Origin of the sequence: Allobosea sp. CRIB-10, from assembly GCF_900112185.1 — a bacterium.
Taxonomy (GTDB): Bacteria; Pseudomonadota; Alphaproteobacteria; order Rhizobiales; family Beijerinckiaceae; genus Allobosea.
Window position 1 is genome coordinate 1 of record NZ_FOKP01000023.1, and the last position, 110,009, is coordinate 110,009.

At 67.7% G+C, this 110,009-nt stretch carries 99 protein-coding genes, 1 tRNA gene and 1 riboswitch; of the genes, 48 read left to right on the forward strand and 52 right to left on the reverse strand.

Going from position 1 to position 110,009, the window contains the following annotated elements; all coding sequences use genetic code 11:
* Positions 1–98: 98 nt before the first annotated feature.
* From hpaR to BMZ69_RS23480, 12 genes are all read right to left on the reverse strand, one after another.
* Entirely contained in the window at positions 99–533 is a 435-nt protein-coding gene (gene hpaR, locus BMZ69_RS23425; protein ID WP_092161540.1) for a homoprotocatechuate degradation operon regulator HpaR, read from the reverse strand.
* A 67-nt stretch (positions 534–600) separates the two neighbouring features.
* On the reverse strand, positions 601–1,404 hold the full coding sequence (gene hpaH / locus BMZ69_RS23430; protein WP_092161366.1) for a 2-oxo-hept-4-ene-1,7-dioate hydratase: 804 nt from the start codon (positions 1,402–1,404) through the stop codon (positions 601–603).
* A gap of 4 nt (positions 1,405–1,408) precedes the next feature.
* On the reverse strand, positions 1,409–2,287 hold the full coding sequence (locus BMZ69_RS23435; protein WP_092161368.1) for a fumarylacetoacetate hydrolase family protein: 879 nt from the start codon (positions 2,285–2,287) through the stop codon (positions 1,409–1,411).
* Positions 2,288–2,289: 2 nt separating this feature from the next.
* On the reverse strand, positions 2,290–3,273 hold the full coding sequence (gene hpaD / locus BMZ69_RS23440; protein ID WP_092161370.1) for a 3,4-dihydroxyphenylacetate 2,3-dioxygenase: 984 nt from the start codon (positions 3,271–3,273) through the stop codon (positions 2,290–2,292).
* A gap of 69 nt (positions 3,274–3,342) precedes the next feature.
* A complete protein-coding gene (gene hpaE / locus BMZ69_RS23445; RefSeq protein ID WP_092161372.1) occupies positions 3,343–4,884 on the reverse strand; it encodes a 5-carboxymethyl-2-hydroxymuconate semialdehyde dehydrogenase in 1,542 nt (513 codons plus the stop codon).
* 44 nt (positions 4,885–4,928) lie between these two features.
* Positions 4,929–5,312 carry a 5-carboxymethyl-2-hydroxymuconate Delta-isomerase gene (locus BMZ69_RS23450; RefSeq protein ID WP_092161381.1) on the reverse strand — a complete coding sequence of 128 codons (384 nt, stop codon included), beginning with the start codon at positions 5,310–5,312 and terminating at the stop codon, positions 4,929–4,931.
* A 194-nt stretch (positions 5,313–5,506) separates the two neighbouring features.
* Complete coding sequence (locus BMZ69_RS23455) at positions 5,507–6,949, reverse strand: aldehyde dehydrogenase family protein (protein WP_092161383.1); 1,443 nt, start codon at positions 6,947–6,949, stop codon at positions 5,507–5,509.
* Between the two features lie 378 nt (positions 6,950–7,327).
* Entirely contained in the window at positions 7,328–8,071 is a 744-nt protein-coding gene (locus BMZ69_RS23460; RefSeq protein WP_092161385.1) for an ABC transporter ATP-binding protein, read from the reverse strand.
* Positions 8,068–9,048 (reverse strand): FecCD family ABC transporter permease, encoded by a 981-nt coding sequence (locus tag BMZ69_RS23465; protein ID WP_092161400.1) that lies wholly within the window; start codon positions 9,046–9,048, stop codon positions 8,068–8,070. The genes BMZ69_RS23460 and BMZ69_RS23465 overlap by 4 nt, the downstream gene beginning before the upstream one ends.
* Complete coding sequence (locus BMZ69_RS23470; protein ID WP_092161401.1) at positions 9,045–9,932, reverse strand: ABC transporter substrate-binding protein; 888 nt, start codon at positions 9,930–9,932, stop codon at positions 9,045–9,047. The genes BMZ69_RS23465 and BMZ69_RS23470 overlap by 4 nt, the downstream gene beginning before the upstream one ends.
* Positions 9,933–9,939: 7 nt before the next feature.
* Complete coding sequence (locus tag BMZ69_RS23475; protein WP_092161402.1) at positions 9,940–12,105, reverse strand: TonB-dependent receptor; 2,166 nt, start codon at positions 12,103–12,105, stop codon at positions 9,940–9,942.
* The gene (locus BMZ69_RS23480) at positions 12,102–12,860 is read right to left on the reverse strand and encodes a hypothetical protein (RefSeq protein WP_092161403.1); all 759 of its coding nucleotides are present in this window, start codon (positions 12,858–12,860) and stop codon (positions 12,102–12,104) included. The genes BMZ69_RS23475 and BMZ69_RS23480 overlap by 4 nt, the downstream gene beginning before the upstream one ends.
* Before the next feature lie 210 nt (positions 12,861–13,070).
* Positions 13,071–13,273: riboswitch (cobalamin riboswitch) on the reverse strand.
* Positions 13,274–13,447: 174 nt separating this feature from the next.
* Between BMZ69_RS23480 and BMZ69_RS23485 the strand changes: the two genes are divergently transcribed.
* Positions 13,448–13,774, forward strand: a complete 327-nt coding sequence (locus BMZ69_RS23485) for a hypothetical protein (RefSeq protein WP_092161404.1) — start codon at positions 13,448–13,450, stop codon at positions 13,772–13,774.
* Positions 13,775–13,780: 6 nt separating this feature from the next.
* Here BMZ69_RS23485 and BMZ69_RS23490 read toward each other — a convergent pair whose 3' ends face one another.
* The gene (locus BMZ69_RS23490; RefSeq protein WP_244543499.1) at positions 13,781–14,542 is read right to left on the reverse strand and encodes an SDR family NAD(P)-dependent oxidoreductase; all 762 of its coding nucleotides are present in this window, start codon (positions 14,540–14,542) and stop codon (positions 13,781–13,783) included.
* A gap of 144 nt (positions 14,543–14,686) precedes the next feature.
* Between BMZ69_RS23490 and BMZ69_RS23495 the strand changes: the two genes are divergently transcribed.
* From BMZ69_RS23495 to BMZ69_RS23520, 6 genes are all read left to right on the forward strand, one after another.
* On the forward strand, positions 14,687–15,946 hold the full coding sequence (locus BMZ69_RS23495; RefSeq protein WP_092161406.1) for an ABC transporter substrate-binding protein: 1,260 nt from the start codon (positions 14,687–14,689) through the stop codon (positions 15,944–15,946).
* A 107-nt stretch (positions 15,947–16,053) separates the two neighbouring features.
* Entirely contained in the window at positions 16,054–16,944 is an 891-nt protein-coding gene (locus tag BMZ69_RS23500) for a carbohydrate ABC transporter permease (RefSeq protein WP_092161407.1), read from the forward strand.
* A complete protein-coding gene (locus tag BMZ69_RS23505; RefSeq protein ID WP_092161408.1) occupies positions 16,937–17,797 on the forward strand; it encodes a carbohydrate ABC transporter permease in 861 nt (286 codons plus the stop codon). The genes BMZ69_RS23500 and BMZ69_RS23505 overlap by 8 nt, the downstream gene beginning before the upstream one ends.
* A gap of 25 nt (positions 17,798–17,822) precedes the next feature.
* Positions 17,823–18,920 carry a Gfo/Idh/MocA family protein gene (locus BMZ69_RS23510; protein WP_092161410.1) on the forward strand — a complete coding sequence of 366 codons (1,098 nt, stop codon included), beginning with the start codon at positions 17,823–17,825 and terminating at the stop codon, positions 18,918–18,920.
* 12 nt (positions 18,921–18,932) lie between these two features.
* Entirely contained in the window at positions 18,933–19,577 is a 645-nt protein-coding gene (locus tag BMZ69_RS23515) for a ThuA domain-containing protein (RefSeq protein WP_092161541.1), read from the forward strand.
* 125 nt (positions 19,578–19,702) lie between these two features.
* Positions 19,703–20,743, forward strand: a complete 1,041-nt coding sequence (locus BMZ69_RS23520) for a LacI family DNA-binding transcriptional regulator (RefSeq protein ID WP_244543500.1) — start codon at positions 19,703–19,705, stop codon at positions 20,741–20,743.
* A gap of 19 nt (positions 20,744–20,762) precedes the next feature.
* Here the strand turns inward: BMZ69_RS23520 and BMZ69_RS23525 are convergent, their stop codons facing one another.
* Positions 20,763–21,776: a LacI family DNA-binding transcriptional regulator gene (locus tag BMZ69_RS23525; protein ID WP_280142128.1), complete on the reverse strand. Its 1,014-nt coding sequence runs from the start codon at positions 21,774–21,776 to the stop codon at positions 20,763–20,765.
* 193 nt (positions 21,777–21,969) lie between these two features.
* Between BMZ69_RS23525 and BMZ69_RS23530 the strand changes: the two genes are divergently transcribed.
* From BMZ69_RS23530 to BMZ69_RS23560, 7 genes are all read left to right on the forward strand, one after another.
* Entirely contained in the window at positions 21,970–23,883 is a 1,914-nt protein-coding gene (locus BMZ69_RS23530) for an ABC transporter substrate-binding protein (protein ID WP_092161414.1), read from the forward strand.
* Positions 23,884–23,958: 75 nt separating this feature from the next.
* Complete coding sequence (locus tag BMZ69_RS23535; RefSeq protein ID WP_092161416.1) at positions 23,959–24,945, forward strand: ABC transporter permease; 987 nt, start codon at positions 23,959–23,961, stop codon at positions 24,943–24,945.
* Between the two features lie 7 nt (positions 24,946–24,952).
* On the forward strand, positions 24,953–26,092 hold the full coding sequence (locus BMZ69_RS23540) for an ABC transporter permease (protein WP_092161418.1): 1,140 nt from the start codon (positions 24,953–24,955) through the stop codon (positions 26,090–26,092).
* Positions 26,070–27,146: an ABC transporter ATP-binding protein gene (locus BMZ69_RS23545; RefSeq protein WP_244543501.1), complete on the forward strand. Its 1,077-nt coding sequence runs from the start codon at positions 26,070–26,072 to the stop codon at positions 27,144–27,146. The genes BMZ69_RS23540 and BMZ69_RS23545 overlap by 23 nt, the downstream gene beginning before the upstream one ends.
* Positions 27,139–28,203, forward strand: coding sequence for an ABC transporter ATP-binding protein (locus BMZ69_RS23550; RefSeq protein WP_092161422.1), 1,065 nt, complete (start codon positions 27,139–27,141; stop codon positions 28,201–28,203). Before BMZ69_RS23545 ends, BMZ69_RS23550 begins: the two co-directional genes overlap by 8 nt.
* A complete protein-coding gene (locus BMZ69_RS23555; protein ID WP_092161424.1) occupies positions 28,196–29,029 on the forward strand; it encodes a 5-deoxy-glucuronate isomerase in 834 nt (277 codons plus the stop codon). Before BMZ69_RS23550 ends, BMZ69_RS23555 begins: the two co-directional genes overlap by 8 nt.
* Before the next feature lie 194 nt (positions 29,030–29,223).
* On the forward strand, positions 29,224–31,062 hold the full coding sequence (locus tag BMZ69_RS23560) for a GH39 family glycosyl hydrolase (RefSeq protein WP_092161426.1): 1,839 nt from the start codon (positions 29,224–29,226) through the stop codon (positions 31,060–31,062).
* 42 nt (positions 31,063–31,104) lie between these two features.
* On the opposite strand, the gene BMZ69_RS23565 is transcribed toward BMZ69_RS23560, so the two are convergent.
* Genes BMZ69_RS23565 through BMZ69_RS23575 form a run of 3 tightly spaced genes read right to left on the reverse strand, consistent with a single transcriptional unit; the run spans position 31,105 to position 35,686 of the window.
* Positions 31,105–33,147: a hypothetical protein gene (locus BMZ69_RS23565; RefSeq protein ID WP_092161428.1), complete on the reverse strand. Its 2,043-nt coding sequence runs from the start codon at positions 33,145–33,147 to the stop codon at positions 31,105–31,107.
* A gap of 10 nt (positions 33,148–33,157) precedes the next feature.
* Positions 33,158–34,549 carry a hypothetical protein gene (locus BMZ69_RS23570; RefSeq protein WP_092161430.1) on the reverse strand — a complete coding sequence of 464 codons (1,392 nt, stop codon included), beginning with the start codon at positions 34,547–34,549 and terminating at the stop codon, positions 33,158–33,160.
* 3 nt (positions 34,550–34,552) lie between these two features.
* Positions 34,553–35,686, reverse strand: a complete 1,134-nt coding sequence (locus BMZ69_RS23575) for a trypsin-like serine peptidase (RefSeq protein ID WP_175506941.1) — start codon at positions 35,684–35,686, stop codon at positions 34,553–34,555.
* A 70-nt stretch (positions 35,687–35,756) separates the two neighbouring features.
* Between BMZ69_RS23575 and BMZ69_RS31910 the strand changes: the two genes are divergently transcribed.
* From BMZ69_RS31910 to BMZ69_RS23590, 3 genes are read left to right on the forward strand one after another with little or no spacing between them, the layout of a single operon-like run.
* Complete coding sequence (locus tag BMZ69_RS31910; RefSeq protein WP_210188080.1) at positions 35,757–37,196, forward strand: glycoside hydrolase family 19 protein; 1,440 nt, start codon at positions 35,757–35,759, stop codon at positions 37,194–37,196.
* 33 nt (positions 37,197–37,229) lie between these two features.
* A complete protein-coding gene (locus BMZ69_RS23585; protein WP_092161434.1) occupies positions 37,230–37,976 on the forward strand; it encodes an N-acetylmuramoyl-L-alanine amidase in 747 nt (248 codons plus the stop codon).
* A 56-nt stretch (positions 37,977–38,032) separates the two neighbouring features.
* A complete protein-coding gene (locus BMZ69_RS23590) occupies positions 38,033–41,716 on the forward strand; it encodes a DNA/RNA non-specific endonuclease (RefSeq protein ID WP_092161436.1) in 3,684 nt (1,227 codons plus the stop codon).
* Between the two features lie 82 nt (positions 41,717–41,798).
* On the opposite strand, the gene BMZ69_RS23595 is transcribed toward BMZ69_RS23590, so the two are convergent.
* Together BMZ69_RS23595 and BMZ69_RS23600 are read right to left on the reverse strand one after the other, a co-directional pair.
* Complete coding sequence (locus BMZ69_RS23595; protein WP_092161438.1) at positions 41,799–42,440, reverse strand: NrsF family protein; 642 nt, start codon at positions 42,438–42,440, stop codon at positions 41,799–41,801.
* A gap of 75 nt (positions 42,441–42,515) precedes the next feature.
* Positions 42,516–43,157, reverse strand: coding sequence for a sigma-70 family RNA polymerase sigma factor (locus tag BMZ69_RS23600; protein WP_244543502.1), 642 nt, complete (start codon positions 43,155–43,157; stop codon positions 42,516–42,518).
* 150 nt (positions 43,158–43,307) lie between these two features.
* Here BMZ69_RS23600 and BMZ69_RS23605 point away from each other — a divergent pair, with 150 nt between their 5' ends.
* From BMZ69_RS23605 to BMZ69_RS23625, 5 genes are all read left to right on the forward strand, one after another.
* Positions 43,308–44,957, forward strand: coding sequence for a thiamine pyrophosphate-binding protein (locus tag BMZ69_RS23605; protein ID WP_175506942.1), 1,650 nt, complete (start codon positions 43,308–43,310; stop codon positions 44,955–44,957).
* Entirely contained in the window at positions 44,957–46,153 is a 1,197-nt protein-coding gene (locus tag BMZ69_RS23610; protein WP_092161442.1) for an OpgC family protein, read from the forward strand. Before BMZ69_RS23605 ends, BMZ69_RS23610 begins: the two co-directional genes overlap by 1 nt.
* 69 nt (positions 46,154–46,222) lie before the next feature.
* Positions 46,223–47,629, forward strand: coding sequence for a tetratricopeptide repeat protein (locus BMZ69_RS23615; RefSeq protein WP_092161443.1), 1,407 nt, complete (start codon positions 46,223–46,225; stop codon positions 47,627–47,629).
* A gap of 19 nt (positions 47,630–47,648) precedes the next feature.
* Positions 47,649–48,134 (forward strand): hypothetical protein, encoded by a 486-nt coding sequence (locus BMZ69_RS23620; protein WP_092161444.1) that lies wholly within the window; start codon positions 47,649–47,651, stop codon positions 48,132–48,134.
* Between the two features lie 17 nt (positions 48,135–48,151).
* Positions 48,152–48,631: a YHS domain-containing (seleno)protein gene (locus tag BMZ69_RS23625; protein WP_175506943.1), complete on the forward strand. Its 480-nt coding sequence runs from the start codon at positions 48,152–48,154 to the stop codon at positions 48,629–48,631.
* 259 nt (positions 48,632–48,890) lie between these two features.
* Here BMZ69_RS23625 and BMZ69_RS23630 read toward each other — a convergent pair whose 3' ends face one another.
* Genes BMZ69_RS23630 through BMZ69_RS23665 form a run of 8 tightly spaced genes read right to left on the reverse strand, consistent with a single transcriptional unit; the run spans position 48,891 to position 55,947 of the window.
* Positions 48,891–49,577, reverse strand: coding sequence for a class II aldolase/adducin family protein (locus BMZ69_RS23630; protein ID WP_244543503.1), 687 nt, complete (start codon positions 49,575–49,577; stop codon positions 48,891–48,893).
* Entirely contained in the window at positions 49,574–50,431 is an 858-nt protein-coding gene (locus BMZ69_RS23635) for a VOC family protein (RefSeq protein WP_092161446.1), read from the reverse strand. Before BMZ69_RS23635 ends, BMZ69_RS23630 begins: the two co-directional genes overlap by 4 nt.
* A gap of 41 nt (positions 50,432–50,472) precedes the next feature.
* Complete coding sequence (locus BMZ69_RS23640; RefSeq protein WP_092161447.1) at positions 50,473–51,330, reverse strand: VOC family protein; 858 nt, start codon at positions 51,328–51,330, stop codon at positions 50,473–50,475.
* Positions 51,327–52,073: an ABC transporter ATP-binding protein gene (locus tag BMZ69_RS23645; protein WP_092161448.1), complete on the reverse strand. Its 747-nt coding sequence runs from the start codon at positions 52,071–52,073 to the stop codon at positions 51,327–51,329. Before BMZ69_RS23645 ends, BMZ69_RS23640 begins: the two co-directional genes overlap by 4 nt.
* A complete protein-coding gene (locus tag BMZ69_RS23650; protein WP_092161449.1) occupies positions 52,073–52,843 on the reverse strand; it encodes an ABC transporter ATP-binding protein in 771 nt (256 codons plus the stop codon). The genes BMZ69_RS23645 and BMZ69_RS23650 overlap by 1 nt, the downstream gene beginning before the upstream one ends.
* Positions 52,840–53,859, reverse strand: a complete 1,020-nt coding sequence (locus tag BMZ69_RS23655) for a branched-chain amino acid ABC transporter permease (protein WP_092161450.1) — start codon at positions 53,857–53,859, stop codon at positions 52,840–52,842. The genes BMZ69_RS23650 and BMZ69_RS23655 overlap by 4 nt, the downstream gene beginning before the upstream one ends.
* The gene (locus BMZ69_RS23660) at positions 53,856–54,725 is read right to left on the reverse strand and encodes a branched-chain amino acid ABC transporter permease (RefSeq protein WP_066479813.1); all 870 of its coding nucleotides are present in this window, start codon (positions 54,723–54,725) and stop codon (positions 53,856–53,858) included. The genes BMZ69_RS23655 and BMZ69_RS23660 overlap by 4 nt, the downstream gene beginning before the upstream one ends.
* 19 nt (positions 54,726–54,744) lie before the next feature.
* On the reverse strand, positions 54,745–55,947 hold the full coding sequence (locus tag BMZ69_RS23665) for an ABC transporter substrate-binding protein (RefSeq protein ID WP_210188081.1): 1,203 nt from the start codon (positions 55,945–55,947) through the stop codon (positions 54,745–54,747).
* A gap of 254 nt (positions 55,948–56,201) precedes the next feature.
* Here BMZ69_RS23665 and BMZ69_RS23670 point away from each other — a divergent pair, with 254 nt between their 5' ends.
* From BMZ69_RS23670 to BMZ69_RS23710, 9 genes are all read left to right on the forward strand, one after another.
* Positions 56,202–56,915, forward strand: a complete 714-nt coding sequence (locus tag BMZ69_RS23670) for a GntR family transcriptional regulator (RefSeq protein ID WP_092161451.1) — start codon at positions 56,202–56,204, stop codon at positions 56,913–56,915.
* Complete coding sequence (locus tag BMZ69_RS23675; protein ID WP_175506944.1) at positions 56,912–57,652, forward strand: SDR family NAD(P)-dependent oxidoreductase; 741 nt, start codon at positions 56,912–56,914, stop codon at positions 57,650–57,652. The genes BMZ69_RS23670 and BMZ69_RS23675 overlap by 4 nt, the downstream gene beginning before the upstream one ends.
* 30 nt (positions 57,653–57,682) lie before the next feature.
* A complete protein-coding gene (locus BMZ69_RS23680) occupies positions 57,683–59,188 on the forward strand; it encodes a 2-hydroxymuconic semialdehyde dehydrogenase (RefSeq protein ID WP_092161453.1) in 1,506 nt (501 codons plus the stop codon).
* Positions 59,189–59,279: 91 nt separating this feature from the next.
* Positions 59,280–60,062 (forward strand): fumarylacetoacetate hydrolase family protein, encoded by a 783-nt coding sequence (locus tag BMZ69_RS23685; RefSeq protein WP_092161455.1) that lies wholly within the window; start codon positions 59,280–59,282, stop codon positions 60,060–60,062.
* 123 nt (positions 60,063–60,185) lie between these two features.
* A complete protein-coding gene (locus BMZ69_RS23690; protein WP_092161457.1) occupies positions 60,186–60,947 on the forward strand; it encodes an HpcH/HpaI aldolase family protein in 762 nt (253 codons plus the stop codon).
* 212 nt (positions 60,948–61,159) lie between these two features.
* Complete coding sequence (locus BMZ69_RS23695) at positions 61,160–61,414, forward strand: DUF2171 domain-containing protein (protein ID WP_092161460.1); 255 nt, start codon at positions 61,160–61,162, stop codon at positions 61,412–61,414.
* Between the two features lie 219 nt (positions 61,415–61,633).
* Positions 61,634–62,707: a Dyp-type peroxidase gene (locus BMZ69_RS23700; protein WP_092161546.1), complete on the forward strand. Its 1,074-nt coding sequence runs from the start codon at positions 61,634–61,636 to the stop codon at positions 62,705–62,707.
* Positions 62,700–63,506, forward strand: coding sequence for a family 1 encapsulin nanocompartment shell protein (locus BMZ69_RS23705; RefSeq protein ID WP_092161462.1), 807 nt, complete (start codon positions 62,700–62,702; stop codon positions 63,504–63,506). The genes BMZ69_RS23700 and BMZ69_RS23705 overlap by 8 nt, the downstream gene beginning before the upstream one ends.
* Positions 63,503–64,780 (forward strand): NAD(P)/FAD-dependent oxidoreductase, encoded by a 1,278-nt coding sequence (locus BMZ69_RS23710; RefSeq protein WP_092161465.1) that lies wholly within the window; start codon positions 63,503–63,505, stop codon positions 64,778–64,780. Before BMZ69_RS23705 ends, BMZ69_RS23710 begins: the two co-directional genes overlap by 4 nt.
* Before the next feature lie 34 nt (positions 64,781–64,814).
* Here BMZ69_RS23710 and BMZ69_RS23715 read toward each other — a convergent pair whose 3' ends face one another.
* The 8 genes from BMZ69_RS23715 to BMZ69_RS23750 are packed head-to-tail and all read right to left on the reverse strand — an operon-like array spanning position 64,815 to position 72,020.
* Positions 64,815–65,717, reverse strand: a complete 903-nt coding sequence (locus tag BMZ69_RS23715; protein WP_175506945.1) for a LysR family transcriptional regulator — start codon at positions 65,715–65,717, stop codon at positions 64,815–64,817.
* Positions 65,718–65,724: 7 nt separating this feature from the next.
* Positions 65,725–66,057: a ferredoxin gene (gene fdxA / locus BMZ69_RS23720; protein ID WP_092161470.1), complete on the reverse strand. Its 333-nt coding sequence runs from the start codon at positions 66,055–66,057 to the stop codon at positions 65,725–65,727.
* Positions 66,058–66,061: 4 nt separating this feature from the next.
* Positions 66,062–66,838, reverse strand: coding sequence for an enoyl-CoA hydratase-related protein (locus tag BMZ69_RS23725; RefSeq protein ID WP_092161472.1), 777 nt, complete (start codon positions 66,836–66,838; stop codon positions 66,062–66,064).
* Complete coding sequence (locus BMZ69_RS23730; RefSeq protein ID WP_092161474.1) at positions 66,838–68,004, reverse strand: CaiB/BaiF CoA transferase family protein; 1,167 nt, start codon at positions 68,002–68,004, stop codon at positions 66,838–66,840. Before BMZ69_RS23730 ends, BMZ69_RS23725 begins: the two co-directional genes overlap by 1 nt.
* On the reverse strand, positions 68,001–69,362 hold the full coding sequence (locus BMZ69_RS23735) for an FAD-dependent oxidoreductase (RefSeq protein WP_092161476.1): 1,362 nt from the start codon (positions 69,360–69,362) through the stop codon (positions 68,001–68,003). The genes BMZ69_RS23730 and BMZ69_RS23735 overlap by 4 nt, the downstream gene beginning before the upstream one ends.
* Before the next feature lie 14 nt (positions 69,363–69,376).
* Entirely contained in the window at positions 69,377–70,210 is an 834-nt protein-coding gene (locus tag BMZ69_RS23740) for an ABC transporter permease (protein WP_092161479.1), read from the reverse strand.
* The gene (locus BMZ69_RS23745) at positions 70,207–70,980 is read right to left on the reverse strand and encodes an ABC transporter ATP-binding protein (protein ID WP_092161481.1); all 774 of its coding nucleotides are present in this window, start codon (positions 70,978–70,980) and stop codon (positions 70,207–70,209) included. The genes BMZ69_RS23740 and BMZ69_RS23745 overlap by 4 nt, the downstream gene beginning before the upstream one ends.
* Before the next feature lie 38 nt (positions 70,981–71,018).
* Positions 71,019–72,020, reverse strand: a complete 1,002-nt coding sequence (locus tag BMZ69_RS23750) for an ABC transporter substrate-binding protein (protein ID WP_092161483.1) — start codon at positions 72,018–72,020, stop codon at positions 71,019–71,021.
* A gap of 215 nt (positions 72,021–72,235) precedes the next feature.
* Between BMZ69_RS23750 and BMZ69_RS23755 the strand changes: the two genes are divergently transcribed.
* Entirely contained in the window at positions 72,236–73,486 is a 1,251-nt protein-coding gene (locus tag BMZ69_RS23755; protein ID WP_175506946.1) for an amidohydrolase family protein, read from the forward strand.
* Positions 73,487–73,641: 155 nt separating this feature from the next.
* Here the strand turns inward: BMZ69_RS23755 and lpdA are convergent, their stop codons facing one another.
* Genes lpdA through BMZ69_RS23770 form a run of 3 tightly spaced genes read right to left on the reverse strand, consistent with a single transcriptional unit; the run spans position 73,642 to position 78,354 of the window.
* Complete coding sequence (gene lpdA, locus BMZ69_RS23760) at positions 73,642–75,036, reverse strand: dihydrolipoyl dehydrogenase (protein WP_092161487.1); 1,395 nt, start codon at positions 75,034–75,036, stop codon at positions 73,642–73,644.
* Complete coding sequence (locus BMZ69_RS23765) at positions 75,029–76,261, reverse strand: dihydrolipoamide acetyltransferase family protein (protein ID WP_244543504.1); 1,233 nt, start codon at positions 76,259–76,261, stop codon at positions 75,029–75,031. Before BMZ69_RS23765 ends, lpdA begins: the two co-directional genes overlap by 8 nt.
* Positions 76,262–76,275: 14 nt before the next feature.
* Positions 76,276–78,354, reverse strand: a complete 2,079-nt coding sequence (locus tag BMZ69_RS23770; protein ID WP_092161489.1) for a transketolase C-terminal domain-containing protein — start codon at positions 78,352–78,354, stop codon at positions 76,276–76,278.
* Positions 78,355–78,705: 351 nt separating this feature from the next.
* Between BMZ69_RS23770 and BMZ69_RS23775 the strand changes: the two genes are divergently transcribed.
* Positions 78,706–79,176, forward strand: a complete 471-nt coding sequence (locus tag BMZ69_RS23775; protein WP_092161491.1) for an Lrp/AsnC family transcriptional regulator — start codon at positions 78,706–78,708, stop codon at positions 79,174–79,176.
* A gap of 77 nt (positions 79,177–79,253) precedes the next feature.
* Here the strand turns inward: BMZ69_RS23775 and BMZ69_RS23780 are convergent, their stop codons facing one another.
* The 4 genes from BMZ69_RS23780 to BMZ69_RS23795 form a co-directional block, all read right to left on the reverse strand.
* A complete protein-coding gene (locus BMZ69_RS23780) occupies positions 79,254–79,517 on the reverse strand; it encodes a hypothetical protein (protein ID WP_139219156.1) in 264 nt (87 codons plus the stop codon).
* 42 nt (positions 79,518–79,559) lie between these two features.
* Positions 79,560–79,853: an amidohydrolase family protein gene (locus BMZ69_RS23785; protein WP_348272488.1), complete on the reverse strand. Its 294-nt coding sequence runs from the start codon at positions 79,851–79,853 to the stop codon at positions 79,560–79,562.
* A gap of 96 nt (positions 79,854–79,949) precedes the next feature.
* A tRNA-Glu gene (locus BMZ69_RS23790) sits at positions 79,950–80,025 on the reverse strand.
* A gap of 117 nt (positions 80,026–80,142) precedes the next feature.
* On the reverse strand, positions 80,143–81,261 hold the full coding sequence (locus tag BMZ69_RS23795; RefSeq protein WP_092161497.1) for an alkene reductase: 1,119 nt from the start codon (positions 81,259–81,261) through the stop codon (positions 80,143–80,145).
* A gap of 224 nt (positions 81,262–81,485) precedes the next feature.
* Here BMZ69_RS23795 and BMZ69_RS23800 point away from each other — a divergent pair, with 224 nt between their 5' ends.
* The 7 genes from BMZ69_RS23800 to BMZ69_RS23830 all read left to right on the forward strand — a co-directional run bounded on the left by BMZ69_RS23800 (position 81,486) and on the right by BMZ69_RS23830 (position 86,649).
* Positions 81,486–82,241 carry a ComF family protein gene (locus BMZ69_RS23800; RefSeq protein WP_092161498.1) on the forward strand — a complete coding sequence of 252 codons (756 nt, stop codon included), beginning with the start codon at positions 81,486–81,488 and terminating at the stop codon, positions 82,239–82,241.
* Between the two features lie 45 nt (positions 82,242–82,286).
* Positions 82,287–82,547 (forward strand): glutaredoxin 3, encoded by a 261-nt coding sequence (grxC, locus tag BMZ69_RS23805; RefSeq protein WP_092161499.1) that lies wholly within the window; start codon positions 82,287–82,289, stop codon positions 82,545–82,547.
* A 13-nt stretch (positions 82,548–82,560) separates the two neighbouring features.
* Positions 82,561–83,424 (forward strand): carbon-nitrogen hydrolase family protein, encoded by an 864-nt coding sequence (locus BMZ69_RS23810; RefSeq protein ID WP_092161502.1) that lies wholly within the window; start codon positions 82,561–82,563, stop codon positions 83,422–83,424.
* 66 nt (positions 83,425–83,490) lie between these two features.
* Complete coding sequence (locus BMZ69_RS23815) at positions 83,491–83,988, forward strand: DUF1178 family protein (protein ID WP_092161504.1); 498 nt, start codon at positions 83,491–83,493, stop codon at positions 83,986–83,988.
* Between the two features lie 194 nt (positions 83,989–84,182).
* Positions 84,183–84,581, forward strand: coding sequence for a MarR family winged helix-turn-helix transcriptional regulator (locus tag BMZ69_RS23820; RefSeq protein WP_092161506.1), 399 nt, complete (start codon positions 84,183–84,185; stop codon positions 84,579–84,581).
* 47 nt (positions 84,582–84,628) lie between these two features.
* The gene (locus BMZ69_RS23825; RefSeq protein ID WP_092161508.1) at positions 84,629–85,942 is read left to right on the forward strand and encodes an MFS transporter; all 1,314 of its coding nucleotides are present in this window, start codon (positions 84,629–84,631) and stop codon (positions 85,940–85,942) included.
* Between the two features lie 14 nt (positions 85,943–85,956).
* The gene (locus BMZ69_RS23830) at positions 85,957–86,649 is read left to right on the forward strand and encodes an SDR family NAD(P)-dependent oxidoreductase (protein WP_092161510.1); all 693 of its coding nucleotides are present in this window, start codon (positions 85,957–85,959) and stop codon (positions 86,647–86,649) included.
* Between the two features lie 165 nt (positions 86,650–86,814).
* On the opposite strand, the gene BMZ69_RS23835 is transcribed toward BMZ69_RS23830, so the two are convergent.
* Positions 86,815–87,486 (reverse strand): RraA family protein, encoded by a 672-nt coding sequence (locus BMZ69_RS23835; RefSeq protein WP_092161512.1) that lies wholly within the window; start codon positions 87,484–87,486, stop codon positions 86,815–86,817.
* A gap of 31 nt (positions 87,487–87,517) precedes the next feature.
* Positions 87,518–88,750, reverse strand: a complete 1,233-nt coding sequence (locus tag BMZ69_RS23840; protein WP_092161514.1) for an aminotransferase-like domain-containing protein — start codon at positions 88,748–88,750, stop codon at positions 87,518–87,520.
* 191 nt (positions 88,751–88,941) lie between these two features.
* On the opposite strand from BMZ69_RS23840, the gene BMZ69_RS23845 reads away from it, so the two are divergent.
* Entirely contained in the window at positions 88,942–90,927 is a 1,986-nt protein-coding gene (locus tag BMZ69_RS23845; RefSeq protein WP_092161516.1) for a protein meaA, read from the forward strand.
* A 321-nt stretch (positions 90,928–91,248) separates the two neighbouring features.
* Entirely contained in the window at positions 91,249–92,247 is a 999-nt protein-coding gene (locus BMZ69_RS23850) for a trypsin-like serine peptidase (protein ID WP_244543505.1), read from the forward strand.
* A 181-nt stretch (positions 92,248–92,428) separates the two neighbouring features.
* Here the strand turns inward: BMZ69_RS23850 and BMZ69_RS23855 are convergent, their stop codons facing one another.
* Positions 92,429–93,298 carry an urea carboxylase-associated family protein gene (locus BMZ69_RS23855; protein WP_092161518.1) on the reverse strand — a complete coding sequence of 290 codons (870 nt, stop codon included), beginning with the start codon at positions 93,296–93,298 and terminating at the stop codon, positions 92,429–92,431.
* Between the two features lie 67 nt (positions 93,299–93,365).
* Complete coding sequence (locus BMZ69_RS23860; protein ID WP_092161520.1) at positions 93,366–93,983, reverse strand: J domain-containing protein; 618 nt, start codon at positions 93,981–93,983, stop codon at positions 93,366–93,368.
* A gap of 362 nt (positions 93,984–94,345) precedes the next feature.
* Between BMZ69_RS23860 and BMZ69_RS23865 the strand changes: the two genes are divergently transcribed.
* Positions 94,346–94,609 carry a BolA family protein gene (locus BMZ69_RS23865; protein WP_092161612.1) on the forward strand — a complete coding sequence of 88 codons (264 nt, stop codon included), beginning with the start codon at positions 94,346–94,348 and terminating at the stop codon, positions 94,607–94,609.
* A 3-nt stretch (positions 94,610–94,612) separates the two neighbouring features.
* On the opposite strand, the gene BMZ69_RS23870 is transcribed toward BMZ69_RS23865, so the two are convergent.
* The 3 genes from BMZ69_RS23870 to BMZ69_RS23880 all read right to left on the reverse strand — a co-directional run bounded on the left by BMZ69_RS23870 (position 94,613) and on the right by BMZ69_RS23880 (position 98,085).
* Positions 94,613–95,806, reverse strand: a complete 1,194-nt coding sequence (locus BMZ69_RS23870) for an MFS transporter (protein WP_092161522.1) — start codon at positions 95,804–95,806, stop codon at positions 94,613–94,615.
* Positions 95,807–95,867: 61 nt separating this feature from the next.
* Positions 95,868–97,037: an acetyl-CoA acetyltransferase gene (locus BMZ69_RS23875; RefSeq protein WP_092161616.1), complete on the reverse strand. Its 1,170-nt coding sequence runs from the start codon at positions 97,035–97,037 to the stop codon at positions 95,868–95,870.
* Between the two features lie 142 nt (positions 97,038–97,179).
* Positions 97,180–98,085: a DMT family transporter gene (locus BMZ69_RS23880; RefSeq protein WP_092161524.1), complete on the reverse strand. Its 906-nt coding sequence runs from the start codon at positions 98,083–98,085 to the stop codon at positions 97,180–97,182.
* A gap of 185 nt (positions 98,086–98,270) precedes the next feature.
* On the opposite strand from BMZ69_RS23880, the gene BMZ69_RS23885 reads away from it, so the two are divergent.
* From BMZ69_RS23885 to BMZ69_RS23900, 4 genes are all read left to right on the forward strand, one after another.
* Positions 98,271–99,830 carry a D-alanyl-D-alanine carboxypeptidase family protein gene (locus BMZ69_RS23885; RefSeq protein WP_092161526.1) on the forward strand — a complete coding sequence of 520 codons (1,560 nt, stop codon included), beginning with the start codon at positions 98,271–98,273 and terminating at the stop codon, positions 99,828–99,830.
* Between the two features lie 29 nt (positions 99,831–99,859).
* Complete coding sequence (locus tag BMZ69_RS23890; protein WP_092161528.1) at positions 99,860–100,777, forward strand: EamA family transporter; 918 nt, start codon at positions 99,860–99,862, stop codon at positions 100,775–100,777.
* A gap of 6 nt (positions 100,778–100,783) precedes the next feature.
* Complete coding sequence (locus BMZ69_RS23895) at positions 100,784–101,905, forward strand: CobW family GTP-binding protein (protein ID WP_092161530.1); 1,122 nt, start codon at positions 100,784–100,786, stop codon at positions 101,903–101,905.
* Positions 101,906–102,026: 121 nt separating this feature from the next.
* Complete coding sequence (locus BMZ69_RS23900; RefSeq protein ID WP_092161532.1) at positions 102,027–103,124, forward strand: GNAT family N-acetyltransferase; 1,098 nt, start codon at positions 102,027–102,029, stop codon at positions 103,122–103,124.
* On the opposite strand, the gene BMZ69_RS23905 is transcribed toward BMZ69_RS23900, so the two are convergent.
* The 3 genes from BMZ69_RS23905 to BMZ69_RS23915 all read right to left on the reverse strand — a co-directional run bounded on the left by BMZ69_RS23905 (position 103,096) and on the right by BMZ69_RS23915 (position 106,688).
* Positions 103,096–104,712: an acyl-CoA synthetase gene (locus BMZ69_RS23905; RefSeq protein ID WP_092161534.1), complete on the reverse strand. Its 1,617-nt coding sequence runs from the start codon at positions 104,710–104,712 to the stop codon at positions 103,096–103,098. The genes BMZ69_RS23900 and BMZ69_RS23905 overlap by 29 nt on opposite strands.
* Before the next feature lie 252 nt (positions 104,713–104,964).
* Positions 104,965–106,029, reverse strand: coding sequence for an ABC transporter substrate-binding protein (locus BMZ69_RS23910; protein ID WP_244543506.1), 1,065 nt, complete (start codon positions 106,027–106,029; stop codon positions 104,965–104,967).
* Between the two features lie 185 nt (positions 106,030–106,214).
* Entirely contained in the window at positions 106,215–106,688 is a 474-nt protein-coding gene (locus BMZ69_RS23915; protein ID WP_092161536.1) for an Lrp/AsnC ligand binding domain-containing protein, read from the reverse strand.
* Between the two features lie 113 nt (positions 106,689–106,801).
* Here BMZ69_RS23915 and putA point away from each other — a divergent pair, with 113 nt between their 5' ends.
* A complete protein-coding gene (putA, locus tag BMZ69_RS23920; protein ID WP_092161538.1) occupies positions 106,802–109,894 on the forward strand; it encodes a bifunctional proline dehydrogenase/L-glutamate gamma-semialdehyde dehydrogenase PutA in 3,093 nt (1,030 codons plus the stop codon).
* Positions 109,895–110,009: the final 115 nt, after the last annotated feature.

The following is a 110,009-nucleotide window of genomic DNA, read 5'->3' on the forward strand; positions in this document are numbered from 1 at the left end:
ATTGCTCGTCATTCAACCAAAACAAGCGGCTCATGGAACTTACCTCTCCCATGACCTGCTTGAATCACAAACTGGCCGTTGAGTTTAGACCCTAGTTCTCACTCGTCGAGATCACCCGGCAGGCTCTCGGACGCATAGGCGTTCATCTCGGCTTCGAGCTCGCCCAGCATCGCCTGCAGGGCGGCCAGCCGCTCGACGCCGAAGCGGCGCGTGATCTCGGCATAGATCGCTTCCGACATCGGCGCGACCTGCTCCATCAATGCGATCCCCGTCGGCGAGATCGCGATCAGGGCCCGGCGCAGATCGCTCTCCTGGGCGCGCCGGACGATCAGGCCTCGCGCATCGAGATCGCGCAGGATGCGTGACAGGCTCGGCGCCAGCAGATGGGTCGAGCGCACGAGATCGTTGATCTCGGTCTCCTTGACCGAGGACAGCGCCCGCAGCACCCGCCATTGCTGCTCGGTCAGCTCGAAATGGCGCAGCGAGGCGCGGAAATGGCGCATGACCGCCTCGCGCGTACGCAGCAGCGACATCGGCAGCGAGCGCGAGAAATCGCGCAGGCGCACTTTCGTGGTCGCAACGGCCCTGTCGTCCGGCAGTTCAGCCAAAATGACACCCCACGGTCCCGAACGGCCCGAAATCGGCCTGGATGGTATCGCCCTTGCGCGCCTCGACCGGGCGCACGAACGAACCAGCCAGGACGATCTGGCCCGGTTCGAGCGCCAGCCCATGTGGCGCAAGATTGCGCACGAGCCAAGCGATACCATTGCCGGGGTGGTTGAGCACGCCGGCCGCCACGCCGGTTTCCTCGATCGCCGCGTTCTTGGTCAGGATCCCCGCAACCCAGCGCAGATCCGTCTCGTCGGGCCTGAACGGCCGTCCACCGACGACCAGCCCGGCATTGGCGGCGTTATCGGCGATGGTATCGGCGATCTTGCGGGTTTCGCCGCTCTGGCGGTCGACCCGCTCGATACGGGTGTCGAGGATCTCCAGCGCCGGAACCACATACTCGGTCGCCTTCAGCACGTCGAAGAGCGTGCAGTCCGGCCCCTGCAGCCGTGCCTTCATCACGAAGGCGAGCTCCATCTCGACCCGCGTTGCGATGAAGCGGTCCGTCGGGATCTCGCCGCCATCGCCGAACAGCATGTCATCGAGCAGATAGCCTGAATCTGGCGTGTCGATGTTCAAGGCGAGCTGCATCGCCTTGGAGGTCAGCCCGATCTTGTGGCCGATGACCCGCCGGCCAGCTGCGAGCTTCTGCGTGATCCAGCTGCGCTGGATTGCGTAGGCGTCGTCCAGGGTGATGCCCGGATGCTGCTGCGAGAGCTGGCGGATCTGGACGCGGGTGCGCTCGGCCTGATCGAGCGCGGTAGCGGCTGCCTGGATCTGGTCTGTCGTGAGCATGGGTTCAGGCCTCGTCGGCAATCGTGTTGGTGAGAGTGCCGATCCCCTCGGCGGTGACCTCGACGACATCGCCCGGAACGAGGAAGCGCGGTGGCTCGAAACGGGCGCCGGCCCCCGTCGGCGTTCCCGTGACGATCACATCGCCCGGCAGCAAGGTGGTGAAGGTCGAGATGTAGGCGATCAGATAGCGGAACGGGAAGATCATCCGGCTCGTCCGGTCGTCCTGGCGCAATTCGCCATTGACCGCGGTGGTCAGGCGGATATCGGCGATCTGCGCCTCGCCCGCGTAGGGCACCAGCCAGGGGCCGAGCGCTCCGGACGCGTCGAAGTTCTTGCCTTGCGTGACGTTGAACTTGGCGTGCCGCACCCAGTCGCGGACGGTGCCTTCGTTGCACAGCGTCAGCGCCGCGATGTGGTCGAGCGCCTGCGCCTCGGCAATGTGCCGCCCTGCCTTGCCGATGACGATCGCGATCTCGCCTTCATAGTCCAGCTGCTGCGAGGCCTTCGGCCGGATCAGCGGCTGGCCATGGCCGGTGAAGGATTGGGCGAAGCGGGGAAACAGGCTCGGAAAGGCCGGAGCAGCCTGGCCATCCTTGTACTCGGCGTTGCGATCCGGATAGTTCACGCCGACGCAGATGATCTTCCCGCCCTCGGCCATGACCGGCAGGAACGTGACGGACTCGAACGGGTGGTCGGGAGAGCGTCGCGCTCCCTCCTCGACCAGGTCGGCGAGTTTTCCCTGCTCGAGGGCATCCTTGAGATTGCGAAGGCCGGCCACCCGCCCGGTCAGATCGACGATCCCTCGATCCGACACCAGGCCGAACCCTCGCTTGCCCTCGACCGCGAACGCGGCAAGCCGGCCGCGCTGTAGCACGCTCGCCATGATCAGCTCGCGACCAAGACATTGGCGGTGAAAGCCGCCTCGCGATCGGCCAGATCGTGAAAGCGCGAGCCCTCCTCGAACCAGGATTTCGGCGCCGGAGCGCCCCACAAGGTCTGCCGGCGCGGATCGCGCAGCGACCAGCGGATCGGCTCATGATCCGGATCCATCGTCTGGTAGTCGCAGGTATAGAGTTCCAGCCTGTGGCCGTCGGGATCGCGGACATAGAGGAAGAAGGCATTGGAGATGCCGTGGCGGCCAGGCCCGCGCTCCATGTTCGCCAGATGGCCGGTGGTCGCCATCACGTCGCAGAGATGGATGATGTCGAGCGCGGTCGGCGTCCAGTAGCAGAAATGATGCAGGCGCGGCCCCCGGCCATTGGTGAAGGCGATGTCGTGGACATTGCCCTTGCGATGCATCCAGCCGGCGGCGATGCGGCCGTTCGGGCCATCCTCCTCGGCATATTCGGTCAGGCGGAAGCCGAGGCCGGCATAGAAATCGAGCGAGGCCTGGACGTCGGGCGCGAAGATGTTGACGTGATCGAAGCGCTGCGGCCTGACCCCGCGATAATGCTCGTATTTCTGCAGCAGGATTTCGCGGCGCTCCATCGAGGCCACGAATTCGAGCGGCAGGCCTTCGGGATCGCTCACCTGCAGCGTGCGTCCCTGATAGGGCTGCTCGACGAAATCTGCCGGCAGGCCCAGCTCGCGGAAATGCTGCGCCGCCTTGTCGAGATCGTCCTGCGTGCCGACGCGGAAGCCGAGCCGGCGGCAGGACGGTCCGTCGGCCCGTCGCAGCACCAGCGAATGATGCTGCCGCTCCTCGACGGCGCGCAAATAGACCGCGTCGCGATCGGCATCCTCGACATGAAGGCCGATCGTGTCCTCGTAGAAGGCGCGGCTGCGGCCAAGATCGGTCACGTCGAGGACGACATGGCTGGAGCGCACGATGTTGAACGGCGGCGTAAAGATATGCGTCGGGGCGGGCATGGCTGATCTCCTTGGGCGGACGGGTCGCTTGAGCGACGTTCTTGTCTTGGATGGTCTGATCTCGGCGGATCAGGTGCCCAGCCGAGGCACCTGGTGAAGTCCCTTGGCGAGGCAGATATTCTTGGTTTCCATGTAGAAATCGAAGGAATACTCGCCGCCGTCGCGCCCGATGCCGGAGGCCTTCATGCCGCCGAACGGTGTCGGCAGATGGCGGACGTTCTCGGAGTTCAGCCAGATCATCCCGGCGTCGAGCTGATCGGCGACGCGCAGCGCCCGGCCCATGTCGCCGGTCCAGACATAGCCGGTCAGGCCGTAGTCGATGTCGTTCGCGATGGCGACGGCGGCCGCCTCGTCCGCGAACGGGATCACCGTGAGATAGGGGCCGAAGACCTCTTCCTGCGCCACCCGCATCCGAGGATGCGCGCCCGCCACCAGGGTCGGCTCGACATAGAAGCCGCCGCCCGGCCCGTCATGGGCCCTGCCGCCCGCCTTCACCACCGCGCCCTCGGCGCGCGCAATGTCGAAATAGGTGCAGACCTTCGCGTAGTGGCGCTCATGGATCAGTGGACCGATCTCGGTCCGCGGGTCGAGCGGATGGCCGATCTTCAGCCGCCGCACCCGCGCCGCGAGCGCCTCGATGAAGGCATCCGCGATGTCCTCCTGCACCAGCAGGCGGCTCGACGAGGTGCAGCGCTCGCCGTTGAGCGAGTAGATCATGAAGATCACCGCATCGAGCGCCCGCTCCAGATCGGCGTCGGCGAAGACGATCACCGGATTCTTGCCGCCGAGCTCGAAATGCACGCGCTTCAGCGTCGCCGCGCCCTGCGCCATGATCGCCGAGCCTGTGGAGCTTTCGCCGACGAAGCCGATCGCCTTGATCGCGGGATGCTCGGTCAGCGCCTTGCCCGCCTCCTCGCCGAAGCCGTGCACCGTGTTGAGCACGCCCTCGGGCACGCCCGCCTCGGCGAGGAGGCGCGGCAGCAGGTCGGCCGTGAGCGGCGACCATTCCGCCGGCTTGTGGACGACGGTGCAGCCCGCGGCCAGCGCCGGCGCGATCTTCCAGGTCGAGAGCATGAACGGCGTGTTCCAGGGCGTGATCACGCCGACCGGCCCGATCGGAACACGCGTCGTGACGTTCCAGTGGTCTTTCGTCGGCAGGTTGAGGCCGTCGCGGGCCTCTACGGCCTTGTCGGCGAAGAAGCGGAAATTCTCGGCCGCGCGCAGCGCCGCCTTGGCCATGAACTTGTAGGGCTGGCCGGCATCGACGCATTCGAGCACCGCGATGTCGTCCTGATGCGCCTCGATCGCGTCGGCGACCTTGTGCAGCACGGCACGGCGCTTCTCGGGCTCGAGATCGCGCCAGGACCGGAAAGCCTTGGCCGCGGCCTGGGCCGCCTGATCGATCTCGCCGGCGCCGCCGCGCGCCACCTCCGCCAGAACCGACTTGTCGATCGGCGAGATCGTCTGGAAACGCGCGCCCGAGGCCGACTCGACCCGGCGGCCGGCAATGTGATGGCCGACCCCATCGCGCTGAAGTCTTGCGGTCAGGGTCGCCGCTCGTCGCCGATGCTGGTCGAACAGGGCAGCCGGATCAGCGGATGACGTCGCCATGGCACATATCCTTCAAGGGAACCGCAGAGTTCTGGACGAACTGTTCAGGCGCGATCGAGCGCATCGTGGACGGTGTTGCGTTTCCAGCTCAGCCCCTGGAGCTCCTCGAGCTGGAACGAGAGAGCGACCGTGGTCGCCGCAAAGGCAGGATCGAGCGCCTTCGACAGGGCTGCGAAGATATAGTCGCCGGCCCGCTGCCGGACGGCCTCGTCGCGCCCTTTCCCGATCCGAAGCGTCACGTCGACGAAGCCGTGCTCGGGAGCGCCATCCGCCATGGCGACATGAGTGCAGCGATGCGCCCGCGCCCGGATGCCGCCGAGCGGGAAGACGCCGGTCTCCGCCGCAGCGGCTCGTAGTGCCTCGACGACCGTCTGGAAATCGACGTGGGAATCGAGATTGGCCGAGTACTCGACGATGAGATGGGGCATGCGGGGGGCGCCTCCGAGCGGGCCTTCTCCAAAACACTTAACGTGTTAATTGATAGAAGGCAAGCGGCCGGACCACATGCGAAGCGCTCAGGCGAAATGTGCCCGCGCGAGGCCTCGCCCGTCTATCCAGGGCGATGTAGATCGTCGGCTTGCGCACCCGCTCTGTCGAGCGGATGCGCGCCGATGGAATGCCGTCAGCCCTGCGAGCCCCAGCCGGAGATCGCCTTGGGTTCGAGGAATTCCTCGATGCCCCAGACACCGCCCTCGCGCGCCCGGCCCGACGCCTTGACGCCGCCGAAGGGCGCGCCCGGACCGCGCGGATTTCCGTTCATCTCGACCATGCCGGAGCGCAGCCGCGAGGCGACGCGGTTGCGCTTCTCGCCGTCATTGGACTGGACATAGTTGGTCAGCCCGTAGGGCGTATCGTTGGCGATCTCGATCGCCTGCTCCTCGTTGTCGAAGGGGATGATCGACAGGACGGGCCCGAAGATCTCCTCGCGCGCGATCGTCATGCCGTTGTTCACGTCGGCGAACACGGTCGGGCGGACGAAATAGCCCTGGTTCTGTCCGTTCGGTCGTCCGACACCACCGGTAACGAGTCGCGCGCCCTCGTCGATGCCCTTCTGGATCAGATCCTGGACCTTGCGGAACTGGGTTTCCGACGCCAGCGGGCCGATATGCTTGCCGGGCTTGTGCGCGGTATCGACCACGACCTGCTCGGCGACCGCCTTCGCCTCTTCGACGGCGCGATCGTAGATCGTGCGCTCGACCAGCATGCGGGTCGGCGCATTGCAGCTCTGCCCGGTATTGTTGAAGCAGTGCAGCACGCCGCGCTTCACGGCCGCCGGATCGGCGTCCGCGAAGACGATGTTGGCGCCCTTGCCGCCGAGCTCCAGCACGACGCGTTTCAGGCTCTCGGCCGCCACCTTCGAGATCGCGATGCCAGCGCGGGTCGAGCCGGTGAAGCTGATCATCTCGATGTCGGGATGCGAGGACAGGCGGGTGCCGACGCCGGCGCCGTCACCGTTGACCAGGTTGAACACGCCCTTCGGGAAGCCTGCCTCGTCGACATATTCGGCGAACAGCATCGAGGAGAGTGGCGCGATCTCGGACGGCTTGAGCACCATGGTGCAGCCGGCCAGCAGGGCCGGCACGACCTTCAGCGTCACCTGGTTCATCGGCCAGTTCCAGGGCGTGATCAGCCCGACCACGCCGATCGCATCCATCTGGATCCGGTCGTTGGGAGCATGCGGGCCGAGCGGGCGCAGGAACTGGAAATCCTTGAAAGCCGTGATGAAGTTGGTGATGTGATAGGCGCCGGCGCCGACCTGATTGGTCAGCGCCATGTCGATCGGGGCGCCCATCTCCAGGCTGATCGCCTTGGCCATGTCAGGCGCGCGGCGCTTGTAGATCTCGAGCAGCCGTTCCACCAGCCGCAGCCGCTCGGCCGGCTCGGTGCGCGACCAGCTCCCGAAGGCGCGCTTGGCGGCGGCGACGGCGCGATCGGCATCGGCATCGTCGCCGAGCGAGATCACGGCGCAGGCCTGCTCGGTCGACGGATCGATGACCGCGAGCTCACGGCCGGCCAATGGGGCGACCCAGGCACCATCGATGTAGAACTGCTTCTTCTCGAGCATGGCAAACTCTCCGGGATTGCGCTGGCTACAGGACCTCGGATCAAGAGGCCCAATTCATGAGGTCGACGGGAAGGGGGTCCGCTGCTTGAAGCTCTGTCTCATCAGATCAGCGCATTCCTTGGACATGGCCGCGTGCGCGGCCCCGGCACCCATGCCGTCTGCCGGCCTCAGCCCGTCCAGGTCGCGCTTGGATAGATCCAGCATCCCTTGCGTGGTCGAGTCCGGCATCACGCTGGCAAGCTTATCGCCGTCGCTCGGAGTTTTGCACCTGCGATTGTCGAATGGGCGACTGTTGTGCAGGCAGGTCCCGCCGCACGTCGGGCAGTGGGTGGTCTCGCGGGCCAGCGACGAGGTGCCGGCGCCCCGCCGCCGCCCGGGTCATGCGCTCAGCCCGATCACCCAGTCGCGATCGCGCTCGAGCGCCTGCCGCTGCAGCCGGATGTTGAAGACGCGCTCGAGCTCCGGGTCGGAGATCACGGCCTCCGCGGCCGCATCGGCGACCACGCGCCCGGCATCGAGCAGCACGATACGATCACAGAAGCGGGCCGCCAGATCGAGGTCGTGCATGATCACCACGACGACAGCCGTTTCAGCCAAGGCACGCAGCCGGTGCGCCAGATCGAGCCTGTGGCGGATGTCCAGGCTGGCGCCAGGCTCGTCGGCGAGGATGATGCCCGGGCGCGGAGCGACGGTGGCGGCGAGCATGGTGCGCGCCCTCTCGCCGCCTGACAGCGCGTTCCAGCGGCGCGCGGCGAGGTCGCTCAGGCCATGCTCGGCAAGGAGCTCGGCTGTGGGCCGGGGCGCAGTCGAGCGGCTCGCACCCAGCGTCACGACCTCCTCGATCGAATAGTTCCAGGCCGGTTCGAGCTGTTGCGGGAGATAGCCGCCCGCCGCCCCACGCTCTGCAGCCGACCAATCGGCCAGATCCCGCCCCTGCCAGAGCACGTGTCCGGCATCCGCACGGTGATAGCCGGCGAGCACGCGCAGCAACGTCGACTTGCCGGCGCCGTTCGGGCCGACGAGGCCGGTCAGCGTGCCCTTGGCGAAGGCGAGCGAGATATCGTCGAGCAGGCGCTTGCCGCCGGCCTCGACGCGGATCGAACGGCATTCGACCCCGCTCATACCCGGAGCCTCCGCGCCAGCAGCAGCAGGAAGAACGGCCCGCCGAACAGCGCCGTGATCAGCCCGAGCGGAACCTCCGCGGGTGGCAGGACGGCGCGGGCGATACCGTCGCAGGCGCAGACGATCGCGGCTCCGATCAGGGCGCTCGCGGGAAGCATCCCGGCATGGCGCGGCCCCGTCCACCAGCGCGCCAGATGCGGCGCGATCAGGCCGACGAAGGCGACGAGCCCGCCATAGGCGACGGCGGCGGCGACGATGCCGGCGCCGACCAGCACCGCGATCCGGACGAAGCGGGCGGGGTCGAGCCCGAAGGCGAAGGCCTGCTCCTCGCCGAGCCCGAGCAGGTCGAGCCCGCGCGCCAGCCGCAGGGACAGAGCAAGCGCCGCGACGACAAGGCCGGACAGCAGCGCGAGCCCGGCCATGTCCGGCGTCTGGATGCCGCCCAGCGTCCAGCTCAGCACGACCTGGAGGTTCACCGTGTCGTCGGAGAGGGCCAACATCAGGAAGGAGCGCAGGGCACCCAGCATCGCGGCGATCGCAACACCCGCAAGCAGCAGGCCAGCGGTATCGGGCCGCCCGTGCAGGCCGGCGATGGCGAGCACCAGCCAGGTCGCGCTCCAGGCGCCGAGAAAGGACAGGCCGGCGAGCGCCGGCCCCGCCGGCAGTCCGAGCGGCACCAGCAGCGCGATCGTCGCCCCGATCGCCGCCCCGCCGGACGAGCCGAGCAGATAGGGTTCGGCCAGCGGATTGCGGAACACGCCCTGGAAGATCGCGCCGCCCAGGCCCAGCAGGGCGCCGACGAGGGCCGCCGCCAGAACGCGCGGCAGACGCCAGACCATCAACAGCTGGCTTTGCAGCGAGGTATCGCCCGATAAGGCCGAAAAAAGCCTGCCGGGGCTGGCCCAGTCGTGCCCCGCCATGGCACCGAAGGCGAGCGCCGACGACAGGGCAAGAAGAAGGGGCAGTGCGCGCTTCATGGCTGCGGCGTCCGCCGCAGCAGCGCTGCGAGCTTCTCGATGCCGTCGACGGTGCGTGGGCCCGGGATGAGGAACTCGGCACGAGCGACCAGATGGGCATTGCCGCTGCGGACGGCGCGCAGCAACTGCCAGCCGGGCTGGGCGATCAGCGCCGCGAGCTCGTCCTTGCGGCCGGCGAAGAGCAGGATGTCGGGATCGGCCGCGATCACAGCCTCGGGCGAGACCTGCGCGACGATGGTGCGCTCCAGCGCATGGCGCCCGCCGGCCTTGACCATGGCGTCGCCGGTATAGCTGTCGGCGCGTGCGACCAGCACCAGCCCGTTGCCGAGCCGGCCGGTGATCATGACCATGCGCGGGCGATTGGCTGGAGCGGCGGCCTCTACTGCTTGGAGCCGCGCTTCGAGCGCCGTCGCCACCGCGTCACCGCGCGCGGGCTCTCCGGTCGCCTGCCCGACCAGCCGCAGATTGGCCATCACCTCGGCGACGCTGCGGCTGAGCAGCACGATCACGGGGATGCCAAGCCGGGTCATCGGCTCGATCAAGAGATGCATCGCCTGGCGCGAGGGCGTCACGATCAGCAGCTCGGGCCGTTGCGCGACGATGGCGTCGACCGAGAAGCCGAGTCGCCCGCCGACCTGCGGCCGATCCAGAACCTCCGGCGGATAGCGCGTATAGGCCTCGATGCCGACGACCCGCTCCGACAGCCCGAGCGCCGCGACGAGCTCGGTGTTCGAGGCGAAGATCGGCACGATGCGCTGCGGCGGCCGCGCGATCTCCACCGTCCGCCCGACAGCGTCGGTCAGCCGGACAGGTTCGGCCGCGGCGACGCGCCAGGGCGATGCCAGCAGCGTCAGAGCCAGGCTGAGCAGGCGCAGACGCTTCATCAGCCCGTCAGAACTTCGCCTGCAGGCCGGCCTGGACCTCGAGCCCCGGCATCGACGTACCGTAGCCGCCATTGGCGAAGCGGGAGTCGAGCTTGTACGGCTTCTTGTCGATGCCGATGAAGATCGGGTGCTCGTTCTTGTTGAACAGGTTGTTGACCAGCGCGAACAACTTCACGCCCTTGTTGATCTCGACTTCGCCACGCACGTTCCAGACCCAGAACGGGTTCTTGCGGTGGATCCAGTCGCGATTGGGCTCCGCGAAGGGGATCAGGAGGTTCTCCTCGGTGTTGTACCACATCGGCCCGTAGAGCACGCCTGAGACCTGCACCGACCACGGATAGCGCACGCCGCCCTGGCCGAAGCGTGTGCCGATCGCCGCCTGGTACTGATACATGCGCTCGGGCTTGCGGCTGTTGGCCGTCGCCGCCACGCCCTTGTCCTCCATGTCGAAGTTCCAGGCGCCATTCCCGAACACCGACCAGCGCCACGGCGTGTCATTGTAACCGGCGAGCGTCAGGATGTCGCCATCGAGCTGCAGCTCGACGCCCCGCACGACGATGTCAGCGGAATTGTTGGCGTAGTCGGAGGTGTTGGCCACGCCTGTGCGGGCGCGGGTGATGATGCGGTCGGAGATCACGTTCTGGAAGATCGCGAAATCCGCGCGCCAGCCCTCACCGGCATAGGCGGCGCCGGCCTCGACCTGCTCGCTGGTTTCCGGCTTCAGCGAGGGATTGCCGAAGATGCGCCCGCCGCCAAGCGTGTTGAAGTCCGCGGCGAGCTCGCTCGCCGTGGGCGCGCGGAAACCCGTGGCATAGCCGACGCGGAAGGTCAGACGGTCGGTCGCCTTGAAGGTCGCGCCAGTCGAGTAGGTCGTGGCCTGATAGTCGACCTCGCGCGGGCGTTGGCCGGCGAGATTCGGCGTATACTCGAAGCTGGTGGTGCCGAAAGTGCGGCGCACGCCGGCGCGCAGTGTGAGACGATCGTCGAAGAGCTTCTGGGAATCCTCGACATAGAGCGCGTTGACCGTCTCGGACTGGTTGTTGTCCTGCGGCGAGACTTGCGCCAGCGGATTGCCGGGAACGCCGATGCGGTCGCGGGTCGAGCGCAGCGTGCTGCGCTCCCAGTCCCAGCCGACGAGCAGGTCGTTGCCGGCCCAGAGCGTCATGCTCGGCTGAAAGCGCGTGCCGACGATGTTCAGCTCACGTCGGTTATAATCGGCCGCAGTACCGAGTGCCGGCAGGCCGCTGCCGCCGCGGATGACCGGTGAGGCCCAGCGGAAATTATCCACGTCCTGCACCGCATAGCCCTGCAGCATCCAGCGATACTGGCCGCCGGGGAGCTGACCGCGATAGGTCACGTCGAAGGAGTTGTTGTAGCGGTCTTCCTGGCTGAGCGTGTTGGCGCCGGAGCCACGGAAGCCGACATCGTAGATCCCGTCGGTCCGCAAGGTGGCCTCGACGCGATGATCGGGATTGATCTGGAGCCCGAGTGCGCCGGCCGCGCCGAAGCGCTTCCAGCCGGTATTGGCCATGGTCGTACCGCCGCGCCCGGAATGGTAGTCGTCGCGGGTGCCGCCGGAGATGCCGGCGTAGTAGTCGATGCTGTCATAGAGCCCGCCGGTCTGGGCCTTGCCCTGCAGCAGCCCCCAGGAACCGCCGGCGCCCTCGATCATCGTGCCCGGCGCGGTGCGGCCGGTCTTCAGGATGATGTTGATGACGCCGCCGATGTTCTGGCTGCCATAGACCACCGAGGACGGGCCGCGGATGATCTCGATGCGCTCGACATCGGCCGTCGACAGCTTCGACAGGTTGGCCGTGCCGGCGCGCCGGCCGTTCATCAGCACCAGCACCTGGCTGCGGAAATCCTTGCCTTGGCCATCAGTGGCGCCGCCGCGGATGTTGATCGAGGTCTGCCCGGGCGTCCACTGGCTAAAAAAGCCGACAGCGTTCTCGGCGAGCAGGTCGGTGAGCGACTGCGCATGCGTGCGCTCGATCTGCGAGGCGTCGATGACCTGGACGGTGCCCGGAATGCTGCTGCGTGGCTCCGGACGCCCGGTTGCCGTTACGACGAGCTCATCGAGCTTGATCTCGGTCTGAGCGAAGGCAGGCGCGGCGAGAAGCGTCGAAGCCAGGGCGGTGGCTGCGAGCAGGGAACGGCGGATGACAGCGGTCATGACAGGGTCCAGACGAGGATGGCCGAGCGGCGATGGCAGGAGAGACGCAGGCCGCCATCGGTCGGCACCGCCTGTTTGCTGAGATGGTCGAGCAATTCGCGCCGGCGCGGATCGCCCGGCGCCCAGCCGAGCCGGTCGGCCTGAAAGCTGGCGAAGGCCGGCAGATCGGGCAGCACGAGCGAGAAGGTCCAGTCGATCGCATCCATCCGGCCGGGCAGATCGCGCCCGAGCCTGGGCAGGACGAGGTCGATGCCGGGTGTCTCGTCCTCGCCATGCCATTCGCGCGGCAGGCAGGCGGCGAGGATCAACCCTTTCGGGGCCTTCTGCGCCGGCACGGCCCAGATGACCTGGCGCCGCGCCCATTGCCGGCAGCGCGCCAGGAAGGCGAGCGGATCAAGAAAATAGCCGGGCATGGTCGCCGCCAGCACCGTGTCGGCAGGCTCGCAGACGACGCGCTCGTCATCCCAGCCCAAGGGAATGACCAGCGGTCGCTCCGGCCTGAGCGCGAGGCGCGCCTGCATCACCGGCGAGGGCTCGATCGTCGTCCAGCGGCTGGCCGAGCCGAGCAGGGCTGCGCCGAGCTGGCCACCCCCGGCCCCGATATCGACGAGGTCTCCGATCTCCGAGCTCAGGCTGCGGATGAGCGGCGCCACGCGCGCCACATAATCGGAACTGTCGATCGCGCTGGCATAGAGCGCGAGGGGATCGAGCGAGCTGGAATTCGGCTCGGCGGGGCAGGAAAGAGCAGCGGTCATGCCGAGCCTATGAAAGAAATGTTATATCATTGCAAGACACGCTATCGCTGATAGACGGCGCCAGCCCTGCGCGGCGGCAGCCCTGTTCTGGATGCATGGCCATCGTCGTCAGCCCCTCGCTGTGCGGAACAGGGCTGCTTGGGAGCGCGGCAGTCGTGGCGGCGGGAGCGGCCAGATCTGCCAGCGATCCGCCGGACACCCCGCCCGCGCGACATCAATACGCGTCGGGGCAGGTCTCCTGGCTCACGGATCAGCGCCTCCGACCGTCTTCCCAGCGCGCCAGCGCCAGTGACGTTGTGGTCGAAAACTCACCGCTTACAGTTGCGGGGGCAGCTCCGGATTGGGCGCGAACGCCGCACCGGATTCCCTCTTAGCTTCGGATCGCTCCGAAGACCTCGACGGGCGTCAACCTATATGGCGGGATTGTGGCGTCAAGCGGCGAGGCATCGGCCCTCGAACGGGCTGTGGACGGCGGCCGCTGCGCCGTTTGGACAGCGGCGAGGCTTGCCCCTTAAAGTGAACGACACCTGCAACCGCATCAGGCTCCCAGCCGCCGTGCACCCGCGCGATAACGCTGCAGGAACGGAATGGCGGAACCCCGCCTCGGTGGGATCGGCGACGAGTTGGATCGAAGTCACCATCATCTGCGGGGCGCGGCCGGCGAGGCCGAGGCGCGCGCCCGGGCGATCGCCGTCGAGCAGGGCATCGAGATGCCGGCCGAGGCGATCGACCCCTTCGTCCTCGGCGACATCGTCGGCCGCGTCGTCGCTGCCGACCGCGCAGGAGATGGCGGCCCTGCGAGCTTTGCCGGAGATCGCCGCCCTCCTCAACGGCTAGATGCAGCCGGCACAATCCAGCGCCGGCACGGCGACACGCGTCCTCCGCCCTCACCCATGTCGTCGCCGGCGATGTGACCACGATCACACCCAGCCGCCGTCGACGACATAATGCTGGTTGGTGCAGGCGCCCGCTTCTTCCGAAGCGAAGAACAGCGTCGCGCGCGCAATGTCCTCCGGCACCAGCCGGCGCTTCAGGCACTGGCGCCGCATCAGCTCGGCCTCGCTCTCCGGCGTCAGCCACAGGTCGATCTGGCGCTGCGTCATGATCCAGCCCGGCGCGATCGCGTTGACGCGGATATTGTGCTCGCCGAAATCGCGCGCCAGCGAGCGCGTCAGCCCGAGCACGGCCGATTTCGCCGCCGTATAGGCCGGCATGCCGCCCTGGCCGATCATCCAGGAGGTCGAGCCGAAATTGACGATCGCGCCACCCTTCCGCGCGATCATGTCGGGCAGCACCGCCTGCGCCGCAAAGAACTGGTGCTTCAGGTTCACCGCCATGCGCTGGTCCCAGTATTCCGGGGTGACCTGGAGAGCATCATGGCGCTCGTCATGGGCGGCGTTGTTGATGAGGATGTCGACCGGGCCGAGCGCGTCGCGGATCGCGGCGATCGCCCAGCGCAGCGCGGCGATATCGGTCAGATCGGCGTGCTCGAAATGCACGTTTCCCCCGCCTGCTGAGAGTTCCGCTGCAATCGCGAGGGACTCGGCCTGCCTCAGATCGATGAAGCCGACCTTCGCACCCTGCCGGACGAAGGCACGCACGATCGCCTCGCCGATGCCCGAGCCGCCGCCCGTGACCAGCACCACCTTGCCCGCGAGATCGGGATAAATCGCACCCGCCAAAACCGCCTCCCTCGTCAGCGCCGCGCATGGGCCGCAGCGTCCGAACACGATTAGCATCAGAATTTGAGTTGCGCACCTCAAATTCTGAGGTTAGCGTTCCCACCCATCAACGGCCCGCCAGCGGCCGAACCCCGGGAGGAACTCATGGCTCGTTTCAAAGGCCTGCTCGTCGGCATCGCCGCCTTCGCGTTCAGCGCGGGCTCGGCCCTCGCCCAGACCACGGTCAAATGGCTGCACATCGAGGCCAATCCCGTCGTGGTGAAGCTCTGGGAAGAGGTGGCGCGCGATTTCGAGGCGAAGAACCCCGGCGTGAAGGTCGAGATGCAATATCTCGAAAACGAGGCCTACAAGGCCAAGGCGCCGACGCTGCTGCAGTCCAGGGACCGGCCGCACATCATCTACAGCTGGGCTGGCGGCGTGCTGAAGTCACAGGTCGAGGCCGGCGTCCTCGAAGACATCGCACCGGCCATGCAGGGCTACAAGGACAACCTGTCTCAGAGCGCGGTCGACGCCTTCACGATCGACGGCAAGATCTACGGCGTGCCCTATGGCGTCTCGCAGGTCGGCTTCATGGCCAACAAGGACCTGCTGGCCAAGGCCGGCGTCGATGCCGGCAAGATCGCGAGCTATGACGATTTCCTCGACGCGGTGAGGAAGCTCAAGGCCGCCGGCGTCACGCCGCTCGCGGTCGGCGGCGCCGACAAATGGCCGGTCCACTTCTACTGGACGCATCTGGCCGTGCGCCTCGGCGGCAAGGCGGCGATGCAGGCGGCGCTGAAGGGGCAGGACGGCGGCTTCGAAGGCGAAACCTTCCAGAAATCGGGCGAGCTCTTCAAGCAGCTCGTCGATCTCCAGCCTTTCCAGAACGGTTTCCTCGGCTTCAAGAGCCAGCAGGCCATCGGCCATTTCGGCGATGGCAAGGCGGCGATGCTCCTCGCCATCTCCAGCTTCTACCACACCCAGAAGGTCTTCGCCGTCGACAAGACCGGCGTCCCCGACGACAAGCTCGCCTGGATCAACTTCCCGACCGTTCCCGGCGGCAAGGGACAGCCGAGCGACACGCTGGGCGGCATCAATGGCTGGCTCGTCACCAAGGGCGCGCCGAAGGAGGCGGTCGCCTTCCTGAAGCACTTCGTCAGCGCCGAGCCGCAGAAGCGCCTCGCCGCCGGCAACTTCATCGTGCCGGTCTACAAGGGCGCCGAAGCCGGTCTCGGGAGCGCCTTCATGCGCAATATCGCCCAGAACATCGCCAACTCGACCTATCACCAGAACTTCTACGACCAGGATCTCGGCCCCTCCGTCGGCCGCGTCGTCAACGACGCGACCACCGAGATCGCCGCCGGCACGATGACGCCGAAACAGGCGGCCAAGGCGATCCAGGACGCCTTCCGCCAGGGCAACTGACGACCAGCCGGTCGGGGGACATCGCTCGTCCCCCATCGATCGAAGCGCCAGGCGGCGGGCCATCCCGCCGGCCGACCTCCCCTGCCCGCCCACATCGCGAGGTGATCATGGCAGCGCTCGCCGGACGCAGAGTCGCCGATGTCGGCAAGCTCTCGACCATCCTGCTGTTCCTGCCGCCGGCGCTGCTGCTGTTCACGCTGTTCGTGGTGCTGCCGGTCGGCGAGGCCGCCTGGTATTCGGGCTTCAACTGGAACGGCTTCGGCAAGCCTACCAACTGGATCGGCCTCGACAACTACCGCTTCGTCTTCGACAACCGCGCCTTCGGCACCGCCTTCAAGAACAACCTCTTGATCATCGCGGTCTCGCTGGTGATCCAGCTGCCGCTGGCGCTCTCGCTCGCGATCATCCTCGCCGACCGCTTCCGCGGCTCGGTGGCGCTGCGAATGGTGTTCTTTCTGCCCTATATCCTGGCGGAGATCGCGACCGGCCTGATCTTCAGCTTCGTCTATGACGGCGACTACGGCTTGCTGGCGGCGATCTACAAGGGCTTCGGGGCAGAAGCGCCGCATCTGCTGGCCAGTCCGCAGACGGCCTTCGCCGCCATCCTCGTCGTGGTCGTGTGGAAGTATTTCGGCTTCCACATGATGCTGTTCATCGCAGCATTGCAGACCATCGACCGCTCCATGCTGGAGGCGGCGCGGACCGACGGCGCCAGCCGCTGGCAGAGCCTGCGCTATGTCGTCATACCCGCCTTGGCGCCGACCATCCGCCTCTCGGTCTTCTTCGCCATCGTCGGCTCGCTGCAGCTCTTCGACCTGGTGATGCCGCTGACCCGCGGCGGCCCCTCGGACTCCTCCCACACCATGGTGAGCTTTCTCTACACCTTCGGGATCACCCGCATGCGCGTCGGCTTCGGCAGCGCCGTCGGCGTGATCCTGTTCCTGATCTGCGTGGTGTTCGCCTTCACCTACAAGCGCTGGATCATGCGCGATGAGTGAGCCCGCCTCCTCCGCCCCCTTCAGCGATGACGGTTTCAGCCCGGCAGCCGTCGGCAAGGCGCTCTATCTTGCCGCCATCGTCCTGTTCGTGATGACACCGCTGGTCGCTACCGTTCTCGGCGGCTTCAAGTCGCTCGGCGAATTGCGCACCAACCCGTTCGGCCTGCCGAGCGTCTGGGAATGGAGCAATTACGCCGACATCCTGCTCTCGCGGCGCTATTGGCAGCTGCTCGGCAATTCCTTCGTCATCGCCACGCTGACCGTGGTGCTGACGCTGATCTGCGCCTCGATGGCGGCCTTCGTCTTCGCCCATCTGCACTTCTTCGGCCGCGACATGCTGCTGAACTACCTGACGATGGGCCTGCTCTTCCCGGCCGCCACCGCGATCCTGCCGATGTTCATCAAGGTGCGCGATCTCGGCTTGCTCGACAGCCATATGGGCGTCGTCCTGCCCCAGGTCGCCTTCGCGCTGGCGATGAGCATCCTGCTGCTGCGGCGCTTCTTCAAGGACCTGCCGACCGAGCTGCTGGAGGCCGCCCTCGTCGACGGCTGCTCCTATCCCAAATTCTTCCGCTACGTGACGCTGCCGCTGTCACGGCCGATCCTGGCGACGGTCGGCACCATCACCTTCGTGCACAGCTGGAATTCATACCTGATCCCGCTGGTCATGCTGAATAGCGACAGCCTCTATCCCTGGCCGCTCGGCATCATGGTCTACCAGGGCGAATACTCGACCGAGTGGCACCTGATCCTCGCCTTCATCACCCTCACCATCCTGCCCACCATCATCCTCTTCCTCTTCGCCCAGAAGCACATCGTCGCCGGCCTGACCGCCGGCGCGGTGAAGGGCTGAGCACCGGGATATCAAGGAGCGTTCCATGCGAAAGATCGGCGTCGGCATCATCGGATGCGGCAATATCTCGACGAAATACATGACGGCGATGCAGCAGTTCTCGACCATCGAACTGCGCGCCGTCGCCGATATGCGCACCGCCCCGGCCGAGGCGCGCGGCGCCGAATTCGGCGTGCCGGCGATGCGGGTCGACCAGCTCCTGAAGCGCGACGATGTCGAGATCGTCGTCAACCTGACGGTGCCGCTGGCCCATACCGATGTCAGCCTCGCGGCGCTGCGGGCCGGCAAGCACGTCCATTCCGAGAAGCCGCTCGGCGTCAACGTCGCCGAGGCCCGCAAGGTGATGGATCTCGCTGAGGAGAAGGGCCTGCGCGTCGGCTCGGCCCCCGACACCTTCCTTGGCGGCGGCCACCAGACCGCCCGCAAGCTGATCGACGACGGCGCGATCGGCAAGGCCGTCGGCGGCAACGCCTTCTTCGGCTGCCCCGGCCATGAGCGCTGGCACCCGGCGCCCGGCTTCTACTATCTGCGCGGCGGCGGGCCGATGCTCGACATGGGCCCCTATTACATCACCGACCTCGTCAACCTGCTCGGGCCGATCGCCTCCGTCGTCGGCTTCGCGACGCGGCCGAAGGCCGAGCGCCTCGTCACCAGCCAGCCGATGAACGGCACGCTGATCCCCGTCGAGGTCGCGACCCATGTCACCGGCGTGCTCGAATTCGTCTCGGGTGCCGTGGTCTCGATCACCATGAGCTTTGACGTTCCCAAGCACCGCCACAGCCCGATCGAGATCTACGGCTCGGAAGGGAGCCTCGCCGTGCCCGATCCCAACCGCTTCGGCGGCGAGGTGCTGGTCGCCAAGGCCGGCGGCGACTGGCAGGAACAGGCCCTCAGCCATGGCAACAGCGAGGGTGAGTTCCGCTCGATCGGCGTCGCCGACATGGCGGCGGGCCTGATCTCCGGCCGGCCGCACCGGGCCAGCGGCGCGCTGGCGCTGCACGTGCTCGAAGCCATGGAAGCCTTCCAGACCGCCTCCGACGAGGGGCGGCGCGTCACGCTTGCAACCACGGTCGAGCGGCCGGCGATGCTGCCGCCCGGCCTGCCCACCGGCACTCTGGATTGAATGGGGATCGACATGACAAGGACTGCGCTGATCGTCTGGGGCGGCTGGAGCGGCCATGACCCCGACCTCTGCAGCTCGATGATCCGGGGCTGGCTGAAGGCTGAAGGATTCGACGTCCGCGTCGAGACCGCGACCTCGGTCTTCCTCGATCCCGAGATCCGCGACTACTCGCTGATCGTGCCGATCTACACCATGTCGAAGATCGAGAAGCCGGAGGCGGCGGCCCTGTGCGAGGCGGTCGCCGGCGGCGTCGGGCTCGCCGGCCATCATGGCGGCATGGGCGACGCCTTCCGCGACGCGGTCGACTATCAGTTCATGTGCGGCGGCCAGTGGGTCGCCCATCCCGGCGGGATCATCGACTACACCGTCGACATTACCCGCCCCGACGACCCACTGATGCAGGGCATCGCCAGCTTCGAGCACCGCTCGGAGCAGTATTACATGCATGTCGACCCGGCCAATGAGGTGCTGGCGACGACGACCTTCAGCGGCGAGCACGCGCCCTGGATCGAGGGGGTGGTGATGCCGGTGGTCTGGCGCAAGCGCTATGGCAAGGGGCGGGTGTTCTACTCCTCGCTCGGCCACCGCGCCTATGAGCTCGACGTGCCGGAGATCCGCACGATCATGACGCGCGGCCTGCTCTGGGCGGCGCGCTGATGTCTGGGGCGCCAAGCCGGCCGAACGGCTGGACTTGAGGCCCCCGCAAATGCCAAGGCGTGCGCTGCGGGTGAGGCTGGACCGATCCTTCGGCGCAGATGCGAGGAGAGTTCGTGGAGGACGCGGTGGATCGGAACCGGTTCCCGGTCAGGAGGGCGACGCTGGAAGACGTAGCGCGCGAGGCCGGGGTCTCGCTCGCCACGGCCGACCGGGTCGTGAACCAGCGCGACGGTGTCCGCGCCAAGACCGTCGAGAGCGTCAGGCGCGCCATCGCCAAGCTCGACTACCGGGCCAACCCGGCGGCGGCGCGGCTGGCGCGCGGCCAGTCCTTCCGCTTCGCCTTCATCCTGCCCTCCAGCACCAACGCCTTCATGGCCGGGCTGATGCAGCAGGTGCGCCGGATCAGCGACTGGCTCGAGCCGCAGAACGCCTTCGTCGACATCCTGCAACTCGACGTCTTCGATCCCGAGGCGCTGGCGAGCGGGCTTGCCGGCCTCGCCGATCATTTTCACGGCGTCGCCACGGTGGCGCTCGACCATCCCAAGGTCCGCGCCGCCATCGACGACCTCGTGGCGCGCGGCATTGCCGTGGTCACGCTGGTCTCGGACGCCCCGACTTCCCGCCGCGCCCATTATGTCGGCATCGACAATCCGGCGGCGGGGCGCACCAGCGCCTCGCTGATGGGCCGCTTCCTCGGCGGCCGCAGCGGCAAGGTCGGCGTCATCCTCGGCTCGATGTCGCTGCGCGACCATGTCGAGCGGCTCTACGGCTTCCAGCAGGTGCTCTCCGGCGAGTATCCAGGGCTCAAACTACTGCCGGTGCTGGAGGGGCGCGACCGGAGCGAACGCAACGAAGCGGCGGTGGCCGGGCTCCTCGCGGATCATCCCGACCTGATCGGGCTCTACAATATCGGCGCCGGCAATGAGGGCATCGTCGCGGCGCTGGAGGCCGCCGGCCGGCCGCTCGTCTTCATCGCGCATGAACTGACCGAGGCGACGCGGCGCGGCCTTTTGTCGGGCACCGTCGCGGCCGTGATCAATCAGGACCCTGGCCACGAGGCGCGCTCGGCGGCGCGCCTGCTGATGGCGGAGGCCGCCGGCGAGCCGATCCTGCTCGACCAGGAGCGCATCCGCATCGAGATCTTCCTGCGCGACAATATGAATTGAGCTGCCTGGAGGACGAAGGTCACAAGGCCGGCGTCGTCGCCCGCCAGATCGGATCCGGCTCGATGACGATGCCTTGCTGGGCGTTGCGGCCGGCGATGCGGTCGAGCAGCATCCGCATCGCCATCTCGCCGAGGTCCTGCTTGGCGATCCTGAGCGTCGTCAGCGCCGGCGAGACCAGGTCGGAGGCCGGGATATCGTCACAGCCGACCAGGGCCATGTCCTCCGGCACCTTGATGCCGGCCTGTTCGAGCGGCTTCATCAGGCCGAGGGCGATCAGGTCGTTGTAGCAGATCATGGCATCGACCTGAGCAACCTCAGGCAGCAGCCTTGCGGCGATCTCGGCGCCGCCCTGGAGGTCCGGCGTGCAGGGCAGATCGAAGACAAGGGAGAGGCCGTGGCGCGCCAGCGCCGCCTCGATCCCTTCCCTCCGCTTGCGCCCGCCTTGCGAGGCCGCCGGCCCGGCGGCGAAGCCGAAGCGCCTGCGGCCCAGGGCGATCAACTGCGTCACCACGGCCTCGACGCCGGCGCGGTAATCGACCTCGATCGTGCCGGCATGGCGCTTGGCGGCGGCACGGTTGATCAGCACCACTGCCCGGTGCGGCGCGATCGCGCGCAATAGCCGCTCTTCATCGAGGCGGGCGCTGCAGATGATCAGGCCGTCGACGCGCTTGTCGAGCAGCATGCCGAGCACCTCCTCCTCGCGCTCGGGGTCCTCGACCACATTGCAGGACAGCAGCGTGTAGCCCGCCGGCCGCGCCGCGAGCTCGGCGCCGCGGATGATCTCGGGGAAGAACGGATTGACGATGTCCGGTACGACGATGCCGACCGTATTGGAGCGGTCGTTCTTCAGGCTCTTGGCGAAGGCGTTGGGGCGATAGCTCAGCGCTTGCACCGCCTCCAGCACCCGCCGGCGCGTCTCCTCGCCGGCGCCGCCGCGGCCGTTCAGCACGCGCGAGACCGTCATCGGCGAGACGCCGGCCGCTTGCGCGACATCGGTGATGGTGGGCGACCGCAGGGCCGGCTTCATGTCCATGTCGCCTTATCTCACGATAACGATATCGTTTTCCAGAGGCTTATTTCGAGCATATAACTGCCGAATGTGGGATAATTCTCGTCAGAACAGTGCTCTAGAATGAGCTCCTGCGAGGCTTGACGCCTGGATTGAGATAACGATAACGTAGCTTTCATAGCGCCCGCCATGAGCAGAAGGCGCAGTGGAGGAAACGATGGCAGCTTTCCCTGGGCGCGCCCTGCGTGGCGCTGCACTGTCCCTGCTTCTTGCCCTCTCCGGCACGGCTTTCGCCGCCGAGTACAAGGAAGCGCCGGGGCTCTCCGAACTGGTCAAGGGCGGCAAGCTGCCGCCGGTTGCACAGCGCCTGCCCGAGGCGCCATTGGTGCTCAGCCCGGTCGAGAAGGCCGGGAAGTACGGCGGCACCTGGCGCCAGGCCCTCATGGGTGGCAGCGACTCGCTGATCGAGCGCTCGGTCGGTTATACCCGCCTCGTCCGCTGGAACCGGGCCTGGACCGCGGTCGAGCCCGACGTCGCGCAGAAGGTCGACGTCAAGCCTGACGGGACCGAATACGTCTTCCATCTGCGCAAGGGCACGCGCTGGTCGGACGGCGCGCCCTTCACCGCCGACGACCTGGTGTTCTGGTACCAGGACGTGCTGATGAACAAGGAGCTGACTCCGTCCGTGCCGCGCTGGCTACGCAGCGGCAACGACCCGGTCATCGTCGAGAAGATCGACGACGTCACCGTGAAATTCCGCTTCACCGGCCCGAACGGCATGCTCTTGGAGAACATGGCGACGACCTTCGGCTCGGATATCCTCGCCGCAGCGCCGGCGCATTACCTCAAGCAGTTCCACAAGAAGTACAATCCCGATGGCATCGACAAGCTCGTCGCCGAGGCCAAGGCGGCGAACTGGTCGGCCCTCTTCCTCAACAAGATCAGTTTCCCCGGCCGCTGGCGCGCGACGGGGCGGCCGGTGCTCGATCCCTGGCAGCTGACCGTGCCCTATGGCGGCACCACGCAGGTCGTGCTCGAACGCAACCCCTACTATTTCAAGGTCGATCCGGAGGGGCGCCAGCTCCCCTATATCGACCGTGTCACCTTCGACATCATGGGCGACCAGCAGGCGATCGTGCTGAAAGCGATCAATGGCGAGCTCGACATGCAGAACCAGCGCCTCAACGGGCTGGAGACGCGGATCGTGCTGGCGCAGAACCGCGAGCGCAGCGGCTATCGCCTGTTCAAGGCCCAGCCGGCCTGGTCGAATGCGATGTGCATCTCGCTCAACCAGACCAGCAAGAACCCGGTGCTGCGCGAGGTCTTCCGCAATCGTGATTTTCGCGTCGCGCTCTCGCTCGCCATCAACCGCGACGAGCTCAACGAGCTGATCTATGCCGGCCAGTCCCAGCCCTATCAGGCGGCGCCGCGCCCGGGCACCGCGCTCTATGACGCCGAGATGGCGACGCAATACACCAAGTTTGATCCGAAGAGCGCCAACGAGCTGCTCGACAAGGCCGGTTTTGCCAAGCGCGACGGCCAGAAATTCCGGCTCGGCCCGGACGGCAAGCGCATCTCCTTCGCCGTCGATGCCGCGACCTCGCGCCGCTACCAGATCGACGCGCTCGAGCTGATCAAGAAGTACTGGGCCGCGGTCGGCATCGAGATGCAGGTCAAGACGATCGAGGAATCCTTCGCCTTCGCCCGCATGCTCGCCAATGAGCACGACGCCATGGTCTGGATCGGTGGCGGCGGCTACGACTTCCTCGGCGTCCTCGATCCGAAATGGTACTTCCCCTACGAGAACCAGGCGGCCTTCGCCTCGGCCTGGGGCATCTATTTCCAGAACCCGAACGATCCCAATGCCGAGGAGCCGCCGGAGGCGGCCAAGCGGCAGCAGGCGCTCTATGTCGAGATGCAGAAGACTCCCGGAACGGCCGGCCAGTTCGAGGTGATGAAGAAGATCCTCGCCATCACCCGCGAGCAGTTCTACGTGATTGGCACCAACATGGACGCCGACAATTACGGCGTCGTGAAGAACAACATGCGCAACGTGCCCGAGCTGATGCCGGACACCTTCTTCTACATGACGCCGGGCCCGACCAATCCGGAGCAGTATTTCTACGAATAGCTGCGGTCATTGAACCGGGACCCGCGGCCATTAGCCCCGGGCTCCCCGCCCCGCCCGACGCATCGGAGGCCTGTGATGCTCCGCTACATGCTGAGACGGCTCGTCTATACGCTCGGAACGCTGGCGGCGGTGTCGGTCGTCGCCTTCCTGGTGATCCAATTGCCGCCGGGCGACTTCCTGACCTCGTTCAGCGCCAAATTCGCCGAGCAGGGCGGCTCGCTCGACAACGACTCGCTGACCGCGCTGAAGCTGCGCTACGGGCTCGATCAGCCCTGGTATGTGCAATACTGGCTCTGGATCTCCGGCATCCTGTTCCGCGGCGATTTCGGCGAATCCTTCGAGTGGAACAAGCCGGTCTCCGAGCTGATGTGGGACCGCTTCGGCCTCACCGTCCTGCTCTCCGGCATCACCCTCGTCGTCACCTGGCTCGTTGCCCTGCCGATCGGCATCTACAGCGCGGTCCGGCGCTATTCTTGGCTCGACTATGTCGTGACCTTCCTCGGCTTCCTCGGCCTGGCCATACCGAGCTTCCTGCTGGCCTTGGCGCTGATGTACGTGTTCTCGCGCTATTTCGGCATGAATGTCAGCGGCCTGTTCTCGCCTGACTACGTCAACGCGCCCTGGAGCCTCGCCAAGGTCGGCGACCTCGCCATGCATCTGTGGCTGCCGGTCTTCGTGCTGGCGACGCATGGCACGGCGGCGCTGATCCGCGTCATGCGCGCCAACCTGATCGACGAGCTCTACAAGCCCTATGTCCAGACCGCCCGCGCCAATGGGCTCGGCGAGGCGGAGCTGCTGTTCAAATATCCGGTCAGGGTCGCACTCAATCCCTTCATCTCGACCATCGGCTGGGTGCTGCCGAACCTCGTCTCCGGCGCGATCGTGACCTCAGTGGTGATGAGCCTGCCGACCGCCGGGCCACTGCTGCTCTCGGCCCTGCTGGCGCAGGACATGTACCTCGCCGGCAGCTTCATCCTGATGCTGAGCGTGCTCACCGTGATCGGCACGCTGATCTCCGACCTCCTGCTCGCGTGGCTCGATCCGCGCGTGCGCTACGCCTGAGGCCGGGATGAGTGACATCGCTGCCCCCACCGCACCCGAGACCGTCGCCCCGGCGGTGCGCCGCTTCGCCGAGGCCGGCCAATGGGCGCTGATCTTCCGCCGCTTCCGCCGGCACAGGCTGGCCTATGCCAGCCTCTTCGTCGTGCTCGGCATCTATCTCGTCGCGCTGCTCGCCGAGTTCGTCGCGCCCTTCTCGCCCGACAGCTACAATGCCCGCTTCACCTACGGCCCGCCGCAGACGCTGAGATTCTTCGGCACGGACGCCGCCGGCGACACCCATTTCATGTATGTCAACGGCTACCGGATGAGCTTCGACCCCGTGGCGCTGAAGCGGACCTTCGTCGTCGACGAAAAATCGGTCCACCCCGTCGTTTTCTTCGCCAAGGGCGAGCCTTACAAGCTCCTCGGGCTGATCCCGTGGGACCGCCATCTGATCGGCCCGGCCGACCCGTCGCAGCCGATGTATCTCTGGGGCGCCGACCGGCTCGGCCGCGACGTGCTCTCGCGCACCATCCACGGCGCCCGCATCTCGATGTCGATCGGCCTGGTCGGGGTCGCAGTCAGCCTCTTCCTCGGCCTGCTGCTCGGCGGCATCTCCGGCTATTACGGCGGCTGGATCGACGAGGTCGTGCAGCGCTGCATCGACTTCCTGAAATCGATCCCGACCATCCCGCTCTGGATGGGGCTCGCCGCCGCGGTGCCGGCCAATCTCGACCCGCTGCTGGTCTATCTCTGGATCACCATCATCCTCTCGCTGATCGGCTGGACCGATCTGGCGCGCGTCGTGCGCGGCCGCTTCCTCTCGCTGCGGACCGAAGATTTCGTACTGGCGGCGCGGCTCGACGGCTGCTCGCGCCAGCGCGTGATCTGGCGGCACATGGTGCCCTCCTTCACCAGCCACATCGTCGCCTCGGTGACGCTGGCGATCCCGAGCATGATCCTGGCCGAGACCGCCCTCTCCTTCCTCGGCATCGGCCTGAAGGAGCCGGTGGTGAGCTGGGGCGTGCTGCTCAAGGACGCGCAGAGCATCCTGGCGCTGACCACGGCGCCCTGGCTGCTCGCCCCCGGCGTCGCGGTGGTCGTCGCCGTGCTCGCCCTCAACTTCCTCGGCGACGGAATTCGCGATGCGGCCGATCCCTATGCCTGAGCCGATGCCCTTCGGCGGAACGGCGGCGGCGCCCTCGCCGCTCGTCGCGGTCAGCGACCTCAAGGTCCAGATCGGCACCGATGATGGGCTGGTGCGCGCTGTCGACGGCGTCACCTTCGACGTGCCGCGCGGGCGCACGCTCTGCATCGTCGGCGAATCCGGCTCGGGCAAGAGCGTCACCGGCCGGGCGCTGATGAACCTGCTGCCGCCGAGCGGACGCATCGCCGCCGGCAGCATCCTCTATGCCGGCCGCGACGGACAGGCGGTCGACGTCACCCAGCTCGACCCACGCGGCCGCCAGATCAGGGCCCTGCGCGGCAAGGAGATCTCGCTGATCTCGCAGGAGCCGATGGCGGCGCTCTCGCCGGTGCATACTATCGGCCAGCAGCTCGTCCCGGTGATCCGCCGGCATCTTAGCCTCTCGAAGAAGGCGGCGCAGGCCCGCGCCGTCGAGATGCTCGGCCGGGTCGGTATCCCCCGGCCGGCGGAACGATTGAACAACTACCCGTTCGAATTCTCCGGCGGCATGCGCCAGCGCGTCTGCATCGCGCTCGCTCTGTCCTGCCGGCCGCGCTTGCTGATCGCCGACGAGCCGACCACGGCGCTCGACGTCACCACCCAGGCGAACATCATCGACCTGCTGCAGGAATTGCAGCGCGAGGACGGGCTCTCGATCCTGTTCATCACCCATGATCTCGGCGTCGTCGCCGAGATCGCCGACGATGTCGCGGTGATGTATCTCGGCAAGATCGTCGAGCGCGGCACGGTCGACGAGATCTTCGCCGATCCGCGCCATCCCTATACCCGCGCCCTGCTGAAATCCGTGCCGCGGCTCGGCTCCGGTCGCGGATCGAGGCTCGCCGCCATTCGCGGCATGGTGCCCTCGCCTTTCGAGCGGCCGAAGGGTTGCGATTTCCACCCGCGCTGCGAGGCCGCCATCAAGGGCGTCTGCGACAGCATCGATCCCGGCACGATCACGATCGGCCTGCGCCGCGACGTCCGCTGCGTCCTCGCCCGCGAGCCGGCCGTGCTCGGAGGCGCCGCCCATGGCTGAGACCCCGGCCCTGCCCCCCGAAGTCCTGCTCGACGTGCGCGGGCTGACCAAGCTCTTCCCGCCGCGGCGCAGCCTGTTCCAGCGCAAGGCCGCCAATCCCGTGCGCGCCGTAGAGGACGTTTCCTTCGCGATCCGGCAGGGCGAGACGCTCGGGCTCGTCGGCGAATCCGGCTGCGGCAAGTCGACGGTGACGCGCCTTTTGCTCGGCATCCACCAGCCGACCGCCGGCACCATGCGCTATCGCCGCAAGGATGGTGGCAGCGTCGATCTCGACAGGCTCTCCGAGGATGAGCGGCTCGCCTATTGCACCGATTTGCGCATCGTCTTCCAGGACCCGCAATCCTCGCTCAATCCGCGCCTGCAGGTCCGCGACATCGTCGGCGAGGTGCTGAAGGTCAACAGACTGGTTCCGCCGGCTGAGATCGAGGCCAAGGTCCGCGACCTCCTCGCCAAGGTAGGCTTAAGGCCCGAATACGCCCGGCGCTATCCGCACGCCTTCTCCGGCGGCGAGCGCCAGCGTGTCGGCATCGCGCGGGCGCTCGCGACCCATCCGCGCCTCGTCGTGCTCGACGAGGCCGTCTCGGCGCTGGACGTCAGTGTCAGGGCGCAGACGCTCAACCTGCTGCGCGACCTGCAGGAGGAGTTCGGGCTGACCTATCTCTTCGTCAGCCATGATCTCAGCGTGATCGAGTACATCTGCGACCGCGTCGTCGTGATGTATGTCGGCCAGGTCGTCGAGATCGCGACCTCCGAGGCGCTCTTCGCCCGGCCGCTGCACCCTTACACCGAGGCGCTGCTCTCGGCCCTGCCGATCCCCGATCCCGCCCAGCGCCGGCAGGACCGCCGCATCCGCCTGCCGGGCGAGGTCGCCGATCCCGCCAACCGCCCTTCCGGCTGCGCCTTCCATCCGCGCTGCCGCTTCGCCAGCGAAGCCTGCCGCACCACGCCGCCACCGTTGCGCGATCTCGGCGGCCGCAGCGTCGCCTGCCACCACGCCGAGGCGCTCGCGCTCAAGGGTGTCGAGACCATCCAGACCGGACATCACGCCAATGCCTAAGCACATCCGCGCCCGCGACAACGCCAACCGCGCCATCGTCCATGACGACCCCGGCTTGCCGCTTGTCCATTTCAACCTGCTGCGCCTGCAACCCGGCGAGAGCGTGGAGCAGGCCTTGCCGGGACATGAGAGCGTCCTCGTCGTGCTCTCCGGCACGGTCGACATCTCCGTCGACGGCGAGCGCTTCGCCGCGGTCGGCAAGCGGGCCGACATCTGGTCGGGCGAGGCGGATTCGGTCTACGCTCCGCCGGGCGCGAAGGTCCGGCTGGAGAACGCGACCAGCCCCACCGAGATCGCCGTGGCCGGCGGGCTCTGCGACGACGCCGGGCTGAAGCCCTTCCGGATCACGCCGGAAGAGGTCGCGATGGTCGATGTCGGCTCGCCCGACAGCCATAGCCGCCGCCGCATCTTCCATATCCTCGGCCAGAACGGCCAGGGGCGCGCCGGCAACCTGCTGGTCAGCGAGCTCTATGCCGATCCCGGCTGCTGGTCCGGCTATCCCCCGCACAAGCACGACACCGATCGCACCGGCGAGACGGCCCATGACGAGCTCTATCATTACCGCTACCAGCCCGGCAGCGGCTTCGGCGCTCAGATCATCTATGCCGACGGCAAATCCGACTGCTTCATGGTCGAGAACGGCGACACCGTGCTGGTCGATCGCGGCTACCACCCGACCGTCACCTCGCCCGGCCACCGCGCTTATATCTTCACCATCCTGGTCGGGAAGACGCAGCGCGGACTGGTCCAGCATTTCGACGAGCGCCACGCCCATCTGATGACGGCGATTCCCGGCATCCAGTCGATGCGCGACAAGTTCAAGTGAGGGAGCCGCCATGACTCCCACCAGCCCTCATCCTGAGGAGCGAGCGTCAGCTCGCGTCTCGAAGGACGTTCCAAAGCATGCCGGATCACCCTTCGAGACGCGCCTATGGCGCTCCTCAGGATGAGGGCTGAGGTTTGGAATTTGGTCAAATTAGCCGGCAACAAATTTCTTCCGCGTCCAGCGAAGGACCCGCCATGTCCGAGACGACCCGTATCCGCATCGATCTCTCCGCGCCGACCACGCCCTTCCGGCGCTTCTGGCGCAGCACCGGCTTCTCGCCGGCCGAGCTCCTGCTGGAGCCGGAGATGCGGCAGACGCTGGCCTATGTCGGCGGCGTGCCCAATCGCGGCATCGAGTACATGCGCGTGCACTACATGCTCGACCTCGTCACCGCCTCTGGCTTCGGCGCATACGACTGGTCGCGGCTCGATGCGGCGATCGACGTGATGCTGGAGCACCGCATCCGGCCCTTCTTCGAGCTGATGGGCAACCCCTCCTACATCTACAGCGATTTCAACGACGTCGGCCAAGCGCATCATTGGCGCGACTTCATGAGCGAGATGGCTGAGCGCTACCGCTCCCGCTACGGCGCCGAGGAGCTGCGGGCCTGGTATTTCGAGACCTGGAACGAGCCGGACATCTGGTGGAAGCTCGGCGGCGAGACCGGCTTCAACAACTATTACGATGCCTGCTCGGAGGCGCTTAAGGCTGTCGATCCCCAGCTCAAGCTTGGCGGCCCCGGCGTCGCCCGGCGCATCCCGCCGATCTTCAAGAGCTTTCTCGCCCATTGCGACACCGGCACCAACCTGTTCACCGGCGAGACCGGCGTGCGGCTCGATTTCATCTCGGTGCACGAGAAGGGCGCCAAAAAGCACGCCGAGGATCTGACGCCGAACAGCCTGTCGATCATCCGGCACGAGATGATGGCGGTCGACTATATCCGCGAGCACCATCCGCGCTTCGCCGGCCTGCCCTTCGTCAACGACGAATGCGACCCGCAGATCGGCTGGCATCTCTACCATACCTGGCACGGCATGCCCTATTTCGCCGGGCTCGCCGCCAAGATCGTCGACCAGCACCAGCGCCTGATGATCGACAGTGAAGGCGTCGACTACGAGGTCCTCAGCAATGACAACGGCTTCGTCGGCCATTGGGGCCACCGCACGCACCTGACCTATTTCGGCAAGCGCCCGGTGCGCGCCGCCCAGGCCGAGCACAAGACCGACATCGCCGCGCTGGAGGCGCGAAGGGCGGAGCCGGAACCGTTCGATCTCGTCAAGAAGCCGGCGCTCAGCGTCATGGAGCTGCTCGGCCTGCTCAGCGAACGCCGCTTCGGGCTGAGCGAACAGGGCCTCGATCCCGACCGGACCGGCCTCGGCGCCATCGCGACCGCACTGGGAGGCGCCGAGCAGCCCGCCGGCGCCAGCGTCCTGCTCTACAACAGCGTCGACCGCATCTGGCAGTCGGGCGAGAGCACGGTCGCGCTCGACTTCTCCTGGCTGCAGCCCGGCGCCTACGCGCTCGCCACCTTCCGCATCGCCCATGGCAAGGGCGATCCCTTCACGGTCTGGGAAGACCTCGGCGCGCCCGATCTGCCGAATGCGGCCGAGCTTGCGGCGATGCGCCTGGCGCAAGAGCCGGCACTGACGGTCGAGCATCTCCAGATCGGCGGCGCCAGGGCGCAGCACGAATTCAAGCTCGACATGCCGCTGCCCTCGGTGGCACTCGTCGCATTGGTCCGACGGGACGATGCCACGCCTGCGCCCCCCGCCGCCCCCAGGATCAGCCGCTTCGGCGGCCTCAACGGCGAAAACCGCGTGCTGTTCTGGGAACCGGCGCCCTATGATGGCGTCCAGCTCTTCGACGTGCTCTGGAGCGCCGGGGACAGCGGCCCCTGGCAGGTGATCAACCCCGCCGGGCTGCTCTCCAGCGTCTATCTCGACACCAGCGCTGCGGCCGGCTTCTACCGCATCCGCGCCCGCGACCTCTTCGGCCGCGTCAGCGCCGCAAGCGCTTCCCTGGCGGCAGGCTGACCCGGCGCCGCAGCATCGGCCCGGCGCCTCCCGGCGCAGGGCTCACCGGCTGATCCAGACCTCGAGACGGCCGGGCTTGATCTCCGCCACGCGGAGGACCCTCAGCGCCGGGGACGCGCCGGCCCGGCGGGCGTCGGCGGCCAGGAGTTCCGCGGAGGCGGCATCTTTCGGATCGCCATAGCGAATCTGATTGATCCCAGCGGCATTCGCCGTGCGCTCCTCGCCGTCGATGCGCCAGCCCAGCGCCTTCAGGGCGCTGCTCACGGCCTGCGCCTGGGCCCGGACATAACCGGCGAACTGGAAATCGACGCGGTAGTCGGCGGCGACGGGCCAATCGATGCGTGCCTTCAACGTCTGCAGCGCGGTCGCGGCCGGCTGCGGTAGCGGCGCTTTACCCGCTTTCGCACTCTGTTCGAACAGTCCGACTGCAGCACGCGCCATGGCCCTGCCTGTCGGGCTGGCATCCCATCGCGCCTCGGGTATGGCGCTCAACACGGCGAGCGCCGCATCGCGCGAGGATGTGTCCGCCGGTGTCGCCGCCGGTGTCGCCGCCTGTCCGACCGCGAGCAGCGACGCAACCCGATCCACGCCGTAGACGAACGCTTCGTCCCTGAGCCCGGGCTCGCTGAGCACCGACGCCAACCTCTGCGCCGCGACCGCTCGTGCTGCGGGCTCCGACTCGCTGAGACGATCGGCTAGCCCGGCGATTTGCGTGTCTCGCCCCGGCCCCACCGGCCCGTCGCGCGCAGTATTCGGCTGCAAGGTGGCGATCACGGACTTCAGCACATCCGATTGGGAGGTCGCCGCCTTGGCCTTGCGGAACTCGTCGGCCGCGGCGTTTGCGCCAACGCGCCTGAGCTCGGTCTCCGCCTCGCCAAGCGCACGCTGGCGCTGGGCATCGGCCTCGGCAAGCGCCCCTTCCGCCTTGACCACTTCGTCGTACGCCCAGCGACGCTCGTCCTGCGCGACAGCTGCCTCGCGCTGCGCTTGGCGCGCGTTGAATGCCTGAAGCTCGGCCGCAGCCCTCGCTTCCACCGCCTCCGCACGCTCCTTCTCGGCTCGAATCGCTTGCTCTTGCGCGAAGGTGCGGGCCTTGTCCGCTTCCTCACGCGCCACATCGGCCCTCTTCTGCGCTGCGACCGCCGCAGCCTGCGCCGCGCTGGCTTCACGCCACTTCCAGACAGTCCCTATCAACGCCAGCGCCAGCAACGCTATGATCACATAAAGGTATTTCGACTTGAGCTGCGTCGTCTCGGCAGCATGACGCTTGCTGGCATCGAGGAAGTCAGCAATGTCCTTGTCGCGCACAATGGCCGGCTCTTCGCCATTGGCGCCGGCGCGCTTGCAAAGCTCGTCCGCCGCGCTCAGGGCGTCCCCTGAAAGCAGGTAACCGTCGAGCCGGTTGCGCCGCCACTGCCGGGCGATCGCCGAGATGCGGATGATCTCGCCGCGCGTCTTGTCGTCGACCACCAAGGGAGGGGGTGGTGCAGCCACCGGCTGATCCGATCGCCGATGCCGGATGATTGGCCCGGGGCGCTCGAAGCGGGTCCCCGCGCCCGCCGGCAACCTCGCGGTGAGGGGCCCGTATGTGCGCCCGGTGATGGTCGCCGCGGCCTCCTGCACCGCCCGCGGGAATCGCATCATGGTCTCCATCGCCGAAGCCGCGGCATTGGCGATGGTCCCGGTGCCCGCCCGCGCCGGCGGCGGCTCCGGCGGTCGCGCATCTGCCGGGAGAGGCGGCGGCCAAGTCTCCCCGAATCCCGCGAGATTTGGCACCGCGGCGAAGCCGAAGTTGCCGGTCGTCTCGTCCGCGGCCAGTTCCGATGCCCAGAAATCGAGGATCGCCTGAAGGGATCGTCGCTCCGTCGCGTCCGCGATCAGGGTTCCCGTCGCCTGGATACGCGCCACGAAATCGGCGATGTCGTCCACGCTTCGTTCCGTCCCGGCCTCGACCGGCGTCTCGGCGGTCTGCTCGATCGACGCGGGATGTTCACGGCCCCGCGCGCGCTCATGCCGGATGCGTTCAAGGCGCACCTTGTGCTCCGTCCGGAGGGCCTCCAGCGAGGCGAAGGCGATCTCAGCCATTGTGAAGCTCCTACAAAAGCGCGTCCACGGGCCCGCCCAGCCGCGCCACGGCCTTGCAATCGGCCATCAGGCGGCGATCGACTTGGTAGAAGCGGTTGATCACCGCGTTTCGGTATGAATAGAAGCGCTGCGCAAGCCAGAGGCGCGCCCTGGCGCGCTCTTCCTCGGCGGCTCCGACATTGAGAGCGTATTGGGCCCAGGCGTCGTCGAACAAATCCGATTTCTCCTGGATCTCTTTCGTCGACGGCTCCTCCGGTTCGGGTGCGATCAGACTCCTGACGATCCGCTTGAGACCGCCCCACAGGTTCATCAGCGTGACCGGGTTGAGGCCGGCTCCCGCCGCGATCTGGCGTTCAACGCTCTGCAACGTATGGTCGGCACGTTGCCAGATCGCGTGCTCCTTGACGCGCTCGGTCAGGCGAAGCCGCAATGCCTCCAGCTTGTCGGACGCGACGCCGAGTTGCGCGGCGGGGCCGCCTCCCACCGCCGCGGCCGCTCCGAAGGCATCGCGAAGAGCCGACAGGGGCAGGCTGCCCATCACCTGGATGATCTGATGATTGAGCTGCTGCGGCCGCTCGTGGACGACGCGGTCCACCATCGCCAGCCCGATGCCGACGCTGCCATTGTCTCTGTTCTCCAGGCCTTGCCTGATCTGTTCGCGCGCATCCCTGATGTCGGCGACCCAGTAGGACTGGCCGCTCTGTTCATCCGCGGAGAGGCTGCTCATCGCATCGCTTATGCGCTGCAGCAGATCATCGAGCATCTCGACGAATTCGTCGAGCATGATGCGGCTCTCCGGGTCCGTATCCGCCGTCGCCGCCGCAGCGTCTAGGTCGGAGAACAGTCGCTTCTGCTCGCGATGCAGACAATCGTGCAGAGCCTTGTAAGCGAGCAGCCGCGTCGCCGCGGACGAGAAGCCTGCATACGCATTACTGTAGGTCGCGAGCGCCTCGCGCAGGGCCGGCGCTCCGGGGAGCTGCTGCAGCACCGCCGCGAGCGCTTGTGCGATGGCTCCGGCTTGCGCATCGACATTGGCGTCGGTGATCGTCACCTTTGGCGCGATCCTCAGGATCATCCCTCTCAGCGGCTCGACGCAACGCTTGTCCCGATAGATGATGGCCAGGAACGGCCCCACGAGATCCGGGTCCGTTTGAATTTTATTGAGAACCTCGAATGCGATCTCGGCCGCTGAAATCCTGGGCGAGGCCCATTCGGCAATTTTGCGGACGCCATACAGCTTCTGCAGCATCACATCGAGGTCATTGAAGTCGTAGATATAGCCGATCTGCTTCGCCAGGGTGCCGGCTTCGTCTGCTGGAATGACCACGCCGTCGAGCGGCAGAACTGCACGTGGCGGCTCGCCGGCCGGCGGAAGCGGCGGATCTGGAACGCCGTCCCCCATGCCTCACGCTCCCAGCAAGATCGCCCCCGGCGAGGTCGTGCAGATATGCGTCCGCACGAGATGCGCCGGGATGCCCTGATTATAGGTCGGATACGGCGTGCGAAAACCGGTGTCGCCGAAATGATGCAGCGCCAGCAGGCTCCAGTCCATCGCGAAACAGGGCGAGCCCGAGGAGCCCTCGTCGGTGCTGGTGCGATAGCGCAGGCGAAAACCGCTGGGATCGGGCCCCATCACGCTGTCGAGGTCCATCGCCAGTTTCATCGGACCACCCTTGGGATGCTGGACGATCAGGATCGGCGCGTCGTCGCCGAGCTCCGGCTTCTCTGTCGGCAGCGAGACCGAGCCGCGCGCCTGCGCAGCGAAGCCTTCGGGCAGCCGCAGGAGACAATAGTCGAGCTGGTCGGCCTTGGGCGGTGGAGCGTCCGGCGTGGCTGTCCGTTCCGCCGGTGCATAGGGGCTCGATGCGACGATCGCTTCGGCGACGACCTCGACCCCCGCCGGCACGGAACGGTCGGAGAGCATGTTGTAGTCGAAGCGGCAGGTGAACGAACCCGCGGCCGGGTCTGCGCTGCCCGGCGCCGCCTCGATCACATGCCAGTTCGTCAGCACGACGTGTGGCCCGACGAGGAAGCCGGTGCCGCGCGCCTCGCCGCCATACTCGATCACGCAGACCTGGCGCTCGATCGCCAGCAGGCGGCGGATCCAAAGGCCGAGATCGACCATGCCGCGCGGCCTGACATAGGTCTGAAGGCCTGGCGCAAACGGGTTGTCAGGTGCATCTCGTAACGCCTCGCCGCCACGCTGTACATGGAGGCCTCCACCCGTGAGCAGCCGATCGGCCTTCGGCGCCAATGACAGGATGTACTGGCGCAGGCTAGTGTTGTGCTTCTTCTCGGCATAGACCCAAGCCAGGAAGCGATCCGTGGTACGATCGGCTTCCAGACGCTCGATTGTCTCGAATATCTGCTTGTATAGTGGAAGCTGATTACTCGTATAATGCTTGTATACCTGATCCCCTGTAGCTGCATATGTGAGCGTCTGGAAGTCGATATCGGTAAGGCCGCTCGTGAGCCTCCGCGTCAGTTCTTTCACCTGCGCGCCACTCAGCAACGGCATACCCGCTTCCACGGCTGCCATGGCACCACTCCTAAAGATGTCTCTATTGACTTGCACAAGCTTAGAGAGCATGCAAGCATAAGTCGATATTATGAAAAAAGGTCGCTCGCAAGTCATCGCGGCGCGGCTTCCGTTGAGTTGTGACAATAATCGCAAAACTGCATACACGTACGCGCTGCGCAGACTGTTCGCCCCTCGTCTTCAGGAGGAACGGATGCCCGGATCGGATGCCATCGAGCTCGTCACCGCGGCGCGCCTGAAAATGGTCTGTCCTGCGGCCGCATCCGATATCCTCGAAACAATCCTGACCGAAGCACCGCAGGAGTTCCCGAAGGCCGGGCTCGACACGCCTGTCCGGATCGCCCATTTCATCGCGCAGATCGCCGCCGAGACATATGGCCTCGGCCGCCTCGACGAGAACCTGCACTACACCACGGCCGCACAGCTCATGAAGGTGTTCGGCAAGACGCATTTTCCGGACGCCGCCTTCGCTGCGCGATATCTCAGGAGCCCGCAGAAGCTCGCCAACTACGTCTATGCCGGCCGCAACGGCAATGCGAACCCTGACGACGGCTGGGTTTACCGGGGCAGCGGCCTGATCCAGCTCACCGGACGCGGCAACTTCCGGACATCCGGCAACCTCTTGGGCATGCCGTTGGAGGACGCTCCAGAGCTGTGCCGTACCGCCGACAGCGCGCTCGCCATCGCATTGGCTTACTGGCGGCTGAACAAGATCAGCGACGTCGCGACGGGTATCGCCGAGAAGGACATCGTGGCGGTGACGAAGCGGATCAATCCCGCTTTGCAGGGCCTCGACGACCGGCGCACCTACTTCAAGCGCGCGCTCAAGGCTTTCGTGCCGCCGAAGCCGCGCACCGAGGCCGTCCGCAAGCGGGCCATAGCCCTCGAAGCCTTGCTGGCGCGCCCCCAGAAGCGCGGCGGCGCGGCGCGCGGCCTCGAAGGGACGCCTGCGCCGCCAGCGAGTCTGTCGGGCGCGCATTGGGTGTCGTTCTTTCCGACGAGCCGCGCGCTCGATGACCTCGCGCAGCCATTTCGCGACCGCGCGACGGCCTTCGTCGGGGCCCTACGGGACGCGGGCGCCAGCGTCACGATATCCGCCACCCTGCGCCCCCCTGAGCGGGCCTATCTGATGCACTTCGCCTGGCGGATCGCCAAACAGGGGCTCGACGCGACGACCATACCGGCAATGTCGGGCGTCCCGATCGTCTGGGCTCACCCGACGCCGGCGAAGTCCCTCGCCGCCGCCCGCGCGATGGTCGCGGCCTACGGCATCTCGCCCGGGCTTCGCGAGCCGCCATCGCTCAACTCGCGCCATACCGACGGGCTGGCCGTCGACATGACGCTGAGCTGGACGGGCGCGCTGACCATCCGCCGCAGCGATGGCGCGACCGAGGCCATCACCACCAGCCCGCGCAATGGTTCGAACTCGCGCTTGATCGCGATCGGCCAGGGATACCGCGTCATCAAACTGCTCAGCGACCCGCCACACTGGTCGAGCGATGGACACTGAGGTCGCGCCAGTTACAGCAGAAGGGAGGTTACCATGGTGGATATCGTGATCGACCCCGGCCACGGCGGCAGCAGAAACGTCGGCGGATCCGACGCCAACCATGCATCGGGGCCGAGCGGGCTGCTGGAGAAGACTGCCACTCTCGACGTCGCCAAGCGCGTCGCCAAGGCGCTCGCGGCAGCTGGCCACAACGCCGTGCTGACGCGGACAACCGACGACAATCTGGGGCTGTCCGCCCGCGCCAAGGTCGCGGCGAGGCTCAAGGCCCCCGTCTTCGTATCGATCCACTTCAACGGCTTCGACGGCGCGACGCAGGGGACCGAGACCTTCTGCCATACGACGCATTTCCCGAAATCGGCAGCGCTGTGCAAGGCGGTTCAGGCCGCCGCCGTCGCCGCAACCGGCCTGAAGGACCGCAACAGGGGTGGCGTCAAGACGCTGGGCCTGGGCGTTCTCAACCCCAATTCCCACGACGCGGCGACAGCCTGCGTCCTGCTCGAAGTCAGCTTCATGGACGTGCCCGAGGAAGACCGGCGGCTGCAGACCGCGGCCTACAAGGACAAGGTGGCAGCGGGCATCGCGGCCGGCATCGGCGCTTACGTGGCCACGCTCGCCGGCGGGCGGGAAGGCGTCCCGACGCGACAGGTGCAGGACGGTTTCGAAGCACTCCAGCCCCGCCGGCCAAAGGCTGCGGCCGCTCTGGAAGCGCCTCGTCGCCGGCGCGCGGCAGCGTCGAAGAAGAAGGCCGCGGGCGAGAGCGGGCAAGCGAAGCGGGCCTGACGACGGCGAGCGGCCGACTGCGGACACTGCGTCCCGGCAACGTGAGACTGGAAGCCATGGCGAGCGGATCTGCATCGGTCGACTTCTTCAGCAGCATCCTGGCCCAGGATGCCGCCGGCGAACGGGAGAGCCCGCTCGCGCGCCTGTCCTCGGGCGAGCGCGCAGCCGCGGCATTGGAGGGCCGCCGGAAGACGAGCGAGGAGCTGGTGCCGGAGGGGACACCGGACTTCCTGCGCGCCGACACCGAGGAGACGCTGCGCCGGCTGCGCCATCGCGAGCCGCTCGACGCGAACCATCGCTTCGCGCTCGAGGCGATCATCATCCCGGACCGCAGGCCGCCGATCCTGATCCGCGATGGCGACTACACGGTGCAGCACAAGGATTGGCTGCACCTCAACACCCCAGGGGCCAAGGCTCTGATCAAGCCTGCCATCGCCGCCGCCTGCCGCATCGAGCTGCCGGACAGCGGCGTCCCATTCCTCGGCACCGGCTTCCTGGTCGGCGATGGCCTGCTGATGACCAATCGCCATGTGGCGGAGGCTTTCGTCGACGGCGTCGGCCGCATGGGCATCAGCCTGTCGGCCGGCGCCGAGCCCTTCGTCGACTTCGTGAAAGAGCACGGCAGTCGGAAGAAGCAGGTCTTCGACATCACCGGCGTGGCCATGGTGCACCCCTATTGGGACATGGCGCTGCTCAAGCTCGGCGAGCTTCCCGACGGTCACCCATGCCTGAGGCTGACGCAGCAGCAGCCGGACGACATGCTGGGGCACGACATCGTCGTCATCGGCTATCCCGCGCGCGACGAGGAACGCAACGCCGCCCAGGTACAGCGGCAGGTCTTCGGCCAAATCTACGACGTGAAGCGCCTGATGCCCGGCAAGATCGGCGGTGCCGGCGCCACGGCCGGCCAGGCGCGGCTTCGCTATCCCAGCTATGAGCAGGACGTCAGCGCCATGCTGCACAACGCCTCGACGCTGGGGGGCGCGTCCGGGTCCCTGGTCCTCAATCTCACCACCGGCGATGTGCTCGGCCTGCATTTCGCCGGAGAATACCTGCGGTTCAACTGCGCGGTGCCCGCCGCCGAGCTGGCGACGGATGCGCGCGTGGTCGATGCCGGCGTCCACTTCGCCGGGAAGGCGCGCGGTGATCTCGGCGCCTGGCGCACGGCCTGGAACCGCGTCGAGCACGCCGCCCCTGTCGAGGACGACGTGGAAGACCGGGGGTCCTCCGGCGACGGCGGCGTCCGCCCGGCGATCCGTTCGGATGGCGGCGTCGTCCGCCTGACGGTGCCCCTTGAGATCGAGCTTCGCCTCGGCACGCCGATTCTCGGCGCAGCCGGCATGGCGAGCCCGGGCCCGGCCACCGACGATCGCCTGAGAGCCGATGACGCGATCGCAGCCGAGAAGGCGGTCGAGCCGTTCCACGAGGAGGACTACGAAACCCGCAAGGGCTACAGCGAGGATTTCCTCGGCGTTCCATTGCCCTTGCCGACGGTGAGCGATCTCTCGCAGGTCTCCAGGCTCGACGATGGCGACCATGTGCTCCGCTACCAGAACTTCTCGATCGTGATGAACAAGGCGCGGCGCATGGCGCTCTTCACCGCGGCCAATGTCGACGGCACGGCCGCGGCCAAGCGCCCCGACCCCAGCAAGGCCACGACACGCGGAGCGCTCGGCGGCCTCGGCGAAAGCGATACGGAGAAGTGGTTCACCGATCCGCGCATCCCGGCGCTGCACCAGCTGCCGGACCGTTTCTTCACCAAGGACCGGCAGGCCTTCGACAAAGGCCATCTCGTCCGCCGCGAGGATGCGGCCTGGGGTGGCAGCTTCGCCGAGCTTCGCCGCGCCAATGGCGACACCTACCATGTGACCAACTGCTCGCCCCAGGTGGCGGTCTTCAACCGCTCGGCCAAGGCCCGGGACAATTGGGGAGCCCTCGAGAACTTCGTGGCCAAGGTCGTGAAAGGCGGCCGGGTCTCGCTGTTCTCCGGCCCGATCTTCGATCGGAGCGACGACATCTTCCACGGCGTCGACGATGACGGCCGGGTGCAGGTGAAGATTCCGAAAGCCTACTGGAAGGTGGTGGTCGAGGCCGAGGGCGACGCCCTGCTCGCCTATGCCTTCGTTCAGCAGCAGGATCTCTCCGGCGTGCGCTGGGAAGAGCGGCTTCAGGTTCCGGCGACGTTCAAGCCGTTCATGCTGCCTTTGGCCGAACTCGAGCAAAGGCTCGAGCTCGTGCAGTTCCCGCCTGAGCTTCACGGGGCCGACCAGTTCGACACCGCGCGTGGCAGCCAAGTGCGCGAAGCCGAAGGGCTGCCCGGCCGCGGCGCGCCCCGTAAAGCGAAACGACGCCGGACTGTCGAGGGACTCGCAGCCGGGCCGAAGACCTTCCGCGATCCGATCCTGTCGGTGTTTCAGTCCGCGACCGCAAAATTCGTCCGCGACCGGGCTGCAGCCGCAGCGGACGACCCGCGCCCATCGACCGAGGCGCTCCGTCGCGAGGGTCTGGAAATACTGGATGCGGAGCGCGCCTGCCAAGCGGCGCTGGAGGCCGCGGCGCCGGAGGCGCGCTCGACCATCTCGTCCAGACAGGAGGGCCTGACAGCGCTGGAGCACGCATCGCATTGCGCGAGGTTGCTGCTCGAACTCGCCAAGGCGAGGGCGTTCGGCGACGAGGCGACGGCGAAGGCCCTGCTCGACCAGGCAAAGACCGGGAAATGCGACCCGGCCTGGGCAGACACGGTCTATGAACACGCCAAGGCCTATGGCGTTCTGACGGACCCCTCACGCCGGGTCTATGTCCCGCCGAAACCGGGCGATGCCCAGGTGATCCCGATGAATCCCGCGAGCCGGATCGCGATCTTCGGTGACTGGGGCACCGGGGCCGGCCCGGCGCGACTGGTGATGAGCAATATCCGAGAAAAGCGGCCCGACATCCTGCTGCATCTCGGCGACATCTACTATTCCGGCACGCCGGACGAAACCAAGGCGAATTTCGAAGACGTCATCGACCAAGCTTACCAGGGCGCCCAGCAGCGCCCGGCCATCTACACTTTGTGCGGCAATCACGACATGTACAGCGGCGGTCAGGGCTATCATGACCTGATCGCCCGTCTCAATTCCGGCAAGCTGCGGCAGAAGGCGAGCTGGTTCTGCCTTCGCGCCACCGACAAGTCCTGGCAGATCCTTGCCATGGACAGCGGCCGAAACGACTACCACCCGCTGCTGCACCGCCAAACCTTCATCGAGGAAGCCGAGCAGCTCTGGCTGGTCGAGCGGGTGAAAGACTTTCCCGGCCGCACGATCCTCGCCTCGCATCACCAGCTCTTCTCCGCTTTCGATGCGCCGGGCGGCCCCCTGCCCTCCGGAGGCGCCGATCCCGTCAACCGGCGTCTCAAATCGGTGCTCGACAGGCTCGTTGCGGCCGGCGGCAACGTCGTGGCCTGGTTCTGGGGCCACGAGCACAATCTCGGCATCTACGAGCCTTATGCGGGGCTCGCGCGCGGGCGCTGCGTCGGTCATGGCGGCGTTCCCGTCTTCACCGACGAGGACCCTTACGAGCCTCTGGCCGAGTTGGTCGATCCGCCGGCGATCACCGCGGGCACGCGCATCGTGCCGGATGGCGAGTACTACGCCCACGGCTTCGCCATCCTTGAGTTCAAGGACGGATCGGCCAAAGCGGAGTATTTCCAGAATGTCGGCGGCGTGCTGCAGCGGCACTACGCCGAAACCATCGCCTGAAGCGGCGACAGCCGCCGAGACAGACCGGAATGGCGTCATGGCCTCCGCGGAGCGAGATGGTCGCAGGCGACCGGAGCCCTGCTCACCAGCGCAATAGCCGCGGAAAGGCCGCCGCGCCGATAGCGGCGACCGCCGCGATCGCGATCGTGTACCACGTCGCCAGGAAGGGCGCGGCGTCGTCCGGGCAGTGCAGACTGTAGGCGAGCGTCGCAAGCCCCGCCGAGGCGAGGCCGGCGCAGGCGCCCGTCACCCTGCCGTCGACCGGCGCGCCATGGCGCGCAAGCCCGTACAGGACCACGAGCGGCACCAGCGCATAGAGCGGCACCGCGATGAGGCAGGCTCGCCAGTGGCGGCCGAAGACCAGCTCGCCCCATTGCTCGGCGGGCGCCTGCGCCAGCGTGACCAGGGCCCAGCCGGCGACGAGCGCGACCGGAAGGGCGACGAGCGGCAAGCTCCGGCCCGGCCTCAGCCCGGGCCGAAGGCTGCGCTGGAACAGAACAAGCGCGATGCTCGCGACGCTGGCGCCGAGCAGCGCCTTGGCGATCACGGGGCGTGTCAGCCAGGCGCCTGCGATGTCCGCACGAGCACCGAGGATGAGGAGGACAAGCAGGACGGTCAGCGCCAGCGCCGCCAGGGCACAGAGCCAGGTGGCGCGGCGCAGCCAGCCGGTATCCACCGGGCGGTGGCCGGCGGTCATCACGGCGATCAGGTCATCGGTTCGCATGGCTGTCTGTTCCACTTGGCAGGAAGTTCGGGCCAAGCCGCCGAAAAGTTACGCACTCACAATCGTGCAGGGGCATCATCCCGGCCGCCCCCCGCGTCGCGAGAGAAACCGGGCCATGGCCTGCAGGCCGCGATGGATCGCGACCTTGGCCGCGGTCTCGGTCATGCCCGCCGCCTGCGCAGCCTCGGCGATGCTCGCGCCCTGGAGCTTGACCCGGTCGATCAGCCTGCGCGTGCGCTCCGGCAGGGCCGCCATGGCGCGCTCCAGGTCGAGCCTCGCTTCCGAGGCCGCACCACCGGCCGGATCGGCGAGCTGATAGGCCTCATCGTCGAGCGGCAGGCTGCCGGCATGGCGGCCGGAGCGGCGCAGATGGTCGATGAGCTTGTAGCGCGCGATGGCATGGGCCCAGGCTGTCACCGGGCTCGTGCGATCATAGGTGTGCTGCGAGAGATGCAGCGCCAGCAACGTCTCCTGCAGCACGTCCTCGACTTCGCTGGGCTCATGGCGCCCTGCCCGGGCCAGCATGCTACGCAGATAGCCGCGCAACCGCACGCTGATCGCGTCGAGAAACAGCCGATAGGCAGCGGCATCGCCGGCGAGCGCGGCAAGGAAGACCGGTCGAAGCTGGGTTTCGAGTTCGTCGAGCGACAAGGCAGGCGCGCTTTTCGGGAGGTCGCGGGTCGGGCCGGCCTCTTCCGTCGCACGCTCATGACGCACTCACAAGCCGGGACGGGGCGGCCGAGGTTCGCGAACTCGCGCGGAGGGATCGGACAGGTCGGCCTCACATCGGCGTGATCATGTAACCAAACCGCTCTCCGCCGCGATCTCTCCCGCAACGCCGCCCGCCCGGCGAGCTGGAGACAGAGCATGCGTCACGAACGGATAGCGGCCGCGGAGTCGAGCGAAACCGGCCCGGAAGAGATCGTGACCGGCGCGGATCTCCTGGCCGCTCGCCTGGCGGCAGCAGGCGCGACCCATGCCTTCGGCATCCCCGGCGGCGAGGTGCTGGCGCTGGTCGATGCGCTCGGTCGCGCCGGCATCCGCTTCGAGCTGGCGCGGCATGAGAACGCCGCCGGCTTCATGGCCGAGGGCCTCTGGCACACGACGGGAGCCCTGCCGGTGCTGGTTGCGACGCTTGGGCCCGGCGTCGCCAACGCGGTCAACGTCGTCGCCAATGCGCAGCAGGACCGGGTGCCCCTCATAGTCGTCACCGGCTGCGTCGATCAGGCGCTGGCCGAGAGCTACACGCATCAGGTCTTCGACCATCAGGCGGTGCTGCGCCCGCTGGTCAAGGCGAGCTTCCGGGTTGCGCCCGGCACCGAGGACCTCGTCGTCGAGAAGGCGGTGGCCATCGCGCGACGCGGACGGCCGGGGCCGGTTCATATCGACCTGCCGATCTCGGTCGCCGAAACCCGGACCAGCCTGCGCGAGGCGCCCGCCATCCCGCCTCCCTCTTTCGTCATTCCGGCTGATCTCGGGCCCGCGCGAACGCGGCTCGCCGCCGCGCAGAAACCGCTGGTCATCGCCGGGCTCGATCTCGTCCAGGATGGTGCTAGCGGGCTCGAACGCTTCCTGGCCGCCACGGGCGCACCGCTCCTCACCACCTACAAGGCAAAGGGGCTTGTGCCGGAGGACGATCCGCGCGTGATCGGCGCCGTCGGCCTCTCACCCAAGGCCGATGCCATCGTCCGCCCTCTGATCGACGCGGCCGATCTGATCGTGCTGGCCGGCTACGACCCGATCGAGATGCGCCAGGGCTGGCGCAATCCCTGGCCTATCGGCAAGCCGGTGATCGACATCGTCGCCGAGCCGGTCCAGCACGGCATGCATGCATCGAGCCTGCTGCTCGAAGGCGACGTCGGCGCGATCCTGACGGCTCTGGCGGATGATCTGCCGACAAAGGCAGCCTGGATCGACGGCGAGCCGGCCATGGTCCGCAGCCGCCTCCATGCCGCCTTCGCCGCTCCTGCGGCATGGGGCCCCCCTATCGTCTTCGAGACGCTGCGCGCCATTGCTCCTGCGGGCACGATCGCAACCGCCGATTCCGGCGCGCACCGCATCCTGCTCAGCCAAATGTGGAGCTGCGACGGGCCGCGCCGCCTGCTGCAGTCGAGCGGGCTCTGCACCATGGGCTGCGCCCTGCCGCTGGCGACGGGCGCGGCGCTCGGCTCGGGCCAGCCGACGCTCTGCTTCACCGGCGATGCCGGACTGGAGATGGTGCTGGGCGAGCTGGCGACGCTGCGCGATCTTCGCCTGCCGGTGATCGTCGTCGCGCTCGTCGACAAGGCGCTCGGGCTGATCGCGCTGAAGCAGCGCCAGCTCGGTCTTTCCCGTGCCGGCGTCGACATCGGCGAGACCGACTTCGCCGCCATCGCCCGGGCGATGGGTGGCCATGGCGCGACGATCGACGATCGCGAAACCCTCGGGCGCGAAGCACAGGCAGCCTTCCGGCGCCGCGACGGCTTCACGCTGCTGGCCTGCCGGATCGATGCCGCCCGCTATGAGGGAGCCTTCTGATGGCCGCCCTCCCCGCGACGCCAGCGAAGCGGCCCCGCGACGAACGGCTCGACGTCTTTCGCGGCCTGACCATGCTGATCATCTTCGTGGCACATCTGCCTGAGAACAGCTGGAATGCGTGGATCCCGGCCCGTTTCGGTTTCTCCTCAGGCGCCGAGCTCTTCGTCTTCTGCTCCGGCATCGCCAGCGCGCTCGCCTTCGGTGGCGTCTTTGTCCGGCGCGGGCTCGCGCTCGGCACGGCGCGCATCGCCTATCGGATCTGGCAGGTCTACTGGGCCCAGATCAGTCTTGTCCTTGCTCTGATCGCTGTCGCCGCCGGGCTCGACCATGTCTTCGGCTTAGGCAAGGTCGCCGAGCAATTCCCGCCGCTGCTCACCGATCCGGCGAGCGCGCTGCTCGGCATCGCCACCCTGACCTGGCAGCCGGACTATCTCGACATCCTGCCGATGTATCTCGTCATACTGGCGCTGATTCCGGTGATGATGCTGGGCCGGCGCCTCCACCCCGCCCTGCCCTTCCTCGTCGCCGCGCTGCTCTATGTTGCGGTCTGGACCAGGGGGCTCAACCTGCCTGGCAATCCGTGGAACGGCGCGGGCTGGTTCCTCAATCCGTTCGCCTGGCAATTCATCTTCTTCATCGGCTTCTTCATCAGCATGAAGTGGTTGCCCGTGCCCAGGCTTGGCGACCGGCGGCTGATGCTCGCCGCTGCGCTCTTCCTCCTCGTCTCGCTGCCGCTGTCCTTCTGGGGCATCCTCGAGCACTGGCCGCTGGCGCAGGCCGCACGCGACCTTCTCATCCCCGTCAACGAGAAGACCGACCTGCACATCCTGCGCGTGCTGCATTTTCTGGCGCTCGCCTATCTCGTGCTGAGCCTGATCGAGCCCTGGCGCGACCGGCTCGACCGCGGCGCTGGCCATCTCCTGATCCTGATCGGCCGGCAGTCGCTGGCGGCTTTCCTCGCCAGCGCCGTGCTCGCCCGGCTGCTGGGCGCGGTCGCCGACCTGGCCGGGCGCAGCGAGCCCATCGTGGCGCTGCTCAACCTCACCGGCTTCGCGCTGATCCTCGCCACCGCGATCCTGGTCAGCTGGTTCAAGCGCGCGCCCTGGGCCGGCCCGGAGCGAAAGCCCGTGGCGGAACGCCAGGAGGACCCCACGCCCGACGCCACCCTGCCTACACGGGTCCGTGAAGCGAGTTGAACGCCGCTTGATCGACCTGTTGCGAACTCCCTGAAAAGCGCCCTTCCCGGCGCGGCACCGGAGCAGCCCATGTCCTACGCCACGCATCACGACCTGTCCGGCGACCGCATCACCGTGGCGAACGACGCCGCGCGCCTTGCCTGGAACGACACGCTCGAAGCGCTGCTCGCCCATGCCGCCGCGACGCCCGATCATCTCGCCCGCACCCTCGCCGCCGATCCCGATTTCGCTTTGGCCCATGCCGCCAAGGGTCTGATGCTGCTCTCGCTGGCGCGCGGCGAGCTGCTCGCTCCGGCCCGCGACTGCCTCGCCAAGGCGCGGGCAGCGGCGCATCTGCGGCCGATCACACGGCGCGAGACCATGGTCGTCGAGGCGCTGGCGCTCTGGCTCGACGACGCGCCGCGCCGGGCGGCCGAGCGGCTGGAGGCGATCCTCCTTGCCCATCCCTTCGACGTGCTGGCCCTCAAGCTCTCGCACGGCATCCGCTTCATGCTCGGCGACCAGGCGCAGATGCTGTCGACCCTGCGCCGCGTCGCGCCCGGCTTCGGCGAGCATCATCCGCTCGCCGGCTACGTCCATGGCTGCCACGCCTTCGCGCTCGAGGAACAGGGCTTCTATGCCGACGCCGAGCGCGCCGGCCGCCGCGCCGTGAGCTTGAGCCCGCGCGACGCCTGGGGTCGCCATGCCGTCGCCCATGTGCTGGAGATGACCGGTCGGGCCGACGAGGGCATCGCCTGGCTCGGCGACGGCCGCAACTGGGCCCACGCCAACAACCTGCGCTTCCATATTTTTTGGCATCTCGCGCTATTCCGGCTGGAGCGCGGCGAGACCGGCGAGGTCCTGCGGCTTTACGACGAGGAGATCCGGGCCGAGTCGACCGACGATTATCGCGACATCGCCAACGGCGCCTCGCTGCTGGCCCGGCTCGAATTCGCCGGCATCGATGTCGGCGAGCGCTGGGAGGAGCTCGCCGCCAGGGCGGAAGGCCGCGTCCATGACGGCTGCCTCGTCTTCGCCGACCTGCATTATGCGCTGTCATTGCTCGGCGCCGGCCAGACCGACGGCGCAGAGGCTATCGCCCGCGGCCTGATCGCCGATGCAAAAACTCATCATAGCGGCGAGCGGCGCGATGCCGCCCGCACCGGCGCGCTCGCCGCCTTCGGACTGATCGCCTTCCACGAGCGCGACTATGGCGAGGCCGCCCGCCTGCTCGGGGCCGCGCGCCCCGGCCTGCTCACTGTCGGCGGCAGCCATGCCCAGCGCGACCTGTTCGAGCAGGCCTATGCCGAGAGCCTGATCCGCTCCGGCAATCACGACCGGGCCGCGATCGTCCTGCTCGAGCGCCTGGCCCGGCGCCAGGGTCACAACCGTTTCGCCAGCCGCCGGCTCGAAAAGCTCGGGCGGCTCGGAAAGACCGCGAGCGGTCTCGTCGCCGCGCTCGCCGTCGCCTCCACCCCGCTCGCCATCGCCCACTGATCCCACGGAAAGGACCGCCATGACCACCGCGACCATGACCAGGGGCTTCGCGCTGCCCTCGGCTCGCATCGTGATCAATCTCGCGATCGGCGGCTTCGCCGGCCTCGGCTTCTGGGAGCTGTTCTCCGCCGTCCCGACTGCCTGGTTCGCCGAATATCCGCTGGAGCCGCCGGAGCTGGTGAAGTCGCTGTTCGCCCATCAGCTCGGCATCACCCTCTCGACGCCGACCGCCAAGCTGCTGCATTTCGTCACCGGCTTCCTGTTCTATCCGCTCGGCTACTGGCTGCTGACGCGCTGGGTGAAGAGCTTCGGCATGCCCGCCGACGGCTGGATCTGGGGCGTGATCACCTATTTCATCGCGCTCGCCTTCTTCGCTCCGCTCGCCGGCCAGCATTTCCTGCTGCACGACGTGCCGCGCCTCTCGCTGATGAGTCTCGTCGGCCATGCGATCTATGGCTGGCTCGCGGCCTATGTCTTCGAAGCGCTCGAAGCGCGCCGGTCCTGAACGCGGAGGGCAAGACGATGCTCGACAGACGCAGCTTCATCCATCTGGCAGCAGTGGTGTTCGTCCCCGGCCTCGTTGGAGCGGAGGCATGGTCGGACGCGCCCCGCCCGGCCAACACGCTCGGCTCGACCGAGGAACTCGCGATCCGCGGCTACGACCCCGTCGCCTATTTCCGCGACGGCGGTCCGCGCCTCGGCAAACCGGAATTTTCGGTGCGGCATGGCGGCGCCATCTGGCGCTTCGCCAGCGCAGAACACAAGGCGCTGTTCGAGGCTGAGCCGAAGCGCTATTTGCCGGCCTATGGCGGCTTTTGCGCCTATGGCACATCGCGCGGCTATCTCGTCAAGATCGAGCCAGAGGCCTGGTCGATCGTCGACGGCAAGCTCTACCTCAACTACGACCTCGGCGTGCGCGAGACCTGGGTACGTCGCACGAAGACCTATATCGCCCGCGCCGACGCCACCTGGCCCAGCCTTACCGCCAAGGACATCCGCTAGCCGAGTTCCCGCGGAACCATCACCGTCATCCTGGGCGAGCGAAGCTCGTCCCGGGATCCATCGTAGAGCTCCGGAACCCTACGATGGCTCCCGGAGCTGCGCGGCTGAACCCGCTTGTCCAGGATGAAGACAGGGTTCCGAGGAATGTCCGCGCACTCTAGAGCATTTCCGCAATTCTTCGAATCGCGAAATTGCTCTAGGCCCTTGTTTTATCGCATTTTCTTCACGCGAACCGGTGTCCACTTCGCTCGAAAATGCTCTAGGTCCTCTCCGACGCCAGATAGGCCCACATCCGCTCGAGGATGGCGCCGGACCAGGTCGCGCGCTGTGCTGCCTCGGCTTCGCCGAGAACCACTCCGGCCTCGGCGATGCCGGCGGCCCGGGCCTCGAACTCGACCCGCGCCGCGTCCTCCAGATACCAGGTCAGGACGACGGCCTCTTCCAGGCTGGCGCCGGCGGTGACCGCGCCGTTGCCGCGCATGACGATGGCGCGCGCCTTGCCCATCTGCTCGGCGAGGGCGGCCGCCTGCTCGTCATTGCGCAGCAATTGCGGATCGTCCCAGAGCGGCGGCTGCGGCGCGAAATAGCTGCCGAAGCCGTGCCGTGGCTTTGGCGTGATCCGGGCCGTGCCGAGCGTCATCACCCTCGGAGGCATCGAGCGCACGACGCCGCCGACTTGCGGCCGCCGGCGATAAATCTCGCGATGGATGCGGACCTCGCCGAGCACGCCGTCAGGTAACGGCCCATCAAGCGGGACGACGCTGCAGACATCCTCATCCGCGACAAGGCCGAGCGGCTTTGCCGGCGAGACCAGGAAATGGCCCGCGTCGAGACGCATGGAGCAATGGCCATAGGCATGGACGAGGCCATGGCGCGCCAGCGCGCGCCCGGCCTGCCGAACCAGATCCTCCTGGGCGGCGCTCGGCCGCGAAGACGAACCGCTCACTTGTTGAATTCGGCGATGTTGGGCTTGGCGCCCCATTTGCAGAAGCCCTTCGGCTCGAACATGAACTGGCGCTCGCGCCAGAGCAGCTCGTCGGCGATCTCGCGCACGCCGCTGGAATATTCGAAGACCATGCCGTCCGGTCCCTCGAAATAGAGGAACTTGGCCGAGGAGGTCGGATGCCGGCCGGGGCCGAAGACCATGCGTACCTGGCGGTCCTTCAGGAACTGGTGCGAGCGCATGATGTCGTCGCCGGTCTCGACCTGGTGGTTGATGTGCTGGATGCCGGGCTTCGCCGAAGGGAAGAGCGCGATGGTGTGATGGACTTCGTCGATGCGCAGCAGCGGCGCATCGCCGATCCGGTCGGAGACCTGGGCATTCGTGACCTTGGTCCAGAACGCCTCGTCGCGGGCGAGGTCGCTGGAGCAGAGGCCTACATGGCTGAAGCCGGTGATGCCGGCATCGCGGGCGCCGTGATAGCGCCGGCCGCTATAACCCGGCCGCCAGGCGAGCTCGATCGGATTGCCGGTCGGGTCGCGGAAGGCGATGAAGTCGTGGACCTTGCGCAGCGCCGCCTCGGACGCTGTGCCACGCCGGACCGGATGGCCGAGCGCTTCGAGCTGCGCCGCGGCTTCGTCGAGATGGAATTGTTCCTCGACCTCGAAACAAACGACCTGGTCGCCCGGATCGCCCTCGAAATAGCAGAGCGTGTGCTCGCGCTCGTCCGACTTGAAATAGACCGAGCCCTTGGCGCGTTCGGCGACGTCGAGGCCGAGATATTCGGTGGCGAAATGGGTCGCGCCTTCGAGATCGCGGGTCCCGAGCCGGACATAGGAGACATCGGCAAGCTTGATCATGGGTCGCTCCTTGCTGCCGGTTCAAAGCCGGCGAAGACGCTTCACTGATATTCGGGAATCTGCGTGTCGCTGCCCCAGGCGCAGAAGGATTCCCGCTTGCGCGGGAACTGCCGGACACGGCGCGGAGCGGCGAGTCGCTCGCCCTCGGCGACATAGGAGAAGTTGACGCCGTCAGGGCCGGCAAAGCTCAGGAAGAGCTGCTGCGAGGCGGTGCGCCGGCCGGGACCATCCACGATGCGCGCCTGGGCGCCACGCAGATGGTAGGCGTTCTGCATCACGAGATCGACGTCCTCGACGCCGAACTCGATGGCAAGGATGCCCTTCTCCTGCGAGGGATGCACGGCGATGCGGTGATGCGCCTCGTCGAAGCGGATATAGGCGGCCTCGCCGACCCAGTCGCTGACCTTGCCGCCGAGCAGCTTCGTCCAGACCTGCTGGTCGGAGGCATCCGGCGCGCCGCGCAGCGCGATGCCTTCGAGCCCGGTGATGCCGGCATCGCGCGGGCCATGATAGCGCCAGCCCGATTCCAGCGGCCTGACGACAAGCTCGATGTCGTAGCCGGCTGCCATCCGGAAAGAGACGAACTGCCGGACTTTTCTGATCGCGCAGGCCTCGGCGTCACCGCGCGTGGTGGCGAAGCCGGCGCCCTGCAGCACCGTCTCGGCATGAGCCAGCGCATCGGGATCGCGCAGCTCGAAGCCGATCGCCTGGCCGGCACCCGGCCCGTCGACATAGACCAGCGTGTGGTCGCGATAATCGGAGCGGAAATAGGCGGATGTGTCGGTTCGGTCGACGAGCTGAAGGCCGAGGATGCGCGAGGCGAAGTCGGCGGCGCCCTTCAGGTCGGCCGTGCCGAGCCGGACATAGCGCAATTGCTCGATGGTGATCGCGTCGCTCATAGCCCGAGATGCTCTTTCTGGAGGGCCTTGTCGGCCAGCAATGTCGCAGATGGCCCGTCGAAGACGACGCGGCCATGGTCGAGGACCAGTGCCCGCTCGGCCAGCTTCAGCGCCATGGCGAGGTTCTGCTCGGCGATGAGCAAGGTGTAGCCCTCGCCGCGCAGACGCCCGACCGCGCCGATGATGACCTCTTCGATCGCCCGTGGCGAGAGGCCCTCGCTCGGCTCGTCGAGCACGATCAGGTCGGCCTGCGTCAGCAATGCCCGTGCGATCGCAAGCAATTGCCGCTCACCGCCGCTGAGCGCGCCGCTGGAGAAGGAGCGCCTTTCTGCAAGGCGCGGGAAATCCTCGTAGATGCGCTCCTTGACCCAGCGCCGGTTCGGCTGCTTGCGCGACCACAGCGCCGCCATGGTCAGGTTCTCGTCGACGGTGAGGTTGGCGTAGACGCCGCGCCCCTGCGGCACCAGGGCGACGCCGAGCCGGGCGATGCGGTGCCCCGGCCAGCCGGCGACCTCCTGGCCCTTGATCGCGATGCGGCCGGAGACCTGCGGTTCCAGCCCGAACAGGGCCGAGCAGAGCGTGCTCTTGCCGGCGCCGTTGCGGCCGAGCAGCGCCACGGCCTCGCCCTGCGCCAGCGCGAAGTCGACGCCGTGCAGGACGCGCACACCGTCATAGCCGGCATCCAGCCCGGCGACCTCGAGATAGGTAGCGGGGGCAACCTGTTGCTGTGCCTGAACCGACATCATGCGGCCTCCCCGAGTGAGGCGCCGAGATAGGCGGCCTGTGCACCCTCATGCGCCTTGATCGCGTCCGGCGTGTCGCAGGCGATCAACCGGCCGAGATCGAGCACGGCGACGCGGTCGCAGACGCCGAAGACGATATCGAGGTCATGGGCGATCAGAATGGTCGAGAGGTCCTCGCCGAGCGTGCGCACGACCTCGATCAGATGCTCCCCCTCGGCGCGGGAGAGACCCGCCGTGGGCTCGTCGAGCAGGAGCACGCGCGGGCGCATCGCCAGCGAGACCAGCACGTCGACGATGCGTTGCTCGCCATAGGACAGGCCTGCGACCGCCAACTCGGCCCGATCGCGCAATTGAGCGCGTGTCAGCAACTCATCAGCCGCCTCGTCCGCTGCCGCGACCGCCTTGCGGCTGCCGAACCACCCATAACCCTCGCCGCTCCGCGAGCGCGCCGCCAAAGCGAGGTTCTCGCGAACGCTGAGCTCAGGGAAAGCCATGCTCTTCTGGAAGGTGCGCACGAGGCCGGCGCGGACCCGAACGTCGGGCTTTGCCCTGGTGATGTCCTCGCCGGCGAAGGCGACGCGCCCCTGATCGGGGATCAGGAAGCCGGTGACGATGTTGAACAGGGTCGTCTTGCCGGCGCCGTTCGGGCCGATCAGGCCGAGGCATTCGCCCTGGCCGAGCGTGACCGAGACATCGCTCAGCACCTTCAGCCCGCCGAAGGACTTGGCGACGCCCTCGATCGCGAGAGCGGGAACGGCGTTCGCGCTCATGACCGGCCCTCCGCATCCTTGCGCCGTCCGAAGGCGGCCTTCAGCCCGGCGACGACGCCCTTCGGCATGATCATCACGGTCAGCACGAAGACGAGGCCGACGACCAGCTGCCAGCGATCAGTGTAGGACGAGACATAGGTCTGGATGCCCAGATAGATCGCCGAGCCGATGAAGGCGCCATAGAGCGAGCCGACGCCGCCGATCACCAGCATGATGATCATCATCGCCGACATCGTCCAATGCACGGCATTGGGGCCGACATACTGGTTGACGAAGGGATAGAGCGCCCCGGCCGCGCCGGCGATGGCGCCGGAGGCGAGCAGCGCCATCAGGCGGATACGCGGGATCGAATAGCCGAGTGCGCTCATCCGGAGCTGCCGCTCGCGCGTGCCGAGCAAGGCCCGGCCGATCGGCGCGGTGACGAAGGAGCGAGCGGCGAGATAGGCGGCGAGCGCCAGCACGAGCGCGGCGAGATAGAGCGCGACACCGTTGTTGAGCGGGACCGTGGCGAAGCCGGTGTGCAGGGTCAGCACCGGAAAGCCGCGCAGACCGTCGGCGCCGCCGGTGACCTCGCGCCAGTGGAACACCACCTCCCAGACGATCTGGCCGACGATCAGGCTGAGGATCAGGAAGAACAGGGCGATGGTGCGCATCACCACGACGCCCATCAGCAGCGCCGCCGCCATGCCCGTGGCGATGCCGACCGCCAGCATCACCACGATGTCGGCGCCGAGCGTCTGAGCGGCGATCGCGGCGGCATAGGCCGCGCCGCCGAAGAAGACGGCATGGCCGAGCGAGACCAGCCCGCCGAAGCCGACCAGCAAATCGAGGCTGAGCACGGCGGTGCCGATGATCAGGATCTCCGCCAGGAAGCGCAGCTGGTAGTCACCGGCGAACAGCAGGGGGATCGCGGCGGCGAGCGCAAGCAGCGCAGCCTTCGCGGCCACCGGCAGGCTGCGCCGCTCACTGGCGGGGCGCGCTTCCGCGCGGCCGGTCCCGTCGGCGATCGAGCTCATACCTGCCTCACCTTCTTGGCGACCAGCCCCTCGGGCAGCGCGACCAGCAGCGCGGCCATGATGGCAAGCGCGACGACGTTCGAGAATTCTGGCACCCACACCTTGGAGAAGGTCATGGCGAAGCCGAGCAGCAGCGCGCTCAGCACGGTGCCGCGGAAAGTGCCGAGCCCGCCGGCGACGACGACGATCAGCGCCAGGATCAGCACCTCCTCGTCGAGGCCGGGATAGGCCGAGAGGATGCCGGCGCCGAGCGCGCCGGAAATGCCGCCCAGCCCTGCCGAGATCACCAGCACCGCCGTGAAGATCCGGCGCGTGTCGAGGCCGAGCGTCTCGACGAAGCCGCGATCGGTGACGCAGGCCCTGACCACCGCGCCCCAGATGGTGCGGTCGATCACGAACCACAGCGCGAAAGCGAGCGCCGCGCCGAAGCCGATGATGAAGAGCCGGTAGATCGGGAACGGCATGTCCATGATGAAGACGACGCCGCGCAGCGCCTCCGGGATTTCCGCCGAGAGGATCTGCGCGCCAAAACCCCAGCGCATCAGATCGGCGAAGATCACCGAGAGACCGTAGGTCAGCAGCACCTGCATCAGATGGGTGCGGGCGTAGAACTGCCGGAAGGGGAAGCGCTCCAGCAGGAAGCCGGCGAGGCCGGCCGCCGCGAAGGCGACCGGGAAGGCGAGCCACCAGGGCGCGCCCGAGGCCAGCCAGTAGACGCCGACATAGGCGCCGAGCAGGAAGAAGGAGCCGTGGGTCAGGTTGACGAAATTCATCAGGTTGAGCACCACCGACAGGCCGAGCCCGGTCAGCAGCAAGAGCATCGAGAACGACAGCGCGTTCAGGCTCTGGACGGCGTAGAAGCCCACGGAACCGCTCCTTGTCGCGTCAAGCCACCGGGCCCGGATCGCGGACGCCCTTATAGGTGTGGATCACCTGGTTGACCGGGCCGCCGGCGCCTTCCTTGATCTCGTTGACATAGATGTCGAGGATCGCCTGGTTGTTGCGTGGGTCGAACGGCATCGGCCCGAACACGGTCTCGACCTCCTTGGCGAGCAGCGCTTCCTTGACCTTCTCCTTGTTGGAGAGATCGCCTTCGACGCGCTCGACCGCGGCCTTGATCACCTGGCCGGTGACGTAGCCGGCCGTGCCCATCTCGCCGGGCATGGCGTTGCGGGCGGCCTGATAGGCCTTGGTGAAGGCGGCCGAGCTCGGCGCCGTCGGCGACTGGTTGCAGGTGTTGAGCCCGCCGAGCGCCGCTTCCTTGACGGCCGAGACCACGTCCTCCTGGTCGAACAGCGCGCCGCTGCCGATCAGCTTGACCTTGCCGTGCAGCCGGTACTCGCGCATCTGGCGCAGGAAGCGCACCGCGTCGGAGCCGGCGAAGAAAGAGAAGATGAACTCCGGCCGCTCCGAGGCGATCGTCGTCAGCAGCGGCCCGAAATCGGTAGTGCCGAGCGGTGCCCAGAGCTGCTTGCCGACCTTGCCGCCCTGCTGCTGGTAGCTCGCGACGAAATCGCCGACGGATTCGCGGCCGGCGGCATAGTCGGCGGCGATCGTCAGGCAGCCGGACTTGCCGAGCTTCTCGAAAGCCCACTGGCCGGCGGTATGGCCGAGCATCCAGTTGGTCTTGGTCGGGCGGAAGACGAAGGGGCTCGCCGCCTTGCGGGCAAGGTCATTGGCCGAGCCGGCGGAGATGAAGGTCAGCGCCTTGGCCTCGGTCACCACGTCGCGGACAGCGAGCGCCACGGCGGAGGAGATCACGCCGGAGACGATGTCGACATTGTCCTGGCCGAGGAGCTTGCGGAATTTGCGCACGCCCTCATCGGGCTTGGCCTGATCGTCCTCGACGATCAATTCGACGGCGCGGCCGGCGAGCTTGCCGCCATTCTCGGCCAGGAACATCTGCATGCCGGCGCGCATGCTCTCGCCGAGCGCCGTGAACGGGCCCGACAGCGAGGTCACCATGCCGATCTTCAGCGGCTTGTTGGCAGTCTGTGCCAGAGCCGGCGCACCCATCGCGCCGGTGAAGGCGGTGGCACCGGCGGTCGCGAGGAAGCTGCGGCGAGAGAAGGAAAAGCGCTCGGTCATGGGACGTCCTCCAACGGGGCGGTCTTGGCGCCACCCGATTGCCCGGCATCCAACAAGATCGATATAAGCCTGTCAATCTTATTTCGATATTTTTTCGAACGCAGTTCACGCCAGAAACCAAGGCGTCTCAAAAAATTCCCATGATTACGAAGTTTATAATGAAAATGGCATCGGCGAGGCATTTCAATCAGGATTGTAATTTCGAAATTTGATGATAGAGAAGGCCATCGACCACAGGAGCTGCGCGCCTCGGAATGACCTCTTCCGACAAGACTCTGGCCGACCGGACCTACCGCCAATTGCGCGGCGACATCGTCAATGGCCGGCTGGCGGCCGGCAGCAAGCTGAAGCTCGAAGGGCTGGCGCAGGACTATGCCGTCGGCATGTCGCCGCTGCGCGAGGCGCTTGCCCGTTTGATGGGCGACCTGCTCGTCGTCTCCGAAGGGCAGCGCGGCTTCTGGGTGGCGCCACTCTCGCTCGACGAGCTCGACGACGTCTCCCGCGTCCGCGCCCTAATCGAGACCGAGGCGCTCAACGCCGCGATCCGCAATGGCGATGCAGAGTGGGAGCACGAGGTCACGGCGGCGTTCGAGGCGCTGGCGGCGGTCGAAGAGCATCTGCCGCATACCAGAGAGCCCTTGCCCCCAGAGCAGCTCGAGATCTGGGAAGCGCGCAATCGCGCCTTCCACGCCGCTCTGGTCTCGGCCGCCGGCTCGCCGATGCTGATCAAGCTGCGCGCCCTGCTCTACCAGCAGTCCGAGCGCTATCGCCGCGTCTCGCTCAACGTCTCGCGCGGCTGGCGCAACGTCCATGACGAGCACCGGGCCATCTACGACGCGACGATGCAGCGCAATGCGCTGCGCGCCTGCCGGATGACCGAGCTTCACCTTGCCCGCACCGCCGAAGAAGTCCGCAAGGCGATGGCCGCGCTGAGCCGCGACGACGATGCTCCCGGAGACAAGGCGTGAGCGGCTTCGATCTGAGCGGCCAGATCATTCTGGTCACCGGCGCGGCCGGTGGCATCGGCGCGGTCACCGCGCAAGTATTGGCGAGCCTTGGCGCCAAGCTCGTGCTCACCGATCGCATTTCCTGCGCGGCGACGATCGCAGGGCTCGGCGAGAAATCCGGCAATGCCCGCGAGATCGTCATCGACCTGCTCGACGACGAGGCGCCGCGGCGCCTGTCCGAACAGGCCGGGCCGATCGATGCCGCGGTGCTCGGCGCCGGCATCTACCGCCCAATCGATTGGGACGCAGATGGCTGGGAGGAGGTCGCCGAGACGACGCTGTCGCTCAACCTGATGGCGCCGATGCGCCTGGCGCGCGAACTCGTGCCCGCCATGGCGGCGCGCGGCGGCGGCCGGGTCGTCCTCGTCGGCTCGATCGTCGCCGCGACCGGTGGCTCCTTCCCCGGCGTCGGTCCGCACTACGCTGCGTCGAAGGGCGGCCTGCACACGCTGGTGCGCTGGCTTGCGGCCCGCTTCGGCGGCCAGGGCGTACTGGTCAACGGCGTCGCGCCGGGCATCACCGACACGGCCATGGTCGGCGTCCACGACCTTTCGGGGGCGCTGGCGAAGCATCCGCTCAGCCGGGCCGCAAGGCCGGAGGAGATTGCCTGGCCGATCGCCTTTCTCTGCTCTCCGGCGGCGAGCTTCGTCTCGGGCGCCATCCTCGACGTGAATGGCGGCGCGATGATGCGCCCATGACGATAACGACAACAAACCGGGAGTGAGACGATGAACAGCGCCGTTCCGCGCTACCAGGGCGCTGCTGTCAGTGCCGAAACCGCCCGCCTGTCGCATTTCATCGACGGGCGCTTCGTGCCGGCCGGCCGCAGCAGCTTCGAGAACCGTCACCCAGCGACCGGCGAGGTGATCAACCTCGTGCCGGAGGCCGACTCGGCCGCGATCGATGACGCGGTCAAGGCGGCCAAGCGCGCCCTCAAGGGCCCGTGGGGCAGGATGAGCGAACAGCAGCGTTCGGCCATCCTGCGCAAGGTCGCCGACGGGATCATGGCCCGCTTCGACGACTTCCTCACCGCCGAGGTGCTCGACACCGGCAAGCCGAAGAGCCTCGCCTCGCATATCGATATTCCGCGCGGCGCCGCGAACTTCAACGTCTTCGCCGACCAGGTGCTGACGCTCTCGACCGAGACCTTCCGCATGGCGACGCCGGACGGGGCAGGGGCGCTGAACTACGCGATCCGCGGGCCGCGCGGCGTCATTGCCGTGGTCTGCCCGTGGAATCTGCCGCTCCTGCTGATGACCTGGAAGGTCGCCCCGGCGCTGGCCTGCGGCAACACCGTCGTGGTCAAGCCCTCCGAGGAGACGCCGACCACGGCGACCATGCTCGGCGAGATCATGAACGAGGCCGGCGTGCCGCCCGGCGTCTACAATGTCGTGCACGGCTTCGGCGAGGACAGCGCCGGCGAGTACCTGACCAGCCATCCGGGCGTCGACGGCATCACCTTCACCGGAGAGACCCGCACCGGCGAGGCGATCATGCGGGCCGCGTCCAGGGGCGTCCGCCCGGTCTCGCTCGAGCTCGGCGGCAAGAACGCCTCGCTGGTCTTCGCCGATTGCGACATGGACAAGGCGATCGAGGGCGTGACTCGCGCCGTCTTCGCCAATTGCGGCCAGGTCTGCCTCGGTACCGAGCGCGTCTATGTCGAGCGGCCGATCTTCGCCGAGTTCACCCAGCGCCTGAAGCACGCGGCAGAGAAGCTGAAGCCCGGCAATCCGTTCGAGGCCGCGACCACGCTCGGCCCGCTGATCAGCCAGGTCCACCGCGACAAGGTGCTGTCCTACTATGCCAAGGCGAAGGCCGAGGGGGCCGAGATCATCACCGGCGGCGGTATTCCCGAGCTTGCGGCGCCGTATTCCGCCGGCTCCTTCGTCGAGCCGACGATCTGGACGGGTCTTCCTGAGGATTCGGCTGTGATGCGCGAGGAGATCTTCGGGCCCTGCTGCAACATCGTGCCCTTCGACGAGGAGGATGCCGTCATCGCCCTGGCGAACGACAGCCCCTACGGCCTCGCCACTTCGATCTGGACGGAGAACCTGACGCGGGCCCATCGCGTCGCGGCGCAGGTCGAGGTTGGCATCACCTGGGTGAATTCCTGGTTCCTGCGCGACCTGCGCACCCCCTTCGGCGGCTCGAAGCAGTCCGGCATTGGCCGCGAGGGCGGCGTGCACTCGATGGAGTTCTACACCGAGCTGCGCAACGTCTGCGTCAAGCTCTGAAGGCCCTTAGGTTTCTCGATCACACCGGGCGGTCGCTTGCGACCGCCGTCTCCACAAGCGCGCTCAGCGCCATAGATCATAGGAAACGTCCATGCTGACCGAAGCCCAGCGCGCGCAGGTGGTGCGCTCTTTGCTCGAAAGCCACCGCACCAGGAAGCAGGGCGAGCGGCCCTCGCAGATGTTCCCCGAGATCGAGATCGCCGATTCCTATGCGATCTCGTCGGCGGTGGCGCAGGAGCGGGTCAAGGCCGGTGCCCGCATCATCGGCCACAAGATCGGCCTGACCTCGAAGGCGATGCGGGCCTCCTCGAAGATCGACGAGCCCGACTATGGCTATCTCTTCGACGACCTTCTCCTGAACGACGGCGCCAAGGTGAAGTTCGAGAACTTCTGCGTGCCCCGCGTCGAGCCGGAACTGACCTTCATCCTGAAGGAACCGCTGAAGGGCCCGGGCATCGGGCTGATTGATGTGCTCAGGGCGACCGAATATGTCGTGCCCTCGATCGAGATCATCGATGCGCGCGTCACCGAGCCGCGCAAGATCTTCGACACGGTCGCCGACAATGGCGCCGCCGCCGGCATCGTGCTGGGCGGCCGACCGGTCCGGCCTGAGGATGTCGACCTGCGCTGGGTCGGCGCAATCTTCTATCGCAACGCCGAGATCGAGGAGACCGGCCTCGCCGCCGGCGTGCTGGGTCACCCGGCCATGGCGATCGCCTGGCTCGCCAACAAGCTCGCGCCCTTCGACATCACCCTGCAGCCGGGCGACCTGATGCTGTCCGGCTCCTTCACACGGCCGGTCTGGGCGGCTAAGGGCGATACGCTGCACGCCGATTTCGGGCCGCTCGGTAGCGTCTCCGTGCAGTTCGTCTAGCGCGCTTTCCGTTCAGCCGACTTCGGCGGAACGGAAAGAATTCGCGCCAACTCAATAAGTTGAGCATGTTCTTGTCGCAAAAGTGGTCCCCACTTTTGCGGAACATGCTCGGAGGAGCCGTCGATGGATCTGCCCCGCAATGCCTTCAAGGCCGCGCTCGCCCGCGGCGAACTGCAGATCGGGCTGTGGAGCAGCCTGTGCAGCCCGATCGTCGCCGAGATCATCGGCCATAGCGGCTTCGACTGGATCCTGGTCGACACCGAGCATTCGCCCAACGAGCCGCCGGCGGTTCTCGCCCAACTCCAGGCGCTGCAGGCCGGCACGGCGACGCCGATCGTGCGCCCGGCCTGGAACGATCCGGTGCTGCTGAAGCGCCTGCTCGACATCGGCACGCAGGCCGTGCTGGTGCCCTTCGTCCAGAACGCGGAGGAGGCGGCCAAGGCGGTCGCCGCCTGTCGCTATCCGCCGGCCGGCATCCGCGGCATCACCGTCAGCGGGCGCGGCAGCCGTTATGGCCGCGTGCCCGATTATCTCAAGCGCGCCGATGCCGAGATCTGCGTCCTCGTCCAGGTCGAGACCGGCGAAGCGCTGGCGGAGATCGAGGCGATCGCTTCGGTCGACGGCGTCGACGGCGTCTTCATCGGCCCGGCCGATCTCTCGGCCTCGCTCGGCCATATCGGCAATCCCGGCCATCCCGAGGTGCAGGCCGCGATCAAGGGCGCGGTCGAGCAGCTGACGGCCGTCGGCAAGCCGGCCGGCATCCTGACGCCGTCCGAGGCCGATGCGCGCCGCTACATCGAATGGGGCTACCGTTTCGTTGCGGTCGGCTCCGATCTCGGCCTGCTGACCAGGCACGCCGACGCATTGGCGAAAACGTTCCGCTAGAACATCGTCTCGCGCGAGATTCGTGGTAGTTCGAAAGTGGCGGTCTTCGTGGCGAAGGGGCACTGAGCCTCGAGGGTAAGCCGCCCCAAATCGGCTGACAGGGACGGGCTGGAACCGACATGGGCGCCGGCGGTTAGGTTTCGGCACGCCGAAGCGACAGCCGTCGCTCGCGGCCGTGCATTCGGCAGATCTCAACCCAGAAGGACGTCAGCATGAACGCCAAGGTCGAGGAAGGCATGGAGGTCATCGGCGCCGACGGCGTCCATGTCGGGACGGTGGATCGCGTCGAAGGGGAGCGCATCAAGCTGAAGAAGAGCGACTCCTACGGCCGGCATGAGGGCCATCACCACTACATCGAGCTCGGCTTCGTCGCCGGCGTCGAAGGCGACAAGGTGCGCCTCTCCGCCAATGCCGACATCGCCGTGACGCTGGAGGAGGAGGCATCGGGCAAGCCGGTCGACCTCTGACGGTTCCGGCCTCGGCCCAGATTTGCGCCCACCCGGCGTGATCGCGTCCCTCCCGGTCGCAGCTTCCGAGACATGGACCGGCTGCGCTGACGGCTGCCCGGCCTCGGCTTTCCGCTGGAGGCTTTGCCGAATCCCTTCCCATGGTCGCTTTGCCGCGCGATGATCGGCGTGACCATCCGGGCGACCGGCATGGCTCCGAAGGCTATCAGCAGGTCGTCCATGGATTCAGGCGTGCCATCCGTCGTCCCGCAGCCGGTTGCGGCGGCATTGACGCGTTCCGCGATCTTCCTGGTGGTGACGATCAATCCCGGCAGCGCAGCCGAGACGGCCGTGCGGGGCCTGTGCGCCGACCTGTCCGCCCTGTTGCGGGCGGTCGGCTTCCGCGATCTGGCGGGCAATCTCTCCTGCGTCATGGCCTTCGGCTCGCAGGCCTGGGACCGGCTGTTCGACGGGCCGCGGCCGAAGGAGCTGCACCCTTTTCAGGAGATCCGCGGCGTGCATCACGCCGTCTCGACGCCCGGCGACATCCTGTTCCACATCCGCGCGAGCAAGCGGATGGATCTGTGCTTCGAGCTGGCGCGGCAGATCATGCTCCGGCTGGGCCGCGCCGTCACCGCCGTCGACGAGGTCCACGGCTTCAACTATTTCGACGACCGCGACCTGATCGGCTTCGTCGACGGCACCGAGAATCCCGCCGGCCCCGATGCGATCAAGGCCGCCATCATCGGCGACGAGGACGCGGCCTTCACCGGGGGCAGCTATGTCATCGTGCAGAAATATTTGCATGACCTGACGGCCTGGGAACGCGTGCCGGTCGAGGAGCAGGAGAACATCGTCGGCCGCCACAAGCTCTCCGACATCGAGCAGCCCGACGCGCTCAAGAAGCCCTATGCGCACAATGTCCTGACCAGCATCACCGAGGATGGCGACCCCGTCGACATCCTCAGGGACAACATGCCCTTCGGCAAAGTCGGCGCTGCCGAGTTCGGCACCTATTTCATCGGCTACTCCCGCACGCCGCGGCGGATCGAGCGGATGCTGGAGAACATGTTCGTCGGTTCGCCGCCGGGCACTTACGACCGGCTGCTCGACTTCAGCCGCGCGGTCACCGGCTCGCTGTTCTTCGTGCCGACTGCGACGTTCCTCGATGCCGTAACGGCCGAGAGGGCCGCTCCGGAAGCTGGCGCACCGGCTCCCGCCGCTCCCGAGCCCGCGCCGGCATCTCCCTCCCGATCCTCCGGCGATGGCTCGCTCGGTATCGGCTCCCTGAAGAAAGAGGCAGGCCATGAATAATCTGCACCGCGAGCTCGCTCCCATCTCGGAAGCCGCCTGGGCGCAGATCGAGGAGGAGGCCGCGCGCACGCTGAAGCGCTATCTGGCGGCGCGCCGGGTCGTCGATGTCGACGGGCCGAAGGGCGTGGGCTACGCCGCTGCCGGCACGGGGCATACGCGGCCGATCACGGCGCCGGCGGAGGGCATCCGCTCGCTGCTGCGCGAGGCGCAGCCTATGGTCGAGCTGCGCGTGCCCTTCACCCTGACGCGGCAGGCGATCGACGATGTCGAGCGCGGCTCGGACGATTCCGACTGGCAGCCGTTGAAGGATGCGGCGAAGACCCTCGCCTTCGCCGAGGATCGCGCCGTCTTCGACGGCTATGCCGCGGCCGGGATCGGCGGCATCCGCGCCGGCAGCAGCAACGCCGCCGTGCCGCTGCCGGAGAAGCTCGACGATTATCCGGAGGCGGTCGCCAGGGCGCTGAGCGACCTCAAGCTCGCCGGCTGCAACGGTCCCTATGCGCTGGTGCTGGGAGCGGACGCCTATCTGGCGGCGAGCGGCGGCAACGAGGAGGGCTATCCGATCTTCCACCACATCGAGTGCATCGTCGATGGCGGCGTGATCTGGGCGCCGGCGATCGAGGGCGGTTTCCTGCTCACCACCCGCGGTGGCGATTTCGAGCTCGATCTCGGCCAGGACATCTCGATCGGCTATCTCGGCCATACCGCCACGACCGTCGAGCTCTATCTGCAGGAGAGCTTCACCTTCCGCATGCTGACCTCGGAGGCGGCGGTCGTCCTTGCGCCGCAGGGCCCGTGAGCGCCGGGGCGGAGCATCACGTCGTCATTGTCGGCGCCGGCTTCGGCGGGCTGGAGGCGGCGCGCAATCTCGCCAGCGCTCCGGTCAGGATCACCATGATCGACCGGCGCAACCATCATCTGTTCCAGCCGCTGCTCTATCAGGTCGCGACCGCCTCGCTGCCGACCTCGGAGATCGCCTGGCCGATCCGCTTTCTGCTGCGCGGCCACAAGAACGTCACGACCCTGCTCGGCACCGTCACTGGCGTCGAGCGGGACGGCAAGCGGGTTCTGCTGGACGGCGAGCCGCCGATCGCCTTCGACACGCTGATCCTCGCCACCGGCGCGCGCCATGCCTATTTCGGCCATGACGAATGGGAGCCCTATGCACCGGGCGTGAAGACGCTCGAGGATGCGACGCGGATCCGGCGGCGCATCCTGTCGGCCTTCGAGCAGGCGGAGTGGGAGACGGACGAGGCAAGACGGGCAGAATGGCTCACCTTCGTGATCATCGGGGCGGGGCCGACCGGGGTCGAGATCGCCGGCACCATCGCCGAGCTGGCCCGCGACACGCTGCGCGGCGACTTCCGCAATTTCGATACGCGCAGCGCCCGCGTCGTGCTGGTCGAAGCCGGGCCGCGCATCCTCGCCGGTTTCACCGAGGACCTGTCGGCCTATGCCGCGCGAGCGCTGGAACGCCTCGGGGTCGAGGTCAGGCTGGGACAGGCGGTCTCGCAATGCCGGGCCGACGGCGTCGAGCTCGGCGGCGCCTTCCTGCCGGCCCGGACTATCCTGTGGGCGGCGGGCGTGGCCGCCTCGCCCGCAGCGGAATGGCTGGAGGCGCCTGCCGACCGCGCCGGGCGGGTCCGTGTCGAACCCGATCTCTCGGTACCCGGCCAGCCTGACATCTTCGTCGTCGGCGACACCGCCTTCGTGGCAGGTGCGGACGGCAAGCCGGTTCCGGGCGTGGCGCCGGCCGCCAAGCAGGAAGGACACTACGTCGCCAAGCTGATCAAGGCCCGGCTGCAGGGCAAGCCGTCGGCGGCGCCTTTCGTCTACAAGAACGCCGGCAATCTCGCGACGATCGGCAAGCGAGCCGCGATCGTCGATTTCGGCTGGATTAAGCTGCGCGGGCGCCTGGCCTGGTGGATCTGGGGCATCGCCCACATCTTCTTCCTGATCGGGTTGCGCAACCGGCTCGCCGTCGCCCTCAACTGGCTCTGGATCTATGTCAGCGGCCACCGCAGCGCCCGGCTGATCACGCAGCGTGACCCTGGCAGGGCGCCGCCCGATTGAGGGCCGTCCTGGTTGGTCCGATCCGACCTAGGCGTCAGCTCCAGCTCGTCCGTGCGATATCGTCGCATAGCTGGCTGGCGAACTGCTTGGCCGGAGCGCTGAGCGCGCGCTCCGACGCGACCAGCAGGCCGATGCGGCCGCGATTGATCGCCGCCGATGCGAAGGGGCGCCAGACCAGCTCTCCCTGCTCCAGCTCCTCGAGGAAGCCGAGCCGGGTGAAGAAGGCGATGCCCATGCCGAGCCGGATCGAGCGCTTCAGCATCTGGATCGAGTTCGAGGTCAGGCGCGGCACCAACCCGGCGCGGAAGGTAGCGAAATCAGGGTCGATATCGGCCGAGCGTGGCAGCGGCCCGGCCTGGGCCAGGAACGGATAGGCCTTGGCCTCGTCGAAGCTGATGGCGGCCTTGCCGGCGAGCGGATGGTCGAAGGGCATGATCACGCCGAGCGGCGCCTTGATCTCCGCCAGGAGCTCGGTGCCCTTGTCGATCTGGCCGACGAAGGTGAAGCCGATATCGGCGCGGCCATCCACCAGCTGCTCCGGCACCTCCTGGGGCGCGACCGCCAGGACCGTGAAGACGACGGCAGGAAAGGCGGTTCGGAAACGGTCGATGGCGCGCGGCACGAAGTCGATCAACAGGGAATCGACAGCCGAGATCGTCACATGTCCGGAGCGCGCTTCGCGCAGATCCTCGATCGCGACGCGGACGCGGTCGAAATCATGGAAGGTCGCGGTGACATGGCGGAGCAGCAGCTCGCCGGCCGCGGTCAGTTTCATGCCGGAGGCCAGACGCTCGAACAGCGGCGTGCCGAATTCGGCCTCGAGCTTCAGAATCTGGCGGTTGAGGGCGCTGGCCGCAACGTTGAGCTGGCTCGCCGCCTTGCGGACCGAGCCGCGCCGGGCCGTCTCGCGAAAATAGGCGAGGGCAGCCGCATGCATCGCCGATTCAGCCGTGCTTGGCGGGCCAGGCCGCGACGACGGGATGATCGACCTGGCGCGTCGTCTTGGCATCGGCGCCCCGCGGCGAGCCGAGGCCGCTGATCTCCGGGCCGAAATAGGCGCTGTTCACCGCGATCCACCTCGTCAGCTCGTCCGGGATCCGGTCGTCGGCATAGATCGCCGCGACCGGACAGACGGTTTCGCACAGGCCGCAATCGATGCATTCGTCGGGATGGATGTAAAGCGTGCGCCCGCCTTCATAGATGCAGTCGACCGGGCAGGCGTCGAGGCAACCACGGTCCTTCACGTCGATGCAGGCATCGGTGATGACGTAGGGCATGGCCTCAGTGCCCCGTCCAGACCGGCTTGCGCTTCTCGACGAAGGCGCGCACGCCCTCCTGCGAGTCCGCGGAGTTCAAGGCCTCGACCAGCGCCGGCAGGCGCAGGCTCTGCGCCTCGGCCGCCGTCAGATGCGCACTGCGTCGCACCACCTGCTTGGTGGCGCGCAGCGAGAGCGGCGCGCAGACGAGGATCTCGGCGAGCCAGCGCTCGACCGCCGCATCGAGCTCGGCCAGCGGCACGACCTCGTTGATCAGGCCGAAGCGCAGCGCCTCCTCGGCCTTGATGCGTCGGCCGGTGAGCAGCATGCCCATGGCGGCCCGATGCGGAATCTGTCGTTGCAGCAGGGTCATGCCGCCGTCGAGCGGCAGGCGCCCGACACGGGCCTCGGGCAGGCCGAAGCTGGCATGCTCCGCCGCCACGACGATGTCGCAGCCGAGCACCATCTCGAAACCGCCGCCGACCGCGTGGCCGTTGACCCGGGCGATGACCGGCACGTCGAGCGTTTCGCGCAGCGCGATGCCGCCGAAGCCGCCGGGGCGTGGCGCCGCCCAGTATTCGAGGCCCGACATGCCGCTGCCGGACTTCATGTCGGCTCCGGTCGAGAAGGCGCGCTCGCCCGCTCCGCTCAGGACCACGGCGCGGATGGTGCGGTCCTGCTCGATCGCCGTCCAGATCCGCTGCAACTCGGCCTCGGTGGCCTGGTCGATCGCGTTCATCACCTCCGGCCGGTCGATGGTGACGCGCGCGACATGCTCCCGGACTTCGAACAGGACGCCCATCACTCGGCGGCCCTCATGGCAGCGGCGGCGACCTCGGCGCGCACCGCCTCGGTATCGCGTCCGAGCGAGGGCGGTGCTCGCCGGATCGCGACCGGCGCGTCCGACATGTGGATCGGCGAGCCGACAACCTTGATCCGCTCGACCTCGCCGTCGCACTCGATCACCATCCCGTTGATCGCGGTCTGCTCGTCGGCGAGAGCTTCGGCCAGCGAGCGGACCGGTGCACAGAGCAGGTCGACCTCCTCCAGCCGGGCGAGCCAATGGGCCGTGGTATTGGTGGCGAAGCGAGCGCGGAAGATGTCCTGCAGCGCCGTCTTGTTGGCGACCTGGTCGGCGAAGCTGGCGAAGCGCGGGTCACGGCCGAGATGATCGACGCCGAGCGCCGTCGAGATGTCTCCGAGGGGATCGGCCTTGAAGGCGCCGACCATGACCAGTGCCCCGTCCGAGGTCGGGAACACCCCCGAGAGCGGCATGGCACCCCAGTTGACCTCGCGTCCGCGCATCAATTGCGCCGCGGCCTCCTGCGTCTGCGCCGCGAGCATCGAATCGAGCAGCGAGACCGAGATCTGCTGACCGCGCCCTGTCTTCTGGCGCTGCAGCAGAGCCAGCAGCACGCCCTGGACGAGATGCATGCCGGCCGAATAGTCGGCGAAGGTCGTGGCATGGACCGCGAGCGGCTGATCGTCATTCGAGCGGCGATGCATCACGCCGCTCATCGCCTGGGCCAGCACGTCCTGCCCGCCCTTGTGGGCATAGGGGCCGGTCAGGCCATAGCCGGTTCCGACGGCGTAGATCAGCCGCGGATTGAGCTTGGCGAGATCCTCATAGCCGAAGCCGAGGCGTTCCATCACGCCGGCGCGGAAATTGTTGACGATGACGTCGGAGGTGCGGGCGAGCTCCAGCACGACATCGCGATCCTCCTGCCGGCGCAGATCGAGCGTCACCGAGCGCTTGTTGCGGTTCAGCGAGCAGAAGACCGGGCCGAGCAGGCCGGCAGGATCGTTCGGGAAGGCGGTCCGCGAGAGATCGCCGGAGCCGGGCCGCTCGATCTTGATGACGTCGGCGCCGTAATCGGCCAGCATCTGCGTCGCGACCGGACCCATCATCACCTGGGTGAAGTCGATGACGCGCACCCCGGCGAGCGGCAGGTTGTCAGGGGTGGTCATGCTGCTTTCTCCAGAAGCGTGGCGTTGGCGGATGGACGATCGCCCGGGTCGCCGCCCTGGGCGCGGACGCGCTCGCAGATCGCGGCGGCCTGCACGGCGCGCGGCTGGACCCTGCCCGCGACCGCGAGTGCCGCGGCGATGCCGGCCGACTGGCCCATCGCCATGCAGGGCGGGATCTCGCGCGACTGCTTTTGCGCAGCTTCGGTCGCGGAATAATGCCGGCCGGCGACGATCATGCCGTCGATGCCCTTGGGCAGCATCGCGCGATAAGGGGTGTAGTAGTCGCGGCCGCGCGCCACCGTGTCGGCGAAGTGGACGCGGTCCATCACGTCTTCCTTGGTGACGACATAATCGCCTTCCAGCAGCCGCGTCTGGCGCACGCCGAGCTGCGGCGCGACGTCGACGACAACCGCCTTCTCGAAGCCCGGCATATTGGCGCGGACGAACTCGACCAGGGCGTAGATGCGCTTGCGGCCGAGGAAATCGGCCTTGGTGATGTCTTCGACCGAGAGGCCGTCGAGCCCGGTCATATGCGGGCAATTGCACCAGACGATCCCGGGCAGCGGCGTCTTCAGCCACCAGAAATCCCAGGAGCCGCCCATGATCCGCTTGGCCTGGCGGTCGATCTTGGCATAGGCCTCCGGCTCCTCCAGCGCAAAGCGTTCGGCCGCGTCTGTGTCGACGCCGCCGAGGCGGAACACCGTGGTCAGGATGTAGGAGCCGTGGACGAAGGGCGCACCCGCAGCGGCGGCGACGTCGAGGTCGCCGGTCGCGTCGATGACGACGTCGCCCATGATCGCCTGGCGGCCCTCCTTGGTCTCGCAGATCACGCCGGTGACCCGGCTGCCGTCCATCACCGCCCGCGAGAACCAGGAATGCAGGCGGACATTGACGCCGGCTTCCTCGATCATGTCGTTGGAGACGCGCTTCCAGCCATCCGGATCGAAGGCCGCGGCCATCACGATCGGAGCCGGCTTGGTCTGGGCCCGGAAATCGAAGGCGCCCCAGCGCGCCCATTTGCGATACAGGTCCCAGCTCTGGCCGCGCTCGTCCGGCTTCGGGTAGACGCAGGCGCCGACAGCCTCCATCCGCTCGATCATCTCGCTGCAGATGCCGATGGTGGTGACCTCGTCGCCATTGTGCATGTCGTCGAGCACCAGCACCATGCCGCCGGCGGCGAGGCCGCCGAGATAAGGGTAGCGCTCGATCAGCGTCACCGAGGCGCCTTCGCGCCGGGCGGCGATGGCGGCCGAGAAGCCGGCCGGACCACCACCGACGACGACAACGTCGGAGCGGGCGACAACCGTGGCGTCACCGGGCGCGTCGGCGACGCGCGCCAGGGTCGGGTCCTGTGTCATGTCTGCCTCCTGGATCAATGGCTGCTGGCGGGCTGCCAGCGCACGACCAGTCGCTCGAGGGCGAGGATCGTCACGAAGAACAGCACCGAGAAGGCCGAGCCGACGAGAACGGTCGCGTAGAGCATGGCCGAGTCGAAATTGTAGGTGGACTGGATGATCAGCGCGCCGATGCCCGTGGTGGAGCCGATCCACTCGCCGACGATGGCGCCGATCACCGCCGTCGAGGCGGCGATCTTCAGGGCCGAGAACAGATAGGGCAGCGAGTTGCGCAGGCGCAGCTTGAAGAAGATCTCGGTCTTCGAGGCCGAGAGCACGCGCATCAGCTCCATCGCCTGCGGGTTCACGGCCTCGAGCCCGCGCACCATGTTCACCAGTGTCGGGAAGAAGCAGATCAGCGCGGCGATCGCGATCTTCGGCTCCATGCCGTTGCCGAGCAGCAGCACCAGGATCGGCGCCTTGGCGACCACGGGAATCGTGTTGACGAGGACGACGACCGGGAAGAACGCCTCCTCCATCGCCTTCTTGTGGACGAAGACGGTGGCGATCAGGATCGCGGCGATATTCCCGAGCAGGAAGCCCGAAATGGCCTCGATCGCCGTCGGCACCAGGTTGAGCAGCAGGATGTCGAGCTTGGCCCAGAGCGTCGTCAGCACCAGCATCGGCGAGGGCGCGATGAACGGCTTGACGTCGAAGAACCAGATGACGAAGGCCCAGAGCGCGATCGCCCCGGCGATACCGGCGGCCGGCAGCAGGCGGCGGCGCCAGAGCAGGCGCCGATGCGATTGGCGATAGGCCGCCTCGGCCGCGGCGAGGCCGGGATCAGCGTGGGCGAGATCGAGCGTGGTCAATGGCCCCTCCCCAGCGTGTCGCGCAAGCCGGCGGCCATGGCGACGAATTGCGGCGTCTCGCGAATGGCGAGGTTCCGGTCGCGCGGCAGGTCGACGGTGGTGAAGGAGGCGACGCGGCCGGGATTGGCGGCCAGCACCAGCACCTGCTCGCCGAGATAGAGCGCCTCGTAGACCGAGTGGGTGACGAACAGGATCGTCGTGCCGGTCTCCTGCCAGATCCGGCGCAGCTCCTCGTTCAGCCGGTCGCGGGTGATCTCGTCGAGCGCACCGAAGGGCTCGTCCATCAGCAGCAGCTTCGGGCCGCCGAGCAAGGCGCGCGCGATCGAGACGCGCTGACGCATGCCGCCGGACAATTCGTGCGGCAGGCTGCCCTCCCAGCCTTCGAGCCCGACGAGCTTGAGCAATTCGCGCGGCGTCGGCGCATTGGGCGGCAAGGCACGCTTGCCGCCGACCTCGAACGGCAACTCGACATTCTCCAGCGCCGTGCGCCAGGGCAGCAGCGCCGCATCCTGGAAGACGAAGCCGAAGCTGCGCGCCTGGCGCGCTTCTTCCGGACGCATGCCGAAGACCGAGACCTGGCCGCTGCTGGTCGCGATCAGGTCGGCGACCACTCGCAGCAGGGTCGACTTGCCGCAGCCGGAGGGGCCGAGAAGGCTCAGAAAGCCGCCGGACGCGACATCGAAGGAGACGCTGCTCAGGGCTGTGACGGTCCGCCGATCGGTGACGAAGCGGACGCTGACATTCTGGCAGGCGACGGCGGATGCTGGCATGAGCTGGCCTCTGCACTGGACCCTGGATCGGAGCGCTTTCAGCCGATTTTCGCGCGTGTGTCGGCAGTCGCCTTGAGCACGTCGAGCGTGATCACCTCGTCCAGCTTCGGCGGCGCCTTCGAGAACTGGCCGAGCTGGGCGTAAAGATCGATCTGCTCCTGCCAGATCTTCGGATCCATCGTGCCCCAGCCCTCGGTCTTGGTGCTGCCGGTGAAGGCGTAGTCGAGCATCACATCGATGGCGACGCGCTCGTCCGCCTTGTTGAGATTGGGCATTTCCTTGATCAGCAGGTCGACGGCGGCGTCGCGATTGGCATGGGCGTAGGCCCAGCCCTTGGCAGTGGCGCGCATGAATTTGGCGAGCAGATCGCCCTTCTTCTGCAGCGTGTCCGTCGTGGCATAGTAGGGCAGCGCATAGAGCCTGACACCGGCATCCCACAGGCGCAGATCGACACGGTCGGCGCCGAGCGGCTTCATCGCCGTCGTGTTGGTCAGCCAGCCGGTCACGACATCGACCTGGCCGGTCAGCAGCGGTGTCATGTCGGAGCCGATCGGGACGATGGTCACGTCCTTCTCGGCGATGTTGTTCTTGGCCAACAGCGCCCGCAGCAGGATGACGCCGGTCTGCTGGATGCCGACCTTCTTGCCGACGAAATCGGCCGGCTTGGCCACCGGGTTCTTCTTCAGGGAGAAGAAGGCGTAAGGGTGGATCTGTGCGCCGGCGGCGAAGCAGCGGATCGGCAGCCCCTGCGAAGCCGCCAGCATCAGCGATGGACTCGACGAGACCTGGCCTGCCTCGTAGCGGCCGGAGGCGACCACCGCGACGCCGTCGATGCTGGGACCGCCCGGCTGGATCTTCATCTCGATGCCTTCGGCTTCGTAATAGCCGAGCTGCTTGGCGCAAACCTCGCCGATCTGATTGCCGCCGGAAATCCAGCCGAGCTGGAGATTGACGACCGGCCTGCCTTGCGCGCCGGCCTCGAAGGAGAGGAAGGCACCCGCGCCGGCCAGTCCCTGCAAGAAGCTCCGCCGATCGATCATCGTATCGTCCCCTTCTGAATGCCGCGATCGTTGTCGCCACGGTCGAGGCCGAGCTAATCACAGCAGGTGTGCTCGAAGAAGCGCAAAGAATCGCCCGGAGCGCGCTCAAAAAGGCAACACATGCCCGCATGTTGACAGGTTCCGCGAGCGATGCTGTTTCGGGCGAAGCTGACAAGTGCGGCTCTTGCCACACCACCCTTCGTGAGCCACCCGCCATGGCCCTGGTCCTGTCTCACGCTATGATCGCGACGGTCGATGCGCGCGATCGCGTGCTGCGCGATCATGACCTGCGCATCGAAGGCGAGACGATCGACGCGATCGGCCCCGGCGGCAGCCTGGTGCGGCCTGGCGATGAGGTGATCGATTGCGCGAGCGGGCTGGTCATGCCCGGCTTCGTCAACACGCATACCCATGCGACGCTCGGCCTGTTTCGCGGCCTAGCCGACGACAGGATGCGCGCCTTCTGGCCGGAGGGCGGCTACCGGGTGCCGGGCCAGGAACGCTTCGGCGAGAACGACTATCGTCATTCGCTGGCGCAGGCCTGCGCCGAATTCCTCCTCAACGGCGTGACCTGCATCGCCGACCGCGTCGCGCAGATGGATCGCTATGCCCCGATCATCGAGGCGAGCGGACTGCGCGCCAGCGTCGGCTCGACACTGGTCGATCTTGCTGGGCCGGCCGACTGGGGCCCGACCGAGCGCTTGATCGAGCGCTACGGCACGGACCCGGCGCGCTCGCGCATCGTCGCGGGCATCGCCCCGCATGCGCTCGACACCTGTTCCGACGCGCTGCTGCGCGAATGCGGCGAGCGGGCCCGGCGAGCCGGGGCGCGGATCTACCTGCACGTCGCGCAATGCCAGGCCGAGATCGATGCGATCCGCCGCCGCGGCCATCGCGGCGCGCTGGCCTGCCTGCGCTGTGCCGGCTTGACCGGTCCTGACGTGATCGCCGCTCACGCCATCTATCTCGACGAGGACGAGCCTGACGGCTGGTGCCGCGACGGCACCGCGATCTGCCATTGCCCGGCGAGCAATCTGAAGATCGAGGCGCGGACCTTGTCGCTGAACCGGTTCGCCGACGCGGTTCCGGTCGGGCTCGGCACCGACTGGACGGCCTCGAACAACAGCATGGACATGTTCTGGGAGATGCGGCTGGCGGGGCTGGTCGGAAAGATGCAGGCCGACGATCCGACCGTCCTGCCGACGGCGCGCATGCTGCGGCTGGCGACGCTGGACGGCGCGCGCGTCCTCGGCATCGACCACCTCGTCGGCTCGGTCGAGATCGGCAAGCGCGCCGATCTGGTCATCCTCGACCTGAACCAGCCGGAGATGCGGCCGCTGCACGATCCGGTCTCCAACATCGTCCATTGCGCGAGCCCGCGCAGCGTTCGCGACGTGCTGGTCGACGGCGTGATCCGGGTGCGAGGCGGCAAGCTCGTCGCGTCGCCGGATGTCTGGGTGAGCTAGAGCATTTTTGAGCGAAGTGGGCACCGGTTCGCGTGAAGAAAATGCGATAAAACAAAAACATAGAGCAATCTCGCGATTTGGAGAATCGCGGAATTGCTCTGGCCCACTATCTCCGGGAACAGTCGATCAGATCCGGTTCGCGCTAACGCGTCGCGTCAGATGTGGACCGGCCTGCCCCGCACCGCCATCGCGGCCTCCTTCAGAGCTTCCGCATGGGTTGGGTGCGCGTGGCAGGTGTAGGCGATATCCTCGCTCGTCGCGCCGAACTCCATCGCCTGCGCCGCCTGGGCGATCATCGTGCCCGCGACCGAAGCGATCATCCAGACACCGAGAACGCGGTCACTGCCGGAATCGGCGACGACCTTCACCAAGCCGTCGGGCTCGTGATTGGTCTTGGCGCGACTGTTGGCCAGCATCGGAAACGTGCCGACCTTGATCTCGCCGAGCGCCCTCGCCTGCTCTTCGGTCAGGCCGACACCGGCGATCTCGGGACTGGTGTAGACCACGCTCGGAATGACGTCGCGATTCAGCGAGGCCGCGCGCCCGGCGATGGTGTCGGCGACGGCGATCCCCTCGTCCTGCGCTTTGTGCGCGAGCATCGGGCCCGGCACGACGTCCCCGATCGCCCAGATGCCGGGCACGGCGGTGCGGAAATCGCGATCGACCTCTATCTGGCCGCGTGCATTGACCGAAAGACCGGCCTGGTCGAGCCCAAGCCCTTCCGTGTTCGGACGGCGCCCGATCGCGATGAGCACGACATCCGCCGCCAGGGTCTCGGCCGCGCCGCCGGCGGAGGGCTCGAGCGTCAGCACCGCCCCGTCGCCCTCGCGCTCGATTCCCGTGACCTTCGTCGAGAGCTTGAAACTCATGCCCTGCTTCCCGAGGATCCGGTTCGCCTCCTTGCGGATGTCGCCATCCATGCCCGGCAGGATCTGGTCGAGGAACTCGACGACGGTGACCTCCGCGCCGAGGCGCCGCCACACCGACCCCAGCTCCAGCCCGATCACGCCGCCGCCGACCACGACGAGGCGATCCGGCACGGTCCGGAGCTCCAGTGCAGAGCTCGAATCGACGATCACCTCGTGATCGACCGCAGCGTCTGCGAGCGGCGCCACCGAGGCCCCCGTGGCGACGACGATGTTCCTGGCGCGGATGATGCGATCACCAATGCGCACCCTGTCCCGATCGACGAAGCTGGCGAAGCCTCTCAGCCATTCGACCTTGTTCTTCCTGAACAGGAACGCCACCCCTTCGGTCAGCTGCCGCACCGTATCCTGGCGCTGGCCGTGCATCGCGCCGAGATCGAGCCCCATCCCGTCGATCTTCACGCCGAGCCTGGCGAGTGCGCCCGACTGCGCCTGCTCGAACAGCTCGGAGGCGTGGAGCATGGCCTTGGAGGGAATACAGCCGACATTGAGACAGGTGCCGCCGAGTGTCGCGCGGCTGTCGACGCAGGCGGTCTTCAGCCCGTTCTGCGCCGCCCGGATCGCTGCGACATAGCCGCCGGGGCCCGCGCCGATCACCAGCACGTCGAGATCGTAATCAGCCATCGAGAGGCCATCCTTCCAGGACCTCGACGAAGCGCGAGAGCCAGAGATTGGTCTGGTGGCCGTCGACCACACGATGGTCGATGGTGAGCGAGACGTAGCTCAGCGGGCGGATCTGGATCGTGTCGATGCCGCCGACCTCGCGCACCACCACGCGCTTCTCCAGCTTGCCCACGCCCAGGATCGCCGATTGCGGCTGCGCGATGATGATCGGCGAGGCGAACAGCGAACCGGAGACGCCATGGTTGGAGACGGTGAAGGTGCCGTTGCGCATGTCGGGCGGTGTCAGCCTGCCGTCCCGGGCGCGGCCGGTGAGATCGGTCAGGCGCCGCGCGATACCGAGCAGCGACAGATCCTGGACGTCGGCGACCACGGGAACAACCAACCCCTTGTCACCGAGTGCCGTGCCGACGCCGATATTGATGCTCTCGTAGATATCGAGGCGGTCGTCGAACCAGCGGCTGTTGACCGCGGGCGCCGCTTTCATCGCTTTGGCGCAGGCCGCCAGGACATAGGCGGTGAAGGTCAGATTCGCCCCCTCGCGCGCGAAAGCGGCCTTGTGCCTGGCGCGATGCGCCATGATCGCGCTGAAATCGGCCTCGAAGACGGCCGTGACATGCGGCGCGACCGTGACCGAATTCAGCATATTCTGCGCGATCGCCAGCCGCATCCGATCATGCGGGACCGAGCGGACCTCGCCGCTGGCGGATGCAGGCGGCGCCGCCGGCTGGAGAGCGGCGGACCGATCCGCCGTCGGCGGCGCCGGTTGTTCGCCGCGGCGAGCGACGTACTGGTCGACATCGGCGCGTGTGACCCGCCCGTTACGGCCGGTGCCGACGATGCCCGTCACGTCGACCGCATGTTGCTTCACGGCGCGCCGCACCGCGGGCGACAAGGCACGATCGGCGTGGACCGTCTCGGCCGGGGCCGGCTGCGCCGAGAAGGCGACGGCAGCGGCCGAGGTGCCGGCATCCGCCGCCTCCCGTGCTGCCGACGTGGAATCGCGCAAGCGGCCAAGGACCGCGCCGGGCGTGGCTTCGGCGTCGACCGCCAGCAGGATGATGTCCAGGATGCCGTCCGCCGGCGCCGGTACCTCCTGGGTGACCTTGTCGGTTTCGAGCTCGACCAACGGCTCGTTCAGCGCGACCAGATCGCCCGGCTGCTTCAGCCAGCTCCGGACGATCGCCTTCGTTCCTTCCTGCTCGAAGGGGACCAGAACATCGGTCACGATCCCATCTCCCTTCAGAACGCCACGAGTTCGTCGATCTTCGCGCGGATGCGCTCGACCGACGGCACCGCCCAATCGAGCAGCACGGGGTTATGCGGACTCGGGATGTCCGGCATCGTCAGCCGGGCGACCGGGGCATCGAGATCCATGAAGGCCTCGTCGGCGACCACCGCGGCGATCTCGGCCCCGAAGCCCGCCGTCTTGAGGTCCTCATGCACGATCAGGCAGCGCCGAGTCCGCCTGATCGAGGCGAGAACCGCTTCCTTGTCCCATGGCATCAGCGTGCGCAGGTCGATGACATCGGCCGACCGCCCTTGCGCCGCCGCCTCGCAGCGCGGCACCATCGCTCCCCAGGTCACGATGGTGATGTCGTCGCCGGATGAGGTGGTTTTCGCCCTGCCGAACGGCAGCGCATAGTGATCGCCCGGATAGGCACGGCGAGCCCAGGCGCTGTCGAGCATGGCGCGATGCTCAAAGAAAAGGACGGGGTCATTGCCGCGCAAGGCGGTGCGCAGAAGCCCCACTGCATCCTCGGCGTTCGAGGGAACGGCGACCTTCCAGCCGGGGCTATGGACGAAGGCGACCTCGTTGGTCTGGCTGTGCCACGGGTCGCCGCATTTGAAGAAGCCGCCCGGCACGCGCAGCACCATCGGTGCGGCGAAGCGGTTATTGGTGCGCCAGCGTATCGTGCCGCAATCGTTGATCTGCTCGGTGGCCGGCTCGGCATATTTGCGGAACTGGATCTCCGGCACCGGAAGCAGGCCGGCGAGCGCCATGCCGACCGCGCGACCGACGATGCCCTCTTCCGACAGGCTGGTGTCGAACACGCGCTGAAAGCCGAACTTCTCCTGCAGCCCGAGCGTGACGGCGTGAACCCCGCCCTTGGGGCCGATATCCTCGCCGAACAGCACGACGCGGGGATTGATCTCGAGCTCATGCTCGAGCGTGCGGCGGATGGCGGTGACCATGTTGATCCGCTGGCCTTCGGGCCTGGGCACATCCGTCGTCGCCGGCGCGACATAGCCATGGGTCCACTGGCCGCCCTTCTCCTGCAGGACACCCTCGAAGAAGACATGGCTCATGACGCTCTCGGGGTCGGCGGTCCCGCGCGCTTCGGCCCGCTCGCGAGCCGCGTCCGCATCGCGTTCGGCGCGCGCTTCGATATCCGTCCACTGGCTTTGCGTCAGCACGGCGGGAACGAGATAGGATCTGAGCTTGGGCAAGGGATCACGCCGCCATTCCGACGCGACGAAAGCGTCCGGCTTGTAGGCCTGCGTATCCTGGAAGCTGTGACCCTGCAGCCGTGGCACGGTGAGGCGCAGCAGCACGGGCGCCCGCTCGCCGCGCACATGCGCCACGGCGCGATCGACCAGCCGCGCCGCCTCCGCCGGGTCCGTCCCGTCGCCCGACAGGATGGTGAGCCCCCGCCAGCTCTCGAGATTGTCGGCGATGTTGCCGCCCGGCGTCTGGAAGGCCGAGGGGACCGAGATGCCGAAGCCGTTGTCCTCGATATAGAACAGCATCGGCAGCTGCTGCGTCGTCGCGATCGTCAGGGCGGCCCAGAAGCCGTTGGATGCGACCGAGCCGTCGCCGCCCAGCACCACCGCGATCGCCTTGTCATAGGCCGGGTCCTTGAGGACCGTGCGGTGATATTCGATCGCCTGCGCCCACCCGGCCGTCGGCGTGTATTGCGCACCGACGCCGCCGCACATCGGCAGCGCCGACGCTCCGTTCGGGTTGGGATAGTTGAACACCACCCCGATGTCGCGCCCGTCCGAATAGCCGCCCGCCCGTCCCATCGCCGAGCCCAGCGCATCCGCCACGTCGACGCCGAGTGCGAGCAGCAGCGGGCGCGACCGGTAGTAGCCGCAGGTCGCATCGGCGGGATGGTCGAGCCGGGTGCCGAGCAGGATCTGCGCCATGTCGTGCCCACGCGCAGAGAACTGGTAGAGCACCTTCTTTTCGGGAACGAGCCTCGTCTCCTCCATCTTGTCGAGCGCGCGAGACAGCAGGACGAGATAGGCGACGCGCGGCCAGTCAACCGCTTCGCTCGGCGCATTGCGCAGTTCGGGCATCAGCTCGGCCAGGGCCATGATGAACCTCCCTCAGGTCAGGAGCGGAGCGACGCGACAGCGTCGGCGAAGGGACGAGGCGTCTCGGGCGTCGAGGCTGGCGCGGTTGATGCCGCTGGAGGCGAGCAAGGAGATGCCGCGCCGACGAACGAGCGCCGCGTTCCGGTCAAAGCGAGCGGCCCAGCGGCGCCCTGCCGCGCGCCTGCGCCGAAGAGCCCTCCCTGCGCGACCGAACGATCTTTTCGTCACACATGTCCTGCCCCGCATCTGGGACAAATCTAGATCGCCGCTGCGCTAATTTCTTTTCAATTTTCACGAGTGAGAGGCATAATATGATTAAATCCATTCAGAGAATTGGAAACGGAGAATGAAATGCCTCATGGCCAGACCTTCGATGCGCTCGACCGCAGGATCCTCAGGATCCTGCAGACGCGCGCCGACATCAGCCATGCCGATCTGGCGCAGGAGGTATCGGCTTCGCAGGCGTCATGCTGGCGGCGCGTGAAGGCGCTCGAAGGAGCCGGAGTTCTCAAGAACCATGTCCGCCTCGTCGATCCCTATTCGGTCGGGCGAGGACTCGACGTGGTCTGCCAGGTGCGCATGAAGTCCCATGAGCCGGGAGCACGCAAAAGCTTCGAGGAATTCGTTCAGGCCCATGATCAGATCATGGAGTGCCTGTCCATGTCGGGCGAGTGGGACTACCTGCTTCGCATCGTGGTGGGCGACGTGCGGGAATATGAGTCCCTGCTGATGGGCGAGTTGCTCGCCCATCCGAGCATTGCGACGTCCGCCTCTCACTTCGCGCTTAAGCGCGTAAAATACACGACCTCGATTCCAGTCTGAAGGCAGGAAAGACATGCTCCTCCCTCGCCTGCTGCTCGATCGTCGGCATGACGTGCCCGATCCTTTCGCGTCCGGCGTCAGGACGCCGAAAGCCCGCCATCGATGCGAAGGACCTCGCCCGCGACCGAGGCCGTATCGGGCTCGTCAGCCTGAATGCCTGCGGATTGCCGGAAGCCGAACAGCTCGACAGGGTTGTCGACGAGAAGACGCTTGCACAGGCGCTCGTCGGACAAGACCTCGCCGAGCAGGTCGACCAGCGCGTCGTCATCGGGCATCGGGCCGTCCAGGTTCACATGCGGCGAGTGGCTGTCTCGGACGATACGTTCCGGCGCTTGGAGCACGAGGCTCGCGGGAATGGCGAGCGCGTCGCGATAGGGCGGTCCTTAGGCCGAGAGCCGGCCGGCGCCGCTGATCTTGACCCAGATATTGCCCTTGCCGAGCAGACGGCGCAGTGCCGTGAGCGCGGGCCCGTCAGCGCCTTCCACCACCGGCGGGCGAGCCATATGGTCGATGACAACCGTCGCCTCGATGCCGCCGATCAAGTCGGCATAGCGGACGATGTGGTGCCCGGCGACATGGATCGCGACATGCCAGCCGAAGGGCCGAACTTTGGCGATCACCTCCTGCACGGCTGCAAGATCAGGCGCGGCAAGCACAAAGCAGGAGTGCGAGTGCACATGCGGCCAGTCGTCCGAACGGGCGATGATCGCCTCGGCTATGTGGCACGTTCATGTGGCCTTGCGCCGCGATCAAGCCTAAGTGCTTGATTCTAATGGCGCTCCCTAGGGGACTCGAACCCCTGTTTTCGCCGTGAGAGGGCGACGTCCTAGACCGCTAGACGAAGGGAGCAGCGCGGCAAGGCCGTCCGTATAGTCGGCACTCGCATGCGCCGCAACCCCTTCCGTGCAGTCGACGACGAAAAAGCTGCGGACGGGTGGAGCCCGTCCGCATGTGATCGCTATCCGCCTATTCCGCGGCCTGCACGGCTTCGCCCGGCGCCAGCGCCGGATAATCGGTGTAGCCCTTGGCGTCGCCGCCATAGAAGGTCGCGACATCCGGCGTGTTGAGCGGGGCGTCGAGCTTCAGCCGCTCCGGCAGGTCGGGATTGGCGATGAAGAGCCGGCCGAAAGCGATCAGGTCGGCCTCGCCCTTCTCCACCGTCTCGATCGCGAGTTCGCGGGTGAAGCCGTTATTGGCGATGTAGGCGCCGCGGAAGGCCTTGCGCAGGGCGAGATAGTCGAAGGGCAGGTAGTCGCGCGCATCGCGCGTCGCACCCTCGACGACATGGATGAAGGCGATGCCGCGCTTGTCGAGTTCGCCGACGAGATGGCCGAACAGCGCCTGCGGATCGCTATCGCGGGCATCGTTGGCCGGGCTCACTGGCGAGATGCGGATGCCGACGCGCTCCTTCGGGAACACCTTGCTCACCGCGTCGATCACCTCCAGCGTCAGCCGCACCCGGTTCTCGATCGAGCCGCCATAGGCGTCCTGCCGCTGGTTCGAGCCGTCGCGCAGGAACTGGTCGAGCAGGTAGCCATGGGCGCCGTGCAGTTCGATGCCGTCGAAGCCGGCCGCCTTGGCGTTCTCGGTCGCCCTGACGAAATCGGCGATGATGCCGGGGATCTCGTCGAGTGCCAGCGCACGGGGCTGCGAGACCTCGGCGAAGCCGCTCTCGATATAGGTCTTGGTCTTGGCCAGCACCGCCGAGGGCGCGACCGGCGCCTGCTTGCCGGGCTGCAACGAGACATGGCTGACGCGCCCGACATGCCAGAGCTGCGCGAAGATCAGCCCGCCGGCTTCGTGCACGGCATCGGTCACCGCCTTCCAGCCGGCGACCTGCACGTCGCGATAGATGCCGGGCGTCCAGATATAGCCCTGGCCCTGCTGCGAGATCTGCGTCGCCTCGGTGATGATCAACCCGGCGCCGGCGCGCTGGCGGTAATACTCGACATTGAGCGCGTTCGGGGCATCATCATGCTTGTTGGCGCGGTTGCGGGTCAAAGGCGCCATCACGACTCGGTTCTTCAGCTCGAGATCGCCGAGGCGGAACGGCGTGAACAGCTTGGCGGGGGAGGCATGACTCATCGTGGGGATCCTTGTCGCGAAGCGGCCGCGGGGCCGAGGGAGGCATCCATGGCGCCGGTCACCACCAGGCGGGTCGGAGCCGTCGCCAAGAACATAGGCGACATGGCAGGAAATGGCAGGGGCTGCCCTGCCCCGTTCACGAGAAAGCGAAGATGCTCTCTTCGCGATAGCCGCCAGGCATGAGCCTTTCCGAAAATCCCGAAGGGACGGGAAAAACCCTCTCCATGCGCTGGCTGCAGCGCGGAGGCGGCTGGCTGCGGACGGGCCTCACCAGTGCCGTCGGCCTCGTCTATCCGCCAGCATGCGTCGGCTGCCGGGCTGCCACGAGCGAAGCGCAGGGCCTCTGCGCCCAATGCTGGGCCGGGCTTAGCCTGATCGAGCGGCCCTACTGCGAACGGCTTGGCACACCCTTCGAGGTCGATCTCGGTCCGGGACTGATCTCGCCGGCCGCAATCGCCGATCCGCCGGTCTTCGCGAGGGCTCGCGCCGCCTGCCGCTTCGACGGCACCGCGCGCGAACTGGTGCACCGGCTGAAATATGGCGACCGCACCGAGCTCTCTTTGATGCTCGGGCGGATGATGGCGCAGGCCGGCCGCGAATTGATCGCCGATGCCGATCTGATCGTGCCAGTGCCCCTGCACCGCTTCCGCCTCTGGACCCGGCGCTTCAACCAGGCGGCGGCGCTGGCGGCGGCGCTCTCCAGGCAATCCGGTCGCCCCTGCGCGCCACAGGCGCTCGCCCGCATCAAGCGCACCAGACAGCAGGTCGGGCTGACCAGGGCGCAGCGCGCCGACAATCTGCAGGGTGCCTTCAAGGTCCTGCCGGCGATGCGCCCGCTGGTCGAGGGCCGGCGCATCCTGCTCGTCGACGACGTCCTGACCACCGGCTCGACGGCAAATGCCGCCTCCCGAGCCTTGCTGCGTAGCGGCGCCAGCGCAGTCGACGTGCTGACCTTCGCCCGGGTCGTGACGGACGCGTGACAGCTCCCTATATTGCAAGGCGAAACAGTCTTTCAGGATAGGCCGATGCCACAGGTCACGATCTACACCACGGGCTGGTGCCCCTATTGCCATGCCGCCAAGGCGTTGTTGACCAAGAAGGGCGTCGCCTTCGAGGAGATCGGCGTCGACGGCAAGCCGGAGCTGCGCCAGGAGATGACGGCCAAGGCCGGCGGGCGCACCTCCGTGCCGCAGATCTTCATCGGCGGACGCCATGTCGGCGGCTCCGACGATCTGCACGCGCTCGACGCGCGCGGCGAGCTCGACCCGCTGCTGAAGGCCGCCTGAGGGAGATACGCCGATGACCTCGCCCCGCTTCACCGCCGCCTGCGTCCAGATGCGTTCGACGCGCGATCCGCAGCGCAATCGCGACGATGCGGTCCGCCTGATCCGCGAGGCGGCAGCGGCCGGGGCGCAATTCGTCCAGACACCGGAGGTCACCAATCTCTGCGAGCGCGATACCAAGCGCCTGCGCGAGACCAGCCAGAGCGAGGGTGAGCACGAAGTGCTGGCCGGGCTGCGGCAGGTGGCGCGCGAAACCAAGGTCTGGCTGCAAATCGGCTCGCTCTCGGTCAGGGCCGGCGAGAAGATCGCCAACCGCGCCTATATGATCGATCCCGAAGGCGAGATCGCCGCGCGCTACGACAAGATCCATCTCTTCGACGTCGATCTGCCCAATGGCGAGACCTGGCGCGAATCCAACACCTTCTCCGGCGGCGACCGGGCGATGCTGGTCGAGACGCCCTGGGGGTTGGTCGGGATGTCGATCTGCTACGATGTCCGCTTCCCCTATCTCTACCGCGCCGAGGCCGAGGCCGGCGCGTTCATGCTGACCGCGCCGGCCTGCTTCACGCGCCAGACCGGCGAGGCGCATTGGCAGGTGCTGCAGCGGGCCCGCGCCATCGAGAACGGCGCCTTCATGGTCTCGGCGGCGCAGGGCGGTCTCCATGAGGACGGCCGCGAGAGCTATGGCCACTCGATCATCGTCGATCCCTGGGGTCGCGTGCTGGCCGAGGCCGGCAACGAACCCGGACTGATCATGGCGCAGATCGACCTTGCCTTGGTCGCCGACGCCCGCCAGCGCATCCCGACGCTGCGCCACACCCGCTCCTTTGCGGTCGAGACGCGCAGGAGCGAGCAACCCAAGCTCGACGCTGCCGAGTGAGCCTGAACCTTGCCGCCAAACGGCCGCGCCCCTATCTGCAGCCGTTACCGCCGGCTTTGAGTTGAGATGATCCGTTACACCCTGATCTGCGACAACGCCCACGAGTTCGAGAGCTGGTTCGCGAGTTCCAGCAGCTTCGACGAGCAGGCGAAGCGCGGCTTCGTCACCTGCCCGGTCTGCGACAGCGCCAGAGTCGAGCGTGCCGTAATGGCGCCGGCCGTGGCCCGCACGGATCGCGGACCGCGCCCGGCTGCGTCTGCGCCGGAGACGGCTGCCCCGTCGCCGGCCCCCGCTTCCTCCCCTGCCCCGGCCGCCCAGCCGGCCGCCCTGATGGGCGAGAAGGAGATGGCGTTTCGCGCCATGCTGACGGCGCTGCACGAACATGTCGCTGCGAACGCCGAGCCCGTCGGCAAGAACTTCGCCGAGGAAGCGCTGAAGATACATCACGGCGAGAGCGAGAGCCGCGCCATCTATGGCGAGGCCAGCGCCGAAGACGCCCGGATGCTGCACGAGGAAGGCGTCGAATTCCTGCCGCTGCCGCGCCTGCCGGAAGGGCGGAACTAGCGCCGGCCCCCGCCCTCACCGTCATGGTCGGGCTTGTCCCGACCATCCACGTCTTAGCTTTGCTGATCGAGTGCGGTGTTCAAGACGTGGATGCTCGCCACAAGGGCGAGCATGACGGATGTTGAGCTCAATAGACCCGGCAATCGCCAGTCACCTCTTGCATTCGCACCGCTACGGGCATATACCCGCACCCCATGTCGGTTCCCTGCATCTGCACGACCCTGCGCTCGGCCTCGCGCCGGATGATCGCCTTCTATGACGAGACGATCGCTCCGGTCGGGGTCAACATCGCGCAGTTCAGCCTGATGCGTTCGATCGCCCGGACCCAGCCGGTGACGCTGACCGCGCTCGGCCGCCGCGTCGAGCTCGATCGCTCGACCGTCGGCCGCAATGTCCGCGTGCTCGAGAAGATGGGCCTGGTCGAGCTCGGCCGCGGCGAGGACCAGCGCGAGGCCACGGTCGCACTGACCGAGGCCGGCCACAAGGTTCTGAAGGACGGCGCCCCCCTTTGGGACGGCGCCCAGAAAGCTCTCGACGACCGCCTCGGCGTCGAATTCATGCGCCAATTGCACACCGCACTCGATTCACTCTGATTTTCTGAAACATAAACGGGTATATACCCGTAAATAAGGAACGCCCCATGCCGACCGACGTCACAGAGCAACCACAACCGACCGGCCTCGCCGCCGCCTTCGCCCGCCGCGGCATCCATTATGGCTGGGCCGTAGCGGCCGTTACCTTCCTGACCATGCTGGTCACAGCCGGCGCCGTCGGCGCGCCGGGCGTGCTGATCCTGCCGCTGCAGAAGGAATTCGGCTGGGCGACCTCCGAAATCTCCTCGGCGCTGGCGGTCCGGCTGCTGCTGTTCGGCCTGATGGCCCCCTTCGCCGCCGCCTTCATGAACCGCTTCGGCGTCCGCCGCGTCGCCATGGTGGCGCTCAGCCTGATCGCGGCGAGCATCATCGGCTCCTTCTTCATGACGCAGCTCTGGCAGCTGGTGCTGCTCTGGGGCTTCGTGCTCGGATTCGGCACCGGCCTCACCGCCATGGTGCTCGGCGCCACCGTCGCGACGCGCTGGTTCGTGCAGCGCCGCGGCCTGGTCGTCGGCCTGCTCACCGCCAGCACCGCGACCGGCCAGCTCGTCTTCCTGCCCTTGCTCGCAGCCCTGACCGAACAGGTCGGCTGGCGCGCCGCCATGACCTTCGTGCTCGGCATGATCGCGCTCGCTGCGGTCGGCATCCTCGCTCTGATGCGCGACCGGCCTGCCGATGTCGGCCTTGCCCCCTATGGCGGCACGCAGATCGTGCCGGCCCCGGCGCAAGCCGCCAGCCTCGGGGCGATGCTCGCCTCGCCGATCGTCGCTCTGCGCGACGCGGCGAAGACCAGCACCTTCTGGATCCTGTTCGGCACCTTCTTCGTCTGCGGCGCGAGCACCAACGGACTGGTGCAGACCCATTTCGTCGCGCTCTGCGGCGATTACGGCATGGCGGCGGTGACGGCGGCGAGCGTGCTCGCGGTGATCGGCATCTTCGACTTCCTCGGCACGGTCGGCTCGGGCTGGCTCTCGGACCGCTATGACAGCCGCTGGCTGCTGTTCTGGTATTACGGCCTGCGCGGGCTCTCGCTGCTCTTCCTGCCCTTCACCGACTTTTCCTTCTATGGCCTCTCGATCTTCGCGATCTTCTACGGGCTCGACTGGGTCGCGACCGTGCCGCCGACGATCAAGCTCGCCGCCGACCGCTTCGGCGAGAAGGCGACGCTCGTCTTCGGCTGGGTCTTCACCGGCCACCAGCTCGGCGCCGCCTTCGCCGCCTATGGCGCCGGCTTCAGCCGCACCGTCTATGACAGCTACCTGCCCGCCTTCTTCATCGCCGGCGCGCTCTGCCTCTTCGCCGCCGGCTTCTGCATCATGATGCGCGGCGGCGAAGCCAAGCCCGTCCCCGCCGCCGCCTGAACGGAGACCTCGCGATGACCTCCCTTCCCTATCGCAGCGCCCTGATCGTCGGCGCCGGCTCCGGCATCAGCGCCTCGGTTGCGCGTGCTCTCGCCGCGCAAGGCCTCAAGGTCGGCCTCGCCGCGCGCGGCACCGAGAAGCTCGCCGCGCTTGCCGCCGAAACCGGCGCCGCGACCTTCCAGGTCGATGCCTCCGATCCGGCCGCCGTCGCCAGCCTGTTCGAAGCGGCGGACGCCGAGATCGGCGAGCCCGACATCGTCATCTACAACGCCAGCGGTCGCCTGCGTGGGCCGATCGCCGAACTCGATCCCGCAGGGGTCGCGCAGGCACTCGCCGTCACCGCCTATGGCGCCTTCCTGGTAACGCAGCAGGCGGCGCGGCGAATGCTGCCGCATGGGCGCGGCGCGATCCTACTCACCGGCGCCACGGCTGGCATCAAGGGCTTCGCACTGTCGGCGCCCTTCGCCATGGGCAAGTTCGCCTTGCGCGGCCTCGCCCAAAGCGCCGCGCGCGAGCTTGGGCCAAAGGGCATCCATGTCGCCCATTTCGTCGTCGACGGCGGGGTGCGCAGCGCAAACCGCCCCGATGCAAACGACAACACGCTCGATCCCGACGCCATCGCCCAGAGCTATCTCGACGTACTCAGGCAGCCGCGCAGCGCCTGGTCGCTCGAGGTCGAGCTCAGGCCCTGGGTCGAGAGCTTCTGAGGGCCGGTCGGAGAAACCATTCCCAGCTCTCATCCTGAGGAGCCGCGGAGCGGCGTCTCGCAGGATGCGACAGATGGTTCCGGAGCGTCCTGAAACATCCTTCGAGACGCAGCCCAAAAGGCTGCTCCTCAGGATGAGGACTGAGGGGTCGTTCAGGCTAAAACGTCAGATTTTCTCCATCGACGGCACCTTGAAGGTCTCGACCGTCGAGGCGCCACCGGCGAGCAGGACCTCCCATTCGGCCTCGGCCTTCACGCGCGCCAGGCAAGGCGCGAGCTTGGCGTCGACCAGCGCATGCGGCACGAAGACAAGGCCGTCATCGTCGCCGACGACGAGGTCATGCGGCTGGACGGCGACGCCGCCGAAGACGATCGGACCGTTGACGATACCGCGCTCCATCGAGGACGGGCCGCGCGGCATGATCCAGCGCGAGAAGAAGACGAAATCCGGCCATTGCGACACCGGCCCGACATCGCGCACCGCGCCGTCGACGACGACGCCGGCAATGCCCTTGCGCCGGGCGGCACCGCCGAGCAGGTCGCCGATCATCGCCGCATCCTTGCGCCCGCCGGCCGCGACCACGATGACGTCGCCGCGCTCGGCCACGTCGATCGCATGGTGCACCGGCCCGTAATCGGCCGGCTCGCACCAGGCGGTGATCGCCTGGCCGACCAGGCGCTTGCCCGGCGCGAAGGACCGGATCGGCCGGATCGCCGGATCGGCATGGCCGCTGCCCCCGAGTTGGTCGGCGATCACCGAGCTCGGCACCGCCTGCCAGGCGTCGATGAGGCCTTGCGGCAGGCGCGGATGGGCGGGCGTGGCGAGACGGGTCGGCATTGGCGTTTCCTTGGCTTTTCTTTGATTGAGCTCACGCCGCCCGGCCGGGCCTCTCGGCGAGCAGGCGGCGCACCGCCCGCTCCAACCGGCGCACGCCCTCGACCAGCACCTCCGGTGGCGAGCGGGTGAAATTGACCCGCATCGCGCTCTTCAGGGCGCCCGACGGGTCGAACACGCTCGACGGCACGAAGGCGACGTTCTCGGCCAGAGCATGGGCATAGAGCGCGTCGGTGTCGACCGCCTCATCCTTGGCCCGCATCCAGACGAACATGCCTCCCGGCGGCACCTCCCATTCGAACCAGTCGGAGAGGTGCGTCGTCGCGGCGGCGCAGAGCGCATCGCGGCGCTCGCGATAGGTCGCGACGATCTTCGGGATGTGCTGTGCCTCGAAATCGCTCTCGATCATCTCGAGCGCGATCGCCTGCGTCAGCAGGCTGGAGGCGATGTCGGTCGACTGCTTGGCCAGCGCCAGCGTCGCGATCAGCGAGGCTTCGGCTACGACCCAGCCGACACGCAAACCCGGCGCCAGGCTCTTCGACAGCGTGCCCAGATAGATCACCGGCCCGGCATAGGCGCCGTTCGGATGGCGCTGCCCATGATGGGCGAGGATACTCGGCCCGGCCGGCCCGTCGAATTGCAGCGGCAGATAGGGATCGTCCTCGAGCAGCCAGGTCCCGGCCGCCTCGACCTTGTCGAGCAAGGCGGCGCGCTCGTACTGCGGCACCAGCACGCCGGTCGGATTGGAGTAGTTCGGCACGGCATAGACGAGTTTGGCCTGTCGCAGCGCCGCATCGTGGCCCGGCGCCTGCAGGCTCCAGTCGAGCCTCTCATAGCGTGGCATGCGCGGGCGCCAGGCATCGAGCGCACCGAGATAGGTCGGGAATTGCGAGAGGATCAATTCGCCGGGATCGACCAGCGCCTTGCCGACGAGGTCGAGCCCCTGCATCGCACCGGTGGTCAGGAGCACATTCTCCGGCCCGAAGCGGCGTCCGGTCGTCGCGCTGAAGCGCTCGGCGATCGCCGCCCGCAGCGCCGGCAGGCCCTCGATCGCCCCATATTCGAGAATCTGCGTGCCCCAGCGCGTCAGCGCCCGTTCCTGAGCCGCCGCGATCGCCTCGACCGGGTAGATCTCGCTTGCGGGCAGTCCGCCGGCGAGGCTGACGACATCGGGCCGCCCGCCGATCGCCATGAACTGCTGGGTGATGCTGTTGCCGGTCGAGAGCCAGCTGGCGAAAGCCGGCCGCGGCGAAGGAGATTGCGTCATCGAAACTCTGCTGAAGAAAAGTCGCACGACGCTATACGCCCCTGCCGCGGCGTGAAACCCGGCGTGACGCATGGCGGCGCGCATTATCCCAACGTCTGACGCGACCTTTCGGCCCTACTGGCGTTATCCTCGCTGCAGTGCAACAATCGAGATTGCACGAGCACGGCAAGACGGCACGGCAGGGAGCGACCATGAACGCGATCGATCCGCTTCGGAACCAGGTCCAGCGCGACAAGCCCTGGATCTTCCGGACCTATGCCGGCCATTCCGACGCGTCCGAATCGAACAAGCTCTACCGGACCAATCTCGCCAAGGGCCAGACCGGCCTCTCCGTCGCCTTCGATCTGCCGACCCAGACCGGCTACGACCCCGACCATGTCCTGTCGCGCGGCGAGGTCGGCAAGGTCGGCGTGCCGATCACCCATCTCGGCGACATGCGGGCCCTGTTCGCTGAAATCCCGCTGGCGCAGATGAACACCTCGATGACGATCAACGCGACGGCAGCCTGGCTGCTCTCGCTCTATATCGCCACCGCCGACGAGCAGGGTGCCGACCGTGCCGCCCTCCAGGGCACGACCCAGAACGACCTCGTCAAGGAATACCTCTCGCGCGGCACCTATGTCTTCCCGCCGCGCCCCTCGATGCGGCTGACCACCGACATCGTCGTGTTCACGGCGCGCGAACTGCCGAAATGGAACCCGACGAACGTCTGCTCCTACCATCTGCAGGAGGCCGGCGCCTCGCCGGTGCAGGAGCTTTCCTTCGCCTTGGCGACCGCGATCGCCCTGCTGGAATCGATCAAGGCCCGGCCCGAGGTGGCGCCGGAGGAGTTCGGCAGCGTCGTCGGCCGCATCTCCTTCTTCGTCAATGCCGGCATGCGCTTCGTCACCGAGCTCTGCAAGATGCGGGCTTTCGTCGATCTCTGGGACGAGATCACGCTGAAGCGCTTCCAGGTGCTGGAGGAGCAGCATCGCCGCTTCCGCTATGGCGTCCAGGTCAACTCGCTCGGGCTGACCGAGCCGCAGGCCGAGAACAATGTCTACCGCATCCTGATCGAGATGCTGGCGGTGACGCTGTCGAAGAAGGCCCGCGCCCGCGCCGTGCAGCTCCCGGCCTGGAACGAGGCGCTCGGCCTGCCCCGCCCCTTCGACCAGCAATGGTCGCTGCGCATGCAGCAGGTCCTGGCCTATGAGACCGACCTGCTCGAATTCGGCGACATCTTCGACGGCTCGAAGGAGATCGACGCCAAGGTCGAGGCGCTGAAGGCGGCCGCGCTGGAAGAGCTGGCGAAGATCGACGCCATGGGCGGCGCCCTCGCCGCCGTCGAGAGCGGCTACATGAAGATGGCACTCGTTGAGAACGGTGCCCGCCGCATCGAGGCGATCGAGCGCGGCGAGCAGATCGTCGTCGGCGTCAACAAGTTCACCACCAGCGAGCCCTCGCCGCTCTCGGCCGGCGACGGCGCCGTCGTCACCGTGCCGGATTCGGTCGAGATCGAGGCGGTCGGCCGGCTCAAGGCCTGGCGCGCCGCGCGCGACGGCAAGGCGGTCGAGGTCGCCCTCGCCGAACTCGCCAGCGCTGCGAAAGAAGACCGCAACGTCATGCCGGCCTCGATCGCCTGCGCCAAGGCTGGCGTCACCACCGGCGAATGGGCACAGACCCTGCGCGAGATTTTCGGCGAGTATCGCGCCCCAACCGGCGTCGACACCACCAAGCTCGGCGACGATGCCGGCCTCGCCACCGTCAAGGCCGCCGTCGCCAAGGCGACCGAGCGTCTCGGCCGGCCGCCGCGCTTCCTCGTCGGCAAGCCCGGGCTGGACGGCCATTCGAACGGCGCCGAGCAGATCGCGGTGCGCGCCCGCGATGCCGGCATGCAGGTCTCCTATGGCGGCATCCGCCAGACGCCCGAGGAGATCGTGACGCAGGCCAGGGAGACCGAGGCCGACATCATCGGGCTCTCCATCCTCTCCGGCTCGCATCTCCCGCTGGTGCGCGACGTCACCGCGCGCCTGCGCGTCGCTGGCATGGACGTGCCGGTCGTCGTCGGCGGCATCATCCCGCCCGATGACGAGAACGCGCTGAAGAACATGGGCGTCGCACGGGTCTATACGCCCAAGGATTTCGCCCTCGATGGCATCATCGCCGACGTCGCCGGGTTGGCGGCGAAGAAGGGCTGAGGGCCGGTTCGCCACTCGATCATCGTTACCCAGCACAAGCTGCGATAGCCGAGCCGATCCGGGATCCATTCCTGAGCCTTTCCGATGGAGGTTCCGGAATGGCTCCCGGATCTCCCTCCGACCGCGCGGGACGAATCGTATCACGCGAGCCACATCCCCCAGTTCTCCACCCACGCGAAAAAGGCTCAGGCTTCCCCAAGCGCGTGCGGATGACTATCGTCCCGAAACCGCTCGATTGTCGCCATGATCCTGGCGCTGATCGAGCGAGATGGCGGCAGCCGGCAGGGCCGCAAGGGATTCGCTGAGGAGAGGAAGAAGCGCATGCCCGCATGGCTGCAGACCCATTTGACCGGGACCAACATCCGCGCCGCCTTCATCGGCGCCATGAGCCTTGCCCTTGCAGGCCCCGCCGCAGCCCAGACGATGGGCTTCGATCCCAGCGATTTCGGCAAGGTCAGCATGCCGCGCCGGCAGAGCACCGGCGACGCCGCCACCCATATCGAGAACAACAAGGGCGCCTTCGAGCCGATCGCGGAACTCGATCAGCGCGATCCGCTCGCCAAGATGGCCAAGCCCGTCGGGCGCATCGACATCCTCCTCAAGGACAACAAGACCGGCAAGCAGTCCGGCGCCCATTGCACCGGCGAATTGCTGCCGGGCGACTATGTCCTCACAAACCATCACTGCCTGCCGCAGAGCGGCGAGATGACGCCGATGCGCGCCATCATCGTGATGGATTTCCTGACGCAGGACGGCAAGGGCGCCAAGGTCTTCGAACTCGAGCCCAAGCCGGTCGAGTTCAACGCCAATCTCGACTACGCCATCGTCAAGGCGAAGGGCAACCCGACCGCGACCTATGGCTCGGTCAAGCTCGCGGCGACGCCGACCGGCAGCGCCCCCTCGCTGATGGTGATCCATCACCCGGCCGGCCGGCCGAAGGTGATGAGCCGCTTCCGCTGCATGGCGACGCGCCAGCAGGGCGATGCGGCCGAACTGCGCCATCGCTGCGACACGCTCGGCGGCTCGTCCGGCTCGCTGCTCTACAATGCCGGCAATGCCGGCATCGCCTTGCACAAGCAGGGCGGCCTCGCTCCCAACGATCCCAACAGTTACAACACCGCGACGAGCATGACCGCGCTGCTCCAGGCCAGCCCGCTGCTGCGCAAGATGGCCGGCGGTCAGGCCCCGGCCGCGGATGGCGGCGGCGCCGTCGCGTCAGGCGGCGGCCAGGACGACCAGCCGAGCTCGACCGAGCGCAGCAGCCTGCGCGGCTCCGACAATCTCGACACCGACGGGATGAACTCGCTGCTGAAGAACTGAGGCGGGGCGTCATTCCGGGGCGCCGTGGAACGGCGAACCCGGAACCCATGACCTCGACGATTCTCCAGCGCGTCATGCTCGCCCTTGTGGCGAGCATCCACGTCTTGAACACCGAGTTTGATCAACGAAGCGAAGACGTGGATGGTCGGGACAAGCCCGACCATGACGGAAGGGGCAGGCGTCACCCCTGCTCGCCGTGGCTCCGCCCATAAGGGCTGCGCGGCGGCGAGGTCCAGCCTGCGAGCCTGGCAGGATCGGCCTCGTAGATCTCGACCTTGAGCGGGTGGCAGATTGCGACATCGCTCGAATGGGTCTGGCCGCAATCGCCGCCCGGGCAGGCCGAGATCGCCCCGAGCAGGTCGATCTCGGCGAAGAGCTCGAGGAAGTCGCCCGGCCGGACCGGGCTCGCCTTCATGAAGTATTGCTGCGTGTCCCGGGTGAAGCCGGTGCACATGAAGACGTTGAGCACGTCGTGGACGTGATGCTCGACCTCGCGCGCCGGCAGCCCCCGCGCCTGACCGAGCGCCCGGGCGAGGTTGGAATGGCAGCAATGATGGTAGTCACCGCCATCGCCGAGCAGCCGGTGCGTATAGGGATCGCAGCGTGTGCCGATCACGTCGTGCACGCCGGCGCCGTCCTGGTCGAAGCCATACCAGCCGAGCGTGTCATGGCTGATCGTCGCCATCGGCCGAAGGTATGGCAGGTTGCTCCAGAGCCGGTCGCCGGTGCCGACATGGGTCGCGTGCAGCGCCCGCGTCTTGCCGCTGAAGAAGCGCTCGTCGAGATCATCCGCGTTCCACAGGTTGAGGTCGCCGACCTGCGGCCCCTCGACGCTGACGATGCGAAAGAAGTGCCCCTTCGGCACGCGGAAGCTGCCGGCCTCGCGCGGCGGCACGATGATCTCGTCGCGCTTGGTCAGGGTCTGGCGAGCCTTCGCCAGCATCGCCATGTCGGCGACGGGCAGGCTGCCATTGGGGTAGACCACGACGGGCGGCTTGCGCCGACGCTCCTGCGCATCGGCGGGGGCGATCACCTGCGAATCCGTCGTCATGGCCTCTCCAGCTCGTGCTGATTTTTGCGAATGCCTGTCGGCGTCGGTGAGCCTCGCGGACGCCGCGCTAAGCCAGCCCGCTGCTCTTCAGCGTCTGATAGGCCTTGAGGATTTCCTGCAGCCGGCCTTCGCGCGAGCGATCGCCGCCATTGGCGTCGGGATGGAAACGCTTCACCAGTTCCTTATAGCGCGCCTTGATCGCGGCGCGGTCGGCGGTGTCGTCGAGATCGAGCGTTTCCAACGCTTTGCGCGCGACGGCGCCCACACGCGATTCCGCCCGCTCCTGCTCGCGGCGGACGCGGCCACGGAACAGCCCGAAGGCGTCCTCGACCTCTGCGCTGTCCTGCCCGCCGGTGACCCGCCCGCGCTGCGCCATCCGGGCTGCGCTGGCATTGACGCCGAGCTTCCAGGTCGGCCGGTGGCCGATCTCCTCCTGCTTGGCATAGGCCGCCAGCGCCTCGTCGTTCATGCCGGCGAAGTAGTTGTAGGTGGCGTTGTAGGCCTTCACATGCTCGAGGCAGAACTGGAAGAACTTGCCTTCCTTGCCCCGTCCCATCGGCGCCCGGAACTCGCCCGCCTTGGTGCAACCGGGATGGTCGCAAAGACGCGCATCGGCCTCGACCACCTCTTCCGCCTCGGAAGGGCCGATCCTGATCCGGTCGAAAAGGCGCGAGCTGAAGTTCATCGTCTCATGGTTATGCGGGCGGAACGCTGCGCCGACAAGCCGGCCGCCGCGCGGGTCGCTCCGCGCCTGCAGCAAGCCGATCGCCTTGGCGGCAGCTTGACCCTGATTGCTTAAGGAACCCGGCTCAGCCGAAGCGGCCGGGACGTCTCCTAGATAGTGTTTTCACGCTTGAAACTCAACGGCCGCAGACCGGATCGCGCACTGCCGCGAGCCCCGCCCCCGACATGAGAACCCGGAGAATCCGGCTCCAATGAGGCGATGCTGCAGAGGCTCGATCTTGACCATTCGACGCTGATGGGTGTTCTCGCAATCAAGGGGCGTCAGCGCCCCACTTGCTCACGAAAGAAACCCGCATGCCGACCATGGCCGACCGGATCACCGGCAAGCTCACCGCTGAGCTTGCGCCCGAGCATCTCAAGGTGATCGACGAATCCCATCAGCATCACGGCCATGCCGGCTGGCGCGAGGGCGGCGAGACGCATTTCCGCGTCGAGATCGTCTCGCCCGCCTTCGCCGGCAAAAGCCGGCTCGAACGCCATCGCCTTGTCAACGCCGCGCTATCCGACGAGTTCGCCGGCGGCGTGCACGCATTGGCGATCGCGGCGCGGGCGCCGGGGGAGGCCTGAGCCTCAGGCCGCCTTCCGTTCCGGTGTCGCCAGGTAGATCGCGGTCGAGACCAGCAGCAACGCCGCGAACACCCAGTGCATGTTGGCGAAGGCGGCCGCCGCGCCCTGCCCCGCGGCGCGCTGCGCCGCGACGAACCAGCCGGAGCCCCACTGGATCAGCCCGGCTCCGGCGATGAACAGGAAATTGATGAAGGTCATGCCGCGCCCGACCAGATGCGCCGGGAAGAACTCGCGCGCATGCGCCATCAGGATCGCATAGGTGAAGCCGGTCGCGCCGACGAGCGCGAACAGGGCCACCGCCCCGAGCATGGAGCGCTCGCCGAGGAGCGCGAGCAGCCCGAAGCCGATCCCTGTCGCGACCGTCCCCCAGGCAACCAGCGCCTTGCTGCGCCCCGCCCGCTTCTGCAGGCCGCCATAGACGAAGGCGCCGACGATCATGGTGGTCGCCATGCCCAGCGTCGCATGGCCGGCGGCGATGCCGTCGAGCCCGTGGACCTGCGTCATATAGGGCGCGATCCACAGGCCCCGCGCCGTCGCGATGATGGCGTAGCCGACGAGCGTGATCGGCGCGAGCAGCCAGAGCGGCCCGATCGCGGCGATGCTCTTCAATCCCTGCAGCAGGCCCTCATGCTTGCCCGTGGCGTCGGTGACCACAGGCGGATCGCGCACCAGCACCGCGGCCAGCACCGTGGCCAGCAGGAAGGCCACGGCGAAGGCGAGCATGGTCGGGCGCCAGCCATAGGCCTGCGCCGCCAGCGCCAGCGGCGCGGCGCCGACGAGGTTGCCGAGCGAACCGAGCCCGATGAAGATCGAGGTCAGCAGTCCGAAGCGTGCCGGCGCTTCCGTCCGGGCGAACAGATAGAGCGACGACATGAAGATCGGCGAGCAGCCGATCCCGACCAGCGCCATCGCCGCTGTCGCGACGTTGGCGTTGCCCGCCTGCGCGAACAGGAAGGCGCCGACGCTGCCGATCGCCATGGTCACCGCCACGGTCCGGCGCGGTCCGAGCCGGTCGAGCGCCCAGCCGACCGGGAACTGCGCCAACGCGAAGGCGATGAACCAGGCGGCGCCGAGCGTGCCGAACTCGGCCGGCCCGATGTTGAGGTCGCCCATCACCGGTGCGGCGATCACGCTCAGGAAGGAGCGATAGAAGATCGACAGCACATAGGCCGGCAGCAGCGCGAGAAAAATGGTCACGCCGCCCCTCCGGCCAGTTCGAAGATGGCCGCCGACGCAGGTTCGACGGCGGCCTTTTGGTTCACTTCACCCGCTCGAGCACCGAGACGTAGTTCGCGACCGCGGCGCCACCCATGTTGAAGATGCCGCCCAGGCGGGCGTCCTTCACCTGCATGCCCTCCGGCGCCTCGCCGACGAGCTGCATGGCCGAGAGCACGTGCATGGAGACGCCGGTCGCGCCGATCGGATGGCCCTTGGCCTTGAGGCCGCCGGAAACGTTGACCGGCAGCTTGCCGTCCTTCTGGACCCAGCCTTCCTTGATGGCGCGGGCGCCGTCGCCTTCCTTGGTCAGGCCCATCGCCTCGTATTCGATCAATTCGGCGATGGTAAAGCAGTCATGCGTCTCGACGAAGGAGAGGTCGTCGAGCGCAACGCCCGCAGCGGCCAGCGCCTGCTGCCAGGCGCGCGCGCCGCCCTCGAACTTCAGGATGTCGCGGCGCGACAGCGGCAGGAAGTCCTGGACATGGGCCATGCCGCGGAAGCCGACGGCGCGGCGCATCGACTTGGCGGTCTCCTCGTCGGCCAGCACGAGCGCGGCGGCGCCGTCCGAGACCAGCGAGCAGTCGGTCCGCTTCAGCGGGCCGGCGACGTAAGGGTTCTTCTCGCTTTCCTCGCGGCAGAAGGCGTAGCCGAAATCCCTGCGCATCTGGGCGTAGGGGTTGTCGACGCCGTTCTTGTGGTTCTTCGCCGCGATCATGGCGAGCGCGTCGGACTGGTCGCCATGACGCTGGAAATAGGACGAGGCGATCTTGCCGAAGACGCCGGCGAAGCCGCCCTGAACGTCGCTCTCCTGCGCGAGATAGGAGGCTTTCAGCAGGTTCTTGCCGATCTCCGGCCCGGGCGTCGTGGTCATCTGCTCGACGCCGACGACCAGCACGACCTTGGCGGCGCCCGCCTTGATCGCGCGCACGCCCTGATGCACTGCGGCCGAGCCGGTGGCGCAGGCGTTCTCGACGCGGGTCGCCGGCTTGAAGCGCAGCGCCGGGTCTGCCTGCAGCACGAGCGAGGCGGTGAAGTCCTGGGCCGAGAAGCCGGCGTTGAAATGGCCGAGCACGATCTCGTCGACCTGGTCGGCGGTGATGCCGGCATCGACCAGCGCATCGGTCGCGACGCGCACGATCAGGCTCTCGACCGTCTCGGTGTCCTGCTTGCCGAAGGGGGTATGTGCCCAGCCGACGATTGCAGCGCTCATGGCCTTCTCCTGGTTGATGTGCAGATACACGATATCTGCCTGCGCGACAGCGCGGCCACAAGCCGGCAAGCGCGCATTCCTCCTGTGCGAGGAAAGGCCAATGATCGCGCGGCGTGTCAAGCGCGCGGGTTGCGCCCCCGCCCTACCCGACAGACAGAACGAGTAGGACGCCGACGCCGGCGACGATCATCGCCATGCCCAGGAGTTCGCGCCAGCTCGTACCTTCAGCGAAGATCCGGCGCGAGGCGATCTGCGCCAGCGGCACCTCGACCAGCGCCAGCGTGCGGACATTGGCCGCCGTCGTCAGCGAGAAGCCGAGGAACCAGCATTGCGAGGCGGCGGCGCCGAGGAAGCCGGCAGTGAGCGAGCGACGCCAGTTGCGCAGGCTGAGGATCAGGGCCTTGCGATTGGCCGCGAGCATATAGAGGGTCAGGATCAGGGTCTGCAGCGCCAGGCCCAATGCGAGGATCGTGGTCGCCCGCATCAGGAAATGCCCTTCGGGCAACGCCTGGATCGCGCCGCGGAAACCGATCGCCGAGAGTGCGAAGGCGGCACCGGCACCGATGCCGAGCGCCGCCGGGCGCATTCCCGCGGCGCTGAGCCTGTCGCCCGGCTTCCATGACATCAGCACGACACCGGCGGTGGCGACGACGATCGCCGCGAACTTCGTCCAGCCCAGCGCATCGCCGAGCAGCGCGGCGCCAAAGAGCGCGACCTGCACCGGCTCGGTCTTGGTGTAGGCGGTCGTGACCGCGAATGAGCGTTCGCGCATCGCCGCCAGCATGAGAGCCGTCGCGAGGATCTGGGTCAGCGCGCCGAACACGGCGAAGCCGAAGGCGCGCAGATCAGGCATCGGCGGCAAGGCGCCGCTGGCGAGGCAGAACAGGACGAGGAAGATCAGTGCGAAGGGCAGGCCGAACAGGAAGCGCACCTGCGTCGCGCCGACGACGCCGATCACCTCGGTCAGCGAGCGCTGGGTCAGGTTGCGCGCGGTCTGCAGCAGCGAGGCGGCGAGCGTCACCGGTATCCACAAGAGGGTGAAACTCACGCGCCGAGACTCCGAAGAAAACCTGTCCCGCTGCTTTGGACCGCCATGCAGCGCTAGGCAAATCACCCGATGAAGGGTAGGTATGCGTCATCAGCGAGGCAGGATTGTCGTCCGCCGTCTCGAAAATGCCTCAAGCGTCGCGTTGAAGCCCCAGGCCCCGCCAAGACAGGTTCAGACCTCAGCCGATGATCTCGTTTCGCCTCGCCGCCGGCGCCACGCTCGCCACGTTCCTCGCTGCCGCCGTCCCGGCTGAGGCCGGCACGAGCATCGTCGTCGACGCCTCGAGCGGCGCCGTGCTGTCGAGCGAGAACCCGACGCAAGCCTGGCATCCGGCCTCCACCACCAAGATGATGACGCTCTACCTCGCGCTCAAGGCTGTGCGCGAGGGCAGGCTCGGTCTCGAGACCGCGATCCCCGCCTCGAAGCTCGCCGCCAGCCAGCCGCGGGTGAAGGTCTATATCCGGGCCGGCCAGGAGGTCACGCTCGACAACGCCATGCGCATCATGATGGTGAAGTCGGCAAACGACATCGCCTATGTCATCGCCGAGGGCGTCGGTGGCAATGTCGAGACCTTCGTCTCGATGATGAACGCCGAAGCCCGGCGCCTCGGCATGTACGACACCCATTTCGTCAATCCGAACGGCTGGCACCATCCCGACCAGCAGAGCAGCGCCCGCGACCTCGCCGTGCTCGCCATGGCGCTGATGAGCGAGTTCGGCCAATACTCCGACTACTGGAACACCGGCGCGGTCCAGCTCGGCAAGCAGGTGCTGAACAACACCAATGGCCTTGTCGGCCGCTATTACGGCATCAACGGCATGAAGACCGGCTTCGTCTGCGCGTCCGGCTTCAACGTCGTCACCACCGCCACGCGCAATGGCCGCACGCTGATAGCCGTCGTCCTGGGCGCCAGCTCCGGCGCGGAACGCACCGTCAAGGCGGCGCAACTGCTCGATGACGGCTTCGGCAAATGGGGCGGCTTCGGCGGCGGCAGCATCGCCAGCATGCCCGCCGGCAATGGCGGGCGCGCCTACAGCATCTGCGACAGCGTCCGCCGCGGCGGCCATGCCCTCGGCGACGATGTCGATACGTCCGGGCCGATCAGCTTCGTCTCGGTGAACAACGGCGTCGGCGGCAATGCCGAGGGCACCTCCGATCGCTTCGCCGTGGCCGCGCCCCAGGCCGGCGCTTCCGGCTCGGTGCTGACGCGCGCGCCCTCCGGCCGCATCACACTCGGCCCGCGCGCCAAGTTCGATCCGTACCCGGTCTCCTTCGGCCGCACGCCAGGCTCGGCTTCGGCGCCGCTTGCCGCCAACGCCGTGGCCAAACCCGATACACAGGTCGCGCGCGAGACGATCCAGCCTGGCGCGCCGGTCGCGGCCGGCCTCGCCGCCGGCAATCGCACCTTCTCGCGCAATGGCGCGATCCCGCCCTCCTCCTCGGCCTTCGCGCCGGTCGCGCCGACCCCTGAGGAGCGGCCCGCTGCCGCCGCGCTCGGTTCCAGCCCGATGCGCCTGCAGGGCGCGATCCAGCCCGGCGCCGCGACGCCAGCCAGCCTGCGCCCGGGCGCGGCCGCCGGCATCAAGGCCGCTAACAAGCCGGCCGCCAAGCCGCTGCTGACCAAGCCGAAACAGGAGAAGGCCGCTCCGGCCAAGGCCAAGCCGAGCCAGGCCCAGGCCAAGCCGCTAGCGAAGCCGCCGGCCCGGCCGGGTGCGAAGCCGACTGCCGCCAAGCCCGACGCCTGATCTCGAGACCTAAGACCGAGGACTGCAACGTGCAGGAGCGCAGTGCATCCTCGGTCCAGCAAGGCCTTGCCCTGGCGCTCGCCTCCGCAGCGGCCTTCGGCACCAACATCGTCAGCGCCCAGCTCGCCAGCCAGGCTGGGCTGAGCGGCCCGCTCATCGTCTTCTACCGCGTCTTCCTGATGCTGGCGCTCGTCATCGGCGCCGCTCTTCTTTGGCGCGCGAGCCTCGCCGTGCCGCGCCATCGCTGGCCGGCCCTCGCTTTGTTCGGCCTGAGCACGGCGCTCACCGCCTGCGCCTATCTCTCCTCGGTCGCTTTCCTGCCGATCACGGTAGCGGCCGTGGTGTTCTACACCTTTCCCATCCTGATCGTGCTCGCCGAGCCGTTCCTTACCCCGGCCCGCTTCAGCCTCGACCGGATCGTGATCACGCTTGTCGCCTTTCTCGGCGTCGCCATGGTGGTCGGGCCCGACTGGCATGGGCTCGACCCGCGCGGGCTTGCACTTGCCCTCGCTGCGAGCGTTTTCGCCGCGGTGCAGTTCTTCTCGGCAGCACGCTGCGGCGATACCGGGACCGTGCCGAAATTGTTCTGGTCGCATCTCGTCATCCTGCCGGTGACGCTGGCGATCCTCGCCCTCACCGGGCTGTTCCAGTCCCCGTCGGCCCTGATGCTCGCGCCGGTCGCGGTCGCGATCACGATCGGCGGCTACCTGATCGGCTTCCTGCTCCAGGTGATGGCGCTCGCCCGCGTCGCACCGGGGCCGGCCGCGCTCGCCTTCTGCGCCGAGCCCGTCTTCGCGGTAGCAATCGCCGCTGTCTTCCTCGGCGAACGGGTCGGCTCGCTGCAATATGCCGGTGGCGCCCTTGTTGTCGCCGCGATCATCGCCAATGTAATATTGGAACAAAAGCGAGCCCGTCGACTGCCGGCGGTGGCCGCGCCCGGAACCTGAGCCCCGATGTCCGAGCAGCCTGTCCGTCCCGAGCCGACCCCGCTGACGCTGCTGACCGGCTTCCTCGGCTCCGGCAAGACCACCCTGCTAAACCGCCTGCTCAAGGACCCGGCGCTGTCAGACACTGTGGTGCTGATCAACGAGTTCGGTGAGATCGGCCTCGACCATCTCTTCGTCGAGGGGATCGAGGACGGCATGATCCTGCTCGCCTCGGGCTGCCTGTGCTGCACCATCCGCGACGACCTGATCGTCACGCTGGAGGACCTGCTGCGCCGCCTCGACAATGGGCGCATGGCGCCGTTCAGGCGGCTGGTGATCGAGACGACGGGCCTCGCCGACCCCGCGCCCGTCCTCAACGTCCTGATCAACCACCCCTATCTCGCCATGCGTTTCAAGCTCGACGGCGTCGTCACGCTGGTCGACGCGGTCAACGGCATGGCGACGCTCGATGCTCATCCTGAAGCGCTTCGGCAGGTGGTCGCCGCCGACCGGCTGGTCCTGACCAAGACCGACATCGCGACAGACGCGCGGGCCGTCGAAGCACTGCGCAAGCGGCTCGGGGAGCTCAATCCCGGCAGCGCGATCCTGTCGCCCGATGCCCCGGCCGAGGCGATCGTCGGCGCCGGCCTCTATGACATCGCTGCGCGCCCGGACGAACTGCGGCGCTGGCTCGCGGCCGGGACGCCGCAGGGTCACGATCACGACCACCATCACGATCACGATGACGCCCACGGCCATCACCATCATGGCCATGGCCACCATCATCACGACGTCAACCGCCACGACGCCAGCATTCGCGCCTTCACCCTGACCGCCGAGACGCCGATCCGCGAGGCGACCTTCGACCTGTTCTGGACCCTGCTGCGCTCGACCCACGGCGCCAGGCTGCTGCGGCTGAAGGGCTTGGTCGCCCTCGCCGAACACCCGGAAGGGCCGCTGCTCGTCCATGCCGTCCAACAGATCCTGCATCCGCCGGTGCTGCTGCCGGCTTGGCCCGATGCCGACCGGCGCTCGCGCCTGGTCCTGATCGTCAAGGATCTGGAAGAGGAGACGGTCGCCCGGCTCTGGTCGGCCTTCCTCGGCCGGCCCGCTCCGGCCCAATCCGAACCTCACCACCATCACGCCTGACCGGCCCCCACCGGCCCGCTTCTTGGTTCGTCAGGGGCAGACCACTGCTCCACCCCGTGCCCGCGTGCCGATCCGGCACGAAAGCGCGCCGAAGCGGAGCGAGCCGCGAAAGGGCTGCGCCATGCCGAACCTCGCCGCGTCCCTGGTTGCACCGGACGAGACGCCGCCGCAGCGGAGCCGTGCCGTCGCCTCCGGCCCGGCCGGGCTCTCGATCGAAAGCCGCCCGTTCGCCGCCTGTGCCACCATCGAGGCCGAATGGCGCGACCTCGCCGCCCGCGCCATCGAGCCGAACCCTTTCTTCGAACCCGACTTCGCCCTTTCCGCCGCACAGCATCTCGTCGACTTCCGCGGCACACCCGTCCTGCTGCTCTGGGACGGCACGGCTACATCGCGGCGCCTGCTCGGCTTCGTCCCAGCCCGTCTCCAGCGCCGTTTGCTCGGCCATGACACGTTGATCGGCTGGAGCAATTCGCGCCTCGGCCTCGCCACGCCGCTGATCGACACGGAGCAGGCGGAACGCATCATCGCCGCGCTGCTGCATGCGCCTGGCCGCTGGGGCCTCGCCAACACGCAGAACCTCCAGCTGCATCGCCTCGATCTCGGCGGGCCGCTCCTCGACGGCATGCTGCGGGTCGCCGAGCTCACAGGCCACGCAGCGGCGCTCGAGCCGGCACCGACGCCGCCGGCCAGCACCGGCGGGCCGGAGCTGGCTGCGCTGCGCCATGGCCTGTCGCGTCACGGCAAGCTCGGCTTCGCCGAATCCCGCTCGCGCCAGGAGTTGCGCGACATGGTCGAGCTCCATCTGGCATTGGAGGCGTCCGGTTCGCTGGGGCGCGCCGGCGGCGCCGCGCTGCAGGACATCCGCGAGAGCGCCTTCCTGCGCGCCATGACGCGCAACCTTGCCCGCAGTCATCGCTGCCGGGTCGGCCTGCTGAGCCTCGACGACGTGCCGGTCGCCAGCGCGATCCTGATCGGAAAGGGCCCGCGCCTCTGGCTCTATTGCGGTGTGGAGGACGACCGCTTCGCCAGCTTCGCGCCACTGGCCCAGCTCGTCGCCTGGCTCGGCCGGCGCAGTCGCCAGCGCGAGATCATCGGCGAGCTCCCGGGCCCGCATCTCGTCACCGCACCGCAGCGGCTCGGCGATATCCGCCTCACCGTCACGGCAACCGCCGCCCGCCGCGCGCCCCTCGTCACCCGGCGTCGCGCAGCAGCCGCCTGATGATCTTGCCGGTGGTGGTCATAGGCAACTCCTCGCGGAACTCGATCTCGCGCGGGTATTCATGCGCCGCCAGCCGCTCGCGCACGAAGCCCTGGATCTCGGCGACGAGCTGCGGCGAGGCCTCGTGGCCGGCCTTCGGCACGATGAAGGCCTTGACGATCTCGGTCCTCAGCGCGTCAGGCTTGCCGACCACCGCCGCGAGCGCCACGGCCGGGTGGCGCAGCAGGCAGTCCTCGATCTCGCTCGGCCCGATCCGGTAACCGGAGGAGGTGATGACGTCGTCGTCGCGGCCGACGAAGCGGATATAGCCCTCGGCATCCTCCGAGCCCTGGTCGCCCGTCGTCATCCAGTCGCCGATGAACTTGGCCTGCGTGGCCTCCGGCTTACGCCAGTAGTGCAGGAACATCACCGGATCGGGCCGGCGCACCGCGATCTGGCCTTCCTCCTCCGGCGCGCAGATGCTGCCGTCCGGCCGGATCACCGCGACCTCATGGCCCGGCACCGCCTTACCGATGAAGCCCGGCTTGACCACGCCGATCTCGGCGCAGGAGGCGAGCACGAGGTTGCATTCGGTCTGGCCGTAGAACTCGTTGATCGTCAGGCCGAGCTTCTCGCGGCCCCAGGCCAGCGTCTCGGCCCCCAGTGACTCGCCGCCCGACGCGACCGTGCGCAACTTGAGATCATAGTGCCCGCGCGGATTCTCGACCGCGCGCAGCATGCGCAGGGCCGTCGGCGGGATGAAGCAATTGCGCACGCCGAGATCGGCCATCAGCCGGAGTGCTTCATCGGGATCGAACTTGGCCGTCGGTCGCGCCACGATCGGCACGCCGTGATGCAGCGCCGGCAGGAGATTGTTGAGCAGGCCGCCGGCCCAGGCCCAGTCCGCCGGCGTCCAGATCAGGTCGCCCGCCTGCGGCAGGAATTCATGCGGCATCTCCACGCCCGGCAAATGGCCAAGCATCACCCGGTGACCATGCAGCGCACCCTTGGCGTTGCCGGTGGTGCCGGAGGTGTAGATCATCAGCGCCGGATCGTCGGGCCCGCTGTCGATCGGTGCGAAATCTTCAGCCTCGGCTTCGAGCAGCCGCGCCAGCCCCTCGGCCTTCCCATCCGGCCCATCGGCCGAGATCACCAGTTCGAGATCGGGCAGCTTCTCCTCGATCTGGCCGAGCTTCGATAGGCCGGCAGCGTTGGTGATCAGCGCCTTCGCCCCGCAATCGCGCAGTCGATAGGACAGCGCGTCCGCGCCGAACAATGCCGCCAGCGGCACCGCGATCGCGCCGAGCTTGTAGGCCGCCATATGCGCGATCGGCACCAGGCGCCCCTGCGGCAGCAGGATCGCGACCCGGTCGCCCTCGCCCACACCGCGCTTGCGCAGCGCATTTGCAAGGCGGTTCGACTGCGCCCGCAATTCGCCATAGCTGACCGGAACGACCGACCAATCCGGCTGCACTTCCAGGATCGCGACCTTGCCGGGATCGACCGCCGCCCAGCGGTCGCAGCAATCGACGCCGATGTTGTAGCGCTCCGGAATCCGCCAGCGGAAGGCGGCGCGCAGGCGCTCATAGTCGCGGATGTCGGGAAGCATGCGGCAGGCCCTTGCTCGGAATCTGTTCGCCCTCTTCAAGCCCTCATCCTGAGGAGCGATCGCAGATCGCGTCTCGAAGGATGCTCCAGGAGGCTCCGGAACCGACTGGAGCACCCTTCGAGACGCAGCCTGATGGCTGCTCCTCAGGATGAGAGCTGAGAGAGTTCAAACGTGCTCTGTCTCAGAGGGCGCGCACGATAAGCGAAGGCCAAACGCATTGTCACCTTGGCCTAAAGTCAACTGCTCAGCCGGTCAGAACGCGCGCTCGGCCTCCGCCGGCAGGAAGCCCTCGGCGAAGGCGTTGCCCGCCTTCGCCTTGTCCTTGAAGGGAAAGGTCAGCCCGATCTGGTCGAGCCCCTTCTGCCAGCGCGCCCTGTCGATGCCGCCGAAGCCGTGCGCCTTGACGGTCGGGGTCATGACATAATGGTCGAGCGCCATCTTCAGGCGCTCCAGCTCGATCTCGGGACGGGCGCCTTCATTGCGCTGAAGCACGCCGGCGATCGCCGCCTCCGGATCGGCCACGACGTCGCGGACGCTGCGCGTGATCGCGCGCAGCAGGCCGCGTACCGCCTGCGGCTTTTCGGCGAGCAGTTTCGGCGAGACGATGACGGCGTTGCCGTAGAGCTCGATTCCGTGATCGGCCATCAGCAGCATGACGATGTCGTCGGCCGGCACGCCGCGCGCCTTCAGATTGATCAGGGAGGTGTGGGCGAAGCCGAAGATCGCGTCGAGCTCGCCCGACGCCAGCATCGGCTCGCGCACCGGGAAGCCGACATTCTCGAGCTTGATCTTGGCATCGTCGATGCCGTTGATCTTCTTGAATACCGGCCATTGCGCGAAGGCGCCGTCGGCGGCGGGAGCGCCGAGCTTCTTGCCTTCGAGACTCCTGGGGTCGCTGCTGATGCCGCGGCTCTTGCGCCCGACGATCGCGAAGGGCGGCCGGTCATAGACCATCATCACCGCTTTGAGATCGGCAGCCGGCTTCTCGTCGCGGAAGCGGATCAGCGAATTCACGTCGCCGAAACCGGCCTCGAACTCGCCGGTCGCGACGCGCGGAATCGCTTCGCGCGAGCCGGTCCCCGCCTCGATCGTGACGTCGAGCCCTTCGTCGCGGAAATAGCCCTTGTCCAGCGCGGTGAGGAACAGCGCCGCCGGTCCCTCGAAACGCCAGTCGAGCGTGAAGCGCAGCGGGATCGAAGCCGCGGCGACGGGCGCATTGTGCAGCCCGGCCCAGGCGGCAAGACCGGTTCCAGCGATAAAACGCCCGAACCCGCGCCGGGAGATCGGCGCGCCAGGCAGGGGCATGGCAACGGACATGGCAAACTCCGGAGCGACCATAGCCGACACGGACGCAATGCCGTCTCCGACGGGGCTCATGGAGCACCATACCGGAGACGCAACGCAACCAAGACCTCCCTAGGCGGCAGGTCAAGCGTCAACAGGGCGAGATCGCGGCGAAATCGCGGAAATGGTTACGTTATCCTGTGGCAGTGCCTATCCCGTCACAGCGGCAGCGCACCATCGGTCTTGACCTCCTCCATCACCGCATAGGTCCGGGTCTCGCGGACGGCCGGCAGCGCCAGCAGCACCTCGCCGAGGAAGCGGCGATAGGCGTTCATGTCGGCGACGCGGGTCTTGACCAGATAATCGAAGCCGCCGGCGACCATATGGCATTCCAGCACCTCCGGCGCCCGCTTCACCGCCGCGGCGAAGCGCTCGAAGGCATCGGGTGTCGTCTTGTCGAGATAAACCTCGACGAAGACCAGCAGATGCAGGCCGAGCTTCACCGGATCGAGGGTGACGCGATAGCCCGTGATGTAGCCGTCGCGCGCCAGCCGCTTCAGCCGCTCGCCTGTTGCGGTCGGCGACAGCCCGACCTTCTCCGCCAGCTCGACGCCGGCGGCGCGACCATCGTTCTGGAGCAGAGCGAGCAGGCGCCGGTCGGTTCGATCGAGAGCCGTACTATTCTCTGCCATATCAATTTCCTGCGGGATAAATCACTATATATTTGCCGAAATCTCCATTGATATCCAGCCCGCTTGCGATGATTCTGCAGATCATCCCGCCGCCGAGACCCGGAGCCCTTTCCATGGCCGCCCCTGCGCCCGTCTTCCACGCCCCCTATGCCGAGAACGATGCCGCGATCGCCGGTCACCTGCTCTCCGGCGGCCGTCGCGATCCGCTGGCCAAGGCGAGGATCGATGCCCGCGCCACCTCGCTGGTCGACGCGATCCGCACCCGCAAGGTCGGCTTGGGCGGCATCGAGGAATTGCTGCGCGAATACTCGCTCTCGACCAAGGAAGGCCTCGCGCTGATGGTGCTGGCCGAGGCGCTGCTGCGCGTGCCCGACGCCGCCACCGCCGACCGGCTGATCGAGGACAAGCTCGGCCAGGGCGACTTCGCTCATCACGAATCCAAGTCCGACGCCTTCCTGATCTCGGCCTCGTCCTGGGCGCTCGGCATCACCGCTCGCATCATCCAGCCCGGCGAGACCCCGACCAGCATCATCGGCAACCTCTCCAAGCGTCTCGGCCTGCCGGCCGTGCGCACCGCGACGCGCCAGGCCATGCGCGTCATGGGCAATCATTTCGTCCTCGGCCAGACGATCGAGGAGGCGCTGAAGCGCGCCCGCTCCGGCTCGGGCAAGCTCTACCGCTATTCCTTCGACATGCTCGGCGAAGGCGCCCGCACCCAAGCCGACGCCGAGCGCTACTACGCCTCCTATGCCGACGCGATCGACGCCATCGGCCGCTCCGCCGGCAACGACCGGCTGCCGAACCGCCCGGGCATCTCGGTCAAGCTCTCGGCCCTGCATCCGCGCTACGAGGCGACGAACCGCGAGCGCGTGCTGGCCGAGCTGACGCCGAAGGTGATCGAGCTCGCCCGCCAGGCCAAAAAGTACGATCTCAACTTCACCGTCGACGCCGAGGAGGCCGACCGGCTCGAGCTCTCGCTCGACGTCATCGCCGCTGTCATGGCCGACGCCTCGCTCGCCGGCTGGGACGGTTTCGGCCTCGCCATCCAGGCCTATCAGAAACGCGCCGCCGCGGTGATCGACCACATCGCCGCTCTCGCCGAGACCTATGACCGCCGCCTGATGGTCCGACTGGTCAAGGGCGCCTATTGGGACACCGAATTGAAGCGTGCCCAGGAGCGCGGCCTGCCCGACTATCCGGTCTTCACCCGCAAGGCGATGACCGACCTCAACTACGAAGCCTGCGCAAAGCAGCTCCTCAGCCTTCGCCCGCGCATCATCCCGCAATTCGCCACCCATAATGCGCTCACCGTCGCGACCGTCGCCGAGCTCGCCGGCGACGCCGAGAATTTCGAGTTCCAGCGCCTGCACGGCATGGGCGAGGCGCTCTATGAGCGCCTGCTGCAGTCGGATTCCGCTTTCGCCTGCCGCACCTATGCCCCGGTCGGCGGCCATCAGGACCTGCTCGCCTATCTCGTCCGCCGCCTGCTCGAGAACGGCGCCAACTCCTCCTTCGTCTCGGTCTCCGGCGACCCCGACGTGCCGGTCGCGACGCTTCTGGTGCCGCCGGCCGACATCATCGGCACACCGAGCGCCGCCCGCCATCGCCGCATCCCGCTGCCGGCCGAGCTGTTCGGGCCATCCCGCCGCAACTCCGCCGGCGTCGAGCTCGGCGATGCCGCCAGCCTCGCCAGCCTGCTCGCCGAGATCCACGCCGCAGCCGCCAAGCCCGTGCCCGAGGCCGTGCCGCTGATCGACGGCAAGCCCGGCACCGGCACCGCCCGCGACGTGCTCTCGCCGATCGACGGCAGGCCGGTCGGCCGCGTCACCGAGGGCGATGCCGCCAGCGCCGAGAAGGCGATGGCTGCCGCCAGGGCCGGCTTCCACGCCTGGAACGCGACGCCCGCCCGCAACCGCGCCGCCTCGCTGCGCCAGGCCGCCGACCTGATGGAGGCGCGCCGCGGCCCGATCCTGGCGCTGCTCCAGTCCGAGGCCGGCAAGACGCTGGACGACGCCGTCGCCGAACTCCGCGAAGCCGTCGACTTCCTGCGCTATTACGCCGCCGAGGCCGAGGCGAAGTTCGCCGTGCCGACCGCGCTTCCCGGCCCGACCGGCGAGGACAACCGCCTGATCCTGCGCGGCCGCGGCCCGTTCGTCTGCATCGCGCCCTGGAACTTCCCGCTCGCGATCTTCGTCGGCCAGGTCGCAGCCGCGCTGGTCGCCGGCAACAGCGTCGTCGCCAAGCCGGCACCGCAGACCCCGCTGATCGCCGCGCTCGCCGTGCGCCTGCTGCACGAGGCCGGCATTCCGAAGACCGCGCTGCACTTCGCCCCCGGCGACGGCAAGCTCGGTGCGGCGCTGGTCGCGCACAAGGACGTCGCCGGCGTCGCCTTCACCGGCTCGACCGCGACCGCCCGCGCCATCAACCGGGCGCTTGCCGCCAAGGACGGCCCGATCGTCCCGCTGATCGCCGAGACCGGCGGCCTCAACGCCATGATCGTCGACGCGACCGCTTTGGCCGAGCAGGTCGCCGACGACGTCGTGCTCTCCGCCTTCCGCTCGGCCGGCCAGCGCTGCTCGGCTCTGCGCCTGCTCGTCGTGCAGGAGGACGTCGCCGACAAGATGGTCGAGATGATCGAGGGCGCCGCCCGCGAGCTCACCTTAGGCGACCCCCGCCAGATCGAGACCCATGTCGGCCCGGTGATCGACGCCGCCGCCAAGCAGCGCCTCGACGCCCATATCGCCGCGATGCGCTCGGCCGGCCGCGTGACCTATGCCGGCACGACGCCGGATTTGCCCGGCACCTTCGTCGCCCCGCACATCATCAGGCTCGACAAGGTCGCGGACCTCGCCGCCGAGCATTTCGGCCCAATTCTGCATGTCGTGCGCTGGAAGGCCGGCCAGCTCGACACGATTCTCGCCGAGATCGAGGCGACCGGCTACGGCCTGACCTTCGGCCTGCATTCGCGCATCGAGGCCACGGTCGAGCGCGTCGTCGACCGGCTCTCGACCGGCAACATCTATGTCAACCGCAACATGATCGGCGCGGTCGTCGGCGTGCAGCCCTTCGGCGGCCACAGCCTGTCGGGCACCGGCCCCAAGGCCGGCGGCCCGAACTACCTGCCCCGCTTCGCCACCGAGCAGACGGTGACGATCAACACCGCGGCGGCCGGTGGCAATGCCAGCCTGATCGCGATGGGGGAGTGACTAGCCCCCTCTCCCCTTGCGGATTTCTCTGCGAAAGGGTTCTGGCTTTGAGGTTTGATTGCTGATTCAGTTGGCCTGATCGGAGCGGGATGATCGGCATGTCGGATCAGATGTC

Excerpts from the sequence above, each read along its gene's own strand:
- BMZ69_RS23605 (WP_175506942.1), top strand. The coding sequence starts at position 43,308 with ATGCGTCACGAACGGATAGCGGCCGCGGAGTCGAGCGAAACCGGCCCG.
- BMZ69_RS23555 (WP_092161424.1), top strand. The coding sequence starts at position 28,196 with ATGCCTAAGCACATCCGCGCCCGCGACAACGCCAACCGCGCCATCGTC.
- hpaR (WP_092161540.1), bottom strand. The coding sequence starts at position 533 with ATGTCGCTGCTGCGTACGCGCGAGGCGGTCATGCGCCATTTCCGCGCC.
- BMZ69_RS23465 (WP_092161400.1), bottom strand. The coding sequence starts at position 9,048 with ATGAAGCGCGCACTGCCCCTTCTTCTTGCCCTGTCGTCGGCGCTCGCC.
- BMZ69_RS23695 (WP_092161460.1), top strand. The coding sequence starts at position 61,160 with ATGAACGCCAAGGTCGAGGAAGGCATGGAGGTCATCGGCGCCGACGGC.
- BMZ69_RS23735 (WP_092161476.1), bottom strand. The coding sequence starts at position 69,362 with ATGACACAGGACCCGACCCTGGCGCGCGTCGCCGACGCGCCCGGTGAC.
- fdxA (WP_092161470.1), bottom strand. The coding sequence starts at position 66,057 with ATGCCCTACGTCATCACCGATGCCTGCATCGACGTGAAGGACCGTGGT.
- BMZ69_RS23560 (WP_092161426.1), top strand. The coding sequence starts at position 29,224 with ATGTCCGAGACGACCCGTATCCGCATCGATCTCTCCGCGCCGACCACG.
- BMZ69_RS23480 (WP_092161403.1), bottom strand. The coding sequence starts at position 12,860 with ATGACCGCTGCTCTTTCCTGCCCCGCCGAGCCGAATTCCAGCTCGCTC.
- BMZ69_RS23900 (WP_092161532.1), top strand. The coding sequence starts at position 102,027 with ATGCCGAACCTCGCCGCGTCCCTGGTTGCACCGGACGAGACGCCGCCG.
- BMZ69_RS23810 (WP_092161502.1), top strand. The coding sequence starts at position 82,561 with ATGACCTCGCCCCGCTTCACCGCCGCCTGCGTCCAGATGCGTTCGACG.
- BMZ69_RS23530 (WP_092161414.1), top strand. The coding sequence starts at position 21,970 with ATGGCAGCTTTCCCTGGGCGCGCCCTGCGTGGCGCTGCACTGTCCCTG.
- BMZ69_RS23865 (WP_092161612.1), top strand. The coding sequence starts at position 94,346 with ATGGCCGACCGGATCACCGGCAAGCTCACCGCTGAGCTTGCGCCCGAG.
- grxC (WP_092161499.1), top strand. The coding sequence starts at position 82,287 with ATGCCACAGGTCACGATCTACACCACGGGCTGGTGCCCCTATTGCCAT.
- BMZ69_RS23565 (WP_092161428.1), bottom strand. The coding sequence starts at position 33,147 with ATGGCTGAGATCGCCTTCGCCTCGCTGGAGGCCCTCCGGACGGAGCAC.
- BMZ69_RS23455 (WP_092161383.1), bottom strand. The coding sequence starts at position 6,949 with ATGCTCGAGAAGAAGCAGTTCTACATCGATGGTGCCTGGGTCGCCCCA.
- BMZ69_RS23895 (WP_092161530.1), top strand. The coding sequence starts at position 100,784 with ATGTCCGAGCAGCCTGTCCGTCCCGAGCCGACCCCGCTGACGCTGCTG.
- BMZ69_RS23570 (WP_092161430.1), bottom strand. The coding sequence starts at position 34,549 with ATGGGGGACGGCGTTCCAGATCCGCCGCTTCCGCCGGCCGGCGAGCCG.
- BMZ69_RS23795 (WP_092161497.1), bottom strand. The coding sequence starts at position 81,261 with ATGAGTCATGCCTCCCCCGCCAAGCTGTTCACGCCGTTCCGCCTCGGC.
- BMZ69_RS23460 (WP_092161385.1), bottom strand. The coding sequence starts at position 8,071 with ATGAGCGGGGTCGAATGCCGTTCGATCCGCGTCGAGGCCGGCGGCAAG.
- BMZ69_RS23700 (WP_092161546.1), top strand. The coding sequence starts at position 61,634 with ATGGATTCAGGCGTGCCATCCGTCGTCCCGCAGCCGGTTGCGGCGGCA.
- BMZ69_RS23685 (WP_092161455.1), top strand. The coding sequence starts at position 59,280 with ATGCTGACCGAAGCCCAGCGCGCGCAGGTGGTGCGCTCTTTGCTCGAA.
- BMZ69_RS23815 (WP_092161504.1), top strand. The coding sequence starts at position 83,491 with ATGATCCGTTACACCCTGATCTGCGACAACGCCCACGAGTTCGAGAGC.
- BMZ69_RS23905 (WP_092161534.1), bottom strand. The coding sequence starts at position 104,712 with ATGCTTCCCGACATCCGCGACTATGAGCGCCTGCGCGCCGCCTTCCGC.
- BMZ69_RS23680 (WP_092161453.1), top strand. The coding sequence starts at position 57,683 with ATGAACAGCGCCGTTCCGCGCTACCAGGGCGCTGCTGTCAGTGCCGAA.
- BMZ69_RS23545 (WP_244543501.1), top strand. The coding sequence starts at position 26,070 with ATGCGGCCGATCCCTATGCCTGAGCCGATGCCCTTCGGCGGAACGGCG.
- hpaE (WP_092161372.1), bottom strand. The coding sequence starts at position 4,884 with ATGGCGACGTCATCCGCTGATCCGGCTGCCCTGTTCGACCAGCATCGG.
- BMZ69_RS23665 (WP_210188081.1), bottom strand. The coding sequence starts at position 55,947 with ATGACCGAGCGCTTTTCCTTCTCTCGCCGCAGCTTCCTCGCGACCGCC.
- BMZ69_RS23640 (WP_092161447.1), bottom strand. The coding sequence starts at position 51,330 with ATGAGCGACGCGATCACCATCGAGCAATTGCGCTATGTCCGGCTCGGC.
- hpaH (WP_092161366.1), bottom strand. The coding sequence starts at position 1,404 with ATGCTCACGACAGACCAGATCCAGGCAGCCGCTACCGCGCTCGATCAG.
- BMZ69_RS23620 (WP_092161444.1), top strand. The coding sequence starts at position 47,649 with ATGACCACCGCGACCATGACCAGGGGCTTCGCGCTGCCCTCGGCTCGC.
- BMZ69_RS23615 (WP_092161443.1), top strand. The coding sequence starts at position 46,223 with ATGTCCTACGCCACGCATCACGACCTGTCCGGCGACCGCATCACCGTG.
- BMZ69_RS23510 (WP_092161410.1), top strand. The coding sequence starts at position 17,823 with ATGCGAAAGATCGGCGTCGGCATCATCGGATGCGGCAATATCTCGACG.
- BMZ69_RS23875 (WP_092161616.1), bottom strand. The coding sequence starts at position 97,037 with ATGAGCGCTGCAATCGTCGGCTGGGCACATACCCCCTTCGGCAAGCAG.
- BMZ69_RS23845 (WP_092161516.1), top strand. The coding sequence starts at position 88,942 with ATGAACGCGATCGATCCGCTTCGGAACCAGGTCCAGCGCGACAAGCCC.
- BMZ69_RS23450 (WP_092161381.1), bottom strand. The coding sequence starts at position 5,312 with ATGCCCCATCTCATCGTCGAGTACTCGGCCAATCTCGATTCCCACGTC.
- BMZ69_RS23500 (WP_092161407.1), top strand. The coding sequence starts at position 16,054 with ATGGCAGCGCTCGCCGGACGCAGAGTCGCCGATGTCGGCAAGCTCTCG.
- BMZ69_RS23755 (WP_175506946.1), top strand. The coding sequence starts at position 72,236 with ATGGCCCTGGTCCTGTCTCACGCTATGATCGCGACGGTCGATGCGCGC.
- BMZ69_RS31910 (WP_210188080.1), top strand. The coding sequence starts at position 35,757 with ATGAAAAAAGGTCGCTCGCAAGTCATCGCGGCGCGGCTTCCGTTGAGT.
- BMZ69_RS23825 (WP_092161508.1), top strand. The coding sequence starts at position 84,629 with ATGCCGACCGACGTCACAGAGCAACCACAACCGACCGGCCTCGCCGCC.
- hpaD (WP_092161370.1), bottom strand. The coding sequence starts at position 3,273 with ATGCCCGCCCCGACGCATATCTTTACGCCGCCGTTCAACATCGTGCGC.
- BMZ69_RS23485 (WP_092161404.1), top strand. The coding sequence starts at position 13,448 with ATGGCGGAACCCCGCCTCGGTGGGATCGGCGACGAGTTGGATCGAAGT.
- BMZ69_RS23505 (WP_092161408.1), top strand. The coding sequence starts at position 16,937 with ATGAGTGAGCCCGCCTCCTCCGCCCCCTTCAGCGATGACGGTTTCAGC.
- BMZ69_RS23475 (WP_092161402.1), bottom strand. The coding sequence starts at position 12,105 with ATGACCGCTGTCATCCGCCGTTCCCTGCTCGCAGCCACCGCCCTGGCT.
- BMZ69_RS23525 (WP_280142128.1), bottom strand. The coding sequence starts at position 21,776 with ATGGACATGAAGCCGGCCCTGCGGTCGCCCACCATCACCGATGTCGCG.
- BMZ69_RS23575 (WP_175506941.1), bottom strand. The coding sequence starts at position 35,686 with ATGGCAGCCGTGGAAGCGGGTATGCCGTTGCTGAGTGGCGCGCAGGTG.
- BMZ69_RS23775 (WP_092161491.1), top strand. The coding sequence starts at position 78,706 with ATGCCTCATGGCCAGACCTTCGATGCGCTCGACCGCAGGATCCTCAGG.
- BMZ69_RS23635 (WP_092161446.1), bottom strand. The coding sequence starts at position 50,431 with ATGATCAAGCTTGCCGATGTCTCCTATGTCCGGCTCGGGACCCGCGAT.
- BMZ69_RS23595 (WP_092161438.1), bottom strand. The coding sequence starts at position 42,440 with ATGCGAACCGATGACCTGATCGCCGTGATGACCGCCGGCCACCGCCCG.
- BMZ69_RS23770 (WP_092161489.1), bottom strand. The coding sequence starts at position 78,354 with ATGGCCCTGGCCGAGCTGATGCCCGAACTGCGCAATGCGCCGAGCGAA.
- BMZ69_RS23655 (WP_092161450.1), bottom strand. The coding sequence starts at position 53,859 with ATGAGCTCGATCGCCGACGGGACCGGCCGCGCGGAAGCGCGCCCCGCC.
- BMZ69_RS23835 (WP_092161512.1), bottom strand. The coding sequence starts at position 87,486 with ATGCCGACCCGTCTCGCCACGCCCGCCCATCCGCGCCTGCCGCAAGGC.
- BMZ69_RS23855 (WP_092161518.1), bottom strand. The coding sequence starts at position 93,298 with ATGACGACGGATTCGCAGGTGATCGCCCCCGCCGATGCGCAGGAGCGT.
- BMZ69_RS23715 (WP_175506945.1), bottom strand. The coding sequence starts at position 65,717 with ATGCATGCGGCTGCCCTCGCCTATTTTCGCGAGACGGCCCGGCGCGGC.
- BMZ69_RS23670 (WP_092161451.1), top strand. The coding sequence starts at position 56,202 with ATGACCTCTTCCGACAAGACTCTGGCCGACCGGACCTACCGCCAATTG.
- BMZ69_RS23495 (WP_092161406.1), top strand. The coding sequence starts at position 14,687 with ATGGCTCGTTTCAAAGGCCTGCTCGTCGGCATCGCCGCCTTCGCGTTC.
- BMZ69_RS23705 (WP_092161462.1), top strand. The coding sequence starts at position 62,700 with ATGAATAATCTGCACCGCGAGCTCGCTCCCATCTCGGAAGCCGCCTGG.
- BMZ69_RS23650 (WP_092161449.1), bottom strand. The coding sequence starts at position 52,843 with ATGAGCGCGAACGCCGTTCCCGCTCTCGCGATCGAGGGCGTCGCCAAG.
- BMZ69_RS23850 (WP_244543505.1), top strand. The coding sequence starts at position 91,249 with ATGCCCGCATGGCTGCAGACCCATTTGACCGGGACCAACATCCGCGCC.
- BMZ69_RS23540 (WP_092161418.1), top strand. The coding sequence starts at position 24,953 with ATGAGTGACATCGCTGCCCCCACCGCACCCGAGACCGTCGCCCCGGCG.
- BMZ69_RS23885 (WP_092161526.1), top strand. The coding sequence starts at position 98,271 with ATGATCTCGTTTCGCCTCGCCGCCGGCGCCACGCTCGCCACGTTCCTC.
- BMZ69_RS23645 (WP_092161448.1), bottom strand. The coding sequence starts at position 52,073 with ATGTCGGTTCAGGCACAGCAACAGGTTGCCCCCGCTACCTATCTCGAG.
- BMZ69_RS23590 (WP_092161436.1), top strand. The coding sequence starts at position 38,033 with ATGGCGAGCGGATCTGCATCGGTCGACTTCTTCAGCAGCATCCTGGCC.
- BMZ69_RS23840 (WP_092161514.1), bottom strand. The coding sequence starts at position 88,750 with ATGACGCAATCTCCTTCGCCGCGGCCGGCTTTCGCCAGCTGGCTCTCG.
- BMZ69_RS23725 (WP_092161472.1), bottom strand. The coding sequence starts at position 66,838 with ATGGGCGTCCTGTTCGAAGTCCGGGAGCATGTCGCGCGCGTCACCATC.
- BMZ69_RS23470 (WP_092161401.1), bottom strand. The coding sequence starts at position 9,932 with ATGAAGCGTCTGCGCCTGCTCAGCCTGGCTCTGACGCTGCTGGCATCG.
- BMZ69_RS23830 (WP_092161510.1), top strand. The coding sequence starts at position 85,957 with ATGACCTCCCTTCCCTATCGCAGCGCCCTGATCGTCGGCGCCGGCTCC.
- BMZ69_RS23690 (WP_092161457.1), top strand. The coding sequence starts at position 60,186 with ATGGATCTGCCCCGCAATGCCTTCAAGGCCGCGCTCGCCCGCGGCGAA.
- BMZ69_RS23750 (WP_092161483.1), bottom strand. The coding sequence starts at position 72,020 with ATGATCGATCGGCGGAGCTTCTTGCAGGGACTGGCCGGCGCGGGTGCC.
- BMZ69_RS23730 (WP_092161474.1), bottom strand. The coding sequence starts at position 68,004 with ATGACCACCCCTGACAACCTGCCGCTCGCCGGGGTGCGCGTCATCGAC.
- BMZ69_RS23910 (WP_244543506.1), bottom strand. The coding sequence starts at position 106,029 with ATGTCCGTTGCCATGCCCCTGCCTGGCGCGCCGATCTCCCGGCGCGGG.
- BMZ69_RS23550 (WP_092161422.1), top strand. The coding sequence starts at position 27,139 with ATGGCTGAGACCCCGGCCCTGCCCCCCGAAGTCCTGCTCGACGTGCGC.
- BMZ69_RS23915 (WP_092161536.1), bottom strand. The coding sequence starts at position 106,688 with ATGGCAGAGAATAGTACGGCTCTCGATCGAACCGACCGGCGCCTGCTC.
- BMZ69_RS23800 (WP_092161498.1), top strand. The coding sequence starts at position 81,486 with ATGCGCTGGCTGCAGCGCGGAGGCGGCTGGCTGCGGACGGGCCTCACC.
- BMZ69_RS23515 (WP_092161541.1), top strand. The coding sequence starts at position 18,933 with ATGACAAGGACTGCGCTGATCGTCTGGGGCGGCTGGAGCGGCCATGAC.
- putA (WP_092161538.1), top strand. The coding sequence starts at position 106,802 with ATGGCCGCCCCTGCGCCCGTCTTCCACGCCCCCTATGCCGAGAACGAT.
- BMZ69_RS23535 (WP_092161416.1), top strand. The coding sequence starts at position 23,959 with ATGCTCCGCTACATGCTGAGACGGCTCGTCTATACGCTCGGAACGCTG.
- BMZ69_RS23625 (WP_175506943.1), top strand. The coding sequence starts at position 48,152 with ATGCTCGACAGACGCAGCTTCATCCATCTGGCAGCAGTGGTGTTCGTC.
- BMZ69_RS23820 (WP_092161506.1), top strand. The coding sequence starts at position 84,183 with ATGTCGGTTCCCTGCATCTGCACGACCCTGCGCTCGGCCTCGCGCCGG.
- BMZ69_RS23585 (WP_092161434.1), top strand. The coding sequence starts at position 37,230 with ATGGTGGATATCGTGATCGACCCCGGCCACGGCGGCAGCAGAAACGTC.
- BMZ69_RS23435 (WP_092161368.1), bottom strand. The coding sequence starts at position 2,287 with ATGGCGAGCGTGCTACAGCGCGGCCGGCTTGCCGCGTTCGCGGTCGAG.
- lpdA (WP_092161487.1), bottom strand. The coding sequence starts at position 75,036 with ATGGCTGATTACGATCTCGACGTGCTGGTGATCGGCGCGGGCCCCGGC.
- BMZ69_RS23745 (WP_092161481.1), bottom strand. The coding sequence starts at position 70,980 with ATGCCAGCATCCGCCGTCGCCTGCCAGAATGTCAGCGTCCGCTTCGTC.
- BMZ69_RS23610 (WP_092161442.1), top strand. The coding sequence starts at position 44,957 with ATGGCCGCCCTCCCCGCGACGCCAGCGAAGCGGCCCCGCGACGAACGG.
- BMZ69_RS23860 (WP_092161520.1), bottom strand. The coding sequence starts at position 93,983 with ATGAACTTCAGCTCGCGCCTTTTCGACCGGATCAGGATCGGCCCTTCC.